This is a genomic window from Fictibacillus phosphorivorans (genome assembly GCF_001619875.1).
Lineage (GTDB): Bacteria > Bacillota > Bacilli > Bacillales > Fictibacillaceae > Fictibacillus > Fictibacillus phosphorivorans_B.
In genome coordinates this window covers 346028-461370 of the sequence record NZ_LRFC01000023.1, presented here as the reverse complement: position 1 = coordinate 461370, position 115343 = coordinate 346028, and the positions used below count along the sequence as shown (strand labels likewise).

The window sequence follows — 115343 nt, the reverse complement described above, 5'->3', positions numbered from 1 at the left end:
TTTGACGCTCTATTTATTCCAGGTGGGTTTTCACCGGATATTTTAAGAGGTGATGATCAGTTCGTTCAGTTCACAAAACATTTTGCAGATGAAGGCAAACCGGTGCTCGCGATCTGTCATGGGCCACAGCTTTTAATTTCTGCTGAAGTGTTAAATGGCAGAGATATCACAGGATACAAATCCATTCATGTTGACCTAAAAAATGCAGGAGCAACAGTGAAGGATGAAGAAGTGGTGGTATGTGGCGGAAATCTTGTGACTAGCCGTCAACCTGAAGATATACCAGCGTTTATTAGAGAGTCACTAAAAGTACTTTAACTGTAATAAATGAGCACAAAAAACCGCTTAGGAGTTTTCTAGGCGGTTGTTCTATGAAATGAAACTTATGGTAAATGAGTTCGTACAATGATGTATGAAAATATAGAATGGATGGACTGACATGGAATCAAGAGAGCATTTGCTGAATGAACTAAAAGAAATTGAGAAGTGGGAAAAGGATCAAAAAGGTCTCTGGTTTTGGGAGCGTATCACACGCTTGCCATTTAAACTACTCGATAAAGTGACTCCAAAATTTATTCAAAATAAAATAGGTACACTTCTTGATGAAATTGGTGGCTATATTCAAAATGGAGGGCAATATCTATCAAACGAGAAATCCGTTTTTCAGTTTTTTGAAAAGAAAACAGGACGTGTGATACACGAGTTAACAGATCTTCAAGACGTTCCGCTTGAGGAGATGAAGAAAGTTTCATTAGCATTAGCAGACAAAAGAAAAAGTGCAGCAACTCTTCAAGGGGCAAGTACAGGTATTGGTGGCATCTTCACACTTGCCATAGATATACCCGCTATCTTAGCAATTTCTTTAAAAACACTTCAGGAAATCGCGATTATTCACGGATACGATCCAAAAGATAAACAAGAAAGAGTATATATTTTAAAGTGTTTGCAATTCTCCACATCAGATTATGTAGGAAAAGAAGCGATTCTTAATGAACTTGCTGCGATAAATGATGACGAAATAAAGTCGCGAGAAGTCATTTCTCAAATTCAAGGCTGGAGAGAAGTAACGTTAACGTTTACTGAATCATTCGGATGGAAAAAGCTGTTTCAGATGGTTCCAGTGGCTGGAATCATTTTCGGAGCATTTGCAAACCGATCGATGATTAATGATCTTGCTGAAACGGGAAAGATGCTTTATCAGAAAAGAAGGATTGTGGAGAGATTGGAGAGTGTTTCAGATTCTACTAGTAATTAATTCAAAAGCATAATATGATTTGGGAAAGAGAGAACTACCTTTACAGGGTAGAGGTCGGGGGTTCGAACCCCTCTCGGGTCACCATAACAGAGTATCCAAACCCCTTAATAATAGGTTTTTTTTTTTGTAGTACACACCATATTAGAAATCAATAATACAGATTGATTGGGGACAAATTGGGGACAATTTTTCAATAAAACCCAATTTATAGCTAAAAAAAGAGGAAATTGTTACCTTTTACTGAAAAGGAAAAGGTAGGAGGTATTAAGATGAATATTGATACAAGATATTTAATTAGATGGGGAATACCAGGTTGGATTTTTATGATTTTCAGTTCGATTTATTTTATAGTCCGTGACTTTAAAATGTTTTTGGAACTTTTTCCTGCAGGGGGAACGAGTATAGTGGCAATTGGGGCTGTTTTAACAGTATTGGGTATACCAATTGGTTATTTATTTAATCAAATACACCACACTATAACATTTGTTATTATTCAAATATTTCGATGGGATAGGTATTTTAAATTCGAATCTCAATTTGAAAATTACATGTTTTCACTTAAGGAAGGTAGCGAAGGATCTCGTGATAAAGTTCATGAAAGATATAGATATTTGTTATCAAGAATACATGAAATAGGGTCAATTTGTATTGCAATAATTTCATCAGAATTATTGGTTATTATATGGGATTTATATTTTGTAACTGAAAGTAACATGTTTGTAGTGCTTTACCATATAACTGTTATTTTAATTCTTGTAATAATGTGGATTGACAGATGGTATTATAAACGGAACATTGAAGTTTTTATAAATTTTCATTGTGAAAAGGCTGGTATAAAAAAATTTTATAGGAGTTAATTTAGAAGCATTCTTTCGAGAGTGCTTTATTTATGTTCCTGAAGAGGGAATGATAAGTTATATTTCTTGTAAAAGTTAAAACTTTTATGTTTTTTTTTGTACAAATGCCTTCATCTTTAAAGCCCCAATAGATAAAGGGTTTTTTATTTTCTGTACCATTTTTGTACAAGTTTGAAGTTGTGTGCAAGTAAAACAGTTCTCAAGCAGGAAATAAGACTAAAATAAGGAAATTATATACAAAAGAATTAAAGGAGGAATTGTAATGGAGTTTAAACAAGTACTCGAGAAACTTTCTTTGCAGCTGATTGAAAGGAAATCTCACATTATCAATGAAGAATCTACGAAACAAGCTTTAATAATTCCGTTTATACAAACACTGGGCTATGATGTTTTTAATCCACTTGAAGTCGAGCCCGAATATGTATCTGATTTTGGGATAAAAAAAGGTGAAAAAGTTGATTATGCAATAAAAAAAGATAGAAAACCAATTATTTTCGTTGAAGCTAAATCAGTTAATGAAAAATTACATAAACATAGTTCTCAAATTTACAGATATTTTAATGCAACACCTGAAGTTAGATTTTCAATTCTAACAAATGGAACAGAATATAAACTTTTTACGGATCTAAAAAGGGACAACATTATGGATGATGAACCTTTTTATCAATTTAATATAGAATCGTTAACAAATTTAGATATAGAAGTAATTGAGCATTTCACAAAGGAAGATTTTGATATTGATGAAAATATTAAATTCTCACAAGAACTTGTTTACACAAACAATATAAATTCTACTCTAAAAGAACTGTTTAAGAATCCGTCGGATGATTTTGTAAGATTTCTTATTAAAGATTTAAATAACCAAAGGGTTACATCAATAGTGGTCGAAAAATTTAGACCAATAATTAAAAAAGCTATAAATCATACTTTGTTAGAAATTATAGGAGAAGGTTTATCTTTTACAAATATTAAAGCAGATCATCCACAAGAGGATATTTTAGTTTCAGATCAAACTTCTATTGATGAAGATGACATGTTTAAAGATGAAGATAAAACGAAACCTGGGGTTGTAACTACGGAAGAAGAACTAAGAGCATTTTCAATAATAAAAGAAACTTTAGAAGTAAGCGGTAGAGAGGTGGATAATCTAAAATACAAAGATAATTCTAGTTATTTCAATATCATGAATAGGGTTATTACTAAATGGTTTATTCGTTTCTTCTCAGATACATCTAATAAGATCATTGTAACTCGACTTGATACACAAAAAGTTGAACAATTATGTCCAAATTTCAGAATTGATGAAGCACCAAAAGGTCTTGGTGGCAGTCGTATATATATGAACTCCGTAGAAGACCTTTTAGAAATGAAAAGCCTTATCATAGCTTGTTATGATGAGGTAAAGGAAGAAAGCAAAATAACAACTTAGGTTCTTAATTTAGGTGAATAAATTTTAAAAAAGGGCTGATCTAAACAGCTCTTTTTAATTACGCAATTTTCTACCGTTTTATGGTAATGTATAAACAGTGAAATTTTCACTTAAATATTGGAGGGAGAATCTATGGATCTTTTAAAATCTATTATTACGAACGCTGCCTTCTTAGCTGTGTTCACTTTAATTGTAACGTATCTGTTTAATCGTGGATTACAAAAACAAAAAAGCCAGTTTGACGATCAACTACAAAAGCAAAAAGGGGAAATCGATAAAGAAATAGAAATACTGAAAAATGTTCTTCAATTAGAATTGTCAAATGAACAAGAGAAGTTAAATCAAAAAAGAAATGTTTATATTAACTTAATTAATACAATGGCAGTTTTTATTGGTATGAGAATACCTGAAAATAAACGAATTGAATACCAGGAAAATTTCCTAAAAGCATATGATGTTGCTTGGTTGTGGGCTAGTGATGATGTGTTGCAAGCATTGTCTAGATATTTGCAATATAAAATTGAAATTAACCATTTAGTTGGTCAAAAATTACCTATTGAAGAAGTAAACAGAGTGTATTCATTAGAAAAAGAATATTTTTCAGAATGCGTTCTCGCTATAAGAAAGGATATAGGATTTAAAGATACAATCCTTAATAAAGACCATTATAAATTCATTATTTTTTAGTTCTATTATCTAACATTATGTAATTTCATCAACTAAAGGTTGAGTTTATGGAAAAAACTTAGTTATTAATATTTTTATATAAAAAAACACACTATGCTTTTTTTGAGGCTATGTGTGGTTGGAAAAGGTTATTTAATTTATCTACTGCTTCTTCATCTGTTTTCCTTACATAATGTCCGTTACTTTTTTTTAAGGTGTTTTTTTATTACATTATAAAAATATATCATAGTAAAATATTCCTAAAAGGGTGGGATATTATATGTTTTCGAAATTATTGCCTTATTTTAAAGAAGCTACAGTTGAAATACAAAAACTTTATATAAAGTCTCTTGCGAGAAAGGAATTTAAAAGATATATAGATAATTGGAGTTATCAATCCTCTAATTATAAGTATCTAACTGACATAAAGAATGACATGGTTATTAATCGGTATGATTTAGAAATTTTGAACTATGAAAAAAAATACGAACAAATAGGTGAAAAAGTCCAAAAAATACAATCTATTATTAATGGTGTTTTGCCAGAAATAAGTGTAAGTATTAAATTGAGGTCTAATGAAATTTGTTATTATTGTGAAAAGGTGTCTTGTTTAGATAGTAGGTTTAAAGAAGATCATGATATGAAACCATAACATATCACATGAAAAACATTATTAAGTATGAATCTGGAGATAGTTATGTGCTTTTTAGAAAGGAAAATGAAAAAAGACCAAGAAGCTTTAACTTTTTTAAAAAGGAAAACAATGATTATGATTTAGTTGTGCTTAAGTCGATTCTTTACATTTTATTTAAGAAGAAATAATAGATAGGTTCCAATAAGGAGTTGAAACTTTTCTGTAATTCTTGTATAAAGCACCTTAACCATTACAGCCTCAATGGATACAGCGTTTTAACATTCTTGTATCATTTCTGTATATAATGGTAGTTTTTTTGTATTTATAGGTGAGTTTTTTGTATATGAACAAAAAAAGACCACACTTTAACAGCAGAGGAATTGTATAGAGGTTTGCAGACAGTTTTAGAAAGTGAAGCAGAAAAGATTTATAACCAACGTTCAAATGCCGAAATGATTGAAGCAGGTAAAATACAGGGAGCAATTCGTGACCTAGCTAACAAAAACAATATTAGAAGGTAATACATGCAGGAGATAACGATTCTATGAAAGTTATCTCCTTCTTTCTAGGTAATGGTACAAGTAAATGCACATAAACGAGAAGTAGGTGAAAGATAATGAAAGCCTTAGAGGGAAAAAAAGGTAAAAAACAAGAATTGGCGATTATTGCACTTTTAACCGAACCCACCATAAAACAAGCTGCTGAAAAAGTAGGCATTGGTGAAACGACTATTTACAGATGGTTACAAACAGATAGTTTCCAACAATTGTTTAGAAGTGCTAAAAATCAGGCTGTGTCACAGGCTACCGCACGTTTACAGCAATCCTCTACATTAGCGGTGGAAACGTTAAACGAGGTAATGAGGGAAAAAAGAGCCCCTGCTATGGCTAGGGTAACCGCTGCAAAAACGGTATTAGAGTTCTGTTACAAAGCATACGAAATTGATGAAATAAAAGACCGCCTGGACAAATTAGAAGAAGTAGCGGAGGGGACAGGATGATAAAAAAACGAATTGCAAAACTAGAAAAAAAGTTGATCGGTTCTAAATGGCTACCTGTGTTAATTCTTGAATCAGAGGAAGATATAGAAGATTATAGTCATTTAACTTGGAAAAGATACGGTAATTATTATTGATAACGTACCCCTGGAGGATGAGCCATGTCAATCCGAAACAGAATAAAACGCCTTGAAAAAGTTCATAGACTTTCAAAGAATACAGACCATTTATTAATAATTATGGACTATGGAGAAGATAACATAAGGGAACAAGATCTAGGGGAGAGCCTAGAAGAGTATATGTATTATCTTGATAATGAAGGAATTGAATATGTACAAATAAAAGCATAGAAGGATATTAAACAGGACACATTAGAGGCACTTAGCCTATTTGTGTTCTTTTTTATTCAATAACCAATAAATAGATACAAAAAACTAACCTAATATACAAAAAACTCATGCTCTATACAAGAATGATACAAGAATCTAAAAACGTCAAAACCCTTGGTACATAAGGCTTAAAGATACTTTAAATTACAAAAAAGTATTGAGTTGGCTGTAAATTTCTAAATACTTTTATTTGGGGTAGTTATAATACAAATAGTGGCATGTTGGGGACAGATTGGGGACACTTTCCTGCATGTTGTCCCCGAATTTATAAATAGGAACATATTAAACCATATGTAAATCCCTATGGAATAAGGGTTAAACATATGCAATCTGTTATAGTCATTTTGGATAACCTACCTTGACAGGGTAGAGGTCGGCGATTGAATATGTAATATAGCAAAAGGGTTGATTCAAAAAATGAATCGACCCTTTAACTTCTTTTCGTATTGTATTTATCTTTTCTTCAATTTCATCTTACGTCTTAGGAAAAGTAAATCCTTCACCAAACACATCTCTTACATCGTGGACAACGACAAATGCTTTTTCATCTACTTGTTGAATCATCTTCTTTAACAGAAATAGCTCCTGTTTATTGATTACTACATAAAGTATATCTTTTGCTTCATTCGAGTAATGGCCTTTTGCATTAATAATAGTAACTCCACGGTCCATCTCATCACTTACTTTTTGAGCGATTTCTACCGTGCTTTCAGAAATAATTGTAACTGCTTTTCTCGTATCGAAACCATCAATCAAGTAATCAAGAATCTTCGTACTAATGTAAATGGATATTCCTGTGTACATCGTATTTTCAATCCCTATGACAAAACAAGATCCAATAACGACAAGAATATCAAAAACAAACATAGATGTACTAACGCCCCATCCGAAATGCTGATTCAGCATCCGGGCAATAATGGTCGAGCCTCCAGTTGTACCGCCTGAACGCAGCACTAGCCCTAATCCAATCCCGATGAAAACCCCTGCAAAAACAGTTCCGAGCATAATGTCAACTGGGTTACCCATCCCTTCTGTTACATGCATAAAGAGGGAGGTAAAGAAGATGGCAATCATCGTATACCAGGTCACTCGTTTATTTAAAACTTTATAACCAATGGCTAAAAGTAAGCCGTTCATGATGAAGTTTGTCAGACCTGGTGACCAGCCAAATAAGTAATAAAGGGTCATTGAAATACCTGTAACGCCACCTTCACCCAATTCGTTAGGGATGGCAAACCAATTTACGCCAAGTGCAAAAAACAGGGATCCTATAATGATTAATGTAATCTCTTTTCCTGTATGGTTCATATTATCACTCCGTTCAACCTGAACACCTAGCATAATATATCATAGGGATATCCTTTGAACAAGATTGTTCTACAATATTGTTCAATAAATTTTTGTAACACTTATTCTCTATGTTAGAATAGGGTAAAAGAACGTATAGGCAGGTTAAAATTAATGCGTAAAGAAACCGTAGAACAAAAGGTTTATCATTTAATAAAAAACGCAATCATGAATAGGCAAATTGCGCCTGGCAACCAGTTGTTTGAAAGCGCAATTGCAGAAAAGGTTAATGCAAGCAGGACACCAATTCGAAGCGCAATAACGAAGCTGGAATCAGAAGGGTTAGTGAATGTAATCCCTAATAAGGGGGCATTCATCGTTCAACCATCAATCGAAGAAATGGTCCAGGCATTTGAAATGAGAAAAACGCTTGAGAAAATGGCGATTCAGAAAGGATTCTCCAATCTTGGCGAGAATGAAGTTCAGCAACTGAAAGAGCTCCTTATTGAAATGACAAACGCTTATAATGAACGAAAGATCGTTCCTTATCAAGATAAGAACAATGCTTTTCATCTTGTACTCGCAAAAGCGAGTGGCAACAGCTATTTAATAGAATTTATGGAGAAAATTTTGAGTCAGATCACGATTTATATGGTGCTCTATGATGTCTTTAATGGAGATCGTTACGATGAAGAGCTAGATATCCTAGAACATGAAAAAATGATTAAATACATTGAAAGTGGAGAAAAAGAAAATTTGCAAACGTTGCTTCTTCAACACCTTGATAATAGTTTAACCAAGCTGCAGCAGGATAAATTAAATTATCAGTCCCTTACAAGGTTATTTTAAAGGATTTCAATATGCTCACATAAAAGACAAGTAAGCGTTCATACATATGAAAGTAGTTTTGTATGTAATTTTACTGACTTTAGAGGAAATGTCCTAAAGGAGTTGAACGTAGTGGAGACGCTTCATAAGTCATTGACCGTGTTGGATTCATTAAAACAACCTTCAAAAGAAGAACTTAAAACAGCGCTTATTCATTTAGAAATAGAGTTGGAGGATATTAAATCAGAACTGAAAACCTCCCAAGGAAAACCCTACTTTCGAAAGCTTTTGTATCAGAATGAAGAAGTTGAATTGTTAGTCATGAACTGGTCTCAATTAGAATGTGCACCACATGATCACGGTACTTCGCAAGGATGGATTAAAGTTCTGAATGGCTCTTCTCTCAACACCGTTTATGAAGTCAATGAAAACGGTTTGCCTTCGGAGTTATTTGCAAAGGTCCATACAACAGGGGAATTATATTACGCTCCTAAAAAAGGTGTTCATAAAATGAAAGCTGACAAGGAAAGCGATCTAGTAACACTGCACCTCTATTCTCCTCCCATTAGTGGCATGAAGGTTTATGATCTTGAAAAATGTACCGTATGTGTTGTATCAGATGATTGCGGAGCATGGTGGCCAGATGAACAGCGGCAAAAGTTGAAAGAAATACAATTAAAAAATGATGTAATGGCTTAAAATAATCAAAGCACCTGTCACTTCAAACAGGTGCTTTTTCATGGCCATAAAGATTAAACAGAGTAATACTTTTTGTAATAGTGTGTAAGTGCCAATAGTGGCCAAATGTAATCATAACTATGGTAATGAATATAAAATGCACCGGGTAATCCAGCTCCAGTCGGATAGTTTGCTTTACGATGTTTCATCAGCCATGTAACTGCCTTCTCCATTTCAAGAGTAGGCTCTTTATGGATTGCTGTTAGTGTATTAAGAGCCCATGCGGTTTGGGATGGTGTACTCTCGTTTAACTCTACATATTTCCGTTGTTTATCACTAGCGCATGATTCTCCCCAGCCACCATCCTCATGTTGCACATTGAGTAACCAATGTTTAGCTTTTTGTATTTTCTTGTTCTGTGGATTTATGCCACAAGCAATTAATCCCGTAACAGCCGCCCACGTTCCGTAAATAAAACAAACACCCCAGCGCCCATACCAGGAACCATCCTGCTCTTGATTGGTTAGTAGCCAGTTCGCTCCTTTTTTTATAGAGGCATGATCTTGATTCAATCCGTGAAACTTACCAAGAAACTCCAACGTTCTCCCCGTTAGATCTGGAGTCGAAGGATCGATTAAAGCATCTTTTGCATGTTTAACCGGTAGATTGCCGATCAAATAACGGTTTGTATTTTTCTCAAATGCGGCCCACCCTCCATCATCGTTCTGCATAGATAAAAGCCAGGTAAGTCCACGATCATAACTCATCTGATATTGAGAGTAGAAATGTGACAAATGTGCCATCGTGCGAAGCGCAGCTTGTGTATCATCTATATCAGGATGTTGTGTGTTGCCTATTGAAAAGCCCCAGCCGCCAGGTAGCGCTCCGGGATTATGAACAGACCAATCCCCATACTTTGTTTGCTGCTGAGATAACAGAAATTGTGATCCCTTCTTAACGCCTGGAGTGGTGAGGGGTACACCCGCTTCCAGCAGCGTATATAAAATGAGTGATGTGTCCCAGGTTGTGGAAGGAGAGTTCTGCAAGTGCAATGTTTCTTCAACTTCACAAAACATGTTTATTAATCCTGTGAGTGCGTTTTGAATAACTGTTGAAGAGCGTTCATAACCAGAAGAAAGCAGGCTATAAATCATAAAAATAGTCGTTAAACTATAGCTTAGTAGAGTTCCGTCAGGTTCAATGTGGGTGAGTATATAAGATAAAATATTCTCTTTTTTCGTTTGAAGGTATGAGTCTCTAATATTCAACAATGAAAATAAGTTTACCCAATCCTGCATGTTAGAACCTTCACCTTCATCTCCAGTGAGGTCCGATAGGTCAGGTGTGTATTTGGAAGTAAGCTTTCTCTTCTCTTCAACCATCAACAGAACAGGTGCAAAATGAGCTCTAGCATAGCTGCTAATATCATATTGATTAATAGGAGAGGTAAGGGGAAGAGAAAAAAGGATAGCTGGATCGATCGGAACATCTGGCCATTCGTATAGGCCGTTCATCGCGAGAAAAACCTTCGTTAGGAGATCTGCTTTTTTCAAACCGCCATTTGTTTTAATAAAATGTTTAGCTCCAATGAGCTTGGCATCATCAGCATTAAAATGCTGCGAATAAAGAAGTGCTGTATAAGCTTGTATTGTTGCAGACAAATTGGCAGGTTCTTCATCAGGATAGACACGCCACAAACCATCTGGTGATTGTTTGGAAAGAATTCGATCTGTCATTCTTCTAATCAATTTTTCGTTTCTATATTCTATCGTTCTTAACAGGATGAGCATGTAAGCATCTGTAATTACGGAGTTTTCAAAGCAAAAACGCCAAGTTCCATCTGGTTTTTGAAGAGAGAGCAGATCATTACAGCGTCTATAAATTTCTTTTTCAAGTTTTTTGAAATCCATATCAACCACCGCACTTTTCCACATAGTGATTACAGTGTATGTACAGAAATGGTTATCCTATGAACAGGGAAGTTAAATCACTGTTATTTTTTTTGAAATCAAGTTAAAATCACTTTAACACTGAAGTTTTGTTATAGGAGGAATGGATTTTGAGCAATAAAGAACTTGCAACATTTGCTGGTGGTTGTTTCTGGTGCATGGTTAAACCATTTGATGAGCTGCCGGGCATTCATGGTATTGTATCTGGGTATACGGGTGGACAACTACAAAACCCAACTTACGAACAAATTAAAACGGGTGAAACCGGGCACCGTGAAGCCGTCCAAATTACGTATGATCCAGAGCTTTTTCCATATCAAAAATTGTTAGATCTGTATTGGCCACAAATTGATCCAACTGATGATGAAGGTCAGTTTATCGATCGAGGAAGTCAGTACCGTACAGCAATCTTTTATCATACAGAGGAACAAAAAGAACTAGCAGAGAAATCTCGGAAGGCTTTAGAAGAAAGCGGCCGTTTTAAAAAACCGATCGTCACGGAAATTCTGCCAGCGTGTGAATTTTATGAAGCTGAAGAATATCATCAAGACTTTTACAAAAAGAACCCTCAAGCATATAAAGAGGAACGTGAAACGTCAGGGAGAGATACGTTCATAAAAGAGAATTGGAAATAGGTCACCATAATAATATTATGTAAACAAAATTTAAACCTTGTAGACATACAAGGTTTCTTCTAATTTTATTCAACATCTAAAGGAGACTTTAGTTGATCATTTTGTGTATCAATATAAAGATTGTTGCTGCTCGTTAATAACGCATAAACAACATTTTCTGGCGAGAGATTGCGCTTTGTAAGTTCTGTCTCCAGCCAATCCTTAGAAATGTTGTTTTCTTTTAGATTGTTCTGCAAGATCTCTCCATCCATAATCAGCTCTATTGGAAGCTTTACTTCTGATTTGTACATATTTATATCTTTACGCGTAATGTTTAGATGCTGCTCTTTTTTCTTTACAGATAGCAGCCCATTGTTTTCAACGAGAGCATAATCGACTTCATCAATAGAAAAAATATCTTTTTGCCTGAGTTGTTGGTTTAGATAATCGAGTGTATAGCGCATTTTCTTCATGTTGTGTTCGAGTATCTTGCCATTTTCTATTACGACCGTTGGATCACCAGCTATAAACTTCCTAGCTCTTTTACTTTTTAATGAAAGGTAAGCAGAAAGGTAGATCAATAAAACAAGAATAGCAAATACGAGAAAGATGTAGCGAGCTTTAATTTGAAGCGCAAATGAGAGGTTTGCTGTAACTGAACCAAGTGTTACAACGGCGATAAAGTCAAAAATCGTCATCCTTGATACGGTTTGTTTTCCTAGTATTCGAGCTGCAGCATATAAGGAGATAAAAGCAATAACGGTTCGAAAAATAACATCTATGTAAGAGTTCAATTAATCACTTCCAGTACCAATCATTTATTATCATTTATTAATCTTTTTATCCAATTTCATTAGATTTCAGACTGTACTGGAAAATGTAGTTTTCGTTTACAGGAATACAAAAAGAACGCTCAGAACTAATTCTGAGCGCTTCATGTTGGGATTATTTTCTTTTCTTATACTGATTTAACACATGAACCATACCCTCTTCGATCAATTCATTTGCTGGCTTATCCAACTTTTTTGCTAATGCTTTTATTTCAGAATATAAGGAATGGCTTAATGTTGTATTTACATTTTTTCGATCATGATTTTTCTTTCTTATTTCACTCGTATACATAACACTACCTCCATTTTATAAGGAGTTGATTTTTGTTGGATGCATTTTTGCACGGAATATTGTTAGCTTTTGGTCTGATCTTGCCTTTAGGCGTACAAAATGTTTTTATTTTTAACCAAGGTGCTCAACAACCATCGTTCTGGAGAAGTCTTCCTGCTGTTTTAACTGCTGGTGTTTGTGACACCATACTAATAGTGTTAGCTGTAACAGGGATCTCGGCTATTATTACTGCTTTTAGCACGCTGAAATTGTTATTCATGATTGTTGGTATTCTCTTTTTATTGTATATGGGGTGGTCGATTTGGTCTAGCAAAACGAACCCGGAAACCTCTCAATCTAGCATGCAGCCTAAACAGCAAATCATTTTCGCCTCAACTGTATCACTTTTAAATCCTCACGCCATTTTAGATACCATTGGTGTGATAGGTACGAGTTCACTCGCCTATTCAGGAACAGAAAGACTAGTGTTCACACTTTCATGTGTCGCGGTGTCATGGCTCTGGTTTATAGGATTGGCATTAGCGGGAAGAACCATTGGAAAAATAGACTCTGGGGGAACCATCTTAAATGTTATTAATAAAGGATCAGCTATCATTATTTGGTGTATTGCCATATACTTAGCAACTATGATTTTTTAAATAATCTAGTTCTTTAAGCATCCTCAGAAACGTTGAGCTGCAACTTTCTGCTTACAAATCCTAGAAAGCAAAAAATGTTAAATCCTTCCTTTGACTCTAGGTTAAATGACTGAATTTTGTAATAATTCAATTTAGTAGCGTACTAAAATCATTGGGAGGTACATATGAACAGAAAATTTGTGTTAAGTCTTAGTCTAGCAACAGCTCTAAGTGTAGGAAGTATCGGTTCTTTTGTTTTAGCTCATGATGAATTAGGTTCAGATATTATTGAAAAGGGAACTGGGCCTGGTTATGAAGCCATTGAATCAACAATAGAGGGATCACAAAGTTTTAACTGGAAAGAGGTAGCTGCTGTACAAATCAAAGAAAAAGACGGCAAACAGAATAATACAGCTGACGTTTATGTACATAAGGGTTTCGCGTACACAGGCACACATACGAAAAGCGGTGGTGAAGGAGGAGTTCGTGTTTGGGATGTGAAGAATCCTTCAAATCCTAAAGAAGTAGCGTTGTTTGCTGATGATATCCCAGGAACTTGGCAAGAAAAAGTAATTGTTAAACGTGTTAACACAGAACACTTTCAAGGGGACTTAGCCGTTGTTTCTGTTCAGCAGCTTAATCGTAAAGCAGAAGGCTCTGTTGGGGGATTTCTTTTATATGATGTAACGAATCCTTATCAGCCAAAAAAGCTTGGATTCTGGGAGCTTGATAAGCGTGTTACGGGAACACATGAACTTTATTTGACAGAACAAGGCGGGAAACCGTATGTTTTGACAGCAAATCCATACGCTGATTATTATACACATGGAGAGCAAAAGGACTTCCAAATAGTTGATGTAAGTAATCCAGCTTCACCACAAACCATTTATCAGTTTGATCCTCGTCAATTACCAGAAGTACCAGAGAATTTTGACGGCTATAACTGGACAGATTCGAATGGAAAGCAGCGTGCTGTATTTAATCATAGTACGATGGCTGATGTGAACGGTAAAACAGCTTATCTGTCTTTCTGGGACCTAGGTACAATCGTATTAGATTTGGAGAATCCAGAGAACCCAACCTATTTGGGAAGAACAACATTTAGTGCAACACAGCAAGGATCTGCTCACTCTGCTGCTCTTGCTAAAGGCGGAAATGTGTTGATCGAAACACGTGAAGTATATAATCCTACAAAGCCAGGATATGAACATTCTTACGGGTATACACGTATCTTTGATATTAAAGATAAGACGAATCCTAAGCTATTAAGTGAGTTTAAAACAGAGCTTGTTGACGATGTTCAATATGGAGTCACGTTTGCAAACACCGTTCACGATCCGAAAGTACATGGCAATACGCTGTACCTATCTCATTATGGCGGAGGGGTCAGGTCTGTCGATATTACAGATCCTAGCAACCCAGTAGAACTCGGAAAATACATCCCTGAAAAGTCAAACATCTGGGGTGTTGATGTAGCAGGTAACTATGTCTATGCGTCAGATATGGGAACAGGATTAAAAGTTCTTAAACTCACAAACGGAGAGCAATAAATAACAAACAAAAGTCCAATTCTTTGAAATTGGGCTTTTTACTATGCAAATATTTAGGAGTAAGTGTAAGCTGTTTACAGATAACACGAAGAGAGTGAACTGTCTTATGGAGAAACAAAAGAGACTACGCGATTACGGTATAAAGATTGGAAGTATGGAAACAGGCGCATTGAACTCCATAACGGATGTTGAAGGGGTGACTGTTGGACATGTTACCCTTAGCGAAGGTAATATGCAGACAGGTGTAACAGCAATCCTGCCTCATCAGGGAAATACGTTTAAAGAGAAACTGATTGCTTCGAGTCATGTTATAAATGGTTTCGGCAAAACGATGGGAACGATTCAAATGGAAGAACTGGGTGTACTTGAAACGCCCATTCTATTAACGAATACATTAAGTATAGGGACAGCTGCAGATACACTTATTCAATACATGCTAAGGAACAACCCTGAGATTGGCAGAACAACGGGTACTGTAAACCCGATCGTTGGAGAATGTAATGACATGCTGCTGAATGATGTTAGGGCACAACATGTAAAAGAAGAACATGTATTATACGCTTTGCAGAATACCTCAACAGAGTTTCAGGAAGGCAGTGTTGGAGCTGGAACAGGTATGCTTTGTTATTCTTTAAAGGGTGGGATCGGTACGTCTTCGAGGCATATTCCATTAGAGCATGGAACTTATTCTATTGGTGCCCTTGTCTTATCTAATTTTGGTATTCTACGTGATCTGATGATCAATGGGCGTGCTATTGGTCAGGAATTAAAAGAAGCCCTTCTTAAATCGTGGGAAGAAAAAGATAAAGGCTCTGTCATGATCATTGTGGCAACAGATCTTCCTGTTTCTGAGCGACAGCTTAACCGAATTATCAAAAGATCGGTAGCAGGCTTGTCTAGAACAGGCTCAATCATAACGCATGGAAGTGGGGAAGTGGTAATTGGTTTTTCCACAGCTACTAAGATACCACATGATAAACCCGCTGATTGTTTAACGATTCCTACTATCCATGAAGAAGATATGGATCTTGCTTTTCGCGCCGTTGGTGAGGCTGTTGAAGAAGCCGTATTAAATTCATTGGTCACAGCTACTCACGTAATAGGAAGAGATGGAAATGAACGACCTGCTTTGAAAGATTTATTAAAGGAATTTAATATCAATTTATAGTGTCGGATATTTATAAACTAAAATAAGACCCTACCAGAGTATTCATCTGACAGGGCCTTATTCTTCTTTATACAAACAAACTCAATAATAATATAAAGCCTAAACCAGCAACTGAAATAATAGTTTCAAGCAGCGTCCATGTTGCAAATGTTTCTTTCATACTTAAACCAAAATATTCCTTGAACATCCAGAAACCTGCATCATTTACGTGTGATGCGATTAGACTGCCAGCTCCTGTTGCAAGTACAACTAACGCAAGATTAACATCCGTTTGGCCAAGCAAAGGAATCACTAGCCCTGCAGTAGTTAAAGCGGCAACGGTCGCAGACCCTAAAGAGATACGAAGGATGGCTGCAATGATCCATGCAAGTAAGATTGGTGAGAAAGTTGTATCTTTAAACAGTTCTGCTACATAGTCACCAACACCACCGTTGATCAGAACTTGTTTGAATGCACCGCCGCCACCGATGATTAATAACATCATACCGATGTGTGTAATGGCTGTTGTACAAGAATCCATAACGGTTTTTATCGGAATATTTCTTGCGATTCCCATCGTATAGACCGCTACTAACAGAGATAGCAGCATGGAAGTAGAAGCATCGCCTACAAAGCGGATGATTTCAAATGTTTTACTGTCATCGATTCCCATTGTGTTTTGAACCAGCGTAATGATGGTTGCAATCGACATTAAGATAACAGGAAGCATTGCTGTAAATACAGAGATACCAAATGAAGGTGTGTCTTCTAGTTTAAATACTTTTTGTTCACCTAATGAAGCGATGTTACCCGTTTTATTAAATGAATCTGGAACAATTTTTTTGGCAATCTTCGTAAATACGGGTCCTGCTAGAATAACCGTTGGAATTGCAATAATGAAACCGTAAAGAAGCACTTCGCCAATATTAGCACCAAATTCTCCCGCAATTACGGTAGGTCCTGGGTGAGGGGGCAAAAATCCGTGCGTTACAGATAAAGCCGCTACCATTGGAATTCCAAGATAAAGAATAGAAACACGTAATTGTTTAGAAATTGCGAATACGATTGGAATTAATAATACTAAACCTACTTCGAAAAATAGTGCGATACCGATAATGAATGAGGCTACAACGATCGCCCATTGTATTTTCTTTTCTCCGAATTTCTCAATCAATGTGATCGCAATTCGTTGTGCACCACCGGCATCAGCGATCAATTTACCTAACATGGCACCAAGACCAAAGATTAACGCTAGATGACCGAGTGTTCCGCCTAAGCCCGCCTCAATCGATTTAACGATTTCGCCAAGCGGCATCCCAAGTGCTAACGCGACACCAAAAGAAACGATAATTAAAGAAATGAAAGTGTTTAACTTGAAATACATAATCAATAACAATAACGCTAATATTCCACAAGCAACAATAAATAATGGCATGATGATTAATCCCCCTGATGTTCGTTTTCTTTATTACTTAAACTTCTTTGATAAGATGCAATACGTGAATAATCTTCTTCTAGTTTTCTAGATAGACTGATGAAGATAGGTAATAATTCTCTATATTCTTTTACGGCTTCTTCATTAGGCAAGTGTTTAAAAGTACTGCCAATCATTTCAGAAGCGGCTTCAAAAGACTGAATTTGACCTGTAGCATACAATCCTAAAATACATGCCCCTAAACAGGAACTTTCATAAACTTCTGGTACAGACACTTCTGTATCAAATATGTCTGACATCATTTGACGCCAAAGCTCCGACCGTGCGAACCCGCCAGTTGCTTGGATACGCGTTACAGGTTCATTCATGCATTCAACTAATGCTAAGAACACGGTGTATAGATTGTAGATTACGCCTTCTAGGGCAGCTCTTATCATATGTTCTTTTTTGTGAGATAAGGTTAGTCCAAAAAATGAACCGCGGACATCTGAATTCCATAAAGGAGCACGTTCTCCTGCAAGGTAAGGGTGGAATAGCAATCCTTCAGAGCCAGGTCGCACACGTTCGGCCATTTTGGTTAATATTTCATAAGGATCTAATCCTAATCGTTTTGCTGTTTCTAATTCAGAGGCTGCAAATTCATCTCGGATCCATCGCAGGACAACACCTCCATTGTTAACAGGTCCTCCGATCACCCAATGATCTTCAGTTAGTGCATAACAAAAGATTCTGCCTTTATCATCGGTTTGCGGATTATCAATAATGGTTCGAATGGCACCGCTTGTACCAATCGTGACTGCAATTTCTCCTTTTCCAATCGCATTCACGCCAAGGTTAGATAACACGCCATCGCTTGCTCCTATAACAAAAGAGGTCTGTGGATCTATACCGACTTTTTTCGCTAAATCTAAATCACAATTTGTAAACATAGCGGTTGTAGAAACCAAGTTTGATAATTGATCACGTGTGATGCCTGCGATTTTTAATGCCTCTTCATCCCAATCCAGCATCTCCAAGTTCATCAAACCCATCGCCGAAGCGAGAGAATGATCAACCACATATTCGTTAAAGAACTTTTTGAAAATGTATTCTTTAATTCCTATATATTTATGAGCTTTGGCAGCAATATCAGGAAGATCATTTACAATCCATGAAATTTTACTTAAGGGACTCATCGGATGAATAGGTGTACCTGTTCGTTTGTAGATTTCATGGCCATTTCGTTCTTCTTTAATTATCCTAGCCCATGCCTCACTGCGATTATCAGCCCATGTGATGCAAGGTGTTAATGGCTGATCGTTATGATCCATTACAATAACACTGTGCATAGCACTGCTAAATGAGATGAACAAAATCTGTTCTGGGGAACAGTTCGCCTGTTTTACAACATTTGTAAGGGCTTGCAAAACAGTTTGAAAAATTTCCTCAGGATCCTGCACCGCAGTAGAGCTATCTGGGGTGTGAAGAGGGTATCCGATGTTTTCTTGTACGATCACCTCACCATTTGTACGAAATAGAACAGCTTTCGTACTTGTAGTGCCGATGTCAATTCCTATCATGTAGCTATTTTTTTGCTTTGTACCGTCTATATCTAACATCTGTTTACTCCTTTTCTTGCTCTCTTGCACTTGATAGCATTTGTTGTGACATCCATAGATCATCAACTTTACCTTGTACATCATCAAAATTCTGATGCAGAGATTGGATCATGATGTCTCTGTTCTTAGTTGAAATTGCGTCAATATATAGTTCATGGTTTTTCACGATACGTGAGAGGTCGTCGTACTTTTCATTAAAATGCATGCGCATGGATAATAAGATGAAACTTTCCATTACCGGTTTAGTATTATTCCAAATCATCGTAATGTAAGAATGATTGATGGCTCGGATGATGGTTTCATGAAATAAAACATCCTGAAAAGCGAACTCATCAGCATCTTTGTACTTAATGGCAATTTGCATCATTTCTAGAATCTTATTGAGCTCTCTCTCTAGTTCTGCTGTATCGATCTTGACGAGGCGTTCAAAAACAAATGTTTCAATAAGCAGTCGAACATCGTAGATTTCTTCAACTTCTTTTTCTGTTATACCCGTGACAACTGCACCCATGCGTTCTAATCGAATCAGATTTTCGTTTGCAAGAACCTTTAACGCTTCACGAATCGGTGAGCGGCTTACATTATATTCAGCAGCTAATTTATTTTCAGATAATATGGTACCGCTTTCAATAAGTCCCGATATAATTCTCATTCTTAACTCGCACGTTACACGTTCACCGGTTGAGGCTTTAGAGAGCCATTTTGCAGGATAAAGAGAATCTCCTGATTCATTCAATAAATTAACCTCCTTAAGAAGAACGAGTATACTTGTATACAAGTATTATAATGGATGTCATATAAATTGCAAGCGCTTTATATTTGTTAAAATTAACTAGGTGAGTGAAAACAAGTAAAGTGAAGTTGCTATAAATAGTGATGGTTCAATAAAAAAGGTTGAATAGTGAATAGGAGAGAATCCGATCTAATAAAGAAAAAACAATCCTGATTTAGGATTGCTTTTAAAAGTGTATATTTTTTATTAAGGAAGAATCTCTTCTTTTTTCTCCATTTTCGTTTCATGAAATTCATTATAACGCGGGTGCATCTTTAGAAGTTCATCAACCGTTACAATTTCATAGCCCATTTTTTTGAGTTTGGGCAGTATAATTTTCAATGCCAAAACGGTTTGACTTCGATTTCCTCCAGAGTCATGCAAAAGAATAATATCTCCGTTTTTTACATTCGTTAAAATATGACTAGCAATCCTTTGTGCTCCTGGATTCGTCCAATCACGAGGATCTTGGTGCCAAGACCATAAAATAATTTTGTATCCTTCTTTTTTTAAGACTTTTAAATTTTTCTCCGTAACTGTTCCACCAGGTGGTCGAAATAATTTTATATAGTCTGTATGGTGAGCAGGATCTAATAGATGTTCCGTCTTTCTCGTTTCATCGACCACCTTATGTCTTGAAATGGTATGAAAACTGGGATGGTTATACGTATGATTTCCAATTTCATGTCCTTCTCTAAGTTCTCTTTTGACGATCTCTGGATATTTCTTAACCCGCTTCCCGATCAGAAAGAATGTAGCGTGAACTTCTTCTTTCTTAAGTACATCTAAAATTTGAGATGTGTATACCGGGTCTGGTCCATCATCAAAGGTGATTGCTACTTGTTTCTTTTTTGAAGGGACCTCCCAAATGACATCTCCATATTTTTCAACTTCAAATCGATTAATAATTTCTGCAAACACTTTAGAATTATTAAAAAGGATGCTGCACATGATTATGGAGAAAATTACTCTAAATGCGTTAAACATTAATGAGCCCTCACTCTAAAGTTAATTAAGTTTAGTATTCGTAAGGGGTATTCTATTTATTACATCATGTTCAAGTGTTCCATAACTAAAAAAGCTGTTCAAAAAAGACTCTGAACAGCTTCATACGTTTTATTTTTACAATCCACTCGGTGAAAGAGCGATTGCTTTTAGTGCATGATCCAGGTCATAGATAAGGTCATCCACTGTCTCAATACCAATTGAAAGACGAATTAGCTCAGGTGAAACACCAGATTTTAGTTGTTCTTCTTCTGATAATTGCTGATGTGTTGTACTTGCTGGATGAATAATCAGTGATTTAGAATCTCCAACATTTGCAAGGTGAGAGAAGATGCTGACATTTTCAATTAATTTCTTACCTTCTTCAACTCCGCCTTTAACACCGAACGTAAGTATTGCACCTGCTCCTTTTGGTAAATATTTTTGAGCGAGTTCGTAGTAAGGGCTACTCGGAAGCCCTGCGTAATTCACCCAGTCTACAGAAGGATGGTTTTCTAAGAACTTTGCCACTTTTAACGTATTTTCGACATGACGTTCAATTCGAAGTGCCAATGTTTCCAAGCCTTGGATGAATAAGAACGAGTTGAAAGGAGCGATGGAAGATCCTAAGTCACGCAGTAATTGCACGCGGGCTTTTAAAATATATGCTAAGGGACCGAATGCATCTGTGTACACGATTCCTTTATAACTTGGATCTGGTTCTGTCAAACCTGGAAACTTTCCGTTGTTCCAATCAAATTTTCCAGAATCAATGATGACACCACCAACTGATGTTCCGTGACCGCCAATAAATTTTGTTGCAGAGTGAACGACGATGTCTGCACCATGTTCAATCGGACGGCACAAGTAAGGTGTAGCCAGTGTATTATCAACAATGAGAGGAACACCCGCTTCATGAGCGATATCAGCAATTGCTTGAATATCTGCCACATCAATTTTAGGATTTCCAATTGTCTCGATATATACGGCTTTCGTTTTTTCCGTAATTGCATCTTTAAACGACTGAAGATTATCGATGTCTGCAAATTGCGTTTGGATGCCGAGTTTTGGAAGCGTTACGGAGAAAAGATTATACGTTCCACCATAAAGGGAAGTGGATGCAACGATCTCATCACCAGATCCTGCGATATTGAAAATGGCATTTGTGATAGCAGCCTGACCAGAAGCTAGGGCAAGAGCACCAACGCCGCCTTCTAACTTTGCTATTGTCTGCTCAAACGCATCTTGTGTCGGATTCATTAAACGCGTGTAGATGTTCCCGAATTCTTTTAAAGCAAATAAGTTAGCAGCGTGTTCTGTAGAATTGAACTGATAGGAAGTTGTTTGGTAAATCGGAACAGCTCGTGCTCCAGTTGTTGGGTCTACTTTTTGTCCTTCATGCAGTGAAATGGTTTCAAATCCATACTGTCTTGCTTCGTTTTTTGTTTGTTCGCTCATTTTCAAATCTCTCCTTAACGTTTTAAATTTTTGGCATCCAATTTGAATTCAGATTCAACTTATCCAACAAAAAAGACCTCTTCCAAAAGAAGAGGTCCCGATGATTTCACACGATCGAAGTCTCATCTTTCAGAACGTTAATGGTTCTGCTGAAATTAGCACCATGCATGTACGCTGGTTGCCGGGCTTCATAGGGTCAGTCCCTCCGCCTCTCTGGATAAGAAGATTTGAATATTGAATTAAGATTTATAATACATAGCTCATAATCAATAGTCAACAGAATTTTTTAAAAATTTCGGATTTTTATTATTAGGATTACTTTTTACAGCATAGATAATTCCAACTGCCCAAAAGGCAGCAAGGACAAAGTAGATCGAGAACTTTGTATCTTCTGAAAGTCCAACCGTAACAAGGAGTGTACGAATATTGGTGATGATGATTAATCCTCCAACTAGAACACCTAAGATGTGAGAAGGAATCAAGCGGACAAGCCAAGCAGCGATAGGAGCAGCGATTACACCACCTGCCATAAGCGCACCAACCCACAGCCATTCAACTTGCTCCCACCCGAGTGAGATAAAGAAACCGATAGATGCTGAAACGGCAACAGCAAATTCACTCGTATCGACAGATCCAATCACTTTTCTCGTTTTTAGATCTTGCTTTGCCATGAGTACAGGTGTGGTGACCGGCCCCCATCCACCACCGCCCGTTGCGTCCAAGAAACCAGCTAACAAGCCAAGGGGGAGCAGTTGTTTCTTTGTGAAAGGTTTGCTATTTGCTGCACGTTTTTCTCCTAACTTAAAAAGAAAACGATACAAAATATAGACCCCTAACAAAATAAGAAAGATAGAAATATAAGGCTTTACGACATCCCCAGGAAGACTGCTTAAGAAACAAGCACCAACAAAAGCACCGATGGAACCAGGCAAGATCAATCGCAGTACAACCTGGCGATCAACATTTCCAAACTTAATGTGCGAAATTCCTGAAGCTGCTGTTGTTACAACTTCAGCCAGGTGAACGGAAGCTGAAGCTGCAGCAGGGGCAATCCCAGCTACTAATAGCAAAGAAGTTGAAGTTACTCCATATGCCATTCCAAGTGAACCGTCGATCAATTGTGCTACAAGTCCGATTAGAGCTAATACAATTAACTTTTTCATATTATTCCTCCTCAAAATAAAAAGGCCCTTAACAAGTGATGTTAAGAGCCTTCGGTTTTCCGATCAGCGATGCGGATGAAATTTAGTTATTACTATATGTTCCAAAAAGACAAAATGTCAACTGTTTGTTTAAATTTTTTGTAAAAATAGAAAAATTAAAAAATAGGTCTTGATATCCCCTTCAGATGTGATATGATTTTTAAAAATTAAACTCTTATCAAGAGTGGTGAAGGGATCTGGCCCGATGAAACCCGGCAACCTGCGATCGTAAGGTGCTAACTCCAGCAGAATGTTTTTACATTTTGGAAGATAAGGTAATACGTTTACCTCCACTATCTTTCCGAAATGGGAAGGTTTTTTTGTTTTTATAAGAGATATTCGATTTAAAAAAGGGAGGCAGTGGAGTGGCGAACGAAAAGGGTGCAAATGATTTTCTTCCTCAGCTGCAAAAAATGCTGAGCAATATCAAATTTGGATCAATTACATTGATCGTACAAGATGGCAAAGTCATTCAGCTTGAAAAAAACGAAAAGGTAAGAATTAAATAACTCGCTGACTAGAAAACTAGAGGCGGTTTTAACGTAAGGGCTTAGCCTTAAAAAACGTTAAAGCCGCTTTTTTTCATGGCAAAAGGAGGTAACAGATTGCTAACGTACGAAACATGGGACAACAAAACCCGTGAATTTAACAGTGATAACCCTACAAAGGGTGCACTGCATGTTTTGAAGTGGGCTTTTGAAACGTATGAAGATAACTTGGTTTACGCATGCAGCTTCGGAATTGAAGGGAGTGTGCTGGTTGATCTTGTACATCAAGTACAACCAGATGCTCAAATTGTTTTTCTTGATACCCAGCTTCATTTTCAAGAAACGTATGAAGTCATTGAGGCAGCAAAGAAAAGATACCCGTCACTTCGAATCAAGTTAAAAACACCGGCTTTATCTCTTGAAGAACAAGTGAAGAAACATGGTGATGAGTTATGGAAAGTGGATCCGAATCAATGCTGCGCGATTAGAAAGATAACTCCTCTTGAAGAGGAGTTAAATGGAGTAACAGCATGGCTTTCAGGACTGCGCCGTGAACAGTCAACCACCCGTCAGAACACACAATTTGTTAACCGGGATCATCGGTTTAAAAGTATTAAGATATGTCCGCTCATTCATTGGACTTGGAAAGACATTTGGCGTTACGCACACAAGAATAATTTGCCGTACAACAAACTTCACAATAACGGCTATCCGAGTATAGGATGCGAACCGTGCACACAAGCAGCAATTAACGAAATCGACCTTCGTTCTGGAAGATGGTCAGGAACTGGAAAACTAGAATGCGGTCTTCATCAAAGCGAAAGTCAGTAAAGAGAATAATAGGAGGAGAGAAACATAATGAGTTTATTGCAGCCCCACGGAGGAAAATTGATCAACCGTTATCAACCAGAGAAACCTTATCAACACATCCAAAAAGAGATCGTCCTTGATGCGACCTCACTAAGTGACCTTGAATTAATAGCTATTGGAGCATATAGCCCGTTAACGGGATTCTTAAATCAAGAAGACTATCAATCTGTTGTTCATGACATCAGGCTAAGTGATGGTACGGTTTGGAGCCTTCCGATCACATTACCGGTGAACCGTGAAACAGCTGAAAGGCTCAGTGCAGGTGAAGAAGTTCGGTTAACGTACGAAGGTGATACGTATGGAGTCCTGCAGGTTGGTGATATTTACACTCCAATTAAGCAAATAGAAGCAGAGAAAGTCTATAGAACTACTGATATCGATCATCCAGGTGTTAAGAAGTTGCTGGATCGCCCTTCAGTGTATATTGGCGGAGACATTACGCTCGTTAAACGTCCTCTGAAAAAGGAGTTCAAATCCTATCATCTCGATCCTAGTGAAACGAGAAAAACGTTTAAAGATTTCGGATGGAAAACAGTAGTAGGTTTTCAGACGAGAAACCCTGTTCACCGTGCACATGAATATATTCAAAAAACAGCACTTGAAACAGTGGATGGCCTTTTCTTAAATCCGCTAGTCGGTGAAACGAAATCAGATGATATACCAGCTGATGTTCGAATGGAAAGCTACCATATCCTTTTACAGAACTATTATCCAAGTGACCGTGTCTTCCTAGCTGTGTTTCCAGCCGCTATGCGCTATGCAGGTCCGCGTGAAGCGATTTTTCACGCTTTGGTTAGAAAAAATTACGGCTGTACCCATTTTATTGTCGGCCGTGATCATGCAGGCGTTGGTAACTATTATGGGACATATGAAGCACAAGAAATCTTTTCTCAGTTTACATCTGACGAGATCGGCATTACGACACTATTCTTTGAACACAGCTTTTTCTGTAAAAAATGTGAAGCGATGGCTTCTTCAAAAACGTGTCCACATTCAAGTGAAGATCATGTCATTTTATCTGGAACAAAAGTTAGAGAGCTGCTTCGCAATGGTGAGTTGCCTCCAAGTACATTTAGTCGTAAAGAAGTAGTTGAAGTCTTAATCAAAGGACTTAGAAAACATGAAGAAGACCAACAAAAAGGAGATTCAAATGATCAAACCACACCATATAATCTGGCACGATAGCTCGATTACAAAAGAAGACAGACAAAAACAGAATAACCATTCCAGTTTTGTACTTTGGTTTACCGGTCTATCTGGTTCTGGCAAGTCGACGATTGCAAATGCGGTCGCAAAAGAACTATACGATCGAAACATTCGAAACTATGTACTTGATGGTGACAACGTACGGAATGGATTAAACCGTGATCTATCGTTTTCTTACGAAGACAGAACAGAAAACATTCGCAGAATCTCTGAAGTTTCTAAGCTGTTTGTTGATAATGGAACAGTTGTGCTGACTGCATTTATCTCTCCATTCATACAAGATCGGGAAAAGGCAAGGGAAATTGTATCAGACGAAGAGTTTGTTGAAATTTTTGTTGCTTGTCCAATTGAAGAATGTGAAAAAAGAGATCCGAAAGGTTTATACAGCAAAGCACGTAAAGGTGAGATTCCTGATTTTACTGGAATTGATTCACCATACGAAGAACCCTTATCACCTGCTCTTACCATTCATACAAACGTACAAAGCGTTACAGAGAGTGTGGAGATCATCTTACAATACTTGAAAAACAGGAATCTGATTTAACTAACGATAAAGGAGACCTAAAGATATGGCATATGAAAAAGCGTGGGCAGACAATCCAAAGATCAATAAAACAGAACAAAAAAAGCTCGTAAAAGATGGTTTGAAAATTTTTGAAGATATTCCTCTTTACGCACAAAACGGATTCGACTCGATCCCAAAAGAAGAATGGGATAGTTTCAAATGGGCTGGACTTTACCTGCAGCGTCCTAAAGAAGACGGATACTTTATGATGAGAGTTAATGTTCCGTCAGGCATTTTAAACTATGAACAGGTAAAAACTCTTGCTCATATTTGCAAAGATTATGGCAGGTCCGTTTTTGATATAACGACTCGTCAGGCTATTCAGTTTCATTGGCTGACAATCGACCAGATTCCTGACATTTTTAATCGTTTGGAAGCAGTAGGGTTATCAAGTGCTGGAGCATGCGGAGACATTACGCGAAACATTATGGGAAATCCGATTGCAGGCATCGATCCCTACGAACTATTTGATACAACAGAGATCGTAAAAGAAGTATATGAGTTCTTTCAGCATAATGAAGATTTCTCTAACTTACCGAGAAAATACAAAATGTCTATTAGCTCAAATGTGAACAATAGTGCACATGCTGAAATTAACTGTGTTGCATTCACTCCTGCTCTTAAAGAGATCGATAACAAAGAAATTCCTGGATTTCATATAAAGATTGGCGGCGGACTATCTTCTAGACCATTCTTAGCACAGCCGCTTGATGTGTTTGTTGAACCACATCAGGTAAAAGAGGTTTCAATTGCGATTACAACCATCTTCCGTGATTACGGATATAGGGAAAAGCGCCACCTAGCACGTCTAAAATTCTTGATGGCAGATTGGGGACCGGAAAAATTCAAAGAAAAATTATTGGAATACACTGGGCCACTTCACGCTAAAGGAAAAGATGCGCTTAAAAAATGGAACGGCGGCTACTTTTATGGTGTACATCCACAGAAGCAAGAGGGATTAAGATACATTGGGTTTAACGTTCCTGTTGGCCGCCTCGATGCTGATGAAGTACTCGAGATTGCTGAGATTGCAAAGAAATACGGAAACGGTGAAATTCGAACGGTTAATTCTCAAAACTTAATCATTCCTAACGTCAAACAGGAAAACGTCGAGTTGCTTTTACAAGAAGGCATCTTCAAACGCATCACAACCCAGCCTCTATCTTTCATTGGTCACTCTGTTTCATGTACAGGGATTGAATATTGCAACTTAGCACTCGTTGAAACAAAAGAAAGAATGCGTAGAATTGCAGAAACCCTTGATCAGCAAATTGCCTTAGATGTTCCCGTAAGAATTCATATGGTTGGCTGTCCTAACTCATGTGGTCAGCGCCAAATCGCAGATATCGGCCTTCAAGGCGTCTTGTTAAAGACAAAAGAAAAAATGATGGTTCAAGCTTTTGAAATTTATGTAGGAGGCACACTTGATGATGGCGGAAAGTTTAACGAAAAGCTAAAAGGTAAGTTTCATGCCGATTTGCTGGATGAAGTGCTGGTGCGCTTCCTGAAAACTTTTAAAGATACAAAGCTTCCATCAGAAACCTTCTTTGAATATATACACCGTGTTGGAATAGAGGAACTTCAAAGTAATCTTGATCAGATTGCAGAAGAATTAGAAGAAAAAGTATCGTAAACAGGGGGCCGCGCCATGTATCTCTATCGATTTGAAGTCGTCTCAAAATCAACGGTCATTCCCGTTGTCATAGCCGCTTTATCAGATGAACAGGCTTTTGGCTTAGTTGATGTTGAGCTTGAAAAATATTTTTTAAAGCAGCCTGAAGTAGATGAGATTTCACTTTATGAAAAGAAAAGAATTCGGAATGGAAACGGATTTGTGCTTTTTGAGCAAGAAACACTATTAAATACTTAAGGAGTGATGATGATGGGAAAGGTATATCTTGTCGGAGCTGGCCCTGGTGATCCAGGATTAATAACTGTAAAAGGTCTTCGTTGCATAGAGGAAGCAGACGTTATTTTATACGATCGCTTAGTGAATAAAGAACTGCTGTCTTATGCAACACCGGAATGTGACTTAATCTATTGCGGTAAGCTGCCAAACTACCATTTTATGAAGCAAGAAACGATCAATAGCTTCTTAGTCAAACATGCTATGAAAGGAAAAGTTGTAACAAGACTTAAAGGCGGTGATCCTTTCGTGTTTGGAAGAGGCGGAGAAGAAGCAGAAATCCTTGCTAAAAGCCGTATTCCGTTCGAGGTGATTCCTGGCATTACGTCAGGAATTGCAGCTCCTGCTTATGCAGGTATACCTGTCACCCATCGAAACATCGCTTCAAGCTTTGCAATCGTAACAGGTCATCGAAAAAAAGGTGAGGAAGAAGAGCTGAAGTGGGAGAGTCTTGCTAACGGTATTGATACGTTAGCGATCTATATGGGTGTAGGCAATTTACCTTATATTTGCGGCCAGTTGACGAAGCATGGGAAAAGTAAGGAAACACCTGTTGCTCTCGTTCAGTGGGGTTCATTAGAAAATCAAAGAACGGTAACCGGTACTTTAGATACCATTGAAGAAATAGTGGTTAGCGAACAAATCGAGAATCCGAGTATGATCATTGTTGGTGAAGTCGTTCGTCTTCGCAGTGAACTGAAATGGTTTGAACAGCTGCATGAAGAGCCGAGTAAGCTTGCAGCCATAAGCGGGGCGTTATAAATGAAGGCATTGCTTTTTATCTGTCATGGCACAAGACTGAAAAAAGGACGAATAGAAGCGGAAGAATTTGTGAAGCTTTGTATGTCACAAGTTGATGTTTCGATAAAAGAGATTTGTTTTTTAGAGCTTGCCGAACCTTCTATCACTAAAGGATTTGAAGCGTGTATACAAAAAGGTGCAACGAGTATCTCTGTTATTCCTGTTTTCTTATTGAGTGCTAACCACATAAAAACGGATATCCCAAAGAAACTTCACCACTTGAAGAATCAATATCCAGGAATAGAAGTGATATACGGGCGTCCGTTTGGTGTACATGAAGCCATTCCGCACTTATTGTGGGAGAAAATCATGAACAGTGCGGTCAATCTAAAGAAAAATACACATATTCTTTTAGTTGGCAGAGGCAGTTCTGATCAAGATGTAAAGCGGGACTTAGAGAAAATCGCGTCTAACGTTCAAAAGCATTACGGTATCCCTAGTATTCAAGCTTGTTTTTTAACAGGCTCAGAACCAAGCGTTGAGGAAGCATTATGGAGTAATCGTTATTTACACGACCAAATCATCATTGTGCCGTATCTTCTTTTTTCAGGTCTACTCATAAATGGAATGAAGCTCACCATAAACCGCTATCAGCAACTATCTGAAACTAGCGTAACTCTTTGTGAAACGCTCGGCTACCATCCTATCTTAAAAGAAGTTTTACTCACACGTATCAATGAAACACTTGAAACTAAGAGATATGCTTTTTCATAAGAAGTGAGGGTTGTTATGTATCCCATACATGTAAACTTGTCTGGTAAACGGGTTATTGTAGCAGGCGGGGGTTTGGTCGCTTATCGAAAAATTAAAGATTTATTGAACGAAGAAGCAATACTTACTGTAATCAGTCCAGCAGCTGTTAACGAGATTCAGGAATGGCACGCAGAACAAAAGCTGACTTGGATCGAAAGAGAAGTGAAACGTGAAGATTTAAAAGAAGCCTTTCTAATCATTGCGGCAACCAACTCTAAAGAAACTAATGCTTGGATTGCTTCGCACGCGAAACCTAAGCAACTTGTAAATGTGGCTGATCAATATGAATCAGGTAACTTTATTCTACCTAGTGTTATAAGGAGAGGAAGACTCGTTCTCTCTGTTTCAACTGGTGGAGCGAGTCCGAGTTTATCCAAAATAATAAAAAAGGAGCTGCAGCAAACATACAGTGAAGACTATGAAACGTATTTAGATTTTTTATTTGAATGCAGAGCCATTATAAAAAAGGAATTTCCGGAAAAGTGCCGAAGAACATTATTAAGTAACCTAACAGATTCCCGCTTTTTATATGATAAAGAAAAACAAAATGTCTTTAAACAAGCATTGATCAATCAAGTTGGTCAAACAGATCGTATAAAAACAATTGAATAGACCTTATCAAGAGAGGTTGAGGGAGCGGCCCTATGAAACCTCAGCAACCTACAGCTACATGCTGAAAAGGTGCTAATTCCTGCGAGTTCATTTTTGGATTCGTAAAGATAAGAAGACCCCGGCGCATAAGAAAAAGTCTTCTTTTATAGAAGGCTTTTTATTTTTATATAGGAGGCTAACATGAGTTTAATCACAGACTTAGAACAAAACAAGATATTAATCGGCGATGGCGCGATGGGAACGCTTCTGTATTCGTATGGATCAGACTTTTGTTATGAAGAGTTAAACCTTTCTCAAGAAGAGCAGATCTATAACATCCATCGCGCTTATTTAGATGCAGGTGCTGACATTATTCAAACTAATACGTATGCAGCGAATTATTCAAAACTCGAGCGTTACGGACTTCAAGATTACGTAAAAGAGATCAATAAAGCCGCAGTTCAAATTGCTAGAAAAGCTGCTCAAAGTGAATATGTTGTAGGTACGATCGGCGGAATACGCGGTATTAAACCAAACAGCATTTCACTAGATGAAATTAAGCGGAGTTTTCGGGAGCAGCTGTATTGTTTGTTGATGGAGAACGTAGACGGCATTCAATTAGAAACGTATTATGACCTGCAAGAATTAGAGACGGTTTTAGAGATTGCTAGAAAAGAAACGTCTCTTCCGATCATTGCTCAAGTGTCACTGCAGGAAGTCGGCTTTATGCAGGACCGGACGCCAATTTCAGATGCTTTGAAATCGCTTGAGAGTTTAGGTGCTGATGTCGTGGGATTAAACTGCCGTCTTGGTCCTTATCACATGTTGATGACACTTGAAGAAGTAGCAATACCCAATCGGGCTTATCTTTCAGCGTTTCCTAATGCATCGCTCCCTTCTTATACAGATGGGCGTTTTAAGTATGAAGGGGATGCGGATTATTTTAAAGAATGTGCCCACTTGTTCAGACAGCAAGGTGTACGTCTATTAGGCGGATGTTGTGGTACAACGCCTGCTCATATTCGCGCGTTCTCAGATGAGCTTAAACATTTAGAGCCTGTTACAGAAAAAGAAGTGAAGCAAAGAAAGCGAAAGGTTGTTATTCAGTCCGCACCAAAACCGAAATATGTACCATTAAGTGAAGAAGTAAAGACGAAGCAATCCATTATTGTTGAATTAGATCCACCTCGTAAGTTAGATACATCACGTTTTATGGAAGGAGCAAAGGCACTAAAAGAAGCGGGAATTGATGCGCTTACTCTTGCCGATAATTCCCTTGCTTCACCACGTGTTTGTAACTCCGCTTTAGGTTCGATTGTTCAATCCCAGCTTAACCTTCGTCCGCTCGTACATATTACGTGCCGTGATCGAAATTTAATCGGCCTTCAGTCTCACTTAATGGGACTTCACACGCATGGAATTCATGAACTACTGGCTGTTACCGGAGATCCCGCGAGTGTAGGAGATTTCCCGGGTGCGTCATCAGTTTATGATGTTACATCATTCGAACTTATTAAGCTCATCAAACAATTTAATGAAGGGTTATCACTCTCAGGTAAAGAGCTTGGAGAAAAAACATCCTTTACAGTAGGAGCGGCATTTAATCCCAACATCCGATCCATTGATAAGGCCGTTGAGCGTTTAGAGAAAAAGATCGCTTATGGAGCAGACTACTTTATCAGCCAGCCTGTATTTTCTGAGCAAAAGCTTATTGAAACATACGAGGCAACCAGGCACATTGATAAACCGATCTATATTGGAATCATGCCGTTAACTTCTTCTCGAAACGCAGAGTTTCTTCACCATGAAGTACCTGGAATCAAACTGTCTGATTCTGTGCGTGACCGCATGGGCAAGTATAAAGAGGATCCGAAACAGGCGTGCAAGGAAGGCTTATCGATTGCCAAGTCTTTATTAGACACAGCCATGGAACTCTTTAACGGCATCTACTTGATCACACCCTTTATGCGTTACGAACTTACCGTTGAATTAGCACACTATGCAAAAGCAAACCATCCATCACTTTTAGCCAGGAGGTCACAGAATGCCTAAGTCATCAATAGAAAAGGAACTGAAGTCTAAAATCTTAATCATGGATGGTGCGATGGGAACGATGCTTCAAGAAGCAAAACTTACATCAGAGGATTTTGGCGGTGAAGAATATGACGGTTGTAATGAGTACCTAAATGTAACAAGACCGGATGTTATCCGATCCATCCACCATAAATACCTTGAATCAGGTGCAGACATTATTGAAACCAATACATTTGGCGGTACAAATCTTGTGCTGGATGAATATGGACTTGGGTCTAGAGCTTATGAGATTAATAAACTTGGAGCAGAGATTGCAAGAAAAGCCGCTGATACTTTTTCAACCGAACAGTTTCCCCGTTTCGTTGCAGGCTCACTCGGGCCAACGACAAAGACGCTTAGTGTTACAGGTGGTACAACATTCGATGCTTTACGCGAATCTTATGCCGAACAAGCACGAGGATTGATTGATGGAGGTTCAGATCTGCTTCTCTTAGAAACAAGCCAAGATATGCTCAATGTAAAAGCAGGCTTTTTAGGGATAGAACAAGCGATCGAACAAACGGGGAAAAGAATTCCGCTTATGGTCTCTGGAACGATCGAGCCGATGGGCACTACGCTTGCTGGTCAATCAATAGAAGCTTTTTATATTTCGCTTAAGCATATGAACCCGATAGCAGTGGGGTTAAACTGTGCAACAGGTCCTGAATTTATGCAAGATCACATTCGTTCCTTATCCGATTTGTCTACAACAGCAGTAAGCTGTTATCCGAACGCAGGACTTCCTGATGAAGAAGGTAACTATCATGAAACGCCAGAATCCCTTGCAGCTAAACTTTCCGGATTCGCAGAAAAAGGTTGGCTGAATATCGTTGGCGGCTGTTGTGGAACGACACCTGCACACATTGAAGCACTTGCTAAAATAATGAAAAACTATTCTCCAAGACAGTTTCAAGTAAGCGAAACACATATGGTATCAGGAATCGAACCTTTTATCTATGATGATCCAACGTTAAGGCCGATTATGGTAGGAGAAAGAACCAATGTAATCGGATCACGAAAATTTAAGCGCCTCATTGCTGAAGGAAAGTTTGAAGAAGCTGCCGAAATTGCAAGAGCTCAAGTAAAAGGGGGTGCACATGTACTCGATGTTTGTTTGGCTGACCCTGACAGAGATGAGTTAACTGATATGGAAGAGTTCATGAAAGAAGCGGTTAAGAAAGTGAAAATTCCTTTTGTTATCGACTCGACGGATGAAGACGTATTAGAACTCGCTTTAAAATATTCACAAGGAAAAGCCATCATTAATTCTATTAATTTAGAAGATGGTGAAGAACGATTTGAAAAGGTGATCCCGCTTCTTCATAGATATGGAGCGGCAGTTGTTGTAGGAACGATTGATGAAATAGGCATGGGAGTATCTGCAGAGCGAAAACTGGAAATCGCTAAGAGATCGTATGACCTTTTAGTGAATAAATACCATGTTTCCCCTTCAGATATCATATTCGATCCACTTGTTTTTCCTGTTGGAACTGGTGATGAGCAATATATCGGATCAGCGAACGCCACTGTTGAAGGCATACGCTTCATTAAAGAACATTTCCCAGAGTGCTTAACCATCCTAGGGGTCAGCAACGTATCGTTCGGCTTGCCTCCTGTAGGGCGTGAGGTGTTAAATGCTGTATACCTATATCATTGCACACAAGCGGGACTTGATTACGCCATCGTAAATACAGAAAAACTTGAGCGCTTTGCTTCAATCGACCCGAGCGAGATTTTGATGGCAGAAAACCTTTTATTCCGAACAACAGAAGAAGCTTTATCTGTTTTTACTGATTTTTATAGAGGAAAGAAGAAAGAAATCAAGTCAAAGCTGCCAGATATGACTTTGGAGGAGCGGCTTCAATATTACATTTTAGAAGGTACTAAAGAAGGACTGCTTCCTGATTTAGAATTGGCTTTAAAACAGTACGCTACACCGTTAAGTATCATTAATGGTCCGTTAATGGATGGAATGAAAGAAGTAGGACGCCTGTTTAACGAAAATCAGTTAATCGTGGCAGAAGTCCTTCAAAGTGCAGAGGTCATGAAAGCATCTGTAGCTTTCCTAGAACCCCACATGGAAACAAATGATGAGTCTGCATCCAAAGGAAAAGTTCTCTTAGCTACTGTTAAAGGGGACGTTCATGATATCGGCAAAAACTTAGTGGACATCATTTTAAGCAACAATGGCTTTAAGGTAGTCGATTTAGGCATTAAAGTAACATCACAAACATTAATTGAAGCGATCAGAAAAGAAAAACCTAACATTGTCGGACTCTCTGGTTTGCTTGTTAAATCCGCTCAGCAAATGGTATTGACCGCAAATGACATGCGTGAAGCAAATATAACAACACCTATACTCGTTGGAGGCGCAGCATTATCAAGAAAGTTTACAGATACAAAGATATCGAAAGAATACGAAGGTATGGTCCTCTACGCGAAGGATGCAATGGAAGGACTTTCAATCGCAAACCAAATTCAAACTCCGGAAGATTACGATAAACTGGCTGTTGAATTTAAGGAAAGGAAAAAAAGGGTCGTGCATGATGCAGGAAGTTATGAAGATACTTCCTCTGTTGCAACGGCTGTAAGGATTCGGTCAAAAGTTTCTCAGACCGCTCCTGTTTTCGTTCCGATCGATACAAAAAGGCACATTTTAAGAAATTACTCAATGTCCCACATCCAGCCATATATCAATTTACAGATGCTTTTAGGACATCATTTGGGTGTTAAAGGGAAAATATCACGATTGCTTGCAGAAAGAGATGAGAAAACCCTTCAGATTAAATCTGTTGTAGATGCATTGTTAGTTGAGGCGAAGGAAAAGAATTTAATTACTCCTTCAGCGATGTATCAATTCTTTCCAGCGCAAAGTGATGGAGATTCAGTACTGATCTATGACCCTATCGATCATCAAAGAGTTATCGAGACTTTTGAATTTCCGAGACAAAACAAAGAACCTTATCTTTGTATAGCGGACTACTTGAAATCGAAAGACAGCGGGGAAATGGATTACGTTGGGTTCTTTTCTGTTACCGCTGGAACCGGAATTCGAGAGCTGGCTGCAGAACTTAAACAGGAAGGGCGTTTTTTAGAAAGCCACGCACTTCAAGCCTTAGCTTTAGAAACAGCTGAAGGTTTTGCAGAACTGGTTCACCAGCAGATGCGAGATCGCTGGGGTTTTCCAGATTCAGTAGATTTTACGATGAGAGAACGGTTCTCTGCACGTTATCAGGGGCAGCGGTTCTCCTTTGGATATCCCGCTTGTCCTGAACTTGAAGATCAACAAAAACTATTCAAACTGATTCAGCCTGAAGATATCGGCATTCAATTAACAGACGGCTGCATGATGGAGCCTGAAGCCTCTGTTTCAGCCATTGTGTTTGCTCATCCTGAAGCAAGGTATTTTAATGTTTTAAGCTGATAAAGGCACCTTTTAATCGGGTGCTTTCTTTTAATCTATTGAGGAATATGTGAGTTTTCATATAATTAAGATAATTTAGTGTGAATTTATTCTGTTTTCCATTATGATGATGAAAAGAGTGAAAGGAGATCTGTTCATGAAGTACGTCGAATTCAATCTTCCAACTATCATACGAGCTGGAATCGGGGAATTTAAAAAAACGGGGTCCCACTTAAAAGAAATCGTAGAGGGAAATCGGATCTTTATTGTAACAGACCCTGGCATTGAGCAAACCGGGTTCGTTAAAGAAGCTGTTACAATGCTAGAAAATCAAGGTTTTGAAATCCGAACATTTAATAAAGTAAGACCCAATCCGCGTGATATTGATTGTAAAGTCGGTGGGGAAGAAGCAAGAGATTTCAGCGCGGATGCGATATTGGCATTAGGCGGGGGATCCGTTATCGATTCAGCAAAGGCGATTGCCATTTTACAGTGCCTAGGTGGTGAACCCCAAGATTACGCCGGTCGTGATAACGTTCCTAAAAAAGTAACTCCTATTATTGTCGTCCCAACAACTGCAGGAACCGGTGCAGAAGTAACACGGTCATCTGTTATTACCGATACGGCAAAAAAGATTAAATTTACGATTAAGGACGTTAAAATTGCACCAATTTTAGCGATCGTTGATCCAGAGCTTACATACGGACTACCTGCACATTTAACAGCATCAACAGGAATGGATGCTTTAGTACACGCGATAGAAGCTTTTACTTGTAAACGTTGCAATCCAATCTCAGACGGACTTGCATTACAAGCAATGAAACACATATATCCCTATTTAAGAAAAGCTGTAAATGATGGGAATGACCAAAAAGCCCGATACAATTTGATGGTCGGTTCAACACTTGCAGGCATGGCTTTTTCTCATGCTGATGTAGCATCCGTTCATTGCATGGCAGAGGCAATAGGAGGATTATATGACACTCCACATGGGGTTGCCAATTCTATGTTTTTGCCATACATCGTTGAATATAATGCACAAACGGAATTAGAAAAACATGCCATAATCGCGAGAACGATAGGAATTGCTTCTAACGCCGATTCAGATCGTGATGCAGCCAAACGTCTCGTAGCTGAAATGAAGCAGCTTGCCATAGACCTATCCATTCCATCGTTCTCCTCTTTACCTGAAGTGAACGAGAACGATTTCGATTATCTTGCGGAGTCATCCTATTTGAATGGTTCCACATCAAGCAATGCAAGGAACATAACTAAAGAAGACTACTTAGAACTATTTAAAATGGCGTACTCAAATGAATTTAAAGGAGTTAGTCAGTATAATTGATGTGCCCCTATAAAATGAAAGAAGGTAAGCGGGGATGCTTAAACAAAATGAACAAGCTTTATTAACATTGATTTCTTCTGGAGAAGGTAATTATGGCGTTTCGATCTATCATTTTGAAACGAAAGAAACCTTCGAATTTCAATCTGACGAGCTGTTCTATTCAGCTAGCATTATTAAGGTTCCCATTATGGCAGCCGTATTTGCTCATGCTATGGAAGGGAAATGTTCGTTATCTGATCAAATCCGGGTAAGAGAAGAAGACATCGTACCTGGGGATGGAATCATAAAACATTTGTCATCTAATATAGAATGGACCATTCAGGATTTAATCATATTGATGATTATCGAAAGTGATAACACCGCTACAAATATATTGATTGATAGGGTAGGGCTAGATCAGATTAATTCTTATATGAAGGAATGGGGATTTGGTCAAAGTCATTTGCATCATAAACTACAAATTAATGCACAAAGAGAACCTGGTAAAATGAATGTCGTAACTGCTTATGAAATGAATGAATTTTTGAAGAAGATTGCTGCTGGATCTGTACTATCTCTTAACTCTTGTAAAAAGATGATAAGCATTATGAAACAACAGAAGATGAATGACTTGCTGCCAAGTCTTCTTCCAGAAGTAGATGGTGCAATCGGAATGATTCCGAATTGGGAGTTTGCTCATAAAACAGGTTATGTACCAGGGATCGAACATAATGTGGGGTTATTTTACATGCCGGGCCAAACATATGCTATATCTGTTTTAAGTAACAATGTGCCTAATCGTTCTGAGCCAAGACGTATAATGGGTGAAATCGGAAAGCTTCTTTATAAGGTTTCAGCTAAGTAAACAAAATAAATGAAGCTAATGGATGAAGGAAATGCCCATTAGCTTTTATTTATTAGCATATCGAATCAGTTGAATTTGGATTACCGAACATTGGTCGCACGAATTTAAGAGCTGGCTGTACATATAGGAAAATTATTTAGAGGATGATTAGGATTTGATTTATAACACACCAACAATTTTAGATGCAACACACGGAATTTATCATAAAGGTAAAATTAGTTACGACAGATCAATTAGTATACAAACAAGTAAAAGTAAGATATTAGCTAATAGCTAATGGTGAAATTTTTCTTTTGTCTCACTATCCTAAGTAATCTTAGGTTTTGAGACATGTTATTTAATATTTCACATAGGTTCCGAGAATAGATATTATGTCAACGGATTAAAAAATTAACTTACTTTATATAAGATGTGAAGTCTCCCTCTCATTAGTGCTTCCATAAAAAAACACAGATCGTTTTCTGATCTGTGTTTGCTTTTTCATTTTATTATATGATTTTCAACATCTATGGAATTAAATCGTAGTTTGAAATCTTCATCATTATTCAACCAGCGATGGAAAGTTTGTATTTGTATATTAACACTCTTACAGGCTTCAGTTAAATCTGCTTTTAACTTATAATTATCAAGTAATTTAGCTTTCCTTGCTTCTACTGCAGCTTTAGTAATCTTAATTGGCCGGTCATTTAATTGTTCTGGCAGTAGCTTTTCTTTATTAAATTCTAGGTGTTTTCTTAATAGATATAAATTTTTATCCCTATAAATCCAATTACCAAAGTTACAAACAGTTTTTCTCCCAGAAAGAAATAGCCTATGATACTTTTCCTTACTTACTATAAAAGGTTCAAAAGAGTAAAATTCTAATCTTTTTTTTAGTTGTTCCATGAATTTGAGTGATCCGCCTACAAAAGATACGGTCCTCTTTTCAAAGTTAATACTCCCATCACCATCAAAGTAACCCCTAACAAAATGACTTAAATAACCCTCGGGTACATAAGGAAACTCGAGTGTTGTTGACTTCTTAGGGATCATTCCATGTAAATGTATTAAATCTTCTTTCATAATCTTGCTTGAGATGTTTAATAAATGTACGCCTGTTCGTGGATTTGTTTTGATTGGATGTGTTGACTGAAGTTCATTTCTGATGTCTTCGAGGATCTTAGGGTCTTTTTGAGAAAAACTTATTATCTGTATATCATTTGGCAAAAATCCATCAGCTGCAAAAAATCCCAGAACATATGCCATGGTTGGTGACCACGTCTTGAAATAATCTTCATTGACCGAATACTTTCTTAACCAACTGCTGTGAGGCTGACGATCTACATTATGCTTTTGCAGTACCATATTGATATATCTAGATGACACATTCGCTAGTATCGCAATCTCATTGCTGCTCATACCATTTTTAAAACTTTCAATAATTGCAGGGATACTCATGGTGCATTTGCTTTTTCGCATACCAATCAACTCCCTTATCGTATACTTTTATTATAACGAACATATGTTCTCGTGTCGAGTTTTTAGCATTTTGCCTATAAAAAAAACGCTTATCACAAAGTGACAGCGTCAGAATTAAAACTATTTAAATATACCTACAGCTCTTTGGGGATCTGCAGGTCCTTTATGTTCTAGTGCATCAAAAACAAAATTAAAAGCGAGTAGATCTTGAGCAATGTTCTGATGTTCAATTTGATCGTATGGATAGTAATCCTGGATCGTGACATTTGTTACGTTCTCTTTCTCTCCGTTTATAAAAGCTGATGTAAAAGGAACAACTATCTCATCGTTACGAGTTGTTACAACCGTGTATGATACATCTCCTGGTGTTTCGTCCCCTTCATTCAGCGCTAAAAGAAAATCAGACCCTGTAGCTTGTTGCTGACACGCTTTGCAGGATGCAAGATCGGCTCCAGTTGATGTAAGCTCTGTAAGACCTGCTACACCTTCTGTTCCATGATTTGATGGAACTAGTCCAATCAAATCCTCTACTTTTTCAGCTCCACCTAAGTTCTTCATATAATAACGAGGCATCATTCCACCTTGGCTATGTCCGACGATTGATACTTTGTCTGCTCCGGTTAAGTTTAGAACGTTATCAATAAAAGTTTTAAGTTCAGTTGCCGAATCCTCAATAGGACCTGACGCCGGAACTGAACCGCTATAACCGTAATTTAATGAATACACACAATACCCTTTTTCTTTTAACAGAGGTGCAAGATTTATAAAGTTTCTTTCCATCGTTTCAAAAGTTCCTGGTACAAGCACGACCGGTTCGGGGTGTTCTGCTGAAGGCTTACAAGAAGGATCATTGGCTCCTGGTGGCGGAAGTCCTTCTTCTGTAAGAAATCCGACATTATCTGAGCCTTCTGCAACAACAGTAGTTTGATTGCCCCCAATGAAGACACCCATACTAAAAATCAAGGTAAAAATAATACTTTGCCACTTGTTCACTACATAACCCCTCATTTCTAATTAATTTGTAATAAAAAAAAGACAGCATTATCCCTCAAAAAAAGGATATGCTTGTCTCCAAATTTCCTGCATACTTTAACAATTAACTTAAATAACATTAAACTAAAGAATGTAAGCGTTGTCAACAGTTGATTAAACAAAAAGAGTCGTTATCATAATAGGATAACGACTCCAACAAGGGATTACTTCATAAACTTTTTTATCATCTTCAAACCATTCTTCGCATTTGGATAACGAAAACTAAAATCGAATTTGTTCGTTTGGTTGAGTACACTTTTGCTATGCGAAAAGGCAACAAAGCTGGACTCCCCATGATAACTGCCAATCCCGCTCTCACCTACTCCTCCAAATGGTAGATAAGGTGTTGCAATGTGCATTAACGTATCATTGATGGATCCGCCGCCGAACGAAATATTATTTATCACTTTATGTTCTATTTCATTAGTTGTAGTAAATAAATAAAGTGCTAGCGGTTTGGACCGATCCACGACAAATTCAATGACTTCCTCTATATCCTCGTATTCCATAACAGGAAAAATCGGACCAAAGATTTCGTCGTTCATCACCGAGACAGAAGAATCTTCAGGGACCATTAGAGTAGGTTCAATTTTTTCATTTGCCTCATTATAGCGACCACCAAACAGGATTTCGCCATCTGATAAATAGTTTATCAACCGATTGAAATGTCGGTCGTTAACAATTTTCCCGTATGCTTCATTTTCCAATGGTTGTTCACCATAAAATGATTTAACCACTTCTTTAAATGTTTCTATAAATTCCTTACGTATATTTTTATGAAGAAACAAGTAGTCTGGTGCAATGCACGTTTGGCCAGCGTTTGTAAACTTGCCAAACGCTATTCGTTTAGCAGCAAGCTTAATATCTGCTGTTTCATCAACGATACATGGACTTTTACCGCCAAGTTCAAGTGTGATCGGAATAAGCCGCTTGCTTGCCGCTTCCATAATCACTTTCCCGACCGGCACACTTCCGGTAAAAAAGATGTAATCTAATGGCTGATCCAATAATACTTGAGTCGTTTCAACTCCCCCTTCTACAACAGCAATGTAGTCAGGGTGATAGACTTCTTTTATCAATGCATTGATTAGCTTAGAGGTATGCGGAGTTAGTTCTGACGGTTTTAGTATGGCTGTGTTTCCCGCTGCTATTGCACCAATTAACGGTGCGAGCTGCAGCTGAAACGGATAGTTCCATGGAGCTATAATAAGCGAAACGCCATAAGGCTCTGAGATCGTATATCCTTTTGATCCGAAATGAGTTTTTGCTGTTTTGACTTTTTTAGGCTCCATCCACTTTTTAAGGTGTTTTTGTGTATGGCGAATTTCTTCTAATAAAAAGCCAATTTCTGTTGTATAGGCCTCAGCTTCTGATTTGTTCAAATCCGATTTTAATGCATACAGAATCTTTGCTTCGTTGTTGCGAATAAGTTTTGCAAGATTGTTGAGGGCTTTCATACGGAACTCATAGGATCGTGTTTTCCCGGTTCTAAAATAAGTCTTTTGAGCTTGTACAAGGAGATCAATCGTTTCCTTTGATTTCTCTTCAATGGTATTCAATTCTTCCGCCTCCTTCTTTATTTAATTTATAATCAAGTGTTTAAACTTATGAACATATTATTTGATAATAATATTATGTTTACTTTATATAGTCAATGATTTTATATTAGTCGTTTTTGCTTTTCGTTAATTATTAACATTGGGATTATGTCTCATACCTCAAATACCTTCCAAACACCGCCCGCTGTAATTTAGGGAGCAACGGCTTACTAGTTGGAACCGTAATGGTTATTCTGCTAGAACAGCTTTGGAAAAATGTTAAAAAAATAGTAAGACCCCATCCATATGGAAAGGGTCAATTTTATTTATTAGTCTTGTTTAATAGTAGAAACCTGCCATTCAACACCATATTTATCCTTAACTTGGCCGTATGAAGGGCTCCAGAATGTTTCTTGCAATGGCATTGTTACTTTACCATCCTGGGAAAGCTTTTCAAACACATTTTTTGCTTCTTCAACCGTATCAATATGAATCGCAATACTTACTTGATTTCCAAGACTGTAAGGCATCCCGGGAAACGTATCAGAAAGCATCATAACGGTATCCCCAACTTTAAACTGAGCGTTCATCACACGATCCTTTGCTTCGCTTGGAAGTGGATGATTCGGATCTTCTGGCATGTCTCCAAAGGTTTGCAGTGAAATCAGTTCAGCATTAAATGCATCTACGTAAAATTGGACTGCTTCTTTACCATTTCCGTTTGTTACTAAATATGGATTAACTGCTACAACCATTTTTTACACCTCGTCATCTTGTTTTTTGGATAGGGAACATTTGTTCGATTTCAATCATATCACGATTGGTTATTTGTGTCACTAAAATTTATATTTCTATTTTTAATTAGGTAATACCTGCTTTTCTATCATTATAAAAAAGAGAACCTTATAGGCTCTCCTTTGTTTTGTGATTATTATTTTAAGTCAATACTATAGATCCCAAATCCGTTTGCGTCTGTTTTGTTTAGATACTTAATCTTGCTCTCTGCACTTGTATACTTTTGACCATTTGGTGAAGAAGTAAATGTTACATTTACATCCCCATTAATCGGTGCAATCGACCAGTTGTTGTCTGCTGTTGGTGTTATTTCTTTCATCTCTGTGATGTAATCCATTAAGATCTGACGGTTTTCATCAGCTGAATCAACAACGTATTCACTGCCTTTAACGCCTGGGAAGTTTCCACCGCCGCCAGCTCGATAGTTGTTTGTGACGACAACAAAGTCTTGGTTAGGGTCCACCGCTTGTCCGTTGTATGTGAGACTTATAATCCGGCTACTGTTAGGATTGAGAACTGCACCGTTTTTATCATATTTAGCAGGCTTCGTTACGTCGATTTGATAATTAACCCCATCAATTACGTCAAAATTGTATGCTTGGAAGCCAGCATCTAATAGCTCTTGTTCTTCTGTTTTATTCGAATCGATAGTTTTGAATTTACCGGCAGACATTTCTAGCCATTCTTTTACGACAGATCCTTTTACTTTTAGAGCTTTTAGTGTGTTGTCGTATAAATAAAGATCTCCTGCGCTGCGAATTGTAAGTGGACCTTTTTCAATTTCAGTGTATTCACCAACACCGTTTCTTCCCGCTTTAAATGGTGCTCCTACAGAAAGAATTGGCAGGTCTTTGTATTCTGGTTTATTTAAAGAAATGTATTTTTCAACATACCACTTTTGTGCATTTGTCACTACTTGGACAGATGGATCATCTTGTACCAATGCAAAGAAGCTATAGATGTCATCTGTTGTTGTACCAATCGGTGTGTTTACATACTTGATCGTTGCTTCGTGAACATCTTTAACAGCCGAAACTACCTTTTCATCAGGTTTTGCATCTTTTGCGCTTCGTACAGAAGACTGAGATTCTACAACCTTCCAGCTGCCTTTTTCTTGTTGAAGAGTTAAGTCGATTAGTCCAAGTGAACCTCCGCCATATCCTGCTTGTACAGCTGGCACACCGTTAATCGTTCCCTTAGCATTATCTACTCCTGGAAGTACTTTACCACTAGCATCTTTAAATAAAGCATCTAATGATGTTTCATTTGCAGCTGGGAATATCTTATGCGTGTGTGAGAATGTAATAGCGCTGATTCCCTTTACTTTGCTAAGAGAATAGATCACATCTTCTGTATTTGCTTCACTGCTGTTAAAACCAGAGTGAGCTTGCGCAATAATAAGGTCTGCGCCTTTTTCCTTCATTTCAGGAACAAACTTTTCTGCACTTTCAATAATACTTTTTGTGATGACTTTACCGTCAAGGTGAGATTTATCCCACTCATTGATTTGCGGAGGTACAAATCCGATATAACCAATTTTTAGAAGTTTTGATCTGCCGTTTGCATCTTTAACCATTTTCTTTACTATTTTGTAAGGGGTGTATTTGTTAACGTCATTGTTTGGGTTATTATCATGATCATCCACGTACACATTTGCATTTACAAAAGGAAAATTGGCATCATCGTAGGTTTCATCTAAGAAATCTAAACCGTAGTTGAATTCATGGTTTCCAAGAGTTGCCATATCATATCCCATAAGGTTCATAGCTGCAATTGCAGGGTGAACTTCACCTTCTTTTAAAGGTTCAATTTTTGCTTTGTATGTTCCAAGCGGAGTCCCTTGAATTAAGTCTCCGTTGTCAACTAAGACAGCGTTTTCATTTTCATTACGGGCTTCTTTTACAAGTGTAGCTGTTTTTGCCAATCCAACGGTTTCTACAGCTGCATTTTTGTAATAATCGAAGTTAAGAAGATTTGTATGAATATCTGTTGTTTCCATAATTCTTAAGTTGACCTTGCTCTTATTTTGAGCAGGCATTTTTGCTATAACGTTTCCTGCTAAAGGTGAACTTAATAAACTTATTGCTAACGTAAGAGAAACTACTTTTTTATGATTGGTCTTCATTTCCTCAAACCCCTTTACAATAATTAAGACTGAAAAGTCATGTCCCAAAACATAATACCATGTGCTGTTTGTAGAAAGATAGAGAACATAGGGAGAAATTAGTTAATATTACATAAAATTAATAAGTATTAGTAAAAAAGATCTACTCCTCATAGTAATAAAATATAAACTTTTCATATATATATGGTATATTGTCGGAAAAGGAGTTGTTAATATGGCAAAATCTAGAGCTAGAAAATGTAGAGAAAAAATGTTACGTAAAGGTATGCGCAATCCACTGGCAAATCGAAGTGCATTTGCTACAGAAGAAATGTACAAAATGATGTCTACAAAAAAGACAAAGACTAAGAAAGAAATATTGAATCAAACTAAACATAAAAAGCGGCTATCATCGACTGAATACAGTGAGGATAACCGCTTTTTTGATTATACAGCTTGCTTTTGATTTTTTTGAATTTGAGAAACAACTACTTGTTTTGTTTTTGCATTGAACAGTAGATTCAACAAGATAGCCATTATGCTTCCAGCTACGATGCCGTTCTCTGTTAAAATTTGAACACTTTCTGGAAGTTTACTGAACAATTCTGGTTCCACCGTTACACCTAACCCCATACCGACTGAACACGCAATGATTAGAAGATTTTCTTGCTTTGCCAGATTTACCTCGCTAAGCATTTTGATGCCTGAAGCAAATACCATACCAAACATCGCAACCATTGCTCCGCCCATAACTGGTGTTGGTATTAGTGTTGTAAGTGCAGCAACTTTTGGAATTAAGCCAAGAAAAACTAACATACCGCCTGCAACATAGATCACTTGTTTCGTTTTTACTCCTGACAACTGGACAAGACCCACGTTTTGAGAGTACGTAGTATATGGAAAAGCATTAAAGATCCCACCAAGGATGATAGCAAGACCTTCCCCTCTATACCCTTTTGTTAAGTCTTTCGGTGTCAGGTTACGGTTGCATATTTTCCCTAAAGCCATAAACACACCAGTGGATTCAATCAAGCTTACGATAGCAACTAAGATCATTGTGATAATTGCGCCAATCTCAAAAGTTGGAACTCCAAAGTAAAATGGCTTTGGCATGTGAAGCCATGAAGCCTGCAAAACAGGGGTAAAATCTACTAATCCCATGAATGATGAGGCAACGGTTCCGCCAACGAGACCAATCAAGATGGATACAGATCGTATGAATCCTTTGGAAAAACGGTAAAGAAGCAAAATAAACCCGAGAACTCCAAATGAAAGGATGAGATTTTGCGGTGAACCAAAGTTCGCGCTCCCTGCTCCGCCTGCCATATCCTTTATCGCGACAGGAATCAATGTAATCCCGATAATGGTAACGACAGAACCCGTTACGATTGGAGGAAACAGCTTTAAGATTTTACCGAATGCTCCTGCAAAAATGACAACGAATAACCCTGCAGCTATAATCGCTCCATAAATAGCGCTCATTCCATATTGACTGCCAATTGCGATCATTGGTCCAACGGCAGTAAAGGTACAGCCTAATACGACAGGTAAACCAACACCAAAGAATCGGTTTTGCCAAACTTGCAGAAGTGTTGCTAATCCACAGGTTAAAAGATCAATTGCAACTAAGTAGGCTAGCTGTTCAGGTGATAGTTTAAGTGCACCGCCTACGATCAATGGAACGATCACTGCTCCAGCATACATTGCTAGAACATGTTGCATTCCTAGTGAGAATACTTTTCCTTTCTTCATGAGGACATCACCTCACTTTGGATAAAACTAATTCCGTTCGTACTCATCTCTTTCACTCTAGCGATAGATTCCACCCTGTACCCTTCTTCCTCTAGCTTTCGACGCCCCACTTGAAATGATTTTTCAATAACGATCCCAAAACCTGCAATATGAGCATCCGCTTTTGTTACAAGATCGGCAAGTCCGAGGGCCGCTTCTCCATGTGCTAAAAAATCATCAATGATTAGAACGTTATCCCCAGATTGAACGAATTTCTTTGAAACGGAAATTCCATTTTTTTCTTGCTTTGTAAAAGAATAGACCGTAGATGTCAGCAAATCTTCTGTTAATGTTAAAGATTTCTTTTTGCGAGCGAAAAGGACTGGTACTTTGAGTTCTAAACCTGCAAACACAGCAGGGGCAATCCCAGAAGATTCAATCGTGACTATCTTTGTTATTCCTTCTGATTGAAATCGGTTAGCTATTTCACGACCAATCTGCTGCATAAACTCAGGATCGATCTGATGATTTAAAAATGAGTCCACCTTCAGAACAGTTGATGACAAGACGACACCTTCATCACAGATTTTCTTTTCTAAAAAATTCATAAGTCCACCTCTTAGTTGATTTTTGCAAACAAAAAACCGGAGAACCGCTTCTCTCTGTTCGAGTGAAGCAATTCTCCGGTATAGAAAACGGAATAAAAATAACCCAATACACCCTTAAAGAAGGATGTTTGAAAAAGTTTGCGTCACTCGTAGTCAAACCCTTAACGGGGGTTTGGTAGAAACTTGCAGGCCATATCCCTGCGATTATACGAGCTTATGAAGTTAACTCAGATTATACGGGAAATAATGATAAAAGAAAACCCTAAATATACTTATTTCTCGTTTGAACGTTGTTTAATGGTTTCGTAAACTCTTTTCCCGATCAAAGCATAACCTTTTTCATTTGGGTGGAGCTTATCAGAGAAAAACGCTTGTTTCTTTTTGTTGATAAATAGATCGTCTGTGCGAATAAATGCTGTATTCTTTTGTTTTTTTGTAACTTCTATAGTAGATGTGTTCCAATGTAAAACGGCTTCGTTCACAACAGAACTATCACTCCATTTTACTTTTGGATTATAAATGCCAAGAATATAGATTGTCTTTGGTTTATCTTTATTTTGGATTTTTCGAATGATTTGTTTTAAATTTTCTTTATATATTTCCTCATTTGCAGCAAGCTCTTCTTTATTGAACTTTGTTAAGTGATTGGTGCTTTTTAAAAAGTCGTTTGTTCCAATGTTGATGAGGATAATATCTGATTTTTTTGCTGTATTAGCAATCTCAGGATTGTTTAATCGCTTCAGTAAATCGGAACTTGTATCGTTCGGCACTCCAAAATCGTGCACAACAAGTTGCTTATTTAAATCATCTTCATAACGCTTCTCTACATCTCCAATATAACCGTTGTCACTAGTGTCTCCTAAACCATATGCCAAAGAGTCCCCAAGAGCAGTTACTTCCATTTCCTCTGAATTAAATGCATACACTGCAAAACTAACGCCTAATAAAACCAATAAACTTAGTCCAATTATCAAAGTGCTTTTTCTTTTCATTCAACCACCGCTTTCAAGTTGATTATTCTAAGTATGTATCAGATGGAAATGCTTTAAGCTTCTTCTGCATCATTTTGTAATCATACCTGTTTTATAGATTTGTTAAACAAAAAAACAGCAGAATCAAATTCTCTGCTGTTTTTCATTGTTTATTTTTGTGAAATCAAATCTGCAACAAGAATATACCGTTCAGGTGACGCTCCAATAAAATCAAAAGGATAGCAAGTTGAAACCGTTAATGTTGCTTTTCGTTTTGGAACAATTACCGTTCGGTCATCTTTATCGACAATTCGAACCTTTTTTACCTTATACGTAAATGTTCCTGCTGATGTCTCAACGATCAAGAGATCACCTTTACCAACATCTCCAAGTTTACGGAAAACGGTATCACGATGTCCTGATAATACAGAATTATCATTCTCGCCTGGTAAGACACTTTTAGCGAAGTGGCCGACACCTTTTTCTAATTCTTCTTCATCTGTTCCGTGAAAAATAGGAAGAGATGCATCTAACTTAGGGATAATCAAATTACCTATATTGTCGCCTTCTCTAGGCCGCTCAGGATATAGATTATCTTTTTTAGGGACAACTTGCTTTTGTTCAACAGGCTTTTTTCCCTCTTTAGCTTCAATCTGTCCGGTTTTGAATATCAAATACCCTTTCATAAATGTAAAGACATTCGTACTGCTAAACCAAACGCCAAACAAGATAAAGGCAATGGATAATGTCAAAAGTACAATCCGAGATTTACTTCTCTTTTTCATTTAAAGTCCTTTTACTCTCGTTCGTCTAAATAGTAAAATCCCTGCAACTGCAAGTGCTAGTCCAAGTCCTGCGTTCCCTAAAGAGTTGGTAGCTGTTTTAGGAAGTTCTCCGCCTTTTACTGTTTTAACAGGAGGTTTGGCTTTGGTTGGAGATGCAGTAACAATTTCTTCTACTTCCTGTATATCTTTACCTGTCTCTTGGATAATTTCAGAACCAAACATATCTGCTGTTATACGGATATCTGCTAATAATTCACCTTGTAAGTTGTAGATTTCCATAATTAAGTCATTTCCATTTGTTGATTCCATCGTCATCAATGTGTTCAATGAGATGGGTTGCTTTTGTCCATCAACAACAAGGTAATATTTTGTTTCAATTTGTAAGAGCTGCTTCATTTCAGAGAAAATAGAAAGTAGTTCGGCAACTTGTTCAGCAGAAAGTTCCTCTGCAGTTTCGAAATCTTCAAATGCCATCATTCTTTCAGCAAGCAGCATCATTTGATCAAGGAAATCTGGATCTTCCCAATTTAGTGTTTCTAAATGAGCAAAAAGCTTTTCCATCTCTTCGTCTGTTAAATCAATCTGTGCAAAGAGATCAGCAATTTCTTCATCCATATAGTCATCGCCGTTTATATAAAAATCAACAGCCCACTCTAGATCTTCAATGTATTCATAGTTTTCTAATGAATCATCGTTTTCTTTTAACAATTCTTCAAGTTCCTCGATTGATTTTAAGTCGTAGTCCTTTAATAATTGCTGAAGGTTTTCGTCATTGATTGGAGTGCCTTCCCAGTCGTCACCGTTAATATAGTAGTCTACTGATGACTCGAGATCTTCAATGTATTCATAGTTATCACGTGAATCATCATTATCAGCTAGTAATGCATCCAGTTCATCGATAGACTTAAGGTTGTAGTCGTTTAATAGCTGTTGAAGATTTACATCGTTAATAGGTGTGCCGATTATAAAATCAATTTCTTCAAATAATTCTTCTTCAAAAATAACATACGTTCCTTCTAGAACATCTTCACCTTCTTCAAGAAGACCATAGTCAACCAAAAGTTCGTTAAGTTTTTCTCGACTTATGTCAAACTCTTTTAAAACAGCTCGGACACCTTCTTCTGATAAAGGTGTACCCAATTCATCGACAGAATCAAAATCTCTTAAAGGCCAATCTTTACTTTTTAAGTAAGCTTCGTAATCTTTTGCCGTCCAACCAATTTCTTGTAAGAAAGCTTTGTACTCTTTGTCATTTGCACTGATTGCAAACGCTGAAACTGGCAAAATACCAAAGCTAATCGATATAGCCAGTAATAAGGAAAATAACTTTTTCATCCTTGACCCCCAGAAAGTTGTTTTAAAATAATTTCTAGAAAATTATACTGCCAAATTCTTCTTTTGGATACAGGTTTTTTCTACCATTATTTTATTGTGTTTGAATAATGTTCCATCGCAATTTTTATATTAAAAATAATGCTTGGCAACAATAATGTTGATATTTCTTCATTGTAAAAATAACTAAGATTGTATACGATACTAGTAACTTCTTTTTATTTAGTTAAAAAATCTATGAGGTGAACAATGGGTAAACAAAAAAGGAAAAATGGTCATGTGAATTCAACCAAGAAAAGTTCGTCCCCTGTTTGGCTATTTTGGACGATTGGAATTGTAACGCTAGGATTAATCATCTTTCTGTTTAGTGGTGCACTTGATGATAAAGACTCTTCAGATACTAGCATCTCGTATGAAAATCAACCTTCCTTAGGCAGTGATGATGCGCCGGTTAATATTATAGAGTTTGGAGATTACAAGTGTCCCGTTTGTAAAAGTTTTAACGAGTCGTTTTTCCCGCTGATCGACCAAGAAATTATTCAAACAGGCAAAGCAAAATTCTACTTTTTGAATTATCCTTTTATTCATGTTGATTCAAAGAGATCTGCTCTATTTGGTGAGACAGTATACAAAGAATTAGGAAACGATACGTTTTGGAAGTTCCATAAGCTTCTCTATGAAAAGCAGCCAGAAGATCAAAGCCTTGAGCGTAAGGACATTTTTACAGAAAAATTCTTAGTTGAGACGCTAGGTGAAGTAACAACACAAGCTAACGTTAAGAAAGTCAGCGGGAAACTAGAAGACAGCGAAAGTAAAAAAGCGGTTGAAACGGATGAAGCTCTAGTTGGTGATCTAGGTGTAACGGGTACACCTACATTGTTTGTTAATGGTAAAAAATTTGAGGGTTCTTCCATTGAAGATCTAAAGAAAATGGTAGATGATGCAGCGAAGGAGAGTAAATAAAGGTGGTAAATAAACCTTTATTGATTGCCTGGTTAGCAGCAATCGTTTCAACAGTAGGAAGCCTGTTTTTTAGTGAAGTCCTAAAATTTGTTCCTTGTACATTCTGCTGGTACCAGCGCATTCTTATGTATCCGTTAGTCATCTTGCTTGGAGCAGCCTTTTATTATCAAGATCAAAAAATAACGCGCTACGTCCTGCCACTTTCCATACTTGGAATGTTGGTATCCGGTTATCATTATGCTTTACAAAAGATACCTGCTTTAAAAGCTTTTGAGATGTGCACGTCTGGTGTACCTTGTTCTGGTCAATATATTAACTGGCTAGGTTTTATTACGATACCGTTATTGGCCTTTTTTGGATTCACCGTGATTACGATTAGTATGTTATGGATGAAAAAGCAATCGAATTAATCGGTTGCTTTTTTTAATTGTTAGTGAGGATGTATGCTCTTAAAAGGATGTAGGTATTTGTCGAAATTTGAAGAAACGCCTATATTTCCTATAAATCGCTTAATTCCACATTAAAATAACCTAATTAAGAAGGTTAATCACTTTATTTAAGTTCTACCGCCCATAAAATCTTTAAGAGTCAAAAAAAGCAGACCCCTTTAAAGGATCTGCTTTTTCTATCTTTATACTATTATCCTAAATCTACGTTGTGATACACTTGCTGAACGTCTTCTAGATCTTCGAGTGCATCGATTAGTTTCTCAAACTGAGCTTGTACATCTTCTGGAAGCTCTACATCGTTTTGAGCAAGCATCGTAAGTTCCGCTACTGTAAATTCAGTAATATCTGCATTCTTGAATGCCTCTTGGACAGCATGGAATTGATCAGGCTCCGCGTATACGATGACTGAATCCTCTTCCTCGATCACGTCACGTACATCTAAATCTGCTCCCATTAGTAATTCCAATACTTCATCAGCTGACTTTCCTTCAAGACCAATTACAGCTGTTGCGTCAAACATGAATGAAACTGCTCCAGAGACACCCATATTTCCGTTATTCTTTTTAAATGCAGAACGCACCTCCGCCACAGTGCGGTTAACGTTATTTGTTAATGTGTCCACGATAATCATGGAACCATTAGGACCGAAACCTTCATAACGAAGCTCATCATAATTTTCGTCTGAACCGCCTTTTGCTTTTTCGATTGCGCGGTCAATAATAGCTTTTGGTACACTATATGTCTTTGCTCGTTCTAAAACAACTTTTAGATTTTGATTGGATTCTGGATCAGGTTCACCTTGCTTTGCTGCTACGTAGATTTCACGCCCAAACTTCGCATATACACGACTCGTATTTGCGTCCTTTGATGCTTTTTTCTCTTTGATGTTATTCCATTTACGTCCCATTTTGTTCACTCTCTTTCAACTTTGAATCTATGTAAAACATTATACCTTAAAGTCAGTGGTTTTTAGTAGCAGAATAGCCCAAGTGAAAGCAAGACCATAACAAAAAAGCACTGCTCTAAAAGTTACTGACATCGTTATACTCCATATTGGTATATTCGTTCTGGGCGACCTACCCCTCCGTAAGTAATATCTGCTCTTACTTTTTGTTCAGAAACCAGATACTCTAAATAACGTCTTGCTGTTGTTCTGCTTGCTCCGATCAACTGTCCAAGGTCGTCAGCAGTAAATCCTTTTTTATGATTACTCAACATGGTAAGGACTTTATCTAATGTAATCGGATCAATACCTTTTGGCAGAGATTGAGGAATTACTTCTGACTTTTCACGTTTAATAATGGAATCGATTACGTTCTGGTTCACTTCTTTATCCGCAGAGAGTTGATGTATAGACTTCTTATATTCACTAAAATGCAATAACGCATCTTTAAAACGTTGAAAGATTACAGGCTTAACAATATAATCAAAAATTCCATCATCAAGTGCGTGTTTTAATGTGTTCACTTCTGTTGCAGCGGTTACCATGATTACTTCCACTCCACGAAACTCACTTCTCATCCAGCGTAGTAGGTCTAACCCATTCATATCTGGAAAATAAATATCTAATAAAACTAAATCAGGTTGAAGGATGGCAATTTGCTCTTTGGCTTCTTCTTCAGTAAGAGCAACTCCACACACTGAAAACCCTTCTATTTTTTCTACAAATCTTCGATTGATCTCAGCAATTCGGATGTCGTCTTCTACGATAAATACTTCCCATGAATGCATGATGCTCTACCTCTATTCTTTCGGTATGATAACGGTAAACAAGGTGGTATCAGCTTTCGTTCTTTCATAAAAAAGTTCTCCGTTTAACAGTTCAACAGATTGTTTGATTAAATATAAGCCATAACCACGGTCATTCCCTTTTGTTGAAAATCCCTTTTGATATAGTTTATTAGCGATTGTATCTTGAATTCCTGCCCCTGTATCCTCAACTTCAAAAATGAGCTGGGTGCCATAATCAGAAAGACTAATCTTAACGGCTCTCTCGGTGTGTTTGTTCTCTACAGCTGCATCCATCGCATTGTCTATTAAGTTACCTATTATCGTGATTAATAGTTGTCTATCGATCTCAACCGGAATATCTTTAAAATGACTTGCAGGATCAATCGTTAGGTCAACTTGCAGCTCCTTAGAACGGTTAAACTTTCCGATCAAAAGCCCCCCGATATAAGGATCTGAAATCTGGTTCATGATTAATTGGGTAAAATGCTGATGTACATCCGATTCTTTTGTTATGATATCTAGTGCTTCTTGATAAGAACCCAACTGTATCAACCCAGATATTAAATATAATTTATTGGAAAATTCATGAGTTTGCGCTCTTAATCCTTCGCTATACCCTTTTACTTGAGCTAATTCTTCATTCAGCCGATAAAGTTCATTTCGGTTTCTAAAGGTCGCAACAGCACCCATAACTTTACCTTTATCATCCAATATCGGAACACGGTTAGCTACAACCTTTGTGTTACCTAATTTCATTTGTTCATCAAATTCACTTTTGCCTGAGGCGATCACATCTACTAATCTCGTGTTGGGAATGGACTGTAAGACATTGTTCCCAATAAGATTTTCGCTTTTTGTTTCTAACATCTGCAGAGCAGTTTGATTGGCAAGCGTAACATTTCCCTCGCGATTAACCGCGATCACTCCTTCTCTAATCGCTTCTAGGATTGCACTTTTTTCTTTGTATAATAATCCAATCTCGATGGGTTCTAATCCATGTGTTGCTCGTTTAACACCTTTTGCGATCAAAACAGACCCGAATACACCTAAAAGGAGTGTTAAAATACCAATCAACAGAATCTTCAATTTGTACGGCCACATATCTTCATTAATACGATCAGTTAAGTACCCAACAGACACCAATCCTATTATTTTACCTTCACTGTTAATAATCGGTGATTTCCCCCTAACGGCAGGACCGAGCGAACCAGTGGCTTCAGTAATACTCGGTTTACCTAATAAGGCTGACTTATTATCTCCGCCTACCATCTTTTTACCGATTCTTTCACTTACAGGATGGGAATACCTGATTCCTTCTTTGTTCCCAACTACAACATAATGAGCTCCTGTTTTTTTTCTGATTTGCTCCGCGTATGGCTGAATCCTTTCTGGTGGGTTTTCTGTTTCGAATGCATCAATAACCAATGGATTATTACTAACGGCATATGAAACACTAAGCGCCTTTTCACCAATCTGCTTCTTCATCGTATCTTCAAACATCACTTGAAAAATAACCGCTAAAATGGTGATTACGATAAAGATAAGGGAACAGCTGATGACGATTAATTTTGTTTGCAGTTTCATAGTTTCCCTCCATAAAAATCGAAAAGACTTTCCTAAATAGAAAGTCTTCTCTTTCACTCTTCTTTTATCCTTCAACGTTTATCACAACATTTTTTCCTTTTAATCGTAGAATGAAAGGAACTAAAATCCATAATACAGAGCATATGATAAAAAATGCCGAAATCGGATGTTCAATAAATATAAAAAAGTCACCGTTAGAAGTCGTTAAGGCGCGGCGCATATTGTTTTCGATCATTGGGCCTAAAACAAGACCAAGGACTAGAGGTGCAAGCGGATAATCATTTTGTGCTAATAAATATCCTGCTAGACCAAAACCAATTAATAGAAACAGATCAAATGTCGTAACTTGCACAGCATAGACTCCAAAAACGGATATGGCAATAATAATGGGCAATAAAAATTTCTGTGGGGTTTCAATAATTTTTGCAAAGACTTTTACCAGCGGCATATTTAAAATGAGAAGCATCAAGTTTCCGATAAACATTGATGCGATTAATCCCCAAGCAACATCCGGATGATCGCTGAATAATAAAGGTCCTGGCTGAACATTGTACATGATTAGTGCACCCATTAAGATTGCCGTAGTTCCAGACCCTGGAATACCAAGAGTTAAGAGCGGAATCATAGCTCCTCCAGAAGCGGCATTGTTGGCAGACTCAGGGGCTGCTACACCTTCAATGGCTCCCTTTCCGAATTTCTCCGGGTTTTTACTTAACTTTTTCTCAGCAATATAGGAAAAGAAGGAAGCCAAAGTTGCGCCTGCTCCAGGCAAGACACCTATAAAAAATCCTAAGAAGGATCCGCGTGCGATCGGAGCTGCACTTTCCTTGAGATCGGATTTTGTTGGAAGAACTCTACCTACTTTAGCAACTTTTTCACCATCCTCTTCTTTATGAAGGATGGTCTTAAATACCTCACCTAACGCAAATAAACCTACAGCAACGGTTAAGAATTCAAGTCCCCCAAAAAGAACAGGGATATCATATGTGAATCGAGCGACACCTGAAACAGCATCGATGCCGATTGTTGCGAGTAAAAGCCCTGTTACCGTCATCATCCAAGCTTTTGTGATCGACCCGCCAGCAAGACCGCTAACAGCAGCTAGTCCTAAAAGCATTAAAGAAAAGTATTCTGCAGGTCCAAACTTTAAGGCCATTTCCGATAGCGGATCTGCAAGTAACACTAACCCTATAATGGATACAATACCCGCAAAGAAAGAACCGATTGCAGCAATGGACAAGGCTGCACCTGCTCTGCCTTGCTTTGCCATTTGATAGCCATCAAGTGTTGTTACTACTGATGAAGATTCACCAGGTGTGTTTAACAAGATGGACGTAGTTGATCCGCCATACATCGCACCGTAATAAACACCTGCTAAAAGGATAATTGAACTGGTTGCTGCTGCAGAAGGGTCCATTCCGCTAGTAAGTGTGGCAGTAACGGGAATCAGAAGGGCAACCCCGCTCATCGGACCGATGCCAGGCAGCACGCCGACAGCCGTTCCAATTAAAACGCCAATAAAAGCGAAAAATAAATTCTGTGGCTGTATCGCTGTTTGAAATCCTTGCATTAAAAAATCCATTACACCCATAATTCTTCCTCCTAACTAAACCATATTGGCTGACCAGGCAAAGAGCCTTTTAACACCACTACAAACAAATAATAGACACATAAGGAAAACCCAGCAGCGACGCATCCGTTTTTTATCCAGCTGTTTTTATCCATGGCTTGAAAAGAAACGAACAAGAACACAAAAGTACTGATTATGTAACCTAAGTACTCAATACATGCTGCGTACAACAAGCTTGCGATTAAGATGATTACAAACCTTTTGATTTGTAATCCGCTCTGTTCTTTCTGATCTTCCTTAATGTTTTTAAAGGATTCAATAAAAAGCTTTACACTTAGTAAAATAAGAATAAGTCCCAAAAGAAAAGGAAAAACATTTGGTCCAACTTCACTGCCATAGGCACTATCTGCTATGTTGCGGCTTTCAAATAGAAAGGCCGCTCCAAGTAATGCAAATAAGACACTCGCATACCGATCAAATCTCCCAGTCTGCATTCGACTAGCCTCCTTTATTACTCCTGGATATTTGAAAAAGATGGAGAAGTAGCTATTACTCCTCCATCGCCATAATTATTTATTCATTCCTAGTGATTTTAAAAGATCATTAACTTGTTTTTCCTGATCTTTTAAGAAAGTCTCGAATTCTTTACCGTTTTTAAACTCCGATTCCCAGCCATTGCGTTCAAGTTCGGCTTGCCATTCTTTACTCTCATTTAATTTCTTTAACGTTTTATCCCAATATGATTTTGCACTGTCAGACATTTCTTTTGGGCCGAAAACACCTCTCCAGATCGTGAATTCTGCATCAATTCCTTCTTCTTTAAATGTAGGGATATCTGCTAAATCTCCTTTTAATCTCTCTGTTGAAGAAATACCAAGAACTTTTACTTTTCCTGCTTTTAAGTATTCACCAACGGCAGATGCGTCTGTAGCGATATAATCTGCGTTGCCGCCTAATAAAGCTGCAATTGCTTCCCCACCGCCATCGTAAGAAACATATTTCACGCTTTTTGGATCAATGTCTGATTTAAATGCAGGCAACACAGCTACAAGATGGTCCATTGAGCCTGGAGCAGATCCTCCAGCAGCTGTTACTGATTTAGGATCTTTTTTTACAGCTTCCATTAATTCTTTTAGATTGTTATATTTTGAATCTGCCTTAACAACGATTGCTCCGAAGTCTTTTGTTAATTGAGCAAGTGGTGTTGTATCCTGATAGCCATAAGGGCTGTTGCCTTCTTTTTTTAGATGATTGATTAAGATTGGGGGCGAATTCACATAAAGCTTATAGTCGTCTTTCTTGTGCTGTGTTGCAAATTCTGCTAAATAAACAGCTCCACCCCCACCAGGCTTGTTTTCAACCGTCATCGTTTGATCGACTAACTTTGATTCGCCAAGCACTTTAGTTAAAGCTCGAGCGGTTAAGTCCCATCCACCTCCTGCACCCGATGGAGCAACAACTGTTATTGCTTTTTTCGGGTAATCAGAAGCTCCTTCATTCGTTCCGCCTGATCCAGAAGTGCTGCAAGCGGTAAGTGATGTTAACAGTACTCCAGCTGCGATCCAACTTTTCCATTTGCCTTTTTTCAATTTCGTATCCCCCTTATTATGATAGCGCTTTCATTAATCTTTTCATTATCCTATCATGTACAACTGGAAATGGAAGTTTAAGAACATAAAGAGCATTTTGTTCATAATGTTCACGCAAAAAGACCACTGGAATGATGATCCAGTGGTCCTATCAATTAGGAGGTTATCGATTTGAATTGTTAATATTTCTTCCGTAAAAAATTTCGTCCATCTCAGCTTTTAACAGCTTTGTTATATGCTCTTGACTGTCACGATCCAAAGCATCTTTTGTATAACCGAATAAATAATTGTTTAACTCAAATTCTTTTAGTCTGCATTTCGTATGAAATATATTTTCTTGATAGATGTTCGTATCAATCATCGCATACGTATTTTTAATATCCTCAGAAAGATAATTTTGGATAGAATTTATATCATGATCGATAAACAGCTTTTGCCCCTTAATATCCCTTGTAAAACCTCTAACTCTATAATCCATCGTTACAATATCCATATCAAATGAGTTGATTAGATGATTCAATGCTTTAAGAGGTGAGATTTCTCCACAAGTTGAAACATCAATATCTGCTCGAAACGTACTGATCCCCTCTTCTGGATGAAACTCAGGATATGTATGTACGGTCAGGTGACTCTTATCGAGCTGCATAACAACAGATTCTGGCATTGCTGTTGTATTCTCATCAAACGTATCAGTAGGCACCTCTACAATCGGTCCTTCAGAAACGAGTACGGTTACACTTGCCCCTTGAGGCACATAATCTTGTTTTGCAACGTTTAAAACATGCGCTCCAATGGTATCTGACACAGTCTGTAATATATTAGTGAGCCTTTCAGCATTGTATTGTTCATCAATATATTCAATATAAGCTTCTCTTTCTTCTCTTGTTTTCGTATAGCAGACATCATACAAGTTAAAACTGAGTGATTTTGTAAGATTATTGAATCCGTGTAAAGTAATACGTTGATCTGGTGAAATAGACATATAATTTGATTCCCCTTATGATTAGACGTTCATGAGTCCGGATTTGTGATGTAAATATATCTATATTACCCATTTATCTGATATAAAAAACGAAGAACTCATTCGTGTTATTTAAGAGGGATTATTAAAGGCTTTGTTAAGTTAATTCGTATATATTCACGACCATTGATTTTACATTAGCTGCAAAAATCTCGATACAAAAAAACTCTTAAAAACAGTCAACTGCCTTTAAGAGTTATTTCAAACTTATGCTTTTTCTATTTTTCCCACTGGTACAGCCTTCTGTTTCATCAGTGGAAGCATCGTTAAAATACCGAGCGCAAACAAGAGTGCTGCTGCCTCAAACATGATGACAAGTGATAGCGTCTCTTTTAACCAACCGCTTATGGACATCGTTAAAACCATAGCTCCCATGAATAATGGGTTCAATATTCCATTTACGCGTCCAATAAAATTTGATTCGGTATTTTGTAAAATAAGTGTATTGATGCCGATATGCACACAAGGCATGAATAAACCACTTAAGAATTCTGCAGTTAGCGTTAACCAAAATTGTTCAGAAACCCCCATGATCATAAACCCGACTGCACTTGCCCCCATTCCTAGAGACAAAAGCAATTGGGGCTTTACTTTGCCTGCAATTCCGATCGTCACACCTCCGCCTAAGATCATCCCTGTACCAAAAGCAGCCATGAGCCATTGCAGCTGTTCTTTTGGAAGTCCCAGTTGTTCTGTTACTAAGAACACAGTAAGCGGTTGTGTTAATCCTAAAGCTAATCCTGCAACTGCAAAACATGCTCCGAGTAAAGTTAATGATCGTCTAGTGAGGACATAACTGAAACCCTCTTTCATCTCTAGCCAGATAGAAGGTTTAACCTCTTTCTTTTCTACTTCCTCATCTGGTGGCAATAATAAGAGAATAACGGCTGACAGAACAAAAGCTACACCCATGATAGCAATCGCTGCATTTATACCAAATTGCTGGTAAACGTAAGTGCCTAAAATAGGACCGAGAATCATAAATACGGCGAAGAGTGTCTGATACATTGACATCCCGAGCTGTACCATTTCTTCAGGCACATGAATTTTAAATAATTTCATTCCTGAAGGCTGTGAAAACTGAGAAAGGATCGAGGAAACGAGCGTTGCAAAAAAGATCACTTTCCAGCTTCCAAATAAAAGTGTTAATAAAACGACAAAGATTGAGACTGCACTTAGTAAATCACACCAAATCATTGTCTTCTTCGGTTTCCATCTGTCTGCAAAGGTTCCACCAATAAAAGAAAACAAAAAGATCGGAGCAAATTCTGCGACTGATATTAATGAAACTGCAATTGGATTTTCGTTTGTTTTTTCGATAACGTACAAAAGAATGGAGTAGTTACGTACCCAGATACCTATCTGTAAAAAAAATACCGAAAAGAGAATGGTTCTTATTACCCTGTTTTGAAAAAGCATACCCATCGAGATTTTGGGTTTATGTTGTTCCTGTTCCACTGAAAAAAATCCTCCTTATTAATGAGCGGCTACTTCCACTCACCAAACCAATGTCTCCATTTACTTAAGATGCTCTCTTTTAATGAGGGAGAGTTTATACCTTTTTGTTTCTTAAATTCATTATAACTGGCAAACCCGATTAGCAAGATCCCAGTTAATAACAAGTACACCCACCAAGGCATATTGTCCCAATATGGTCGAGTTTGAATCAAAACATTTAATAAAAGAATGATCAAACCTGTAAAGAAATAGCTCTTCTGTTTAGAGGTGAATCCATAAATAATACTTATAAACGATAAGGTACCGAGGATGATAGCGTCCATAACTTGATAGCTTTGAATGGCATCAATCATCAAAGAAATCCCGACTATACCCAATATCATGTATTGAATCAAATGAGCGTACTTCTCATGGACATTCCATGTTTTTCTTGTAATCACATAACTTAAAGAAATCCAAGGCAATACGTTAAGCTCCGTTTGAATAATAGCCGGTATATCAAACTGGTTGATAAACGAATAATAAGCGAAAAGTACAAAGAAACTTGAAAACGTTTGAAGTATTCTTTTACCAAGCAATGAATCTCTTAATCGTCTGGACTGAAAATAGAAAAGTACAGCAAGTATGACATGGCCAAGCGTTGTAAGAAGGTCTTCAGAACGGCTCAGTCCTGTTAATACATAAATAATCCCGTATATTGCAAAAAAGTCAAGTTGAACAAATGGAGTCTTGAAATATAACTGTTTAAAATAATACTTGCCTGAGATTGTAATGATTAATCCTGCCGTAAACCAAATCAGTGAATAAAGTTCATGAGGGATTCTGTTAAACATTAACCATTGATCCAGATCAATCATCAAGTACCCCAGTACAATAACAGAAGCGTAACTCCAGTAGCTTTTTAATGACTGATAAAAAAGTATAAAACCTATTGCTGTTGCAGTATGCAATAGTAGATCTAAATTACTCAAACCACGGCTTGTTATATACTCTCCAAGGAAAAACAGTGAAAAAGGAACAATATAGAACTGCAAACGCCGCTTCCATTCTCTAGTGAGCAAGAAGTAAAGACCGACTAGAAGAGTGCTGTAAATCACTGGTCCTTCGTTAGATAGCATTTCTTTAATAGCATAGTGAAAAGCGATAGCTAGAAGTGTTAAGCCTGCGTAAAAACTAAATCTTATTTCATATTCTTTTTGAGCACGGTACATTTGAATACCATATAGAAAACCAATAAGAACATATGAAAGAGGTGCTGAAGTGATTGTTAACCCATACAGAAACGTTAATAAGATAACTAGATGTGACACTGCTTTTATTGGATATTCACTTCTGTGATCTATTCGCTGAAATACTTCCTCACTCACATACAAAATGTAGGCAATTACGATATAAACGTAAATGCTAGTTTCATTTGCTAAATCAAGACCAAAGAGAGCTGCCGTATAATTCAATGCAAAGAACAATCCAATTTGAATGCCTGCATATCCCCATATGAAAGTAAAGTGCTGGGTGGCAAACCATAATACGACCATAAGGAGTAATGATGATAACAGTTTAACCCACGTAAAATCCCCTGCAAGAGATGCAGTCGTAAAATTTAATATTGACGTAAAAGCAACTGTTGCAATAAATGCATCAGAAAGTTGTTTTTGCTTTTTTTGCCAAATATAGACCCCTAATAATACCATACTTCCAATTGTCAGTGAGAGTGATAATTTAGGTTCCGATAAAAGCTTCATTCCTAAAAAGAAAATCGAAAAAAATACAAATGCAGGAACAAGCCAGGCTGAGATTCTTTTTTCATATCCAGTGCTGTTTAAGAAATGACGTACAGAGATCAAGGATAGTATAATTGAAACAACACTTGCTTGCCCAAAATTATCAGTTATTGAGGTTAATAGAAAGCTTATTAGTAGTCCTCCACCACCTACAAAAAGGCTAGATCTTTTCAAAGGCGTTAAAAACTGACCTATTGTATAGGAGAGTGCTGCGGAGATTCCAATAGCCATGCTCCAATAATCTTCATACCCACTACCTATCAAATGATATACCTCCATAAATGCACATAGAAGGTAAAAAGGAGCTAAATAGTTAAAAAACAAAAATGTTGAGTTGTAGCATAAATAGATAAAGTTGCCAGCTAGAACAAAATAGCCCAATAGAAGCCATACACTACCTTCTCCCACAGATAATAAGACTCCCTCAAAGGTGATATATAAGAATGCAAGTATGGATATGGAACCGTTTGCTAGTTGATAATACGTTTTTAACTTGTGATCTGAGAATTTACCAACGAGTAACAGAACTAGCGGGACCATTACGATTAGGAGTAAACGATATTCTATCAAAATAGAACTCTGTATCAGTTGATATAACCCATACGTAATAAATCCAATAAACAATAGCTCATATTCTTTTCTTTGATTAACCATTCGCATCGCTAAATACAGAACAGCAGTTAAAATAATGTTGAAACTTTGGTAAAGTTGGTTTTCAAAGATTATAAGAATGAGAACAGTTGAAAGAATAAGATTCACCTGTATAAACACAGGCAATGTCTTTAAAAATATATTTTGGTTTTTCTCTTTTCTTATGTGATATAAAGCAATAAACCCTGCATTCCCTAATGCATAGATAAAGTAAAAAGCTTCCTTTGTCAGACCAAATGACAATATGAAATACGCATAACCGATTGCACTTGCAATAAAAGTCAGCCAGATAAATAGTTTTGACTGAAAGTAGGTACCGAACCAAAAATAAATAGGAATGCAGACCGCCGTTGATAGAACTCCTAAAACATATCTTCCCTCACCGTAAAAACTTAGCCATTCACCAAATAATTGAAAATAACCTGCTGAAAGAACAGTAATGGGAATGAATAATGCAAACAAAACAAAAAATGTAAAAGCTGTTTTTCTTATTTGCAGTACTTTCTCAGAAAGAACCCCTAAGCCTCCAAATAAAATAGCGATACCGCCTACAAGCATCGTTTTAGTTAATGAACTAAACACATCCCAATTGCTAGTGGCAAGTGTTAATCCTCCAAGTAAAAGAAGGATTACGCCAGCTGTCATGAGTGTTGTAATATTTTTCTCCCTTCTTTGTTCAGGTGTGATTTCGATTTTCGTTTTTGGTGCTGTTATAGGTTTTGCAAGTTTAGGTTCACGCTCAGGTTTTGGTTCAGATATTGGTACTGCATTTAATGCTTCTCTTATTAACATGGTTTCTTCTTGTATTTCCTTTTTCTGAAGATCATCCCTGTATCTGTAATAGCCATCAAGAATGTTTAAATAATCTTTCTTTTTTATATAACCTCCGTCTTTTAACTCGTTTAGATCTTTTATAAATCTGGTTTGGTTCAAAGTTAAACCCCCTAGACTACCCCTTTTATGGAATGTATGTATTAAAAAGAAAAGAGATAACATCCTGTTACCTCTTTTCGTTGACACAATATAACAGTAATAATTTTACATTAATTCCAGTTTGGTGTCACTCCACACAGTTGAAGTTTATGAATTGACAAAGATATGTTCATACTGTTAGAAATATACTTTTTTTAAGGTGGCCCAGAGATGGAGCGCATTTATTCCATAGATTTTATAAAATTTTTTGCGATATTTGCTGTAGTTTTGATACATGTTTTTCCACTAAATGGGTTTACAGGTTATTTTATTATTGATAATGCTGCTAGGTTTGCTGTACCCTTCTTCTTTTCAGCATCTGGATACTTTTTTGCACAAAAGATGAAGAGTGAAGAAGCTCCTTTCCACTATTTCAAGAGCTATGTCATAAAACTGATTAAACTTTATTTCGTTTGGCTCCTTTTTTACACGTGTTATGATGTTCTGCTTGTCCTTTTGAATGGAGTCGCTGTAAAAGAAAAATTAATAAAATACTTTGAACATTTTACGCTGTTAAATCTCTTTTATTACGGAAAAGGAACGAGCGGATATCAGCTTTGGTTTTTAACAGCATTAATCTGGTCTACAATCATCCTTTTTCTCTTTTTACGATTTAAACAAATGAAGTTGCTCTTTTGGTTCAGCCTTGGTTTAAACTTACTTGGCCTTTTAGGTCAGGCCTACACAATGTTTATCAAATTTCCTATCAACAGTACACGTGATGCCATGTTCTTTGGTTTGTTTTATACAACGCTTGGCGTTATGTTTGCACTAAATAATCGCTTCAGCGGGTTAAAAAAATTAAATGGAAGGACATTTCTAGGTCTAGCTCTAATCGGTATTGCTGTTCAAGCAATGGAAGGATATATATTAGATAAAGTGTTGTCAGGAAGCCATGGTGAGTACTTTTTCTCAACGATCCTTTTAACAGCCTTTCTATTTTTATTTGCTCTGCATTATAAATCGTTAGGAAAAGGATTATATCTAACAAAAGTAGGGGCAAATGCACTGGGAATATATATCATTCATGTGTTTTTCTTAGATGTGTTTAATAAATTTATCAAAGTATTAAATCTGGAAGGATTGTCTGAGAACTTCTTCTGGAATTTGTTTTATACCCTTTTTATCTTTACAGTTTCATACTTCTTTTATGATTTTCTACAAAATATAAAACGGAGCATAAAGCAGTAAAAGTTCCTCACCCCTTTTCCTCCCCATCATATTCTGTATTACATTACGAAAGGGCTAAACACCCATTTCACAGGGGAGGAATACAGATGGGCGTTGAACTAACAGCGCTGCATTGGATTTATGTTGTGTTTATCGGTTTAATTATCGGGTTCATGGTTAAGAGGCGTGATACTACTTTAATTTGTATTACCGGAATCTTTTTAATTGCCATCACAGCAACAGGTTCATTGAGTGGGTCAGTCAGCAGTATATTTAATAGTTTTATATATGCGATTACAGAGCTTCTTCCAACGATCCTTGTTATCTCTATCATTGTAGCTATGAGCAGAACATTGACCACGACAGGGATTAATGATGTGATGATCTCGCCGTTTTCAAAACTAATTAGGACTCCGGCGCTTGCTTATTGGACGATAGGTATCCTAATGATGATTATTTCGTGGTTTTTCTGGCCATCACCTGCAGTAGCGCTGATGGGTGCAGTTCTTTTGCCAGTAGCTATTCGTGTTGGCCTGCCTGCCCTAGGAGTAGCCATGGCCATGAACTTGTTTGGTCACGGTATAGCTCTTTCGGGAGATTTTATCATTCAAGCTGCTCCAAAATTAACGGCTGACGCTGCCGGACTTCCTGTAAGCGATGTGATTCGTGCAAGTGTTCCGCTCGTTTTTGTGATGGGATTAGTTACTACAATAGCGGCGTTTTACTTTTTAAAAAGAGATTTAAAGTCAGGAAAATTAACTAGCAGTACTGGGGTCACAGCCGAACCTGTACAGGAAACAACTGATCAAGAACTAAGTCTGTTGTCACAAGGACAGAAGCGGTTCTTTGCTCTATTTATTCCTTTAATGTTTGCACTTGATGTCGCAGCAATGTCAATCCTTAATTTGCAAGGCGGAGATGCGACAGCACTGATCGGCGGTACCTCAGTCTTTATCCTTCTTTTAATTACGATGGTGAGTCATAAAAATAAGGGGTTAGAAAAAACAACATCTTATTTGATTGATGGTTTTCTGTTTGGATTTAAGGTTTTCGGTCCTGTTATCCCAATCGCAGCATTCTTCTATCTCGGTGACTCAGGTTTTGGTAAAATTATTGGTGAGTTTCTGCCAAAGACATCTCATGGTATTGTGAATGATCTAGGTGTTGCTCTTGCATCTGTTGTTCCTTTAAGCAAAGAGATCGGTGCCATCACATTAACAGCTGTAGGGGCCATTACAGGTCTTGATGGTTCTGGTTTTTCAGGGATTTCTTTAGCAGGATCGGTTGCAAACATATTTGGAACGGCAATTGGAGCAGGTGCCGCTACTCTGACAGCATTAGGTCAGATCGCAGCCATTTGGGTTGGCGGAGGAACATTGGTGCCTTGGGCATTGATTCCAGCAGCAGCAATCTGTGGAGTCGATCCATTTGAACTGGCTAGAAGAAACTTAAAGCCAGTAACCATTGGTTTAGTTGTAACAACAATAGTAGCGATTTTCTTGATATGAGAAAAAGAGGAGTATGGCAATTATTGCCTCGCTCCTCTTTAACTTTTTAGTATAGGTTTGCTCTAGTGAACTCCATAAAACGCTTCATATCTTCTGTCGTAGAAAAACCAGCTTGTGCCGATTTATCACTTCCTCCGCCTTTACCATTAAAGGTCTTAAGGTTTTCTTTAAAAAACGTGCCGCATGAAATTTCTTTTGTTCCATTATGCATAAGAATAATGCGGTTCTCAGGAATTGCAGCAAATAAAAGAAGTAAATCATTTTCATTCGCCATTTTAATCGCAAGCTCTTTTGTATCCTCAAACGATTTTCCTTCAAATACATATGTAAGATTATTGTTTTTGGCATGTGTAACAAGTTCTTTGGCTAAATAACTGTTGTTTTCGTCTTTTAGACGCTTCATTTCTGCTTCCATTTCTATCTGATCAGCTTCCCATCTTTCAAGTCGGTTTAAAACTTCAATCCGGCTTGTGTTAAATTTTGCAGATATATTTCCAAGAATCTTCAAACTCTCATTATAGTCAAGTAGCGCACGTTGACCGCACTTGAAATACAATCTTACCGCACCTTTTTGTTTCTCTGCTTTCAAGAGTTTAATAATTCCGATCTCAGCTGTTGAAGCAACATGTGTCCCTCCGCAGGCATTATATTCGATTCCATCTATTTCAACGATTCGTATGTTCTCTGTAACTTTAGGCAATTTCAATAATGATAATTGTTGAAGCTCCTCTTGCGTAACAAAGTAAGTATGTACCATTCGATTTTTATAAATTTGATCGTTAACTGCTTGTTCGATTCTATCCCTTTGATTTTGATTCAGTGTATCCATCTCAATATCAATCGTTGCATAATCTGTTCCTAGATGAAAACTGATTGTGCGTGCGTCATATAAGGAATAACAAACAGCAGATAATAGATGTTGTCCAGTATGGTGCTGCATGTGGTCGAACCTTCTGTCCCAATCTAATTCACAGTTTACCGAGGAAGTTCCAGGCAACCTTTCCAATTGGTGAATCACTTCATCATTTTCAATAAATACATCTAAGACATTGATTCCATTGATGGTCCCAGTATCATTTGGCTGGCCGCCACCTGTAGGATAAAACGAGGTCCCCTCTAAAACAACAAAAAACTTCCCGTCTTTTTCAAATGCTTCTACGATAGTTGTTTTCCATTCGGCTGTATATGGTGAAGAATAATATATTTTTTCAGTCATATTATGTCATCCCTTCTTACTCTCTGCTCTTAGTTTAAACTAACATGGGTGATGAATAAAACAAAAGGAGACAACCTTGATTGGTTACCTCCCTTTTAATAGATCGTGCTAACTTCTTAAATCTTCATACCTGTATAAATGTGAATAGCATCTCTTAGGAATTCAGCAGTTCCTGGCTGTTCTTTATCATAATACGCTGTAAACCGTTTGTCATCCACATACATCTGTGCAAGGCCTGCGTGGGCTTCTTTACTATAATTGTTCCAATACAGCATCAGCCATTTTTTATGAAGATCAGCTGCTTTTTGAGCCAAATCTCCTGCAGGGTCACTTGTTTTAAAGGCTTCAGCAAGAGTTGTGTTAATTTCCTCTGCAAGCTTTGCTGCTTCATCGTGCTCACTCTGATTCATATTTAACACTTTTTCGTTTGATTGATCAACCGCATTATTTCCGTATTTTTCACGTATCTCTTTACCATATTTTTGTTCGTTCTCTTCAACCATTTGCTTTTTAAACCCTTCAAATTTCTCTTTATCTGTCATCGTAATTCTCCCTTCGTTAACTGCAATCGTCTGATCCACATTCGCGATTAGACGGTCTAATTGCTGTCGTTTGCTCAGGAGTTTTTCACGGTGTTCATGTAGTGCAGCAGCTGCATTGAATGTTGGTGATGTAATGATTTCTTTTATTTGATCTAATGGAAGTCCGAGCTCTTTGTAAAATAAAATTTGCTGCAGTCTATTCACTTCAGTCTTACCATATATTCGGTAACCTGATGAGTTGATTCTTGCCGGCTTAAGAATTGCAATCTCATCATAATATCGTAAAGTTCTGGTGCTGACTCCCGCTAGTAAACTAAGCTTTTGAATGGTGTATTCCATGTGATCACCTCCTGATAATTCTCACTTTACACCTTTACGCAACGTGAAGGTCAATGGGTATCACTTATTTTTTTGTTATTTTATTTATTATAAAAAACACTTTGAGAGCATCAAAGTGTTTTCATACAATCGATTTCATTTATTTTTTATTCAATTTTGTTTGATAAACGAGCATAGAGGATTTGTCATCATCGGGCACAGCATATAACTTTATTGCTTCATTCTTATTTTCAAGATAAACGGGGTTACGTGTAACATTATGTTCCTCACTTGAAACCAGAGAGATTGGCAGTTCATGTTCAATTTCCAGTGTTTTCATATCTAATAAAGCCAGTCCGCCTAGTTCATATTTACCTGTACTACTTCCTTGCTGAGGCAATTCTGTAATGCCGCTGCAAATCATATTCTCTTTACCAGCACTCTCGCAGTCTTGGTAATCAATAAAGTGACTAGGATTGTTAACTTTGCTTACAACCTTCCCTTTTTGATTAAACTCATAAAATCTTCTTGAACCCCAGCTTACAGCTTTTAAGTTTCCATTTTCACCGTCACGCAAGATTCCACCGATATGATCCTTGGTTCTGAACATTTCTTGGGGTTTCATAGTATTCGGATCTACTTTGTAAATAATGGATTCACTGTTTGGTCGGTACTCAGCGACCGATACCCAAATTGATTCACCATCAAATGCAATACCTCCAGGATGGTACATATCCCCTTCACCAAGTTTAATATCTTTTAAGAGCTCACCTTGTTGATTGAAAACGAACAGATGGCCAATTCCTCTTCCTGTTGAGCGGTCGTAACCTTCACGAGGCTCATCGTATTTTACTGGTTTTTCAATGATTTCAACAGAAGACATGTAAAATAAGTCCCCTATCTTTGTCATTCCTTGTGGATGATAAGTGTTAAACTGCAAATCAACTTTTTCTTTCTGCTCCCAAGCTGTATCACGTGACAATTGCTTGAAACTTTCTGTAAATTTATTTTCGTCTTGTTGAAGACTTTCTGGATTTGCAAACACAGTCGTAACAGAACCTATTGAAACAGCAACAGCTAATGTAAGAATCATATTTTTCATCATTTTTCCTCCTCAAATTCTAAAATTTTTAATGTTATTGAGGTAAAAGTAAGAGCGAATCACCAACAGGACGTTCACCTGTAGCATCTGAAGGTGAGCTTACCATTTTCTGATATATTGTCATGGTTGTAGAACCGCCTCCGTCAAGGTTCAAGGCGTTAACCGCACCTAATGACTTCATAAGCTGTGCACTTTCATTAAAGTTTGCTCCAACACTATATCCTGGTTTTCTTCCATCGATTGTGACCAAAAGTATTGAACCGTCAGCTTTTATCCCTGCAACGGTGCGAGGATGACGTTTTAGGCCGAACTGATAAAAGAATTCGGGGTAGTTAGGCTGGTGGAATCCTTCTGCAGTTGAAGGGATTTCTATTTTTCCATTCTGTAAGAGTCTAGGTCCTCCATTAATGATGTTAGTTCCTTTTCCTATTGGAAGTGTGGAATCCTCTGTAATTACCTTTTTCTTTACTTTCACTTTTTCTTGAGTTTGTAAATTTCCAAGTATCCAATTGCTGATTCTCCTGTTCCAGCTATTACAGTACTTCCAAGCGGAATTGAACCGCCACGGGAGTTTCTTATTTCAATGACTTTTCCCGTGTTGTCAATGACGGCTTCTGCACCTTCTCCCTTAGGAGTAGATGGACCGAATTTCGATGTATACTGGATCAATTCACTCGCATCCGTACAAGTAAAGTCATGTTTTGGCTGTTTAGATTCATTATCACCGATCCCACCACACCCTCTAATGAGTCCTGGTGCTCGGTTTAGCCCATCTATTTCTCGATCGCTATCATCTGATGATTGTATAGAAAGCTTAGTTGAAGCAGTGGATATGCTTGCCAGGTTCTTTTCGTTTAGTATTAGACTTGTCCGGCCATTTACCGCTTCACTTACAAGCTCGCCATCTATCATTGAAATGCCTGCGAGGTCACCTTCTGTGCCATCTTTTGGACCCATTACAAAATAACCGCCATTGATTCCTCCTAATGCATTCGTTCTTTTTGACATACTTGTCAGTGTCTCTTTTCCGGGAATTTGTTTAGCAGCTATAGTTGGCGATACACTTCCTTTAAAGGTTTTGGGATTAATCTCAATAACATTGACAGCCCACGGTCCTGTAGTTGGTTCTCCATCTTCAGCAGTAAATATAACCTTTGAATCTTTGTACCCTTTCGATACTAGTTCTTCTTGAATGACTTTAGCTTGCACCTCTTCTTGATAGGAACCGATTCTTACTACATAACCGAGTGGTTTCTGTTCTGGGTCATCTTGCGCTCTTTCCTTGATGGTTTTAATAAATGAAGTGTAGCCCTTAGATTTAAGTTTTTCTTTAAGCTCAATTGCCTCTTCTTTTTCATTAAGAAAATCTACGTCCACCATATAGGTATCGTTCTGATTTGCTTTTCCATATACAATCCGCGAGTATGAGCACCTTCTTGTAATTCTCTAGTTTCTTTATTTGAAATTTCCTTAAAAGGTAATTTGGTCTCTGCTTCAGCAGTATTGATTTTTGATATATGACTATCTGTAAAAGCTGGCAAAGAAAGCAACATTAATGCGGTTAATGTGATTTGAGCAGTTTTCTTAATAACCTTTTTTTGCGATGAAAATATTACGTTCTTCATTTATGCCTCCTTAATTATGTGATTTCTTCACTCTACTAAAAAGATATTAAGATTAAGTAAAAGGAGCATTGTTTGTTTGTAAAGTATAGTAATAAATGATAAAAAACCACATGCAAGTTTCGCATGTGGTTTCTAATTTTTTTAGCATTTAACTCATATTAAAACGTTTTTTTGTTTTCACTGCCGCAATCGTTGCAATAATGAGTGCACCCGTCGTATCGGCAATTAAATCCACCATCGTATCGAAGTTTCCTCCGCCTTGTAAGGTCATATTAAAAAATTGATCCATACTGAATTCATATATTTCCCATACAACTCCGCCAAAAACGGAAAAGGCAAGTACGAATAAGAACACGAGCCAATAAGATATATCATTTCTAGTATGTTGATGTGTCATTCGTTCATAAAGAGCTATGGCCACAAACGACAATAAAGCTCCGCTTAAGAGATGTAAGAAGGTATCCCACCAGCCTAAATGGTAAAATCCTAAAATTGACCCTAAATATTGTGATGCAAATAAAAAGGCAAAATAGGAGATCATGATCGGCATATTGAACTTTATTTTCGTAAAAAGGATTAGACATAACGGAACAAGTCCGCATAACATTCCTCCAAAAGCCACTTGATAACTATGTGTTTCACCTTTTGAAAAATAATAGAAACAAAGGCAAGCCATAAATATGACATACGCGGTGCTTAAGATTATGAGAAATTTACGTTTCATTATGTGGTCACCTCGTTCTATGAAAAACCAAGTATTTTTGTCCATAATAATTCAGCAATGTATAAAGACATGCACCGAACAATACAGAAATTTCTTTATTTGTAACAACTGATTCATCCAAAAGGAGGTCACTCACACCATAAGCGCAAAAATAAGAAAGTACAATAACCGTTGCAAAGCGAATTCCACTGGCTCCTAAAGAAGTGCTGCTTTTAAATGTGAAATTACGGTTTAATACATAACTAATAAGAGCGCCACATGTGTTGCCAATAAATGTAGACATCCAGTAGTTCAATCCAAATCCGTTCATCAAGAGAAAAATGATGGTGAGACCTATGCATGTATTTACAATACCAACCAATAGAAAACGGATAAAGGAGTTAGTTGGTTTCAGGAAGTTTCCGAAGGTTGAGATTATATGATTCATCTTTCACTCTCTGCGTATTTTTTAATGGAAGCGGCTGTGTAAAGGTTTTTGAATCAATTTCAACAGTATATTTCGGCCGGCGTTTTGACTCTTTATAAATCTTTCCTATATATTCACCAATCAGGCCAATTCCTATTAATTGGAGACCTCCAATGAGCCATATGGATGTAATAAGGGATGTCCACCCTGTTTCGGTCTCCCCGATAAATTTTAAGGAGAAAAAATATATACCGAATAGAAGACTGACAAAGAATGAAACAAGACCTGTGATGAGAACAAACCTTATTGGGGTTACAGAGAAAGAGGTAATACCATCGAATGCAAAATAAAGCATCTTTTTCAGCGGGTATTTGGTTTCTCCTGCTAGGCGTTCCTTTCGATCATAATAAACAGAAGTTGATTTATATCCGATTAAAGGCACAATACCTCGTAAAAACATATTAACTTCCTCGAATTTCTCTAATTCTTGCAATGCTCGTTTACTCATTAAACGGAAGTCTGCATGATTATAAACAAGGTTTACACCCATTTTATTCATTAATTTATAAAATAACTCTGCACTGCTGCGCTTAAAAAATGTGTCACAATCCCTTTTTTTCCTCACACCATATACGATGTCATGCCCTTTTTTAAACCTATCAACAAAAGTCGGGATAACTTGAATATCGTCTTGAAGGTCAGCATCAATGGATAAAACACAATCAGATGTGTCCTTTGCAGTAAAAAGACCAGCTAGTAAAGCATTCTGATGTCCAACATTACGAGAAAGTTTTAATCCTCTGATATGAGTGTCTGTTAAACTTCGTTTATGGATAATTGACCAAGTTAGGTCCTTGCTGCCATCATCTACAAATAACAAATTACTCTCGCTTGAGACCTGTTCCTCTGCGATCATTATCATTAAAAGTTTGTGCAAGCAATCAATTGTTGTTGGCAATACCTCCTCCTCATTGTAACAAGGAACAACAATCGTCAAAACCGGTTGTTTCATCTGTGCACCTCCTGGCTGCTTACTTCGCTTTGTATAAATGAATTTTCCAAGCTGCTGCATCTGATACGAACACTTTCTCTAGCTGCAATCCTAATTCTGCAGCATTATCGATTGGGAGCGCTGAAAATATGTATTCCCCGCCTAATTGTTTAAAAGGCTTGATATTAAGCTGAAGATTGTCCAATCTTTCGGTCGAATCCTTTTTAAACATATAATGTTTCCCAAGCTGATCGGTAAAAATGTAGCAACGTCCTCCCCATTCATCAAAATACGTACGAAGTCTTTTGTTTTTTTGAAGCTCTTTCTCCATTATTTCCCGAAACCTATATTTGTATGTTAATGGGTAAAAATTGTTATACGTATCAAGGGTATAAAAACCGTTATATTGTGCAATTGCAGGATGAATTCCAATACTAGCGACTCGGTAACTCGCTAATGGTTTTGCAATATACTCTTCAATCTCCTGAAACAAATCTTTTGCATAAAATTCTTTAACACTCGGTTTTTTTCTATAAATGATTTCATCGTTAAACAAAAAGAGTATGGTAATTTGACCAATGATAAAGTATGGAATGACGGTTTTTAGAACCTTGCCATGATTCATAATAATCTTCAGACCAAGAGCAAATCCCATATATATAACAAGTGGACGTAAAAAGTGAAACCGTGCAAAATTAAACGTATCCATAAAGTGAAAACGTTCTGTTAACGGCCGCCAGCCTTTATAAAACCAAAAGGCGTACCAGGCAGATAAAGCGAAATTAAAAACAAATAGAAAAACAAAAACTTTCTCCTGTTTCCATAGTCTTTTAAAGAGAATTAAGTATAAAGCGAGTACGGTTACAAAGAGTATAAACAAACCATGTACGGTCATTACATGTGTATGTCCGAGCACAAAGTTCTTGAAAGTGAGTCTCGTTACCCACCAAAAAGGTAAACGTGCATGGAAATATTCATCTCTTGTATTTGGCTCATCATCAAAGATAAACGAATAGACAAGACGATATTCAACCACAAGAAATACGGTAGTCATATAGACAATGGAAAAGAAAAAACGCCAATTCCACCCTTTTCCTCGGATAACAGCCACAAACCAAAAGATTCCTAAGGCAAATAAAAAGAAGAAAAAACCTAGTACAAAACTAGCGTAAAATGGGAGCAGTGTGAGAACTATGTAGTTTCTCCACGCTTTTTCTCCATTACGAATATTTAGAAACGCCCACAATGCTAAAGGCATTCCTAGTGTACTAAGCATTCCAGACGGCCAGAATGGAGTAAGTGCAAATGCTAGTGCTGTACCGATTGAGATTAAGGTATACTTTTCCCCAGATAAATAATGTGTTTTTAATAGTAAATACATGCCGATAAATGCGAAAATCCGAGTGATCGCTTGGCTGATGATATATGCGGTCATTGTGGGAAAAATGGCATGCAGCCAAACGATTCCGCTAAATTCTGTTCCTAGTGCGTTCCTTGGAAGTCCGTTTATAATTTGAGGAATCGTTGAATGTACATCTCCAAACAGCATACCGCTCTCATTAAGTACCCTGTACCAAGCAAGGTTGGAATCAAGATTATCGTGGACACGAATGTGTGCATTCTCACCTAAAATGAATAAGGGAGATAAATATAAAATGATAACGAAAAATGAAAAATATAAACATTTACGTTCAAAAGAATTAACATTTTTAAGAAACACTCATAACACCCCATCATTAAAATAGAGTCGATTAACAGGTTTCACATAATAAAAACTTTGTATACTTTGAATTTATCCATGAAAAAAAGACACTATGAAGTGCCTTTAAGCTAATTTTATGTTTACAACACGTTTATTCAAAGTCCGATCTACCAAAAGTGCTTTTTATTATGTAGAAAGTGGATAAATAAGCTATTGTTTTCAATAGAGGAAAAAAAGAAGATTGCTAGCTAAACGATTATGGATACAAGAAGAAGGTTTTATGATGACAAATAAGTATTTTGAAAAGAAAAAGCTTTTTCAACTGATACTCACACTGATTTCAGCATGTATAGGCGGGTTAGTCTTCACTCTTATGAACTGGCCGATTCCTTGGCTGCTAGGCTCCATGACTGCTGTTTTAGTAGTAAACCAATTAGGGTGGACTAAACTGTATTGGCCAATCGCGTTAAGAAATACAGGATTGATCATAGTTGGTTATTCAATAGGTTTAACCTTTACAAAACAATCTTTACACTTAATGATTTCACAGCTTCCGTCCATGGCGTTCATGACAATTCTTCTCTTAATAATATGTGCTGGTATGGCGTTTATCATATCCCGATTAACCAGCATAAATTTCCCGACTGCTCTAACAAGTTCTATTCCTGGCGGCTTATCCCAAATTATTACGTTTGCAGAAGAAACAAAAGGGATTGATATTACCACAGTAACCTTTTTTCAAGTAACACGCCTCATTGTTATAATCTTTGCTGTTCCGTTTCTCATATTTAGCCCATTATTTACAAAGGAAGGCATTCAAACTATACCAGATGTCATTACGGAGGGTACACAAAGTTCTTTTTTTCCACAATTCATCCTATTCGCCATTTTCTCAATCGTAATGGCCTTTATTGGAAAGAAAATAAAATTACCAACCGCCTATCTTTTAGGTCCTATCTTGGGAATCGCTATATTAAATGTATTCGGAATATCAGGTCCATCACTTCCTGGCTCTATTCTTGATGTTTCCCAACTCTTAATAGGCGGTTATATTGGGTTGTTGTTAAAGCCGGAAAAATTAAAAAGGAAAGCCAGCATGATTCCTATAGCCCTGATTAGTGGCATGATGTTAGTGGGTATTGCACTCGGTCTAAGTTTTCTGCTTATTCACCTGTACCACTTTTCTCCCATCACTAGTTTCCTAAGTCTCGCCCCAGGAGGAGCAGATCAAATGGGGATAATAGGACACGAATTAGAAGCAGATGTTACAATGATTACAGGTTATCAACTCTTCAGGATATTATTTATTTTTTTCGCTGTACCACCGTTATTAAAATGGGTAATGCGGTTTCATATGAATAAAGAAGCGTTAAAGCATGAGTAATGATTCACTTTGTTAAATATTAAAACATCCCAATGTAAAACAGACGTTTGGGATGTTTTTTATGTCTTCTAAGTTTTAAGTTTTAACAAATTATTCTAACAACATTCACTTTCTAATTCGTACTACTTTTCCGCCGTTAACGTTTATCATGCTTTTTACATCAATTTTCACTAAAGAATAAGGAGAGCCTCCTCCTGTATAAATGTGAGTAAGCTCTGTTACGTTTGAATCAATTAAAAAAGTTGCTTTAAACCCAAAAGACGGAACACCACCAAGAGGAAATCCTGTAAGAGATTGAATTTCCTCTTCTGTTGCTAGTCTAGGTCGTACGATATTCAGTGCTTTAGCAACGCGTGATGTACTTGCTCGATCTTCCCCTTTTACAATGGCGACAATCAATTGATTCTCGGTATCCATCATACAAATATTCTTTACAAATTCATGACTGGAAGCACCTATCGCAATGGCTGCATCATGTACAGTATGGCACGATTTTGAAGTAATGATATGTGACGCATCTAAGTTATGTTTCATTATATAATCTTTTATAGAAGCATGAAAGTTTTCCATGTAGTTTTCTCCTTTTTACTGGTTACTTTTAGGTGCTAAATTTAACTGTTTCCAGGCTTCTGCTATTTCGTCACCTATCTCATTGATCACTTCATTTGTTTTAAAATAATGCTTATGGGAAAGGGGTGTGGAGCTGCTGATCAAATCTCCGCTATTCACTTCAACATCTTCTGCAACTGCCCTTTTGTATGATTCATTTAACGATTTTAATGGGTAGCCGAAAATGTCATCTTTATCATAGATGTTAACCCACTTACCTTTAAGAGTAGGATAATAGTTCTTCAAATGAGGTGATGGAACTTGAATTGGAATGTCAAAATCAGCATATCTAAGACTCCATAAAGCAAGCGGACTGCCTAATGAATAGAAACTCGTTAGCGTATATCCCTTCTCTAGTGGTGTTTCGTTTATATTTTGTTTTATATCATCATGAATCCGTTCAGATATGAATTGTAAATCATAAAAATAATTGCTTGTAATAACAGTACCTAAGCTATGTGCAACAACAAACAATGGAGCATCTTCACCAGCTTTTTCACTTAAAATTTTTAGTCCTCTTGCATAAACCTCGTGGACTTTTATGTAATTTGGATTGTAATTGAATGCGGGCTGATAGGCGATTGCGTCACCAAAAAAGTGGATGACAAATTGCCTTAATTTCTTAAAGTCTAATTCTGTTCCTTGATTGAGTTTTTCCCACAATAGGTTTTCTTTTTCATTAAAAACACTTCCCCAATAAATAGGCTGAATGATTAATTCATTTTCAGGTTCTTCATAATACGGCTTAATGTTTTGTGAAAATCTTTTTGTTAAGACTTCAGCAAATAAATCAGAAAAGTCCTCAGTTTGGTTCCCAATCCCATGCAGAATCGCTACTGCTATTTTTCTGGCCATGATTCATTCACATCCTTTTTTATTTGTGGTCAATAAAATTAGAGAATACGTGTATGGCTAAACATCAATACTAAAAACAGAATGCGAGGTGCTGTTTTTTGAAGAAGAATCGGTTTCATGTTTTCCTTTTTATTTCTGTGATTGGATTCTTGATCTGGTCATCTATAAAACCTTCACATTATCCAATATGGATTCTTGAAGTCGGTCCATCGGTAATTATCTTAATTGTTGTACTATCTTTTTACAAAAAAGTCAGGCTGACCACTCTCTCTTACTTTATAATTGCGCTTTTAACCATACTCACGTTTATTGGTGGACATTACACATATGACGATGTACCCTGGTTTGATTGGCTTCAAGATCAATATGATTTAAAGCGAAATGATTATGACCGGTTTGGTCATTTTATGAAAGGATTAGTTGTCATTGTATTTCGCGAAATCCTACTAATAAAAACATCCTTGACATCGGGAAAATGGGTTCAGTTTCTCGCTTTTTGTATGACTTTAACGGTTTCTGCTAGCTATGAAATCATAGAGTGGCTTGCAGCGCAAATAGCTAGACGTAAAACAAAAGATTTTGTTGGCGCACAAGGTGACATTTGGGATGCACAATGGGATATGTCACTGACTCTGATTGGCTCAATCATTGCCTTATGGTTATTCACCCGCTGGCATAATCGGTTAATCCCTGATCTCAAAGAAAAACATTGGTCTTGAATTATATTAGATCATTATATTGTAAACCCTTCTTCCGTGATTTCCCTCTTCTATAAATTTTAGCTCTTTGACTAACAATAGACAGAGGTGATTTTCATGCTAAAAATGGTTTCTATACTCTGCACTTTTGTTTCTGGATCTTTACTCTTTTTTGCTTGGTCTGGGTATTTAGAAAAAGAATTTGAGGTTGATGAATATCGAGGTTATGTGATTGAAAAAAAGAATATAGAGCTGACTAATGATATAGGTACTTTTCTTGTTACACAGCCGAGTCATAAAATTAAATTTTCTGACGGTACAGAGTTAGTGGTGCCTTATTCCATATATAAAAAGATAAAAGAAAATCATTATACAGTCATAATAAAACAAAAAGACAATATGACCATATTAAAATAAAAGAAGCCTGGAATAAATTCAGACTTCTTGATCTGCTTAAAATCTAACATCTGTATCGGGAAATATGGAAATGTATGGAGAATAGGTAAGCAACCGTGAACATAATTAGAAAATAACTTGCAAAAAAAATATCGAACTTAGAGAACCCTATTTCATAAAAAAAGGTTCTCTTTTTACTTGCATCAAACCTTTTTGCTTCCATCGCAACTGCAATGCGATGTGCACGGCGAATACTTTGTGACAACAAAGGAATCATTAGGATATTCATCCTTTTAAACAGGTTCCTTTGTCCTTGAACACCTCTTACTTTTTGCGCATTGCGTATGGTTTGCAATTCTTCTATCATAATTGGAATTAATCGTATAGCCGCCATAAAGGTATAGGCATACTTTGGAGATAGTTTAAGCTGCTGCATCAAAGAATAAAAAAGTTTAACAGGTTGTGTTGTTAATGCAAAAGTTAAACTCAGCATTGCAAATGACAGAGCTCTACACCCTATATGTATCCCCCGAATTAAGCTCTCCTTGGTTATATGCACGTACGCCCATTTGAATAGCGTGGTTTCACCTTTACCAAACAAAATCATAGATGTTGATGTAGATAAAAAAATAAATAAAAAAGGAATTAACAATAAAAAGATATGCTTATAGGAGTATCCTGTACCAAAAAGAAACAACAGTGCTATGACAAGTGTGAATAGTATCATAAAATGAAGCTGATGAATGGTGATGGCAAAAACAAATAGACACAACAAGATTATTAGTTTTAAAGAAGGATTAGTTTTATGCAGCCAGGTCTCTTTACAGTTAAAAAATGTGTTCATATAAGCGCTCCTCTTTAGACCACATACAGTTAGAAACCTTGCGATCATTGACTAACTCGCCTTTCTTCACTTCCCATACTCGTGTTGCAAAATGCTTAAGTATTTGGGAATCATGTGTCACCATAATGATCATGCTTCCTTCTTGCCTTTTGTTTTCCAGCCATTCTAGCATCTTAAACGTGTTTATTAAATCTTGCCCGAATGTTGGTTCATCAAGCAATATTACCTTTGGTTGTTGAATGAATGCAGAAGCGACACTTAGCTTTCTTTTTTGTCCGATAGATAGTTGAAACGGATGATGCTTTTCCTTTCCTGTAAGCCCAAAGGTAGTTAAGATCTCTTCTGCTTTAGCTATATTTTCTGGATTTTGCTCAGTTCCATATGTCATTTCATCGTATACCGAATTTGTTAAAAATTGATACTCTGGGTTTTGGAATACAAGATAAGCCAAGCCGTACAAATCATTGATTTTTTTAATCGTCAAATTATTAATTTGATAGCTGCCGGAACTTTTTATTAGCTGCATCAGTGATAATAACAATGTACTCTTGCCTGCTCCATTCTCACCAACCACCATGATCCACTCGCCAGAATGAACGCTTGTACTTCCTAACGATATTTTTAATTCCTTGTTACGATACCCTTTAAAGTTATCAAGATATAGTGAGGTTTGTTGCTTACTCTCGATAATGGAGGAACTTTCCTTTTTATATTCGCTCCAGGCACCAGGATACCAAATGCCATACTGTTTAAGTTTCTCTTTGTAATGTGAAAAGATGCTGAAAGAATCCCCATCGGCTAGAATTTCTCCATCAGGAGTAAAAACAATCGTACGGTTAACAAAATCGATGATCTGTTCAATTTTGTGCTCCACGATAATTAACGTTTTATCCTCGCCTATTTTTTTTACCGTTTCCCATATTTGTTCAGTTCCACTTTCATCAATTAGTGAAGTAGGTTCGTCAAAAAAAATAACGTCAGGATCCAGCGCTAATACAGATGCAATGGCTAAACGCTGTTTCATTCCGCCTGAAAGGTTTTGAATGGGTGTGTGGATATCCTTCAAATGCAAACCTACTTCATTCAATAACTCCTCTATCCTGCTTGGCATCTCATGCCTTGGAACCTGTAAGTTCTCCAATACAAACGCGATCTCTTCATCAACATATGGCATACAAAACTGTGTCTCAGGATCTTGAAAAATAAACCCCCATTTATCAGGAATTTGTATACTGTCAAACTTAATAGGAATTTCAACTGATCGAGGGATAATTCCAGAAAGAACTTGCAGGAGAGTGGATTTACCACATCCCGAAGGTCCTAGTAATAGAACTTTTTCACCTTTCTTAAACGATAAATTTAAGTCTTTAAAAAGCAAGCCATCTTCACCAGGAAACTTTAATCTTAAGTTTTTCAGAGAGGACACTGTGTCCATTTATATCACCTCAATCATCTATTTAGAGCTTCATAATCTTTCTTTGATGAGGGACGAACAAGTTTAGTAACTCCTGTTGCTTCTAATGTTTTCGTAATGGAAACAGCAAATACCCCTGTGAAAACGATTGAACCTATCAGCCTGAATGCAATAAATAGTATAAGATTCCATGTAGATAGATCTCCAACATACCCTTTGTAAAAGTCTAAGATGAAAGACCCCGCACAAGCGCTAATTGCGGCGAGAGAAATGACAAATAGATCAAACCTCTTATAGCGAAATGCCATTAAGACTATTTCAGCAAATAAACCTTGAACAACACCGTATAGTAATACTTCTAGACCGAATTCAGACCCCATTAAAAACTCTCCTGAGGATGCGGCAATTTCTGCTAAAAGAGCGACCCCTGGTTTTCGAATGATTAGGAATGCTACAGTTGCAGCCATAAACCACATACCATAGATTAATTGATCAATATGAAGCCCTAAAGGTTTAACAGCATAATAAAGAGGTCCCCAAATCTTATAAATAATTCCAAAGCCAATGGATATGACAATGGTTACTAAAATATCAGTTAACTTTAGCCTCTTAGACATTTCTTGTTTCCCTCCCGACTTTGGTGGCAAAAGTGCCGTATGAAACAGGCCATTTTTCCAATGTATAAGCCATTTCCCAAAATAAATATTCGTACTCACAGCTGATTAAGAAATGGCGAGTCATTTTATTCTTTTCCGATTCACTAGCTTTATCTGCTAGTTCATCCAACCGAAAAATCTGTTCTTGCACGAGTTGCGAAAACCACTCACCACCATAAGCTGCAATCCACTCTTGATAAATCGGTTCCTGTGGTGTTGCTTCTTTAAACCTTTTACCGATTTCTTGATAAATCCAATAACATGGTAGAATAGCTGCAATTATTTCTCCTAAACTACCTGACTCTGCGACTCGGTATAGATGAGATGTATAATGGTACGCAGTTGGAGCAGGTTCGAAATTTGCTAATTCTTCGTCTGTAATCTGCAGTTGTTTCATAAATGTTTCGTGAAGCGCTAATTCTGCATCATTGGTTCCTTGCGCATGAGCCGCCATTCTTGAAGTCGTATATAGATCTTCAGCTCTCGCAGCTGCCATGGCTTGAACTCTAGCAAAATGAGATAAATAATAGGAATCTTGCAAGACATAATATGTAAAGTTTACTAATGGCAGGTTTCCATCTGCAATTCCTTTTACAAAGGGATGATGAAGATTGGCTTCCCAGACAGAATGGGCTTTCTCTCGTAAGTGTTCGGTAAATTTTTTCATGTGGATCCTCCTTGTTATTGTAAGTGATTGACTTTAAAGCAATAATCTTTTAGATAAGAACTCAATAAAAAAACCACTTTCAATAGAGAAAGTGGTTGTATATGGAGAACAGTACATTATGTATAAAGCTCCGCAACACCACTTCCCTACGCTGGTATAATCCAGATCAGGTTCTAAGAGTCTCAAAGTCACACTTCGATCTCAGCCTTATGAAAGGCACCCCTAGTGGTTTTAGTATTAAGTTGTTATCATGTTTTAAATAATAGCAGGCTCGTTAAAATTGTCAACCGTTTTGAAGGAACCCTTTGAATACGAGCAGCCTGAAGCTAAAAAAGGGCTAAACCTAAAAATGGTTTTGCCCTTTACAGCCAACGATTATTTGCTCATTGTCTCCGTTAGTACAGGTACGATTTGTTTTTTGCGAGAAACAACGCCTTTAAGGATCGCTGTGTTGTTCTCTAACTTCACGTTGTATGCATCTTCAACAGATTGTGCTCTTTTTCCAAGGGCAAGAGCTGTTGAGTCATTTGTTAGAATATCTGTAACAACAAACATGAACAGATCTAAACCTTTTTCATCAATAACTTTTGTAATGGCATTTTCAAGTTCAGCTTGATGCTTTAATACATCACTAGCATCAACGGTATTTACTTGTGCTACCTCAACTTTACTTGCACCAATATTGAATTCTTTAGCATCTAGTGAGATAAGTTCATCAACTGATTTATCGCTTAAGTCAGCACCTGCTTTAAGCATTTCAAGACCGTAAGTCTCAGCATCTACGCCTGCAATTTCAGCAAGTTCACGTGCTGCTTCAACATCCTCTTCTGTACAAGTCGGTGATTTGAATAAAAGAGAATCCGATATTATCGCAGAAAGCATAAGACCAGCGATGTTCTTTTCTACCTCAACGCCTTTTTCTTTGTACATCTTGTTCAAGATGGTTGCCGTACACCCAACAGGCTCTGCACGGTAATAAAGAGGATCGCTTGTTTCAAAGTTTGCGATGCGGTGATGATCAATGACCTCTAGTACTCGGACTTTGTCGATATCGTTCGCACTTTGCTGACGCTCATTATGGTCAACTAAAATGACCGATTTTGTTTCATCTGAAACATGTTCAACTAGACGTGGAAGATCAGCTTTAAAGTATTCTAATGCGTACTTCGTTTCACCGTTAATTTCTCCAAGGCGGATTGCTTCTACATTTTGTCCTAATTTAGACTTCAGATCAGCATATACGATCGCTGAAGTAATCGTGTCAGTATCTGGATTTTTGTGTCCAAAGATAAGTACTTTTTCCATGCTTCTACTCCTTATGAATACATAAATTATTTTTTAATAACCAAGCCTTATTTTATCATAATTGAACAGCATGTGGCTTTTGGAGTTTATTGTAGCATGGAAAAAAGCATTAAGGCAAAACCGTACTTCCCATCAATGATTGATCTACTTGACGAGCACAGTCACGCCCTTCTTGAATTGCCCAAACGATCAGACTTTGACCACGTCTAGAATCACCAGCTGCAAATATTCCCTCTACGTTTGTTTTATAGTCTCCATGCTTGGCATCTACTTTATTGTTCTTAGTTTCAACACCAAATTTTTTTAAAACGGGCTGTTCAGTACCCTCAAAACCAATGGCAATAAAAACAAGATCTGCCGGCCATACTTTTTCGGATCCAGGGATCTCTTCAAAGACAATATTACCTTGGTCATCTGATGTTCTTTTCATTTGAATGGTATGAAGTTCTTTTAAATTTCCCTCAGCATCAGATACTATTTTTTTTGTTTGGACAGAGTACTCTCTTGGATCGTGGCCATATTGAGCCGTAGCTTCTTCATAGGCGTAGTCCATTGTAAAAATGTTAGGCTGTTCTGGCCACATGTTCGCATTGCTTCGTGCATTTGGGAGCTTCGGATGTTTGCCGAATTGAACAACGCTCTTACACTTTTGACGAAGGGCAGTCGCTACACAGTCAGCACCTGTATCTCCGCCGCCTATGACAATTACGTCTTTTCCCTCTGCATCTATCAAAGGCTCATTCACTTCAATGTTCAACAATCTTTTTGTAGCCTGAGTTAAATAGTTCATGGCAAAGTGCACACCTTTGGACTCTCTTCCTTCGAGCTTCAAGTCTCTTTGTTTCTGTGCACCTGTACAAAGGATAATAGAATCATATTGAGATTTTAGTTCTTCAGGCATTATATCTTTTCCTACTTCAGTATTTAAAACAAAGTCAATGCCTTCTTGTCTTAATAATGTGATTCTTCTCTCCACAATCTCTTTGTCCAGCTTCATGTTAGGGATTCCGTATGTTAACAATCCGCCCGCTCTATCATCTCGTTCGTAAACAGTTACAGAATGACCTGCTTGGTTTAATTGATCGGCTGCAGCAAGTCCAGCTGGACCTGAACCAATGATCGCTACTTTCTTCCCTGTTCTTTTTTCTGGAATCCTAGGTTGAATCCAGCCATTCTCAAATCCTTTGTCAATGATCGCTCTTTCAATGTTCTTAATGGTTACAGCGGGTCCTGCAAGTTCTACCGTACATGAACCTTCACAAGGTGCTGGGCAAACCCGTCCTGTAAACTCAGGAAAATTGTTTGTTTTCATTAGACGATCCAGGGCTTCTTTCCATTTTCCGCGATAAACAAGATCATTCCACTCAGGAATCAGATTGTTAATGGGGCAGCCTGCAGCTGCCCCGTTGATTTCAAGCCCGATATGACAAAAAGGTGTCCCGCAATCCATACATCTTGCACCTTGTCTTTTTAACATATCTTCAGGCTGTTTTTCAGTGTATTCTTTCCAATCTTTAAGACGGTGGAGAGGTTTTCTCTCTATCGTTTCTTCACGAGGGAATTCCAAAAATCCGGTTGGTTTACCCATATTCAATCTCTCCTTTCATCTCAACTCATTTCAAGATTAATTTAGTTGGGCCAGGTCTGCCTGCTGCCTTTTTAGGAGCAGATCCAGCTTCAAATGCATTCATGATCGCTTCTTGTTCCGTAAAACCGGCTTTTATCTCTTCATCAATTTTCTTAATCATTTCTTTGTAATCTTTAGGAATCACTTTTACGAAATGTGATTGTGCCGTTTTCCAATTTTGTAGAATCGCTGCAGCTTTTTCACTTTGTGTAAAAGCATAATGATTAATGATTTGTTGTTTGACAGATTCTGTTTCTTCCAAATCAATCAATCTTTCAAATTCAATACCCTCTTTGTTGCATAAACGTTTAAACAGCAGAGGCTGATGCGTGTAAATATATGCAATACCACCGCTCATACCAGCAGCGAAGTTCTTTCCTACATTACCTAACACGACCACTCGGCCGCCTGTCATATACTCACAGCCATGGTCTCCGATCCCTTCAACAACAATGTTTGCACCACTGTTTCTAACTGCGAATCTTTCTCCTGCAAGGCCATTAATATATGCTTCTCCGCTCGTTGCACCATAAAAAGCTACATTACCAACAATTGTATTATCATCGGCCAAATAATCAGAGTTTTTTGGAGGAGCAACGATCATCTTCCCTCCAGATAACCCTTTACCGAAGTAATCATTGCTGTCTCCATTCAGGTACATCGTCATCCCTCGTGGAATGAATGCCCCAAAACTTTGACCTGCTGATCCGGTAAAAGTAAGGGTAACTGTATCTTCCGGAAGTCCTGCTTCCCCATATCGTTTTGTAATCTCACTTCCCGCGATTGTACCTGTTACCCGATTCGTATTTTTAATTGAAAGATTTAATGCTACAGGCTTCTGATTCTCTAATGCAGGACTCAGCAGCGGCAGAATCTCCTTCATATCCAGTGAGTGTTCGATTTTATGATTCTGAGAAGTCTGTCGTGTACGAACGCCTTCAGGCTGATAAAGAAGTCTTGAAAGATCAAGATGCTTTGCCTTCCAATGGCTTTTTGCCTTCTCTCCAACCGTTAGTACATCTGTACGTCCTACCATCTCTTCCATCGTCCGAAACCCGAGTTCTGCCATGATTTCACGTATTTCCTCTGCTACAAATCGCATGTAATTTACGACATGGTCAGGGTCACCCATGAATTTTTTTCTAAGTTCGGGACTCTGCGTAGCAACACCTACAGGACAAGTATCCAAGTGACAAGCACGCATCATCACACAGCCTAAAACGACAAGTGGCGCAGTTGCGAATCCATATTCTTCTGCTCCCAATAAAGCGGCAAGAACAACATCTTTTCCTGTCATCAGTTTTCCATCTGTCTCAAGTGTTACACGTTCACGAAGGCCATTAAGCATCAGTGTCTGATGAGTTTCAGCTAGCCCTAATTCCCACGGAAGTCCCGTATGCTTGATACTCGTTTTTGGAGAAGCTCCAGTTCCTCCGTCATATCCGCTGATTACGATGACATCTGCTGCACCTTTAGCAACACCTGCTGCAATCGTACCAACACCTGATTTGGCAACGAGTTTTACACTGATTCTAGCAGCACGGTTAGCGTTTTTAAGATCATGAATCAATTGAGCCATATCTTCAATCGAATAAATGTCGTGATGTGGAGGAGGTGAAATCAATCCTACTCCTGGCGTAGATCCTCGAACATCAGCTACCCATGGATATACTTTATTTCCTGGAAGCTGCCCGCCCTCACCAGGTTTAGCTCCTTGCGCCATTTTAATCTGGAGCTCATCAGCGTTTACTAAATAGTGACTTTTAACACCGAATCTTCCAGAGGCCACTTGTTTGATGCTGCTTCTTCGGTTGTTGCCAAGTTCGTCTGGCATGAATCGAGCTGGATCTTCTCCGCCTTCTCCGCTGTTGCTTTTTCCTCCAAGACGATTCATTGCGATAGCGAGTGATTCATGTGCCTCTTGACTTAATGAACCAAAGGACATAGCACCTGTTTTAAAACGTTTAACGATCTCTTCAACCGGTTCAACTTCTTCTAGCGGAACTCGATTCGTTTCTGGTTTGAATGAGAACAAGTTTCTTAAGAAGGTTGTTCTCTCATCATCTGCAAGTTTAGAAAAGGTTTTGAATAACGAATAATCATTTTTACGGCAAGCCCATTGTAACGTATGAATGGTTTTTGGATTAAAGGCATGATGTTCCCCTGATTTTCTCCATTGAAAGTCACTTCCTGAATCTAATAAGTCGTCGATCGTATCAACAAACCCTTGGAGATGACGTAATTTAGCTTCTTTTTCAATCTCATTCAACGTAATACCATCGATTTGAGAAGCGGTAGCAGGAAAGTAACGGTCAACCACTTCTTTACCAATTCCTACTGCTTCAAAGATCTGAGCACCACGATAACTTTGTACAGTGGAGATTCCCATCTTAGACATTACTTTTACTATTCCATCTGTAATTCCCTTTTTATAAGTAGCGACCGTTTTTGTGAGTGATAGATGGATATGTTCTTCTTGAATCGCTTCTTCTAATGTTCTGTAAGTTAAATATGGATAGATTGCATCAGCTCCATATCCAATTAAGCTTGCAAAATGATGCACTTCCCTTACTTCTCCAGATTCAACTATTAAACTAACTTTTGTTCGTAAACCTTTTTTTACAAGGTGATGGTGCAATGAACTTACAGAAAGCAGTGCAGGGATAGGCGTTTGGGTATGGCTCATTTCGCGATCTGACAAGATTAATAGACTCGCTCCATCAGCTATAGCCGTTTCTGCACTTTGAAATAAAGATTCTAATCCACTTTCTAAATTTTCCGAAAAAAGAGTTTGCAGAACCGCCGTTTTAAAGTCAGAGATTGTAAGGTTCTTGATTTGGTTAAATTCATTCGTTGTTAGAACTGGTGAGTCCAACTGAATTCTCTTCGCGTTTTGCGGACCAGGATGAAGAAGGTTTCCTTCAGCACCGAGCAATGTCATCGTTGATGTTACAACTTTCTCTCGTATCGCATCGATCGGAGGGTTTGTCACTTGTGCAAATAATTGCTTGAAATAATTAAATAAAGATTGAGGGTTATCTGATAATACCGCGAGTGGTGTGTCATTACCCATCGACCCGATCGGATCTTTACCTTCTGTTATAACCGGAATCAAGTACTTATGAATATCTTCATACGTATAGCCAAAAGCTCTTTGTTTACTTCTAACATTCTCTAATGTAACAGCCGGCTCTTCTCCATTCTTTAAATGATGAAGTCCATTAGTAAGCCACACATCATAAGGATGTTCACTTGCCATTTCTGTTTTGATCTCATTGTCAGTGATGATTCGCCCTTCTTCTAAATCAATGAGGAGCATTCTGCCCGGACTTAGTCGTTCCTTATACAATACATTCTCTTCCTCTACTTCAATAACACCAACTTCTGAAGAAAAGATAATATAGTCATCTTTCGTTACGTAATATCTTGCAGGGCGCAGTCCATTTCGGTCCAGAATCGCTCCAATTTGCTTTCCGTTTGTAAAAGAAATCGCAGTTGGACCATCCCATGGCTCCATCAAGCAACTATGATATTCATAAAATGCTCTTCTTTCTTCCTCCAAATGGGGGTTTTCACTCCAAGGTTCTGGAATTAGCATCATTGCGGTATGAGATGGTTTTCTCCCTGCAAGTACAAAAAATTCAAAAGCTTGATCCAATATGGAAGAGTCGCTTCCATCAGCATCTAATATCGGAAGCAGCTTATGAATGTCTTCTCCAAACACTTCAGATACAAACTGCTTTTCTCGTGCTTTCATCCAATTCATATTGCCTTGTAACGTATTGATTTCACCGTTATGAATAATATAGCGGTTAGGATGAGCGCGTTCCCAAGTCGGAAACGTATTTGTGCTAAAACGGGAATGCACTAAAGCAAACGGGGACAAAAAATCCTCATCTTGCAGATCGGCATAAAAAGTATCTACTTGTTCTGGTGTTAAAAGTCCTTTATAAACGATTGTTTGTGAAGACAAACTTGCGAAATACATTTGTAGTCCGTTTTGTCTAGCCCAGTGTTCTGCCTGTTTACGGATAACAAAAAGTTTCCGTTCAAACATAAGCTCGTCAGTGATAGAATCATTACGAGTAATGAAAACTTGCTTAATTACAGGGCAAGTCTCTTTTGCTTTCTCTCCGATTGAATCCGAATCCACAGGGACCGTTCTCCAACCTAGAAGTGTTTGTTGTTCTTCTTCAATCAGTAGATTGATCTGATTCTCTAGTTTCTCTTGTGCCTCTTTGTCATTTGGGAAAAAGATCATTCCGACACCGTATCGTCCTTTTTCAGGCAGAGCAAAATTCGTTACCTTATTAAAAAATTCATGTGGTATTTTAGTCATTAAGCCTGCTCCATCCCCTGTTAAAGGATCGCTTCCTTGTCCTCCGCGGTGATCAAGCTGGCATAGCATATGCAGTCCTTTTTTTACAATCTGATGGGTAGCATGCCCTTTTAAATGAGCATATAGACCAATTCCACAAGCATCATGTTCGTTTTTCGGACTATATAACCCTTGTGGTGCTGGAAATTGACTGTAGGTCATTTTTAACTCCCCCTTAACATTTTCAAGTTGAATATTCGAAACTTTCTTTCATTTAGTTTAAGTTTTATAATTAATCGAAACAATATATAATTTAGATTAAAACGATCTCAAAATGAGAATGATTGGTTGTGACAATGCAATGGAAATTAGACAATTACAGTATTTTATTGAAGTTGCTGAGCGTGAACACGTATCTGAAGCAGCTTTAGCCCTTCATGTAGCGCAATCTGCTGTAAGCCGTCAGATCGCAAATTTAGAATCAGAGTTAGGTGTTGAATTATTCGAAAGAGAAGGAAGAAACATTAAACTCTCTCCTGTTGGACGCTTGTTTCTCACACATGCAAAGACGGCTATGAAAGCGATAGACCATGCCAAAAAGCAAATTGATGAATATCTGGATCCAGAAAGAGGTACGATTAAGATCGGATTTCCTACTAGTTTAGCCGGTCATCTTCTTCCTACGGTCGTTTCCGCTTTCAAACGGGAACATCCTAATATCGCCTTTCATTTAAGGCAAGGATCTTACCGTTTCTTAACCGAGAGCGTAAAAAGCGGTGATATTGATCTGGCATTTTTAGGCCCAGTCCCAACTAATGATCCTGATTTAGAAGGTCATATTCTTTTTACCGAAAAAATATCGGCATTATTGCCTGACCAACATCCATTATCCGAAAAAAGAAGTTTATTATTGAGTGATCTTCGTAATGATGAATTTGTTCTATTTCCAGATGGGTATATCTTACGTGAAGTGGTTGTTAATGCTTGTAAAGAATCAGGCTTTGTTCCTAAAATTGCGTGTGAAGGTGAAGACTTAGATGCGATAAAAGGATTAGTTACTGCTGGGATGGGTGTTACACTGTTACCCGATAGTTCCTTTTATGAAACAAAGCCGCGCTTTACGGTAAAAATCCCGATTGATATTCCAGACGTTAAGCGAACAGTGGGGGTTATTACACCGCGCAGCCGAGAATTAGCGCCAGCTGAACATGTGTTTTATGAGTTTGTCATTAAATTCTTCTCCGTTTTAGAGCAATATCAATAAATCTTTTTATAGCCGGTAGTTCCCTTTTTACTTGGGAGCTGTCGGTTTTTATGCGGATTTAGAAGCAGTGTTCTTATGGGATGGACAAGAATTCAGCTTTTTTCCTTTTTCCTTGATTGAAGGCGTTTTTTCCGTGATCGGAGGGATTTTTTCCTTGATGTTCAGCAAAAATTCCGTGATTACCACTCCATTTTGCTTGTTCCATAAAGATTCTGTTTTTTTCATAAAGAATGCTATAATTCCACACCTATTCCAAATGAAAAAAGCCTGGCATATAGCCAAGCTTCTCTCTTCAATCTTGCATATAAACACCAAATTTTCTTCTGATGTTTGTTTTGCATTGCTTTTTCCTGTTTTATTTAACTAACAGCGTGAGATTGTCCACTTTTTTTTCGAACGTTGCGAATATTAATGCGAATAAGTAAGGAAATGACGAGAGCGACAATGAAAGCTCCTGTGAAAATATAAAGGGTCAAAGAATAACTGTTTGTTGATTCTCGAATCCATGAGACAACAAGTGGCCCGACAAGTCCAGCTGCAGCCCATGCTGTTAGAATATAACCGTGAATGGCTCCTAATTGTTTCGTCCCAAATAAATCACCGATGTAAGCGGGGATCGAAGCAAAGCCACCTCCGTAACATGTAAGGATCACATATACCAACAATTGAAAGAAAAAGGCGTTAGTAACATTGGGTAATAGCACAAAAGCTACGATTTGCAATGCAAAGAATGTTGTATATACATTTGGCCGACCGATATAGTCGGATACCGATGCCCAGCCAATTCGGCCAAACCCATTAAATAGACCCATAATACCTACCATTGTTGCTGCAGCTGCCGCACTTAAGCCAGCAATATCTTGTGCCATAGGAGATGCTACTGAAATAATAGCAATCCCGCACGTCACGTTTATAAAAAGCATGGCCCACAATGCCCAAAAACGGATGGTTCTAACGGCTTCATTAGCTGTTAATTGGGAAAGGTCTTTTGTTTGCTTATCTTCCTTCACGTTATCTTTGCTCATTCCCTCTGGTTGCCAATCTTTTGGAGGTGGTGAAAGATATAGTGAAGATAAGAACATGATCGTAAAATAAACTCCTCCTAATAAATAGAATGTGTTTGAAATTCCGATCCCTGATATCAATCTTGCAATAACAGGACTTGCAATGAGAGAGGCAAAACCAAACCCCATGATAGCAAGGCCAGTAGCTAAGCCCCTTCTGTCAGGAAACCATTTTACAAGAGAAGAAACAGGTGTAATATAGCCGATCCCAAGGCCAATTCCTCCTAGAGCTCCATAGAAAAAGTAAAGCAAATACAAAGATCCAATACTATCAGCGAACCCAGAGCCTAGGAGTCCTGCTCCAAAACAGACGGCTGCTATCATTCCAGAAATCCTAGGACCAAATCGTTCAACAAAATGCCCCATAAAAGCAGCAGAAAGCCCCAGAAATAGAATCGCAATACTAAATGTAAATGAAATTTCACTTAGTCCCCAGTTATGTTCTTCCCGAAGTGGGTTTGTGAATACACTCCAGGAATATACGGATCCAATAGAAATGTGTATTCCTACAGCTGCAGCAGCAATCAGCCAGCGGTTCTTCTCTTTTTTAGCCATCCGTTTTTTCTCCTTTAGATAGATTTACTCTAACGTTTTATCTTTAGTTTGATTCACACGTTTTTCAGGAGTATCTTGTGTTGTTTTTTCATATGGCTCCGTGTCTTGTCCCATCCCTTTCAAGAATTGCATAAGAATGGTGATCGCTTTATTAATTTCTGGATCCTTTAACGAGCGGACCAAATCAAAATAGCTGGTCTTTTCTTCTGTGTCTTTATAATCAGCGACGCGGGCAATACCCGCATTAATTTTTAATAAGAAAGGTTCAAGCTGTTTCACATTGATGATCCCAAGTGTACCAAGAAGCAAGAGAAGGTTTTTTAACGTATTTGTGTTTTCTGGCTTATCTATCGCTTTCACCGCAATATTTAGCACTTTGTCACCTTGCCCGAATAAGCCGTTTAATAGTGCGAGAAGTCCTTTGTCCTGCATATGGTTCATAATCTCCAAGGTCTGCAAGATGGCTGCTTTATTCTCGATTAGAGCATCTTCCACTTCACGAAGGTCATTTGAACGTTTTTCTTCCTCTGATAACGATAGTTTATGAATGTTCTTAATCGCCTTAGCCATGTTGCTCTCGCTCCTTTTCTACAACATCTCCAGGAAAGATATAGTCCTTTCTTGCCCACTTTTTCTCTACACCAACTCCTACTTGTGGCTGTGGATTGCCATAGCGGAAGTTTGTCTTCGGAAGTGGATTCACACCTTCTTCTTTTAGTATTTCGAGCTTAGCACTTGTCTCTTTGTAAGCAGGTGTATCTGTATCTTTATCAGAATAACTGCTTGTGAGTAAATTGATAGCTGCTTCACCGCTATCATTCATAGGTAGATAGACTTCTTTTCCTTTTACTCGATCAGTAATTAAACATTGTACCTTAACACTTCCATAAGGAGAAGATAGTCTTACGAGAGTACCGTCTTTCAGCCCTCTTTCTTTGGCTAATTCATGAGAGACTTCTAAGAAAGTATTTGGTGTTTTTGAAGTAATTCCCTTGGATTGATACGTCATATTGCCTTCATGAAAGTGTTCAAGTAATCGGCCATTGTTAACATGTATGTCGTACTCTTCCCCAAATTCCTTTGGTTCTGTCCAATCAACTGGATACAGGCGAGCTTTTTTATCTTCAAACGGAAATCCGTCTGTAAAAAGGATAGGTGTATCTGTTCCATCTTCTGCTACTGGCCATTGAAGGCTTTTGTATCCTTCTAATCTTTCGTAAGAAACACCTGCAAATAGCGGTGCTAATTGAGCTGCCTCTGCCATAATATCACTAGGATGTGTGTAATCCCATCCTGCTCCAAGCCGGTTGGCAATGTCGCGGATGATTTCCCAGTCTGGTTTAGAGTCACCAAGTGGTTCCATAACCTGATAAAGACGCTGTATCCTTCTTTCCGTGTTCGTGAATGTGCCCTCCTTCTCAAGGCTAGGACTAGCTGGTAGAACGACGTCAGCAAATTGAGCTGTTCTTGTTAAAAACAAGTCTTGAACCACGAAAAAGTCTAGTTTCTTGTATGCCGCATGGACATGGTTGATGTTAGAGTCAACAATCCCCATGTCTTCACCTTTTAAATACATGGCTTTAACATTTCCATCATGTATTCCCTGAACCATCTCGTGATTGTTAAGCCCTGGTTCTTCAGGAATTTTTACGCCCCATGCTTGTTCGTATTTGGACCGAACCTTTACGTCAGCCACTCTCTCATAGGAAGGAAGACGATCTGGCATACTTCCAAAATCACTAGCTCCTTGAACATTGTTGTGTCCGCGCAACGGATAGGATCCTACACCTGGTCGTCCATAGTTTCCAGTTACTAATAGCATGTTGGATATGGCTGTGCTTGTATCACTTCCGCCCATATGCTGTGTAACTCCCATCGCCCAAAGGACACATACACTCTTTGATTGCGAGATCGTTTCAGCTAATTGGATAAGAGTATCTTGAGAAAGACCTGTTGCTTTTTCAGCATAATCTAAAGTGAACTTTTCAAGATTTTCATTGAACGTATCTAGTCCGTTGACATGTTTTTGTAAGAAATCATAATCAGCCCAGCCCTGATCGAGAATATATTTAGTGACTGCTGAAAGCCAAACTAAATCTGATCCTGCACGTGGTTGAATAAACATATCAGCTCGATCAGCCATTTCATGTTTTCGAAGGTCAGCTACGATTAGTTTTTGATTGTGTAATTTATGAGATCGCTTAACACGTGTTGCTAATACAGGGTGAGATTCTGATGTGTTCGATCCAATAACGATAACGAGCTCTGACTTTTCAATATCCTTAATAGTACCAGAATCTCCGCCGTGTCCAACCGTACGGAACAGCCCCATAGTAGCTGGGGTTTGGCAATAGCGTGAACAGTTATCAATATTGTTTGTTCCAATAACACCACGTGCTAACTTTTGCATCAAATAAGATTCTTCGTTCGTGCATTTGGATGAACTAATAAATGTTAATGCTTGTGACCCGTACTGCTCTTTAATTTCTGTAAACTTGGATGCGATCAGGTTGTATGCTTCATCCCAAGATGCTTCTCTAAACGAGTCTCCATCACGAATTAACGGCTTTGTTAGGCGTTCTTCACTATTTACAAAATCCCAGCCGAATTTTCCTTTTATACAAGTTGAAATCCCGTTTGCAGGTGCTTCAATTTGTGGATCTACTTTTAAAATTTTTCTGCCTTTTGTCCAAACGTCAAAGCTGCAGCCGACACCGCAATACGTACAGACCGTTTTTGTTTTCTTGATTTTTTGCTCTCTCATCGCCGCTTCCATATCTGAGATCGCTAATATAGATCCATAACCCGTTTCAACACTTTTCGTTATTTCAATCATCGGACGCAGAGTCTCACGATTGATCCCCGTCATATACCCTGCTTCCCCTTCCATGCCTTTTTCCATCATGGCATTACATGGGCATACGGTTGAACAATGTCCGCAAGAAACACAAGAAGATTCATTAATGGGAACATCTTTGTCCCAAATCACTCGAGGTCTGTCGCGTTCCCAGTCTATTGAGAGGGTTTCGGTTACTTGAACATCTTGACATGCCTCCACACAGCGTCCGCATAAGATACATTGATCTGGGTCATATCGATAAAAAGGGTTAGAATTATCTTTTTCGTATGGCTTATGGTCAAAAGGGATGCTCTGATGATTGATTTTCATTTCCTTTACCGTATTATGTACTTCGCATCCACCATTGTTATAATCACAAACTGTACAATATAGCTCATGGTTAAATAGAATTCGGTCCATACCAATAACCTGCGCTTCTTTTACCTCATCAGAATTGGTATCGATTTCGTCACCATCTTTTAATGTGGTTGAACACGCTCTTACAAATTCTCCATTCACTTTTACAATACAGGTGTCACAAGTTTCGATAGGTCCAAGGCTTGGATGATAGCAAACATGAGGAACTTGTTCAGGGGAATCAGTTAGTAAATTAAGTATTGTTTGATCTTTCGTTGCTTTTGTTTCTGAGCCATTAATTTTAATTGTGAACTCTGACAAATGATCTCCACCCTTTCATAAAGAAATTAACTTACAAAATATTCAGTCATCTCAAATTCTCGTTTCCCTAATCGTTATATCCTTAAACAAAATAGTCTAATCAGAAGAAATTACTTTGCATGTAAAAAGACACTCTTGGGGGAGTGTCTTTACCGTATTTCAGTTAGTTATCAAGATCGATTTCGATTAAATCATACGAGGTTACAATTCCTAAAGGTTTTTCATTTTCACTTCCATTTAAGGTAATAATAATAGCTTCAAGCTTTTTGCCTTCTCGATGCATGTTTTCAAATATTTCTTCTGCTTTAAAGATACTTGAAGTCTTTGAAATAAAAGCAACTAGTTGTTTATTTTTTTTATCAGCAATGTCTGAAATTTTAGCATTGTTTAAGTCAATCACTTGATCAGCAAGGCGGTCAGTTAACCAGTTTAAAAGATAGGTAGCAGTTAAAAGCCAGAGGTACTCGCCTTTTTCATTGTAAATGGGAAAACGGGAATAAGAGGTCTTTCGGATACAGCTAAGCACATCTTCAAGTCGATCACTCTCTTTAAAATGTTGTACCTTTTTCGTTGCAATATTTAATGCTGTTTCAGGTTTCATAAAATATCCCGCAATTTTCTCGATTCGTTCAACAATTTCTAAGTGAGGTTCAGCGATGTAGTAATCATGATCCACCTTTTCATGAACAATTGCATTTCTCAATTTCGCAAACTGAATAAGCTCGTTGTAAAAAGAGCGAATAAGGGAGTGTTTTGTCATGCCAGTCTCTACCAGGTTTTTAAACCTGTCATCTTTCGTATCTTTTACCTTATCAATTAAACATTTGTGAATTTGGTTAAAGGAAATTTCAAACCTTTCTGATAAGCTGTTTTGTTTATTTGTTTTAATGTGGGTAACCGTCATCCTTTATCTCCCCTTAATTATACTCCAGTACCTATTTACTACCCTTTAAGAATCATATAGTAAACCAAGATTGCTATTTAACAGATTGTTGCTTTTGAAAAAAAGGCATGCATCTTTAAATTGAACAGAGTGTAGTGCATACCTGCTACCTGAGAAGCTTCTCGTAAGATTTTAAAGGTCTCATGAAAATATCCCAGCATAACACCGCAGAGATAGTGGTAAGGGGTAAATAAGATTTAAAACAATCTAAACAAAAAACCGAACCCCGCCTGGGATTCGTTTTAACCATTTTATTCACTTTCTGGGAATGGGGGTAAAGGATCGTCCAAGGTTTCCCATTGAGAATCAATCATTTCCTTATCCGTCAAAATACATCGATCTAAATCTGCTATAATTTTTTCTTTATTAAAATCAATCCCTATTAAAACCAGTTCAGTAATTCTGTCACCAAATTCATCATCCCAGTTCGCATTTTGATTCATTTCATCATCTATCAGCTCTTCTTGTTCGCTTAACGGCAATGCTGCAACCCAATGACCAGCAGGCTGAAAAATAATACTCGTTCCTGCTTGGCTTAGGAGTATGGCCCATTCATTTCGAGATGCGACCCAGATAAATCCTTTAGCACGAACAATTTCTGATGGCCAATTTTCTAAAAATGTATAAAGTCTCTCGGGGTGAAATGGTCTTTTCTTTCGATAGACAAAAGAAGAAATACCATACTCGTCTGTCTCAGGAATATGTTCTGTTTCAAGTTCTTTCATCCAACCGGCAGATTCACTGGCCTTTTCAAAATCAAATAAGCCTGTCGATAGAATGTCTTTTGGGTCAACTTTTCCGAATTCAGTTTCAATTAACTTCGCTTGAGGCTGTAATTTTTTTAATACTCTCTTTAATTCTTCTCGATCGTTTATATCTAATAAATCACATTTATTTAAAATAAGAACATCACAAAATTCAATCTGATCGATCAATAAGTCAACTACTTCTCTCGTGTCATCATCATCTAGAGCTTCTTTCCGATCTAACAAACTTTCTCCTGAAGCAAAGTCATTCCAAAAGCGGTTTCCATCAACTACTGTAACCATCGTATCTAATTTACAATAAGAAGCGAGATCCACACCGGATTCCTCATCTAAATAAGTAAAAGTTTGTGCGACCGGGATGGGCTCACTGATCCCTGTTGATTCAATCAAAATATAATCAATTTCCCCATTTTTTACGATACGTTCAACTTCTATTAAGAGATCCTCCCTTAATGTGCAGCAAATACAGCCGTTAGTCATTTCAACAAGCTTTTCATCAGTTCTTGAAAGCTTTGTCTCATTCTGAACAAGGGAAGCATCTATATTGATCTCACTCATGTCGTTAACAATTACGGCAACTTTTAAGCCGTTTCTATTTGATAGAACATGATTCAATAATGTGGTTTTTCCTGCACCTAAATAACCGCTTAATACGGTAACCGGAACTCTTTTCTTAAGTGTATGTATCATTCTTATCTCCTTTATAAATCGTAATAATTACGATTTACATCTTAAAACACTTTATTTAATATGTCAAACAAAGAAAAAACCTACTCATTTTGAGCAGGTTTACAATGTTATTTTTTGACTAGAAAGTAACAAACAAATGATTCTGTTTTATAAAATCCTTCTTGTTCGTAGAGTTTCGCAGCTCCTTCATTTTCAGCATTCACGCATAAAAAACCTTTTTCAAATCCTTCCTCTCTTCCTCTAGTTAAGCATGCACGCAACAAGTGTCTTCCTAAGCCTCTCCCTTGGTATTCTGGTAAGACGGCAAGTGAGTTGACTGTTGCATAATAAGCATCGTTAAAATATTCTTTACCTGTACGAACGACACCGACAGGCTTTTCTTTATGAAACAAAAGTAAAGTTCCGCCAATTAAATAGTCCTCTGCTTTTTCTGCATCTTTTAAGGCTTCAATTGTTAATGGAGTATAGCCAATAAGTTGCTTAAACGCTTCATTCCTTACATTGCAATAAAATTGTTCATCTTCACCTTCTATAAACCTCATTAAGATATATTCTTTTGGGAAAAGAAACGAAGTGCCTTCAAGATCTTCTCTTTCCATAACAAATACATACCGTTCTACATGGAATCCAACATTTTCGAGAAGCGTTCTCAGTTCTTTATGATTTTCATGAGAGAATGTATACATGTAATCTCCTGTGTTTATATGAGAATGAATGGAAGTAATTAGCTCCTGATAAATCAGCTTATCAGGCAACTCACTAAAAAGTATACGAAATCGTGCTTTTTTAGAGGTTATATACTCTTCTGTTTTCAAAAGAGAAACAGCTCCAATTACTTCTCCTTTTTCATCTCTTATCATATAAGCTTGCTCAAGCTCATGAGAATAATTTATGAGTTCCTTATCACTTAAAAACGATTCGTCAATCCTACTTCTATGTTTGACACAAAAGTTAACAAAATCACCTTTTGTTTTCATTGTTACTTGTTCACTTTTCATGTTTGCCTCCTAAATAATCGCTTTAGATAAATTTATTTTAAAGGTGGATTATCATGACACAGAGGCCTCCTTAGTAAAAATGGGCTCTTTATGCATACAGCTTTTAGAAAAGAGCCTACATTATATACAATATAATAATTATTCAGAAAATTGAACATAAAAAAAGATGCGTATCTCAATACACATCATTTTTAGAAGTCTTTCCATTCAATTTTTCCGCATTTATTATCTAAATCCAGTTCAATTTCAAAATCATGTTTTTCATAAAAGTGAACGAGTCTGTCTACGTGTCCCCAATCTCTTTCAGCAATATCACCCTTAATGATCGGAATGTTTTTTTCAGTTGCCGTTTCTTTTAGATATTGCATACAGATGGAACCATATCCCTTATTTGCAGGGCCTTTAATATCTCCAATATGAAGCGTATTTTCATCTTCATACACGGCATCTATCGAAAAGTTCCAGCCATCATATCTTGACTCACAATCATTTATCATAATTTTACACTGGTCAAGCTGCTCAGATTTATATACAATCACTAGATTATCGTCTTTTGTTTGATCTACACCGATTACATCATAATTTTTTGCAATTTGCTTCATGTCGTTCTGCATGCGTAATAACTGAAATTCAAGTTCGTTTCGATCGAGCTTTGTTTCTTTTTCTTGTCCAAGTAGTAACATAAAATCCCCCCTCTTCAAGAAACACACAGTTTCACATTGTACTAGAGGTGGGGACCGATTTCAAATGTTACTTATTAACAATCTGGATGTATGAGATAGAATTCTGTTTGTCTTTCTGTCAAATAATGCATTTTATTGTCCTTAAAACATACCGTTTCTTCAAGATAGATAGGGATATCCTTATTCCATTCAGGAATAAAATGTCTGATATTAAATTCCAATGCGTAGCATGTATTTTCTTCAATCGGCAAATCGCCTCTAATAGGTATAGCTTCTTGATTATCGTATAACCCAATAAGGGGACCTGCTCCGTGACAATGATATCCGATGGGATGTGAATACAGCATAGCCGGAATATTATGTTCTGCTGCTTTGTTTATAACACTTTGGAAGATCTCGTTCCCTGACATACCACCATTACATGTTTGGAAGAAGATATCTTCAAACACATTAGCTGTTTTCATTGCCTTTTTTAATTCGAAAGGAACTTCTGATTCGTCTGATTTTAAAACATATGCTAATTGTTGGGTGTCTGTACACAAACCGAGATATTCGATACCAAAATCTAAATGCAGTATGTCACCATGCAGAATCGTTCCCTCTATTCTGTCAGCAGATCCATTCTTCCGCTGGATGTCCACTGTTGGATAAAAAGAAGTTTTTAATCCAAGGTCCAAAACTCTTTGATTAATCCAAGTAACGATGTCATTTGTAGTTGTAACATTAGGAGTTATTTTTACAGAAGAAAAGGCTTGTTCGACAATTTTCTTTGTAATGTCTGTTAATTCTTTGTATGTCTCTATCTCTGTTGATACGCGTGTCTGCAGCCAATCAATCGCAAGGTTTTCTGAAGATACGAGGTTTGATGAATGAGCGATTCCAATCGAACTTTTTAACTGTTCATAAATAGAGTGACTTAACCCGTCACAGAATGAATAGTAAGAAGATGTATTAATAGCAATATGATCTGGTTGATAAACATCCATAATCCTTCTCAATACACTAAATGAATCTTCCCCTTTTTGAGCGGGATAACAATTGTAAAACGGCTCAAAATGTTTATTAGAAGAAATCACGTACCTTTTGATTTCTTCAGATGTTTTTTCCTTTATGAAAGCAAATATCGTAAGTCTTCTGGAGCTATCAATAGCTGATGGGAAAAAGGTTATGCCGATAGGATCTTCATGATATTCTTTTCCAATTGTAATCCACATATCCGTTTGATGTTTTTTCATTAAAGCAGGCAATAGGTTCTGAAGTCTTGATAATAGCCATTCATCCTTTATACGTTGTTGATCAGCTAAAGGTTTTATATCTATCGACGCTAAATTCCCTTTTGTATGTATTTTCATCTGTTATCTCTCCTTACAATGCTATATCCTTATTTTCTCTTTTTAAGTTTAAAGTCCTTTGAGGTCTCGTTTCATTTTTCAATGCATATGAATAGGAGGACAACGTGTACAAGGAGATGCACCATGTATGAATATATTTTTTCGAGGCGTATTACTGTTAGCGGCAGCTGCATTAGTTGGTGAAAGCTTAGAGTTTATCGTAAACATGGTCTTAGCAAGACAATTGGGCGAACTTGGCTTAGGTCATTACATGTCCATCTTTCCAACGGTCATATTAATTATCATCATTGCTAGTTTGGAACTTCCCATCTCGATTTCGAAATTTGTAGCTGAAAAAGAAGACAGACAACATTACAGCATGTTAAAACATGCTACAAAGTTAACGGTATTACTTACACTTGCCATGATTGTACTAGCAGTCATTATCCTCCCATTTATTCCGGTATTCAATAGCTATCATCCTCTTGTTAGGTGGTTGATGGTCTTATTAATTCCTCTCATATCGCTTACTTCGATTGCCAGAGGTTTTTTTATGGGAAAACAGCAAATGGGAAAACTTGCTTTTTCAAATTTGTTTCGAAAACTGGCGCAGCTTATATTGTTAACGGGGATCTATCAACTTTTCTCATTCGATAAAGAAACCGCTATTCTTATAGCATTGGCTACTTTCGTTGGAAGTGAACTTGTCGTGTTTCTATATCTTTTTACAGCTTATCTGATTCAATATCGGCGTATGGCGTCACACTCAAATGAACACTTGAGCTCTAAAGAGGTAACGAAAAGCCTCATGGCCGTTACGATACCAACTACTGGTTTACGTTTATTTCATGCTGTTACTAACGCTGTTCAACCTTTTCTAATAAAATACTCCCTCTCCATGACGGGTCTTTCTGATACAGCTGCAACAGAGCAGTTTGGTTTATTGGCTGGTGTTGCGATTACGATTGGTTTTTTCCCAGCTTTTATTGCTCATTCACTTTTAGTGGTATTAATTCCGACAGTTTCAGAAGCAACAGCTAAAAAAGATGTGGAGAAACTTAAACTGCTGCTGATCCGCGTGATGGGAATAACCGCGTTATATGGTTTTCCTGCCGTAACGATTTTTCTCCTGTTCTCAGAAAAATTAACCGTTATGTTCTTTCATTCTCATTCAGCAGCTACTTACCTAGAATTGTTATGGCCAAGCTTTTTATTTACCTTTTTCCTTATACCGCTTCAAGCCTACTTAATCGGGCTAGGTTTAATTACCACTGCATTTATACAATCGGTGTGGGCGACTACTCTGTCATTCGTTCTTATGTATATTCTTGGGTCACAACCTTCATTTGGCATGCACGGAATCATTATTGGAATGAATGCAGGTTCGGTTCTGTTGATGCTTCTTCATTATTTTTCAGTGTGTAAAGCAATCGGCATCAATACATGGTTACGGCCGATCAATCATTTTCAAGAATAAGAAAAGCGTCTTAAGAGGAAAACATCTGCCTCTAAGACGCTTTTATGTTATACGACTGATGTTGGCTGTGATAATGCAGCGTGAACGTTATATTTACCGTCTTCTTGTTTTGTAAAATTCCACTGACTTGGAATACGAGAACGCAAAAAGTCGAGTTGCTCGTCTTTAAGGTTCAATTCGATACTGAACTCATTCATTAAGAAGTCTTCATGTTCTATTACCGAATACTTGGTTTTCAGCAAGTTGAGCAATCCGCGAATGGTGATAAATTTATATGTATACCCATTTTGTATAGCCGAAACAAGGGTATCCCCGTTTTGTTCTGCATATTCAAACAAGTAAGCCCAGCTAGATTCTTCTTTTCCTATATGCCGAAGTGCTTCTATATTCTTCGTCTTGATCACTTCTATTAATCGTTCCCCAGTGACTCCACCAGCGATAGCTGATTCAATCAATAAGCCAATCGGCATCGATAACTTAACCATTGTTTCATTCTCCTCTTAGATATAAGCTTTGGGTATTTTTTGAACTGTTTTTAAACTTCGTTGCTCTTGTAAGTGGTTGATCTCCGCTCCAGGTGCTCGCTTTCCGGGGGGGGGGGCGTGCGGTGAGCCACCTAGCGTTATGCGCTGTTAGGGGTCTCACCTGTCCCGCTGATCCCCCAGGAGTCTCACACCTTGCTCTCCAATCACCCCTGCCCACGGAGGCAAATTTCAAAAATGCTCTAGAGATAGAAATCCATACTCTTTCTGCTGACAAAGTGTTAAGACTGCTCACATGTTCTTCTGCCAGCAAGTTTTCAACTAGAGTGAAGAAGGTTCGTGTGAAGAACTTCCCAATTTGAAAACAGAATCATTGCATCATTTCATCGTCTGTATGTGGCTGCGGTGTTTGACCGCTCTCCAAATTACAAACAATAAAATCAGGGCTGCTAGTGCAAAGCTTGTATTGGAAAGAACATCGATTTTCCCCATGTGTCTGACACCGATTCCGATATAAGCCCAGACGAATACGAGTGGAAAAACGAAATCTTTGTTTTGAATTGTAAAAAACATCGCTAACAATGCCCCAACAAATAGCATGATGATTGTCCACGTGACTGACGACAGACCAAAACCGTTCCATCCGCTGTATTTTAATACTACTGCCATATTTACAATCGTTGCAACGCTTATCCATCCTAAATAAATTGAAAATGGCAGCCTGATAAATAAAGATTTTTCTTCTTGTTTTTGAATCCTAGTATAAATAACGATGATAGATAGCAATAAGCCGATCATAACGAGTAAAGATGAGCCAAGTTGTTCATAATGCCAAACAAAAATCCAAGTACAATTAAGGATACAGTTGAACACGGACCATAAACCGATGCTTTGGAATACGGGTTTATTTTGATTCTTTGGCAGCGCTTGATAAATCACCCAGAAGCCAAGCAGCAAGTAAATCAAGCCCCATATGGAAAACACATATCCAGCGGGAGTGATAAGCACGTTATACTTTGCTGATAATTCACCTGTTGTGTTGCCGTTTAGCGGAAGTGCGTTCGCTAGATAATTTACCAAAATTACTGCTAGAAGTGCTATAACATTCAGGTAAGCTCTAATTTTTGAAGACATTCGTTGTTACCTCCTTTTGGATACCTTGTTTCATATATACCCAAATCAGAGATGATTTATGAAAAAAGGCAACCTAAGTTAGATTGCCATCAATAGGATTAACGAAAAGGATTAACTGCTGAATGCTTGAGTACCAATATCTGCTTCGCGTTTAAAAAGCCTACTGTATACACCGTTTTCAGACTGAAGCAGATCCTCGTGTTTACCCTGCTCAATCATTTTACCGTTTTCAATCACGATGATGCGATTTGCAGCCAAAACGGTTGACAGTCTGTGAGAAATAATAAATACCGTCTGTTTTGACTTCCTTTTGTTTATTGCTTCATTTACCTGAACTTCAGTGATTGGATCTAAGGCAGAACTTGCTTCATCAAGAACAAGTATTGCAGCGTCTTTTACAAGTGCCCTTGCTAAGGATAGTCTTTGCTTTTGACCTCCAGATAACAAACTGCCTCTTTCTCCAACAAGGGTATCAAGACCTTCAGGAAGTGATTGAACAAATTCACCGAGTCCGCTGTCTTCAAGTGCCTTTAGCAGTTCTTCATTAGATGCTTCAGGTTTAGCAATTCGCAAGTTATCAGCAAGTGAACCGTTGCGAAGCTGTACGTCTTGTGAAACGATGGCGATTTGCGATCTCAGCCAACCTGCGTCGATAGAAGACAGATCTTTTCCGTCTATGAAGATTGCGCCTTTTTCGGGCTCGTAGAAACGGAGCAGCAAATCAACGACAGTTGACTTTCCTGATCCACTTGGTCCTACAAGTGCTATTGCTTCTCCTGGCTCAACGGAAAAGGATAATCCTTTAAGAACTTTCTCATCTTTTTCCGGATAACCAAATGCAACGTCTCTTAATTCAATTGAACCTTCTATTTCTGGCAAAATGAGTCCTTTTTCAGTTTCTGCACTTGATGTTTGCTGGCTAAGTAAAAGCTCTGAGCGATCTAATGCAGGTCCTGTTCTTCTAACAGACAGCCAGTTTCTTAACATTCTTTGCATTTCGTTTGCTGCGATCGCCACAAGCCCCGCTGCTGTCAGCATTTCTCCAGTTGTCAGTTTATTGTTCCAAATGAGATAAGCACTAAGTCCATAAACGACAGCTAGTGCAAGCCCATTATAGCTTCCAATAACCACTATGGATTGCATTCTTGCTTTTAATTCATAACGGGATTCTTTAATAAAAGATTTCCGAATTTCAGCAACACTGGATATCTCGCCTTCCGAAACCCCTAGCACTCTTGATAGGTGGATGCCTGTTACAGATTCACGAAGTCTTTCGAGATAACGTGACGCTTCTTTTCTGGCATTTGCTGATGCTTGGCGTGTTCTTTGGCCGACAGCATTAGATGTTAAGTAAAAGATAACACCTAGCACAACACTCGTTATCATTAAATAGGGATGAATCCACAGTAAAACAATGCTATAAAGTATAACCCCTTGTACGGAAGCCATAAAAGTTGAACCTTCCCATGCAAGGAAGTTATGAAGCGTATCAGGATCATCAGAAACACGTGCCATCATCTCACCAGACTGATTGTTTTGATAAAATGAGAAAGGTAAAACTTGCAAATGTTTAAATAGTCTTAACTTTTGCCAGTTCGTTACGGTTTTGGCGACTTGGTGACAAAAATACTCATCGATAACCATAAGAATCAAATCAACCACTGCTGCAAAAATCAGCAGCCACATCAAGCCCCATAAAAGCTTGTTAGACCCACCAGGTAATATGGTATCTACTAACCAACCTAACGCTAAGGTTGGAATGAGAGCAGAAAATACTTGTGAGATTGCAATTACGAAAGCATCAGCGAAAACCCAGTTTTTATGCGGTTTTAAAAAGGCAAGAACGCGTCTGCCATCACGGTTCTTTTGTTTCATAGCAGTTTGGCTCATATCGCTCTCTCCTTTTCTAATTCACTGTATTGCGCCATATAAAGCTCGTAATATTGGCCTCTTTGTGCAAGAAGTTCATCATGAGTACCGACTTCAGCGACTGTTCCTTTATCTAAAAGCAATATTTGATCTGCATCTCTCACAGTTATGAGTCTATGAGCAATGGTTATTGTTGTTCTGCCAGGAATCAGATCTTCTAACGCAGCTTGAACACGCTCTTCTGTTTCGCCATCCAGTGAAGAAGTTGCTTCATCGAAGATTAATAATGCAGGATGGCGAAGTATAGCCCTTGCTAGTGCAACACGCTGTCTTTGTCCGCCTGATAGTTTTAATCCACGTTCTCCGACAATCGTTTCATAACCGTCTGGCAGTTCTTTTATAAAATCAGTAAGTCCTGACGCTTCACAGGCTGCATCCAAGTCTTCTTGCGTTGCATTTTTTCTTCCATATAATAAGTTCATACGCAGCGTGTTATTTAATAAAAAGGTTTCTTGTGAAACGACTCCCACCTGCTGGCGGAAAGAATTGCGGTTAAAACGCAATAAGTCTTGCTGATCAATATGGATGGATCCTGCTTCTGGTTCATAAAGACCAAGAAGCAATTGAATGAGTGTAGATTTTCCGCCTCCGCTAGTTCCGACGATCCCAATATGCTGACCCGCCTTCATATTCAAAGATACCCCTTTTAACACATATTCCTCGTTACCTGGATAACGGAACCAAACATTATGAACATCGATATCTCCCCGAATAGACTTCATGTCAGGAAGATTATCCTCGTGTTCGATCGGCAGATCAAAATATTCATAGATTCTTTGCAGAGCTGGAATGGCTTGTTGAATGATCAGTGCGTTTTCAGCCAATGAACGAATTGGAAAAAACATCGTCGGAATAAAGCCAAGACATGCCACAAGTGTACCGACTGTGATCGTGTTGTTCCAAACCGCAATTCCGCCGACAAGCATGACGACGCCTGGTGTTGCAATATTGAATAAGTTGCCTAGACGCCAGTTCACTTTTCCAATTAAAGCTGCACGAATCGAGTAGTTCTTCCAATTTGTGAGCTTTTTATCCTGGGTATGTATTTCCCGTTCTTGTGTTTGAAATGTGCGTACTAGTCTCGTAGATTCTATGCTCTCTTGAAGATGATGATAAATGTCTGCACGCATATCCCGCTGAACAGCGCTCATTTTTCTCATTGTTGTACCAAGTTTGAATGATGGATACAGGTAGATGGCAAACACGCAAAACATCACGATTGCTACCGGCCAATAAAGTGCAAAAACAGCAATAAAAGCAGCAACTGCACTTACTACTTGCTGAACGAATCGAGGTACTACCGTGTTGTTTAAGTTTTGCACGGCCTCCACATCATGAGTAAGCCGATAAAGCATATCTCCTCGAGGCGTCTTCGTAAAAAAAGACATCGGTGTTTTATGCAAACGGCCGAATGCTCGCATCTGCATATCTGTAATCACATCCAAACCAATTTGAATTTGGATAAATTCTTGAAGTGACTCAAAAACAACTTTTAATAAAAACGAAAATAAAACTCCTGCAACTAGCCATCCGATCATATTGGTCATTTCATTCGGAAGAATTTCATCCACAAGCTTACCTGCTAAAATGGGTGGTATCACTGTAAAAGCTCCACCGATTAATGAGCAGATGAAAGCTAGTAGTAGCCCCCTCCAATAAGGCTTAAAGTGCTTAAGTGTCTCTCTTAAAAGCTTCATATTTAGTTCCCCCTCTCGCTTTCAAGCACTTTATTTTATACCAAATTCAAAAAATTATCATTATTTTTACTTGTTATTTTTTTGAAAATATAAGAAAAATATGTTTTTTCAGCAATACTATTATTTACACTCTTTGAAGCTATTGAAAGTGGCTGTAATACAGGTAAAGGTATACAAGTTAGCGGTCAGGAGGGATAGACGTATATAGGCGCTTTTAAGAGGGAGATCAATCGAAGAACTTCTTAGCACGTGCCTAACGAAAATCTTTCCAGCGGGAGGTCACGCTTTTGCACTTGAAATGTATCATCAAATTTAAAAAAATTAAAAAAGATACTACTTGTAGCATGATATTATTAAATATCATCCTTTTGTAGAATCAACACTAGTTTCATTAAGCGGTGTAAATGTGGAAGATACATTGTACCTATCTTGTATCTGTGAAAAGAACACCACAATTTATATCACATTAATTCAAATAATTTCACGTTATTTCCAGTATATTTACATAAATTTGAATATATCCGATTTTTTCACATAACCCTACACCTCCTGCTCCAAAAAAAAAGACCCACAAAGGCAAACGTACACCTTTATGAGTCCACATCGAAATCATTTTATTATAATTCAACCCGTTTTAACGGCTTTTTCGCCGGTCCCTCTACAACAGCACCATCATATGAGAAACGCGATCCATGACAAGGACAATCCCAAGTTCTGTCACCGCTATTCCATTCAGTCTCACAACCTAGGTGCGTACATGTCGTATCTACAATATGTAGTTCTCCATTCTGATCACGATATGCACCGCATCTTTCTCCATTAACAGTAACAGCGCATCCTTCATCTTTATCAAGACTTCTAGGATGTTTAGCAGGTTTATCTAATTTTCCTGATACAAAATGCTTTGCAACATCTGCATTTTCTTTAACAAATTGTTTGATGTCAGATGGATCACCTTGAAACCGCTGTGGTTTATATAGTTCAGCAAATTCGTTTTCTTTGCCAAGGATAGCATCTCTGATGATTAATGCGGCAAGTGTTCCAGTTGACATTCCCCACTTTTTATATCCTGTAGCAACAAAAATACGGTCATGTTTGTGAGTGAGTTTTCCAATAAACGGAACTTTATCAAGTGTGATCAAATCTTGTGCAGACCAACGGTAAATGACTCTATCCAGATTCAATGATTTTTTTGCTTCCTTTACCAATGCTTCATAATGTTGATGAGTAGGAATTCCTTGCCCTGTTTGATGACTTTCTCCACTGAGAAGTACGATCTTCTCGCCGTCTTGCAGGATAGAGCGGTAGGAAAATGAAGTTTGATCAACACCTAAATACATTCCTTGTGGAAATTCATCTTTTGTTTTTACAGCCAATACGTATGAACGTTCAGCCATCATTCTTGTAAAATAAAATCCTAAACCATCAAAGAACGGAAAATGTGTACAGCAAGCTACATAATCTGCTTTTAATTTATGTCCCTCACTTGTTAGAACTACTGCTTTTTTGTCTTCTTTATCTTCTGAAATATCGGTAGCTGTCGTGTTTTCAAAAATAATAACACCAAGTGATTCCATCTCTTTTAGAAGTGCAGTCAAATATTTTACAGGGTGAAAATGTGCTTGATTCCTCATGACGAGAGCTTTTTTGTGAGGGATATTAAATGGCATCTTATCGACCATTTCCCCATCAATATCTAACCTTTGATAAGCTTCTGCTTCACTATCCAGTTTTTTGATACCTTGCTCAGTGTTTGCAAAAAGGTAGGCGTCATGTCGTTCATAGTTACAATGAATGTTATATTCTTTAACAAGATCATGCAGCACTTGTCCTGCGTACTCGTTGGAACGGTAATATTGAGAAGCTCGTTCTACTCCTAAATGTGAAATCAAACGATCATAAATGACATCGTGCTGAGATGTAATTTTTGCTGTTGTATGACCTGTTGTTCCGTTAATAAGTTTTCCTGCTTCAACTAAAGTTACTTGCTTCCCTTCTTTTGCAAGCAAAAAAGCAGTCGTAATTCCACTTATTCCACCACCTACAACAACAACTTCTGAATCATGATCACCATTAAGAGTGGAGTAAGTTGGCAGGTTTACGTTCTGTCTCCAAAGCGGTTCTGGAAACTGCGGCATGTTAATTTCGTAGTTACTCACAAAATACCTCCTGTTCATACACGTTATAATGCCATTATTCCCCATCCTCCAATTAGGCAATCAAAAAATTAAAAAACAGGCTAAAAATAGCCTGTTCGTTGAAATTATTATTTCCTGCGTTTTTCTAGTCCATAATCAAAATTCCCATTATAATTGTCTAACCGACCATGTTCTAGCCAAACCGTTCTCTCAAAAAGTTTATTCATAAAATACCGATCATGCGAGACAGAGAGTATTGTTCCTTTAAATTCTTCTAAAGCTGTTTCCAAAGCTTCACGCGAATCGATGTCTAAGTGGTTAGTTGGTTCATCTAGAATCAAAAAGTTAAATCCTTCATAGACAAGTTGAGCTAGTCGTAATCGAGTTCTTTCTCCTCCGCTTAAATCACACGCTTTTTTATAAACAGATGCTCCATAAAATAAAAACTTAGCTAAAGAATGCCTTGCTTCTCCTTCTTCCATATCAACTTTTTCCCTAAATATTTCGAGTACAGTTTGTTTTGGATCTGCGGTAAGTCCTTTTTGAGAAAGATAGCCGATCGTGACGGATGAACCCAATTTAACGTTACCACTGCAGAATTCATTAGATTGCAATGCTTGTATTAAAGTTGTTTTCCCAGATCCATTTTTTCCAACAAGTGCAACTTTCTCTCCAAATCGTATCTGCAGGTCAATGTTATTTAAAATCGTGCGGCCATCAATGGATTTACTTACTTGTTCTAATATCGCTACATCCTGACCGCTTCTCTTGTTAACAGAGAATTCAAAGGCTGCCTTTTTACGCTGAAGCTTAGGACGCTTCATATTTTGAATGCGAGCAAGTGCTTTTTCCATGTTTCTGGCTCTTCGAAAGAATTTTTCATTGCCAGACCTGGCTCCCCAATCACGCAGTTGCATGATCGACTCTTTTATCTTTTTTACCTTTTTTTGTTGTTCTTGATATTTTTCAAATTCTAGCAGGAGATTATTTTCTTTTTCTTTTACAAAACCGGAGTAGTTGTGGTGATAAAGTCTACACTCTCCGTCTTCGATATCAATGGTTTTTGTAGTGACCTTATCAAGGAAATAACGATCATGGCTGATTATGATAACTGCACCCTTATACTTCTGAAGATAGTTTTCTAACCAGTTCATGGTTTCAATGTCTAGGTGGTTAGTAGGTTCATCAAGTAAAAGCAATTCGGGTTCTTTTAATAACAAACACGCCAAACCTACCTTTGTCTGTTCTCCGCCGCTTAGATGATAGAATGAATTGTTCGATAGATGCGAAAGACAAAGGCCAGATAATACTCCATTGATTTTGGACTCTATTAAATAACCTCCAAGTTCCTCGAATTCTTCCTGAAGCCGGTAAAGTTTGTTTAGATTTTTTTCTAAACGATGACTTTGCTCAGGATCACTCAATGAATCATTCACCTTTTTAATTTGATCTTCAACTTCTTTGATTTCGTAGAATGTTGAAGAGATAACATCAATAACTGTCATATCTTCATCATAAGCTGGCAATTGTGCCAAGTAACCAATCTCAGCATCCTTTTTTATAAAAATAGAACCCGAATCAGGTTGGTCCACGTTGCTTAATAATTTGAACAAAGTCGTTTTTCCAGAACCGTTCTGACCGACTACTCCTACTCGGTCTTGATCGTGTATTTCAAAAGAAATATTCTTTAGTATTTCGTTTCCGCCGTACATTTTTTTAACATGTTGAACAGTGCATAGTATCATTGTCATTTCTCCTTTAATTAGAATGCCACTGTCCTTTTTACATAAAAAAACCATGAGCAACATACCTGCCCATGGATCTTCAATCTTAAAAAAGGATAGGGTAAGGTTACTTAGTGATGTACATAAATTGTTTTAACTGAAAATGGACAGACTCCACCAATTTTTGAAAATACATAAGTAATTGCGCGGAAAACAACCAACCAGTTAAACATTTGTACACCTCTAAGCATGCCTTACACCTCCTTTTGTGAATTTAGTAAATATTCTAGTAATAGTATATGACAATGGTTCGTATTGTGCAAATAGGAAAAAAGTTGAGGGTGGACTGAAATAAAGCAGGTTATTTGCTTTTTTTGTTGAAATAGTTTTAAATATTTATATTATTCTGAAAAGGGTGTGTCACATGAAAGTAAAATCCAACTATCTAACAAAATCTAAAGTAACGTATGTAACAGAAAATATGTCAATCAGCGAGGCTCGATATACGATTATTCAATCGGGGTATCGCTGTATTCCTGTGTTGGATGAAAAGGAAGAAAAGTTTGTCGGCTTACTCTTTAAAGAAACCACTTCTGATTATATTATTGATAATATTGGTTCAGTTAAAGATCATGTAAGTAGAATTGTAGAAGAAAAAGAGGCTTTTATACACGAAAATACTCCTTACTTTAAAGTGCTGTTTTCAATTCGACGTCTCCCTTTCATGGCAGTAGTCGATGATAACCATCACTTTTTAGGAATTATTACACATTCTAAAGTAATGGACATTTTAGAGGACTCTTATGGAATTAAAAAAGGAGGATACTCTTTAACCGTATCTACAACGGAAGGAAAAGGTTCACTACGAAAGCTATTTACCGCCATTCATGAAGAATACAACATTGAAGGTGTATTTACGCAAGATGCAGGTAAACAATTTCTCCGCCGCGTAGTTATTACGTTTAATGAGAGTGTTTCACGTAAAGAGATCGATGAACTTGTTCACCGAGTAGAGGCAAATGGTTTTAAAGTTGCAGATATAGAAGATTTAAGAACCTACACAAGCGTACAATAATAAAAAACGTTCCCTTTTTTTGAGGGGAACGTTTTTTTATCTATAGGTACTTCTGGTATAATTTCAGTTTGCAAGAGTCTTCAGCTGCTCGAAAAAAGTTGGATAAGAAACCGCGATGGCTTCACTATTAGTTAATGTGGTTTCACCTTCTGCGATACAAGAAGCTATGCTTAACATCATCCCAATTCGGTGATCACCGTAGCTTTGGACAGAAGCCCCATGTAAAGGTGTTTTTCCGTTAATGATCATCCCGTCTTCTGTTGCTTCAATATCGGCACCCATTTTTTTCAGTTCATTCACAACGGTTTTGATACGGTCTGTTTCTTTTACTCGCAACTCATGAGCATCTTGTATAATGGTTTGTCCTTCTGCCTGTGTAGCAGCTAGGGCAATAATTGGAATCTCGTCGATTAAACGAGGAATCAGATCTCCTTTAATGGTGGTCCCTTTTAAAGAAGAAGTCTTTATAAGTAAGTCTCCATACGGTTCAGATGCATCATGATTCACATTTTCATACGATACATCCGCTCCCATAGCTTCTAGAACATCTAGAATTCCTGTACGCGTTGGATTTAATCCTACTTTTTTTAGGGTAATTTCGCTATTAGGAACGATAGCTCCTGCTACTATGAAAAAGGCGGCCGAAGAAATATCTCCTGGTACTTCAATATGAGTGCCTGTTAATTTCTGTCCACCCTCAACAGAAACGGTTAATCCGTCATTTTCCACTTTTACTCCAAACGCTTCAAGCATTCTTTCTGTATGATCACGTGATTTAACGGGTTCTTTAACAGAAGTTATTCCTTCTCCTTCGAGGCCAGCTAGGATGATAGCAGACTTTACTTGTGCACTTGCTATCGGTGAAGTGTATTGAATCCCTTTTGTTCTTCCACCCTGTATCTGTAGAGGTACTTTATTTCCTGAATCATTGCCATCGATTAAGGCTCCCATTTGCATCAATGGCTGTGTGACGCGGTTCATCGGTCTTTTTGCAATAGAATCATCACCTGTTAGAGTAGATGTAAAAGGTGTGTTAGCCAGTATGCCGAGCATAAGACGAATGGTTGTGCCAGAATTACCTACATACAGATCTTCTGAAGAAGGATTCAAACCTGCGAGTCCCTTTCCTTCTACAGTTACTTTCTCACCATCTTGCTGTATGTGTACACCGAGCTTCTTGAAACAAGAGATCGTGCTTAAACAATCCTCTCCTGTCAGAAAACCATTTATGGTCGTTTGGCCGTCTGCAATCGATCCAAACATGACCGCTCGATGAGAGATTGATTTGTCACCAGGCACTGTAATTGTTCCGTTTAATGCCAAAATAGGTTTTAAGTGCTTTTCCATATCAAGTGCCTCCTT

The 115343-nt window shown here is 37.7% G+C and carries 103 protein-coding genes and 5 riboswitches (1 of these 108 cut by a window edge); of the genes, 40 read left to right on the top strand and 63 right to left on the bottom strand.

The window, feature by feature from the left end:
* The 10 genes from AWM68_RS11730 to AWM68_RS11690 form a co-directional block, all read left to right on the top strand.
* On the top strand, positions 1–318 hold the 3' portion of the coding sequence (locus AWM68_RS11730) for a type 1 glutamine amidotransferase domain-containing protein (RefSeq protein WP_066241649.1). The gene continues 192 nt to the left of window position 1, outside the view; the window shows 318 of its 510 coding nt (coding positions 193–510); its start codon lies beyond the left edge, outside the window; the stop codon is at positions 316–318.
* Positions 319–439: 121 nt separating this feature from the next.
* Positions 440–1255 carry an EcsC family protein gene (locus AWM68_RS11725; protein ID WP_066241648.1) on the top strand — a complete coding sequence of 272 codons (816 nt, stop codon included), beginning with the start codon at positions 440–442 and terminating at the stop codon, positions 1253–1255.
* A 269-nt stretch (positions 1256–1524) separates the two neighbouring features.
* Positions 1525–2112 (top strand): hypothetical protein, encoded by a 588-nt coding sequence (locus AWM68_RS11715; RefSeq protein WP_066241647.1) that lies wholly within the window; start codon positions 1525–1527, stop codon positions 2110–2112.
* A gap of 262 nt (positions 2113–2374) precedes the next feature.
* Positions 2375–3541, top strand: a complete 1167-nt coding sequence (locus AWM68_RS11710; RefSeq protein WP_066241644.1) for a type I restriction endonuclease — start codon at positions 2375–2377, stop codon at positions 3539–3541.
* Positions 3542–3673: 132 nt separating this feature from the next.
* Positions 3674–4228, top strand: a complete 555-nt coding sequence (locus AWM68_RS11705; RefSeq protein ID WP_066241641.1) for a hypothetical protein — start codon at positions 3674–3676, stop codon at positions 4226–4228.
* A gap of 259 nt (positions 4229–4487) precedes the next feature.
* Positions 4488–4859: a hypothetical protein gene (locus AWM68_RS11700; protein WP_066241638.1), complete on the top strand. Its 372-nt coding sequence runs from the start codon at positions 4488–4490 to the stop codon at positions 4857–4859.
* A gap of 374 nt (positions 4860–5233) precedes the next feature.
* Positions 5234–5362, top strand: coding sequence for a hypothetical protein (locus AWM68_RS22025; protein ID WP_269446792.1), 129 nt, complete (start codon positions 5234–5236; stop codon positions 5360–5362).
* Between the two features lie 95 nt (positions 5363–5457).
* Entirely contained in the window at positions 5458–5841 is a 384-nt protein-coding gene (locus tag AWM68_RS11695; protein WP_066241637.1) for a hypothetical protein, read from the top strand.
* Positions 5838–5975: a hypothetical protein gene (locus AWM68_RS21450; RefSeq protein ID WP_156488389.1), complete on the top strand. Its 138-nt coding sequence runs from the start codon at positions 5838–5840 to the stop codon at positions 5973–5975. Before AWM68_RS11695 ends, AWM68_RS21450 begins: the two co-directional genes overlap by 4 nt.
* A 24-nt stretch (positions 5976–5999) precedes the next feature.
* Complete coding sequence (locus AWM68_RS11690; RefSeq protein WP_066241634.1) at positions 6000–6188, top strand: hypothetical protein; 189 nt, start codon at positions 6000–6002, stop codon at positions 6186–6188.
* 513 nt (positions 6189–6701) lie between these two features.
* Here the strand turns inward: AWM68_RS11690 and AWM68_RS11685 are convergent.
* On the bottom strand, positions 6702–7535 hold the full coding sequence (locus tag AWM68_RS11685; protein WP_066241632.1) for a YitT family protein: 834 nt from the start codon (positions 7533–7535) through the stop codon (positions 6702–6704).
* Between the two features lie 153 nt (positions 7536–7688).
* Here AWM68_RS11685 and AWM68_RS11680 point away from each other — a divergent pair, with 153 nt between their 5' ends.
* Together AWM68_RS11680 and AWM68_RS11675 are read left to right on the top strand one after the other, a co-directional pair.
* On the top strand, positions 7689–8363 hold the full coding sequence (locus AWM68_RS11680; RefSeq protein ID WP_066241628.1) for a GntR family transcriptional regulator: 675 nt from the start codon (positions 7689–7691) through the stop codon (positions 8361–8363).
* A gap of 111 nt (positions 8364–8474) precedes the next feature.
* Positions 8475–9041 (top strand): cysteine dioxygenase, encoded by a 567-nt coding sequence (locus tag AWM68_RS11675; protein WP_066241625.1) that lies wholly within the window; start codon positions 8475–8477, stop codon positions 9039–9041.
* A 53-nt stretch (positions 9042–9094) separates the two neighbouring features.
* On the opposite strand, the gene AWM68_RS11670 is transcribed toward AWM68_RS11675, so the two are convergent.
* Complete coding sequence (locus AWM68_RS11670; RefSeq protein WP_066241622.1) at positions 9095–10930, bottom strand: terpene cyclase/mutase family protein; 1836 nt, start codon at positions 10928–10930, stop codon at positions 9095–9097.
* A 149-nt stretch (positions 10931–11079) separates the two neighbouring features.
* Here AWM68_RS11670 and msrA point away from each other — a divergent pair, with 149 nt between their 5' ends.
* Positions 11080–11604: a peptide-methionine (S)-S-oxide reductase MsrA gene (gene msrA / locus AWM68_RS11665; RefSeq protein ID WP_066241619.1), complete on the top strand. Its 525-nt coding sequence runs from the start codon at positions 11080–11082 to the stop codon at positions 11602–11604.
* Between the two features lie 65 nt (positions 11605–11669).
* On the opposite strand, the gene AWM68_RS11660 is transcribed toward msrA, so the two are convergent.
* Both AWM68_RS11660 and AWM68_RS21740 read right to left on the bottom strand, forming a co-directional pair.
* Positions 11670–12377 (bottom strand): DUF421 domain-containing protein, encoded by a 708-nt coding sequence (locus AWM68_RS11660; protein ID WP_066241615.1) that lies wholly within the window; start codon positions 12375–12377, stop codon positions 11670–11672.
* A gap of 151 nt (positions 12378–12528) precedes the next feature.
* Positions 12529–12705 carry a hypothetical protein gene (locus AWM68_RS21740; RefSeq protein ID WP_197468166.1) on the bottom strand — a complete coding sequence of 59 codons (177 nt, stop codon included), beginning with the start codon at positions 12703–12705 and terminating at the stop codon, positions 12529–12531.
* Between the two features lie 35 nt (positions 12706–12740).
* Between AWM68_RS21740 and AWM68_RS11655 the strand changes: the two genes are divergently transcribed.
* The 3 genes from AWM68_RS11655 to AWM68_RS11645 all read left to right on the top strand — a co-directional run bounded on the left by AWM68_RS11655 (position 12741) and on the right by AWM68_RS11645 (position 16040).
* Positions 12741–13343 (top strand): LysE/ArgO family amino acid transporter, encoded by a 603-nt coding sequence (locus AWM68_RS11655; protein ID WP_066241612.1) that lies wholly within the window; start codon positions 12741–12743, stop codon positions 13341–13343.
* Between the two features lie 164 nt (positions 13344–13507).
* Positions 13508–14872 (top strand): LVIVD repeat-containing protein, encoded by a 1365-nt coding sequence (locus AWM68_RS11650; RefSeq protein ID WP_066241609.1) that lies wholly within the window; start codon positions 13508–13510, stop codon positions 14870–14872.
* Between the two features lie 106 nt (positions 14873–14978).
* On the top strand, positions 14979–16040 hold the full coding sequence (locus AWM68_RS11645; protein ID WP_066241606.1) for a P1 family peptidase: 1062 nt from the start codon (positions 14979–14981) through the stop codon (positions 16038–16040).
* Positions 16041–16107: 67 nt separating this feature from the next.
* On the opposite strand, the gene AWM68_RS11640 is transcribed toward AWM68_RS11645, so the two are convergent.
* From AWM68_RS11640 to AWM68_RS11615, 6 genes are all read right to left on the bottom strand, one after another.
* Positions 16108–17454, bottom strand: a complete 1347-nt coding sequence (locus AWM68_RS11640; protein ID WP_066241603.1) for a GntP family permease — start codon at positions 17452–17454, stop codon at positions 16108–16110.
* 5 nt (positions 17455–17459) lie between these two features.
* Positions 17460–19013 (bottom strand): gluconokinase, encoded by a 1554-nt coding sequence (gene gntK, locus AWM68_RS11635; protein WP_066242469.1) that lies wholly within the window; start codon positions 19011–19013, stop codon positions 17460–17462.
* Between the two features lie 43 nt (positions 19014–19056).
* The gene (locus AWM68_RS11630; protein WP_066241600.1) at positions 19057–19788 is read right to left on the bottom strand and encodes a GntR family transcriptional regulator; all 732 of its coding nucleotides are present in this window, start codon (positions 19786–19788) and stop codon (positions 19057–19059) included.
* Positions 19789–20031: 243 nt separating this feature from the next.
* Positions 20032–20811: a polysaccharide deacetylase family protein gene (locus AWM68_RS11625; protein ID WP_082820681.1), complete on the bottom strand. Its 780-nt coding sequence runs from the start codon at positions 20809–20811 to the stop codon at positions 20032–20034.
* Positions 20812–20946: 135 nt separating this feature from the next.
* Complete coding sequence (locus AWM68_RS11620) at positions 20947–22266, bottom strand: homocysteine synthase (RefSeq protein WP_066241598.1); 1320 nt, start codon at positions 22264–22266, stop codon at positions 20947–20949.
* Positions 22267–22385: 119 nt separating this feature from the next.
* A riboswitch (SAM riboswitch) is annotated at positions 22386–22490 on the bottom strand.
* 42 nt (positions 22491–22532) lie between these two features.
* Positions 22533–23429 (bottom strand): sulfite exporter TauE/SafE family protein, encoded by an 897-nt coding sequence (locus AWM68_RS11615; protein ID WP_066241595.1) that lies wholly within the window; start codon positions 23427–23429, stop codon positions 22533–22535.
* A gap of 211 nt (positions 23430–23640) precedes the next feature.
* A riboswitch (SAM riboswitch) is annotated at positions 23641–23745 on the top strand.
* A 127-nt stretch (positions 23746–23872) separates the two neighbouring features.
* Between AWM68_RS11615 and AWM68_RS21060 the strand changes: the two genes are divergently transcribed.
* From AWM68_RS21060 to AWM68_RS11555, 13 genes are all read left to right on the top strand, one after another.
* Complete coding sequence (locus tag AWM68_RS21060) at positions 23873–23977, top strand: DUF2292 domain-containing protein (RefSeq protein WP_394603912.1); 105 nt, start codon at positions 23873–23875, stop codon at positions 23975–23977.
* Positions 23978–24073: 96 nt separating this feature from the next.
* On the top strand, positions 24074–24787 hold the full coding sequence (locus AWM68_RS11610; protein ID WP_066241591.1) for a phosphoadenylyl-sulfate reductase: 714 nt from the start codon (positions 24074–24076) through the stop codon (positions 24785–24787).
* A 27-nt stretch (positions 24788–24814) separates the two neighbouring features.
* Positions 24815–26011, top strand: a complete 1197-nt coding sequence (gene sat, locus AWM68_RS11605; RefSeq protein WP_066241588.1) for a sulfate adenylyltransferase — start codon at positions 24815–24817, stop codon at positions 26009–26011.
* On the top strand, positions 25977–26576 hold the full coding sequence (gene cysC, locus AWM68_RS11600; protein ID WP_066241586.1) for an adenylyl-sulfate kinase: 600 nt from the start codon (positions 25977–25979) through the stop codon (positions 26574–26576). Before sat ends, cysC begins: the two co-directional genes overlap by 35 nt.
* Positions 26577–26601: 25 nt before the next feature.
* Positions 26602–28230, top strand: coding sequence for a nitrite/sulfite reductase (locus AWM68_RS11595; RefSeq protein ID WP_066241580.1), 1629 nt, complete (start codon positions 26602–26604; stop codon positions 28228–28230).
* A gap of 15 nt (positions 28231–28245) precedes the next feature.
* Positions 28246–28467 carry a DUF3906 family protein gene (locus AWM68_RS11590; protein WP_066241577.1) on the top strand — a complete coding sequence of 74 codons (222 nt, stop codon included), beginning with the start codon at positions 28246–28248 and terminating at the stop codon, positions 28465–28467.
* Positions 28468–28479: 12 nt separating this feature from the next.
* Positions 28480–29265, top strand: coding sequence for a uroporphyrinogen-III C-methyltransferase (gene cobA / locus AWM68_RS11585; RefSeq protein WP_066241575.1), 786 nt, complete (start codon positions 28480–28482; stop codon positions 29263–29265).
* Entirely contained in the window at positions 29266–30018 is a 753-nt protein-coding gene (locus tag AWM68_RS11580; RefSeq protein ID WP_066241572.1) for a sirohydrochlorin chelatase, read from the top strand.
* A gap of 15 nt (positions 30019–30033) precedes the next feature.
* A complete protein-coding gene (locus AWM68_RS11575; protein ID WP_066241570.1) occupies positions 30034–30669 on the top strand; it encodes an NAD(P)-binding protein in 636 nt (211 codons plus the stop codon).
* A riboswitch (SAM riboswitch) is annotated at positions 30670–30783 on the top strand.
* Positions 30784–30849: 66 nt separating this feature from the next.
* Positions 30850–32700 carry a bifunctional homocysteine S-methyltransferase/methylenetetrahydrofolate reductase gene (locus tag AWM68_RS11570; RefSeq protein ID WP_066241567.1) on the top strand — a complete coding sequence of 617 codons (1851 nt, stop codon included), beginning with the start codon at positions 30850–30852 and terminating at the stop codon, positions 32698–32700.
* A complete protein-coding gene (gene metH, locus AWM68_RS11565; protein WP_066241564.1) occupies positions 32693–36145 on the top strand; it encodes a methionine synthase in 3453 nt (1150 codons plus the stop codon). The genes AWM68_RS11570 and metH overlap by 8 nt, the downstream gene beginning before the upstream one ends.
* 136 nt (positions 36146–36281) lie before the next feature.
* Complete coding sequence (locus AWM68_RS11560; RefSeq protein ID WP_066241561.1) at positions 36282–37469, top strand: iron-containing alcohol dehydrogenase; 1188 nt, start codon at positions 36282–36284, stop codon at positions 37467–37469.
* Positions 37470–37503: 34 nt separating this feature from the next.
* Positions 37504–38313 (top strand): serine hydrolase, encoded by an 810-nt coding sequence (locus tag AWM68_RS11555; protein WP_066241559.1) that lies wholly within the window; start codon positions 37504–37506, stop codon positions 38311–38313.
* 480 nt (positions 38314–38793) lie between these two features.
* On the opposite strand, the gene AWM68_RS11550 is transcribed toward AWM68_RS11555, so the two are convergent.
* The 5 genes from AWM68_RS11550 to AWM68_RS11530 form a co-directional block, all read right to left on the bottom strand.
* Complete coding sequence (locus AWM68_RS11550) at positions 38794–39771, bottom strand: LAGLIDADG family homing endonuclease (protein ID WP_066241554.1); 978 nt, start codon at positions 39769–39771, stop codon at positions 38794–38796.
* Between the two features lie 120 nt (positions 39772–39891).
* Positions 39892–40764: an esterase/lipase family protein gene (locus AWM68_RS11545; protein ID WP_066241552.1), complete on the bottom strand. Its 873-nt coding sequence runs from the start codon at positions 40762–40764 to the stop codon at positions 39892–39894.
* A gap of 203 nt (positions 40765–40967) precedes the next feature.
* Complete coding sequence (locus AWM68_RS11540) at positions 40968–42362, bottom strand: aldehyde dehydrogenase (protein ID WP_269446790.1); 1395 nt, start codon at positions 42360–42362, stop codon at positions 40968–40970.
* A gap of 308 nt (positions 42363–42670) precedes the next feature.
* Positions 42671–43096, bottom strand: a complete 426-nt coding sequence (locus AWM68_RS11535) for a VOC family protein (protein WP_066241549.1) — start codon at positions 43094–43096, stop codon at positions 42671–42673.
* A 176-nt stretch (positions 43097–43272) separates the two neighbouring features.
* Entirely contained in the window at positions 43273–45261 is a 1989-nt protein-coding gene (locus tag AWM68_RS11530) for a bifunctional 2',3'-cyclic-nucleotide 2'-phosphodiesterase/3'-nucleotidase (protein WP_066241547.1), read from the bottom strand.
* A 214-nt stretch (positions 45262–45475) separates the two neighbouring features.
* Between AWM68_RS11530 and AWM68_RS11525 the strand changes: the two genes are divergently transcribed.
* Positions 45476–45706, top strand: coding sequence for a hypothetical protein (locus tag AWM68_RS11525; protein WP_066241544.1), 231 nt, complete (start codon positions 45476–45478; stop codon positions 45704–45706).
* On the opposite strand, the gene AWM68_RS11520 is transcribed toward AWM68_RS11525, so the two are convergent.
* From AWM68_RS11520 to AWM68_RS11500, 5 genes are all read right to left on the bottom strand, one after another.
* On the bottom strand, positions 45688–46992 hold the full coding sequence (locus AWM68_RS11520) for a nucleobase:cation symporter-2 family protein (protein WP_066241540.1): 1305 nt from the start codon (positions 46990–46992) through the stop codon (positions 45688–45690). The genes AWM68_RS11525 and AWM68_RS11520 overlap by 19 nt on opposite strands.
* Positions 46989–47579: a xanthine phosphoribosyltransferase gene (locus tag AWM68_RS11515; RefSeq protein WP_066241537.1), complete on the bottom strand. Its 591-nt coding sequence runs from the start codon at positions 47577–47579 to the stop codon at positions 46989–46991. The genes AWM68_RS11520 and AWM68_RS11515 overlap by 4 nt, the downstream gene beginning before the upstream one ends.
* 130 nt (positions 47580–47709) lie before the next feature.
* Positions 47710–47811: riboswitch (purine riboswitch) on the bottom strand.
* Positions 47812–47851: 40 nt separating this feature from the next.
* Positions 47852–48571: a GDSL-type esterase/lipase family protein gene (locus AWM68_RS11510; protein WP_066241534.1), complete on the bottom strand. Its 720-nt coding sequence runs from the start codon at positions 48569–48571 to the stop codon at positions 47852–47854.
* A 149-nt stretch (positions 48572–48720) separates the two neighbouring features.
* The gene (locus AWM68_RS11505) at positions 48721–49335 is read right to left on the bottom strand and encodes a class D sortase (RefSeq protein WP_066241532.1); all 615 of its coding nucleotides are present in this window, start codon (positions 49333–49335) and stop codon (positions 48721–48723) included.
* Entirely contained in the window at positions 49336–50670 is a 1335-nt protein-coding gene (locus tag AWM68_RS11500) for a processed acidic surface protein (RefSeq protein WP_066241529.1), read from the bottom strand.
* Positions 50671–50916: 246 nt separating this feature from the next.
* Here AWM68_RS11500 and AWM68_RS11495 point away from each other — a divergent pair, with 246 nt between their 5' ends.
* Together AWM68_RS11495 and AWM68_RS11490 are read left to right on the top strand one after the other, a co-directional pair.
* Complete coding sequence (locus AWM68_RS11495) at positions 50917–51630, top strand: DsbA family protein (RefSeq protein ID WP_066241525.1); 714 nt, start codon at positions 50917–50919, stop codon at positions 51628–51630.
* A gap of 2 nt (positions 51631–51632) precedes the next feature.
* Complete coding sequence (locus AWM68_RS11490) at positions 51633–52040, top strand: disulfide oxidoreductase (RefSeq protein ID WP_066241523.1); 408 nt, start codon at positions 51633–51635, stop codon at positions 52038–52040.
* A 229-nt stretch (positions 52041–52269) separates the two neighbouring features.
* On the opposite strand, the gene AWM68_RS11485 is transcribed toward AWM68_RS11490, so the two are convergent.
* The 9 genes from AWM68_RS11485 to AWM68_RS11445 all read right to left on the bottom strand — a co-directional run bounded on the left by AWM68_RS11485 (position 52270) and on the right by AWM68_RS11445 (position 64397).
* Entirely contained in the window at positions 52270–52986 is a 717-nt protein-coding gene (locus tag AWM68_RS11485) for a YebC/PmpR family DNA-binding transcriptional regulator (protein ID WP_066241521.1), read from the bottom strand.
* 134 nt (positions 52987–53120) lie between these two features.
* Positions 53121–53810: a response regulator gene (locus tag AWM68_RS11480; RefSeq protein ID WP_066241520.1), complete on the bottom strand. Its 690-nt coding sequence runs from the start codon at positions 53808–53810 to the stop codon at positions 53121–53123.
* Positions 53811–53822: 12 nt separating this feature from the next.
* Positions 53823–55394 (bottom strand): ATP-binding protein, encoded by a 1572-nt coding sequence (locus AWM68_RS11475; protein ID WP_066241517.1) that lies wholly within the window; start codon positions 55392–55394, stop codon positions 53823–53825.
* A 64-nt stretch (positions 55395–55458) separates the two neighbouring features.
* Entirely contained in the window at positions 55459–56985 is a 1527-nt protein-coding gene (locus tag AWM68_RS11470; protein ID WP_066241514.1) for a tripartite tricarboxylate transporter permease, read from the bottom strand.
* An 11-nt stretch (positions 56986–56996) separates the two neighbouring features.
* Complete coding sequence (locus tag AWM68_RS11465) at positions 56997–57458, bottom strand: tripartite tricarboxylate transporter TctB family protein (RefSeq protein ID WP_066241511.1); 462 nt, start codon at positions 57456–57458, stop codon at positions 56997–56999.
* Positions 57459–57533: 75 nt separating this feature from the next.
* Positions 57534–58553 carry a Bug family tripartite tricarboxylate transporter substrate binding protein gene (locus AWM68_RS11460; protein WP_066241509.1) on the bottom strand — a complete coding sequence of 340 codons (1020 nt, stop codon included), beginning with the start codon at positions 58551–58553 and terminating at the stop codon, positions 57534–57536.
* A gap of 163 nt (positions 58554–58716) precedes the next feature.
* Positions 58717–59535, bottom strand: a complete 819-nt coding sequence (gene speD, locus AWM68_RS11455; protein WP_066241507.1) for an adenosylmethionine decarboxylase — start codon at positions 59533–59535, stop codon at positions 58717–58719.
* Positions 59536–59781: 246 nt separating this feature from the next.
* Complete coding sequence (locus AWM68_RS11450; protein WP_066242463.1) at positions 59782–60999, bottom strand: MFS transporter; 1218 nt, start codon at positions 60997–60999, stop codon at positions 59782–59784.
* 62 nt (positions 61000–61061) lie between these two features.
* Entirely contained in the window at positions 61062–64397 is a 3336-nt protein-coding gene (locus AWM68_RS11445) for a hypothetical protein (protein WP_066241505.1), read from the bottom strand.
* 210 nt (positions 64398–64607) lie between these two features.
* Here AWM68_RS11445 and AWM68_RS11440 point away from each other — a divergent pair, with 210 nt between their 5' ends.
* Both AWM68_RS11440 and AWM68_RS11435 read left to right on the top strand, forming a co-directional pair.
* A complete protein-coding gene (locus AWM68_RS11440; RefSeq protein ID WP_066241502.1) occupies positions 64608–65627 on the top strand; it encodes an acyltransferase in 1020 nt (339 codons plus the stop codon).
* An 86-nt stretch (positions 65628–65713) separates the two neighbouring features.
* On the top strand, positions 65714–67114 hold the full coding sequence (locus tag AWM68_RS11435) for a hypothetical protein (RefSeq protein WP_066241499.1): 1401 nt from the start codon (positions 65714–65716) through the stop codon (positions 67112–67114).
* A 46-nt stretch (positions 67115–67160) separates the two neighbouring features.
* Here AWM68_RS11435 and AWM68_RS11430 read toward each other — a convergent pair whose 3' ends face one another.
* The 10 genes from AWM68_RS11430 to AWM68_RS11385 form a co-directional block, all read right to left on the bottom strand.
* Positions 67161–68330 carry an alanyl-tRNA editing protein gene (locus AWM68_RS11430; protein ID WP_066241497.1) on the bottom strand — a complete coding sequence of 390 codons (1170 nt, stop codon included), beginning with the start codon at positions 68328–68330 and terminating at the stop codon, positions 67161–67163.
* Positions 68331–68446: 116 nt separating this feature from the next.
* The gene (locus AWM68_RS11425) at positions 68447–69211 is read right to left on the bottom strand and encodes a MerR family transcriptional regulator (RefSeq protein WP_066241492.1); all 765 of its coding nucleotides are present in this window, start codon (positions 69209–69211) and stop codon (positions 68447–68449) included.
* A 139-nt stretch (positions 69212–69350) separates the two neighbouring features.
* A complete protein-coding gene (locus AWM68_RS11420; RefSeq protein ID WP_066241489.1) occupies positions 69351–70292 on the bottom strand; it encodes a DUF6454 family protein in 942 nt (313 codons plus the stop codon).
* A 34-nt stretch (positions 70293–70326) separates the two neighbouring features.
* On the bottom strand, positions 70327–70767 hold the full coding sequence (locus AWM68_RS11415; RefSeq protein ID WP_066241486.1) for a phosphodiester glycosidase family protein: 441 nt from the start codon (positions 70765–70767) through the stop codon (positions 70327–70329).
* On the bottom strand, positions 70764–71672 hold the full coding sequence (locus AWM68_RS11410; protein ID WP_066241484.1) for an SPOR domain-containing protein: 909 nt from the start codon (positions 71670–71672) through the stop codon (positions 70764–70766). The genes AWM68_RS11415 and AWM68_RS11410 overlap by 4 nt, the downstream gene beginning before the upstream one ends.
* Positions 71660–71917: a hypothetical protein gene (locus AWM68_RS11405; RefSeq protein ID WP_066241481.1), complete on the bottom strand. Its 258-nt coding sequence runs from the start codon at positions 71915–71917 to the stop codon at positions 71660–71662. Before AWM68_RS11405 ends, AWM68_RS11410 begins: the two co-directional genes overlap by 13 nt.
* A gap of 148 nt (positions 71918–72065) precedes the next feature.
* Positions 72066–72641 (bottom strand): hypothetical protein, encoded by a 576-nt coding sequence (locus AWM68_RS11400; protein WP_066241479.1) that lies wholly within the window; start codon positions 72639–72641, stop codon positions 72066–72068.
* Between the two features lie 7 nt (positions 72642–72648).
* A complete protein-coding gene (locus AWM68_RS11395) occupies positions 72649–73068 on the bottom strand; it encodes a GtrA family protein (RefSeq protein ID WP_066241477.1) in 420 nt (139 codons plus the stop codon).
* Positions 73022–74059 (bottom strand): glycosyltransferase, encoded by a 1038-nt coding sequence (locus AWM68_RS11390; protein ID WP_066242458.1) that lies wholly within the window; start codon positions 74057–74059, stop codon positions 73022–73024. Before AWM68_RS11390 ends, AWM68_RS11395 begins: the two co-directional genes overlap by 47 nt.
* Before the next feature lie 19 nt (positions 74060–74078).
* Positions 74079–75758 carry a DUF6044 family protein gene (locus tag AWM68_RS11385; RefSeq protein WP_066241472.1) on the bottom strand — a complete coding sequence of 560 codons (1680 nt, stop codon included), beginning with the start codon at positions 75756–75758 and terminating at the stop codon, positions 74079–74081.
* Between the two features lie 223 nt (positions 75759–75981).
* Between AWM68_RS11385 and AWM68_RS11380 the strand changes: the two genes are divergently transcribed.
* The gene (locus tag AWM68_RS11380; RefSeq protein ID WP_231868416.1) at positions 75982–77124 is read left to right on the top strand and encodes an AbrB family transcriptional regulator; all 1143 of its coding nucleotides are present in this window, start codon (positions 75982–75984) and stop codon (positions 77122–77124) included.
* Positions 77125–77229: 105 nt separating this feature from the next.
* Here the strand turns inward: AWM68_RS11380 and AWM68_RS11375 are convergent, their stop codons facing one another.
* Both AWM68_RS11375 and AWM68_RS11370 read right to left on the bottom strand, forming a co-directional pair.
* Entirely contained in the window at positions 77230–77694 is a 465-nt protein-coding gene (locus tag AWM68_RS11375) for an aminoacyl-tRNA deacylase (RefSeq protein ID WP_066241470.1), read from the bottom strand.
* Between the two features lie 15 nt (positions 77695–77709).
* The gene (locus AWM68_RS11370; protein WP_066241467.1) at positions 77710–78588 is read right to left on the bottom strand and encodes a hypothetical protein; all 879 of its coding nucleotides are present in this window, start codon (positions 78586–78588) and stop codon (positions 77710–77712) included.
* 98 nt (positions 78589–78686) lie between these two features.
* On the opposite strand from AWM68_RS11370, the gene AWM68_RS11365 reads away from it, so the two are divergent.
* Together AWM68_RS11365 and AWM68_RS11360 are read left to right on the top strand one after the other, a co-directional pair.
* On the top strand, positions 78687–79307 hold the full coding sequence (locus AWM68_RS11365; protein WP_066241463.1) for a DUF2238 domain-containing protein: 621 nt from the start codon (positions 78687–78689) through the stop codon (positions 79305–79307).
* 96 nt (positions 79308–79403) lie between these two features.
* Complete coding sequence (locus AWM68_RS11360) at positions 79404–79703, top strand: hypothetical protein (protein WP_066241460.1); 300 nt, start codon at positions 79404–79406, stop codon at positions 79701–79703.
* A gap of 43 nt (positions 79704–79746) precedes the next feature.
* Here AWM68_RS11360 and AWM68_RS11355 read toward each other — a convergent pair whose 3' ends face one another.
* From AWM68_RS11355 to gltB, 7 genes are all read right to left on the bottom strand, one after another.
* A complete protein-coding gene (locus AWM68_RS11355) occupies positions 79747–80526 on the bottom strand; it encodes an energy-coupling factor transporter transmembrane component T family protein (protein ID WP_066241458.1) in 780 nt (259 codons plus the stop codon).
* Entirely contained in the window at positions 80510–81961 is a 1452-nt protein-coding gene (locus AWM68_RS11350) for an ABC transporter ATP-binding protein (protein ID WP_066241455.1), read from the bottom strand. The genes AWM68_RS11355 and AWM68_RS11350 overlap by 17 nt, the downstream gene beginning before the upstream one ends.
* 14 nt (positions 81962–81975) lie before the next feature.
* Positions 81976–82557 carry an ECF transporter S component gene (locus AWM68_RS11345; RefSeq protein WP_066241452.1) on the bottom strand — a complete coding sequence of 194 codons (582 nt, stop codon included), beginning with the start codon at positions 82555–82557 and terminating at the stop codon, positions 81976–81978.
* Complete coding sequence (tenA, locus tag AWM68_RS11340) at positions 82550–83263, bottom strand: thiaminase II (RefSeq protein ID WP_066241450.1); 714 nt, start codon at positions 83261–83263, stop codon at positions 82550–82552. Before tenA ends, AWM68_RS11345 begins: the two co-directional genes overlap by 8 nt.
* Positions 83264–83389: 126 nt before the next feature.
* A riboswitch (TPP riboswitch) is annotated at positions 83390–83497 on the bottom strand.
* Between the two features lie 141 nt (positions 83498–83638).
* On the bottom strand, positions 83639–84568 hold the full coding sequence (locus AWM68_RS11335) for a manganese-dependent inorganic pyrophosphatase (RefSeq protein ID WP_066241448.1): 930 nt from the start codon (positions 84566–84568) through the stop codon (positions 83639–83641).
* Between the two features lie 109 nt (positions 84569–84677).
* On the bottom strand, positions 84678–86156 hold the full coding sequence (locus tag AWM68_RS11330; RefSeq protein ID WP_066241446.1) for a glutamate synthase subunit beta: 1479 nt from the start codon (positions 86154–86156) through the stop codon (positions 84678–84680).
* A 25-nt stretch (positions 86157–86181) separates the two neighbouring features.
* Positions 86182–90735, bottom strand: coding sequence for a glutamate synthase large subunit (gene gltB, locus AWM68_RS11325; RefSeq protein ID WP_066241443.1), 4554 nt, complete (start codon positions 90733–90735; stop codon positions 86182–86184).
* A gap of 139 nt (positions 90736–90874) precedes the next feature.
* Here gltB and AWM68_RS11320 point away from each other — a divergent pair, with 139 nt between their 5' ends.
* Positions 90875–91777 (top strand): LysR family transcriptional regulator, encoded by a 903-nt coding sequence (locus AWM68_RS11320; protein WP_066241440.1) that lies wholly within the window; start codon positions 90875–90877, stop codon positions 91775–91777.
* Between the two features lie 359 nt (positions 91778–92136).
* On the opposite strand, the gene AWM68_RS11310 is transcribed toward AWM68_RS11320, so the two are convergent.
* The 8 genes from AWM68_RS11310 to AWM68_RS11275 form a co-directional block, all read right to left on the bottom strand.
* Complete coding sequence (locus tag AWM68_RS11310; RefSeq protein ID WP_066241434.1) at positions 92137–93396, bottom strand: L-lactate MFS transporter; 1260 nt, start codon at positions 93394–93396, stop codon at positions 92137–92139.
* 24 nt (positions 93397–93420) lie between these two features.
* Positions 93421–93966 carry a DUF1641 domain-containing protein gene (locus tag AWM68_RS11305; protein ID WP_066241431.1) on the bottom strand — a complete coding sequence of 182 codons (546 nt, stop codon included), beginning with the start codon at positions 93964–93966 and terminating at the stop codon, positions 93421–93423.
* A complete protein-coding gene (fdhF, locus tag AWM68_RS11300) occupies positions 93959–96913 on the bottom strand; it encodes a formate dehydrogenase subunit alpha (protein ID WP_066241428.1) in 2955 nt (984 codons plus the stop codon). Before fdhF ends, AWM68_RS11305 begins: the two co-directional genes overlap by 8 nt.
* A gap of 163 nt (positions 96914–97076) precedes the next feature.
* A complete protein-coding gene (locus tag AWM68_RS11295) occupies positions 97077–97817 on the bottom strand; it encodes a CBS domain-containing protein (protein WP_066241426.1) in 741 nt (246 codons plus the stop codon).
* A gap of 290 nt (positions 97818–98107) precedes the next feature.
* Positions 98108–99313, bottom strand: coding sequence for a GTP-binding protein (locus AWM68_RS11290; RefSeq protein WP_066241424.1), 1206 nt, complete (start codon positions 99311–99313; stop codon positions 98108–98110).
* A gap of 107 nt (positions 99314–99420) precedes the next feature.
* Entirely contained in the window at positions 99421–100311 is an 891-nt protein-coding gene (locus AWM68_RS11285; RefSeq protein WP_066241421.1) for a GNAT family N-acetyltransferase, read from the bottom strand.
* 191 nt (positions 100312–100502) lie between these two features.
* Positions 100503–100994: an N-acetyltransferase gene (locus AWM68_RS11280; RefSeq protein WP_066241418.1), complete on the bottom strand. Its 492-nt coding sequence runs from the start codon at positions 100992–100994 to the stop codon at positions 100503–100505.
* A gap of 74 nt (positions 100995–101068) precedes the next feature.
* Positions 101069–102346 (bottom strand): M24 family metallopeptidase, encoded by a 1278-nt coding sequence (locus AWM68_RS11275; RefSeq protein ID WP_066241415.1) that lies wholly within the window; start codon positions 102344–102346, stop codon positions 101069–101071.
* A gap of 127 nt (positions 102347–102473) precedes the next feature.
* Here AWM68_RS11275 and AWM68_RS11270 point away from each other — a divergent pair, with 127 nt between their 5' ends.
* Entirely contained in the window at positions 102474–103802 is a 1329-nt protein-coding gene (locus AWM68_RS11270; RefSeq protein WP_066241412.1) for an oligosaccharide flippase family protein, read from the top strand.
* A 47-nt stretch (positions 103803–103849) separates the two neighbouring features.
* On the opposite strand, the gene AWM68_RS11265 is transcribed toward AWM68_RS11270, so the two are convergent.
* The 6 genes from AWM68_RS11265 to abc-f all read right to left on the bottom strand — a co-directional run bounded on the left by AWM68_RS11265 (position 103850) and on the right by abc-f (position 112927).
* Positions 103850–104287 carry a hypothetical protein gene (locus tag AWM68_RS11265; protein WP_066241411.1) on the bottom strand — a complete coding sequence of 146 codons (438 nt, stop codon included), beginning with the start codon at positions 104285–104287 and terminating at the stop codon, positions 103850–103852.
* Between the two features lie 375 nt (positions 104288–104662).
* Positions 104663–105418 carry a TspO/MBR family protein gene (locus tag AWM68_RS11255; protein ID WP_066241407.1) on the bottom strand — a complete coding sequence of 252 codons (756 nt, stop codon included), beginning with the start codon at positions 105416–105418 and terminating at the stop codon, positions 104663–104665.
* A 111-nt stretch (positions 105419–105529) separates the two neighbouring features.
* On the bottom strand, positions 105530–107308 hold the full coding sequence (locus AWM68_RS11250) for an ABC transporter ATP-binding protein (protein WP_066241405.1): 1779 nt from the start codon (positions 107306–107308) through the stop codon (positions 105530–105532).
* Positions 107305–109044, bottom strand: a complete 1740-nt coding sequence (locus AWM68_RS11245) for an ABC transporter ATP-binding protein (protein WP_066241402.1) — start codon at positions 109042–109044, stop codon at positions 107305–107307. The genes AWM68_RS11250 and AWM68_RS11245 overlap by 4 nt, the downstream gene beginning before the upstream one ends.
* A 617-nt stretch (positions 109045–109661) precedes the next feature.
* Positions 109662–111221, bottom strand: a complete 1560-nt coding sequence (locus tag AWM68_RS11240) for an FAD-dependent oxidoreductase (RefSeq protein WP_066241399.1) — start codon at positions 111219–111221, stop codon at positions 109662–109664.
* Positions 111222–111310: 89 nt separating this feature from the next.
* The gene (abc-f, locus tag AWM68_RS11235) at positions 111311–112927 is read right to left on the bottom strand and encodes a ribosomal protection-like ABC-F family protein (RefSeq protein ID WP_066241397.1); all 1617 of its coding nucleotides are present in this window, start codon (positions 112925–112927) and stop codon (positions 111311–111313) included.
* A 403-nt stretch (positions 112928–113330) separates the two neighbouring features.
* Between abc-f and cbpA the strand changes: the two genes are divergently transcribed.
* Positions 113331–113981, top strand: a complete 651-nt coding sequence (gene cbpA, locus AWM68_RS11230) for a cyclic di-AMP binding protein CbpA (RefSeq protein ID WP_066241394.1) — start codon at positions 113331–113333, stop codon at positions 113979–113981.
* Positions 113982–114044: 63 nt separating this feature from the next.
* Here the strand turns inward: cbpA and aroA are convergent, their stop codons facing one another.
* Positions 114045–115328: a 3-phosphoshikimate 1-carboxyvinyltransferase gene (gene aroA / locus AWM68_RS11225; RefSeq protein ID WP_066241392.1), complete on the bottom strand. Its 1284-nt coding sequence runs from the start codon at positions 115326–115328 to the stop codon at positions 114045–114047.
* Positions 115329–115343 lie beyond the last annotated feature (15 nt).

Bases quoted from the DNA above. Each gene is read 5' to 3' on its own strand.
- AWM68_RS11405 (WP_066241481.1), bottom strand. From the start codon at position 71,917: ATGAAGAACGTAATATTTTCATCGCAAAAAAAGGTTATTAAGAAAACT.
- gntK (WP_066242469.1), bottom strand. From the start codon at position 19,013: ATGATAGGAATTGACATCGGCACTACAAGTACGAAAGCTGTTCTATTT.
- AWM68_RS11580 (WP_066241572.1), top strand. From the start codon at position 29,266: ATGAAGGCATTGCTTTTTATCTGTCATGGCACAAGACTGAAAAAAGGA.
- AWM68_RS11425 (WP_066241492.1), bottom strand. From the start codon at position 69,211: ATGGAATACACCATTCAAAAGCTTAGTTTACTAGCGGGAGTCAGCACC.
- AWM68_RS11560 (WP_066241561.1), top strand. From the start codon at position 36,282: ATGAAGTACGTCGAATTCAATCTTCCAACTATCATACGAGCTGGAATC.
- cbpA (WP_066241394.1), top strand. From the start codon at position 113,331: ATGAAAGTAAAATCCAACTATCTAACAAAATCTAAAGTAACGTATGTA.
- AWM68_RS11290 (WP_066241424.1), bottom strand. From the start codon at position 99,313: ATGATACATACACTTAAGAAAAGAGTTCCGGTTACCGTATTAAGCGGT.
- aroA (WP_066241392.1), bottom strand. From the start codon at position 115,328: ATGGAAAAGCACTTAAAACCTATTTTGGCATTAAACGGAACAATTACA.
- AWM68_RS11480 (WP_066241520.1), bottom strand. From the start codon at position 53,810: ATGCATTCATGGGAAGTATTTATCGTAGAAGACGACATCCGAATTGCT.
- AWM68_RS11285 (WP_066241421.1), bottom strand. From the start codon at position 100,311: ATGAAAAGTGAACAAGTAACAATGAAAACAAAAGGTGATTTTGTTAAC.
- AWM68_RS11485 (WP_066241521.1), bottom strand. From the start codon at position 52,986: ATGGGACGTAAATGGAATAACATCAAAGAGAAAAAAGCATCAAAGGAC.
- AWM68_RS11575 (WP_066241570.1), top strand. From the start codon at position 30,034: ATGTATCCCATACATGTAAACTTGTCTGGTAAACGGGTTATTGTAGCA.
- AWM68_RS11330 (WP_066241446.1), bottom strand. From the start codon at position 86,156: ATGGGTAAACCAACCGGATTTTTGGAATTCCCTCGTGAAGAAACGATA.
- AWM68_RS11625 (WP_082820681.1), bottom strand. From the start codon at position 20,811: ATGTTTAACGCATTTAGAGTAATTTTCTCCATAATCATGTGCAGCATC.
- AWM68_RS11345 (WP_066241452.1), bottom strand. From the start codon at position 82,557: ATGTCTAAGAGGCTAAAGTTAACTGATATTTTAGTAACCATTGTCATA.
- AWM68_RS11320 (WP_066241440.1), top strand. From the start codon at position 90,875: ATGGAAATTAGACAATTACAGTATTTTATTGAAGTTGCTGAGCGTGAA.
- cobA (WP_066241575.1), top strand. From the start codon at position 28,480: ATGGGAAAGGTATATCTTGTCGGAGCTGGCCCTGGTGATCCAGGATTA.
- AWM68_RS11360 (WP_066241460.1), top strand. From the start codon at position 79,404: ATGCTAAAAATGGTTTCTATACTCTGCACTTTTGTTTCTGGATCTTTA.
- AWM68_RS11310 (WP_066241434.1), bottom strand. From the start codon at position 93,396: ATGGCTAAAAAAGAGAAGAACCGCTGGCTGATTGCTGCTGCAGCTGTA.
- AWM68_RS11450 (WP_066242463.1), bottom strand. From the start codon at position 60,999: ATGGGTATGCTTTTTCAAAACAGGGTAATAAGAACCATTCTCTTTTCG.
- AWM68_RS11695 (WP_066241637.1), top strand. From the start codon at position 5,458: ATGAAAGCCTTAGAGGGAAAAAAAGGTAAAAAACAAGAATTGGCGATT.
- AWM68_RS11685 (WP_066241632.1), bottom strand. From the start codon at position 7,535: ATGAACCATACAGGAAAAGAGATTACATTAATCATTATAGGATCCCTG.
- AWM68_RS11275 (WP_066241415.1), bottom strand. From the start codon at position 102,346: ATGAAAATACATACAAAAGGGAATTTAGCGTCGATAGATATAAAACCT.
- AWM68_RS11520 (WP_066241540.1), bottom strand. From the start codon at position 46,992: ATGAAGAAAGGAAAAGTATTCTCACTAGGAATGCAACATGTTCTAGCA.
- AWM68_RS11555 (WP_066241559.1), top strand. From the start codon at position 37,504: ATGCTTAAACAAAATGAACAAGCTTTATTAACATTGATTTCTTCTGGA.
- AWM68_RS11700 (WP_066241638.1), top strand. From the start codon at position 4,488: ATGTTTTCGAAATTATTGCCTTATTTTAAAGAAGCTACAGTTGAAATA.
- AWM68_RS11650 (WP_066241609.1), top strand. From the start codon at position 13,508: ATGAACAGAAAATTTGTGTTAAGTCTTAGTCTAGCAACAGCTCTAAGT.
- AWM68_RS21450 (WP_156488389.1), top strand. From the start codon at position 5,838: ATGATAAAAAAACGAATTGCAAAACTAGAAAAAAAGTTGATCGGTTCT.
- AWM68_RS11640 (WP_066241603.1), bottom strand. From the start codon at position 17,454: ATGCCATTATTTATTGTTGCTTGTGGAATATTAGCGTTATTGTTATTG.
- AWM68_RS11430 (WP_066241497.1), bottom strand. From the start codon at position 68,330: ATGACTGAAAAAATATATTATTCTTCACCATATACAGCCGAATGGAAA.
- AWM68_RS11255 (WP_066241407.1), bottom strand. From the start codon at position 105,418: ATGTCTTCAAAAATTAGAGCTTACCTGAATGTTATAGCACTTCTAGCA.
- cysC (WP_066241586.1), top strand. From the start codon at position 25,977: ATGATCAAACCACACCATATAATCTGGCACGATAGCTCGATTACAAAA.
- gltB (WP_066241443.1), bottom strand. From the start codon at position 90,735: ATGACCTACAGTCAATTTCCAGCACCACAAGGGTTATATAGTCCGAAA.
- AWM68_RS11410 (WP_066241484.1), bottom strand. From the start codon at position 71,672: ATGGTGGACGTAGATTTTCTTAATGAAAAAGAAGAGGCAATTGAGCTT.
- AWM68_RS11505 (WP_066241532.1), bottom strand. From the start codon at position 49,335: ATGAAAAAGAGAAGTAAATCTCGGATTGTACTTTTGACATTATCCATT.
- AWM68_RS11595 (WP_066241580.1), top strand. From the start codon at position 26,602: ATGGCATATGAAAAAGCGTGGGCAGACAATCCAAAGATCAATAAAACA.
- AWM68_RS11465 (WP_066241511.1), bottom strand. From the start codon at position 57,458: ATGCAGACTGGGAGATTTGATCGGTATGCGAGTGTCTTATTTGCATTA.
- AWM68_RS11510 (WP_066241534.1), bottom strand. From the start codon at position 48,571: ATGAAAAGAAAAAGCACTTTGATAATTGGACTAAGTTTATTGGTTTTA.
- AWM68_RS11390 (WP_066242458.1), bottom strand. From the start codon at position 74,059: ATGAAACAACCGGTTTTGACGATTGTTGTTCCTTGTTACAATGAGGAG.
- AWM68_RS11305 (WP_066241431.1), bottom strand. From the start codon at position 93,966: ATGGCTAAGGCGATTAAGAACATTCATAAACTATCGTTATCAGAGGAA.
- AWM68_RS11620 (WP_066241598.1), bottom strand. From the start codon at position 22,266: ATGAGCGAACAAACAAAAAACGAAGCAAGACAGTATGGATTTGAAACC.
- abc-f (WP_066241397.1), bottom strand. From the start codon at position 112,927: ATGATACTATGCACTGTTCAACATGTTAAAAAAATGTACGGCGGAAAC.
- AWM68_RS11570 (WP_066241567.1), top strand. From the start codon at position 30,850: ATGAGTTTAATCACAGACTTAGAACAAAACAAGATATTAATCGGCGAT.
- AWM68_RS11370 (WP_066241467.1), bottom strand. From the start codon at position 78,588: ATGGCCAGAAAAATAGCAGTAGCGATTCTGCATGGGATTGGGAACCAA.
- AWM68_RS11645 (WP_066241606.1), top strand. From the start codon at position 14,979: ATGGAGAAACAAAAGAGACTACGCGATTACGGTATAAAGATTGGAAGT.
- AWM68_RS11435 (WP_066241499.1), top strand. From the start codon at position 65,714: ATGGGCGTTGAACTAACAGCGCTGCATTGGATTTATGTTGTGTTTATC.
- AWM68_RS11475 (WP_066241517.1), bottom strand. From the start codon at position 55,394: ATGAAACTGCAAACAAAATTAATCGTCATCAGCTGTTCCCTTATCTTT.
- AWM68_RS11715 (WP_066241647.1), top strand. From the start codon at position 1,525: ATGAATATTGATACAAGATATTTAATTAGATGGGGAATACCAGGTTGG.
- AWM68_RS11530 (WP_066241547.1), bottom strand. From the start codon at position 45,261: ATGAAGACCAATCATAAAAAAGTAGTTTCTCTTACGTTAGCAATAAGT.
- AWM68_RS11240 (WP_066241399.1), bottom strand. From the start codon at position 111,221: ATGAACAGGAGGTATTTTGTGAGTAACTACGAAATTAACATGCCGCAG.
- speD (WP_066241507.1), bottom strand. From the start codon at position 59,535: ATGTCTATTTCACCAGATCAACGTATTACTTTACACGGATTCAATAAT.
- sat (WP_066241588.1), top strand. From the start codon at position 24,815: ATGAGTTTATTGCAGCCCCACGGAGGAAAATTGATCAACCGTTATCAA.
- AWM68_RS11705 (WP_066241641.1), top strand. From the start codon at position 3,674: ATGGATCTTTTAAAATCTATTATTACGAACGCTGCCTTCTTAGCTGTG.
- AWM68_RS11710 (WP_066241644.1), top strand. From the start codon at position 2,375: ATGGAGTTTAAACAAGTACTCGAGAAACTTTCTTTGCAGCTGATTGAA.
- AWM68_RS11550 (WP_066241554.1), bottom strand. From the start codon at position 39,771: ATGCGAAAAAGCAAATGCACCATGAGTATCCCTGCAATTATTGAAAGT.
- AWM68_RS11395 (WP_066241477.1), bottom strand. From the start codon at position 73,068: ATGAATCATATAATCTCAACCTTCGGAAACTTCCTGAAACCAACTAAC.
- AWM68_RS11470 (WP_066241514.1), bottom strand. From the start codon at position 56,985: ATGGGTGTAATGGATTTTTTAATGCAAGGATTTCAAACAGCGATACAG.
- AWM68_RS11265 (WP_066241411.1), bottom strand. From the start codon at position 104,287: ATGGTTAAGTTATCGATGCCGATTGGCTTATTGATTGAATCAGCTATC.
- AWM68_RS11690 (WP_066241634.1), top strand. From the start codon at position 6,000: ATGTCAATCCGAAACAGAATAAAACGCCTTGAAAAAGTTCATAGACTT.
- AWM68_RS11280 (WP_066241418.1), bottom strand. From the start codon at position 100,994: ATGTTACTACTTGGACAAGAAAAAGAAACAAAGCTCGATCGAAACGAA.
- AWM68_RS11440 (WP_066241502.1), top strand. From the start codon at position 64,608: ATGGAGCGCATTTATTCCATAGATTTTATAAAATTTTTTGCGATATTT.
- metH (WP_066241564.1), top strand. From the start codon at position 32,693: ATGCCTAAGTCATCAATAGAAAAGGAACTGAAGTCTAAAATCTTAATC.
- AWM68_RS11295 (WP_066241426.1), bottom strand. From the start codon at position 97,817: ATGACGGTTACCCACATTAAAACAAATAAACAAAACAGCTTATCAGAA.
- AWM68_RS11250 (WP_066241405.1), bottom strand. From the start codon at position 107,308: ATGAGCCAAACTGCTATGAAACAAAAGAACCGTGATGGCAGACGCGTT.
- AWM68_RS11350 (WP_066241455.1), bottom strand. From the start codon at position 81,961: ATGGACACAGTGTCCTCTCTGAAAAACTTAAGATTAAAGTTTCCTGGT.
- AWM68_RS11615 (WP_066241595.1), bottom strand. From the start codon at position 23,429: ATGAAAAAGTTAATTGTATTAGCTCTAATCGGACTTGTAGCACAATTG.
- AWM68_RS11375 (WP_066241470.1), bottom strand. From the start codon at position 77,694: ATGGAAAACTTTCATGCTTCTATAAAAGATTATATAATGAAACATAAC.
- AWM68_RS11495 (WP_066241525.1), top strand. From the start codon at position 50,917: ATGGGTAAACAAAAAAGGAAAAATGGTCATGTGAATTCAACCAAGAAA.
- AWM68_RS11245 (WP_066241402.1), bottom strand. From the start codon at position 109,044: ATGAAGCTTTTAAGAGAGACACTTAAGCACTTTAAGCCTTATTGGAGG.
- AWM68_RS21740 (WP_197468166.1), bottom strand. From the start codon at position 12,705: ATGTATACGAGTGAAATAAGAAAGAAAAATCATGATCGAAAAAATGTA.
- tenA (WP_066241450.1), bottom strand. From the start codon at position 83,263: ATGAAAAAATTTACCGAACACTTACGAGAGAAAGCCCATTCTGTCTGG.
- AWM68_RS11515 (WP_066241537.1), bottom strand. From the start codon at position 47,579: ATGAATTTTTTAGAAAAGAAAATCTGTGATGAAGGTGTCGTCTTGTCA.
- AWM68_RS11535 (WP_066241549.1), bottom strand. From the start codon at position 43,096: ATGGTTGTAGCAGTTAATCCATATTTAGTAACAAACGGAAATGGTAAA.
- AWM68_RS11420 (WP_066241489.1), bottom strand. From the start codon at position 70,292: ATGAAAAATATGATTCTTACATTAGCTGTTGCTGTTTCAATAGGTTCT.
- AWM68_RS11590 (WP_066241577.1), top strand. From the start codon at position 28,246: ATGTATCTCTATCGATTTGAAGTCGTCTCAAAATCAACGGTCATTCCC.
- AWM68_RS11680 (WP_066241628.1), top strand. From the start codon at position 7,689: ATGCGTAAAGAAACCGTAGAACAAAAGGTTTATCATTTAATAAAAAAC.
- AWM68_RS11335 (WP_066241448.1), bottom strand. From the start codon at position 84,568: ATGGAAAAAGTACTTATCTTTGGACACAAAAATCCAGATACTGACACG.
- AWM68_RS11270 (WP_066241412.1), top strand. From the start codon at position 102,474: ATGAATATATTTTTTCGAGGCGTATTACTGTTAGCGGCAGCTGCATTA.
- AWM68_RS11670 (WP_066241622.1), bottom strand. From the start codon at position 10,930: ATGGATTTCAAAAAACTTGAAAAAGAAATTTATAGACGCTGTAATGAT.
- AWM68_RS11525 (WP_066241544.1), top strand. From the start codon at position 45,476: ATGGCAAAATCTAGAGCTAGAAAATGTAGAGAAAAAATGTTACGTAAA.
- AWM68_RS11355 (WP_066241458.1), bottom strand. From the start codon at position 80,526: ATGAACACATTTTTTAACTGTAAAGAGACCTGGCTGCATAAAACTAAT.
- AWM68_RS11400 (WP_066241479.1), bottom strand. From the start codon at position 72,641: ATGAAACGTAAATTTCTCATAATCTTAAGCACCGCGTATGTCATATTT.
- AWM68_RS11500 (WP_066241529.1), bottom strand. From the start codon at position 50,670: ATGAAAAAGTTATTTTCCTTATTACTGGCTATATCGATTAGCTTTGGT.
- AWM68_RS11725 (WP_066241648.1), top strand. From the start codon at position 440: ATGGAATCAAGAGAGCATTTGCTGAATGAACTAAAAGAAATTGAGAAG.